The organism is Citrobacter sp. 172116965 (assembly GCF_013458095.1).
Lineage (GTDB): Bacteria > Pseudomonadota > Gammaproteobacteria > Enterobacterales > Enterobacteriaceae > Citrobacter > Citrobacter braakii.
Map to the genome: position 1 here is coordinate 2,240,635 of NZ_CP046673.1, position 115,343 is coordinate 2,355,977.

At 51.4% G+C, this 115,343-nt stretch carries 110 protein-coding genes, 2 tRNA genes, 1 other RNA gene, 1 pseudogene and 1 other annotated feature (1 of these 115 running past the window's edge); of the genes and pseudogenes, 53 read left to right on the plus strand and 61 right to left on the minus strand.

Features of this window, described 5'->3' with window-relative positions:
- From thrS to ihfA, 8 genes are all read left to right on the plus strand, one after another.
- Positions 1-988: the 3' portion of a threonine--tRNA ligase gene (gene thrS, locus GPJ68_RS10755; RefSeq protein ID WP_016152864.1), read on the plus strand. The gene continues 941 nt to the left of window position 1, outside the view; the window shows 988 of its 1,929 coding nt (coding positions 942-1,929); its start codon lies beyond the left edge, outside the window; it ends in the stop codon at positions 986-988.
- A 3-nt stretch (positions 989-991) separates the two neighbouring features.
- Positions 992-1,534 (plus strand): translation initiation factor IF-3, encoded by a 543-nt coding sequence (gene infC / locus GPJ68_RS10760; protein ID WP_048997935.1) that lies wholly within the window; start codon positions 992-994, stop codon positions 1,532-1,534.
- Positions 1,535-1,630: 96 nt separating this feature from the next.
- The gene (gene rpmI, locus GPJ68_RS10765; RefSeq protein WP_003030583.1) at positions 1,631-1,828 is read left to right on the plus strand and encodes a 50S ribosomal protein L35; all 198 of its coding nucleotides are present in this window, start codon (positions 1,631-1,633) and stop codon (positions 1,826-1,828) included.
- A gap of 55 nt (positions 1,829-1,883) precedes the next feature.
- A complete protein-coding gene (gene rplT, locus GPJ68_RS10770; RefSeq protein WP_003030578.1) occupies positions 1,884-2,240 on the plus strand; it encodes a 50S ribosomal protein L20 in 357 nt (118 codons plus the stop codon).
- A 120-nt stretch (positions 2,241-2,360) separates the two neighbouring features.
- Positions 2,361-2,485, plus strand: a sequence feature (Phe leader region).
- Positions 2,366-2,410 (plus strand): pheST operon leader peptide PheM, encoded by a 45-nt coding sequence (pheM, locus tag GPJ68_RS24975; protein WP_001386830.1) that lies wholly within the window; start codon positions 2,366-2,368, stop codon positions 2,408-2,410. (Overlaps the previous feature by 45 nt.)
- Before the next feature lie 167 nt (positions 2,486-2,652).
- A complete protein-coding gene (gene pheS, locus GPJ68_RS10780) occupies positions 2,653-3,636 on the plus strand; it encodes a phenylalanine--tRNA ligase subunit alpha (RefSeq protein ID WP_016152865.1) in 984 nt (327 codons plus the stop codon).
- 15 nt (positions 3,637-3,651) lie between these two features.
- The gene (gene pheT, locus GPJ68_RS10785) at positions 3,652-6,039 is read left to right on the plus strand and encodes a phenylalanine--tRNA ligase subunit beta (protein ID WP_104651788.1); all 2,388 of its coding nucleotides are present in this window, start codon (positions 3,652-3,654) and stop codon (positions 6,037-6,039) included.
- A 4-nt stretch (positions 6,040-6,043) separates the two neighbouring features.
- Complete coding sequence (gene ihfA, locus GPJ68_RS10790; RefSeq protein WP_003030571.1) at positions 6,044-6,343, plus strand: integration host factor subunit alpha; 300 nt, start codon at positions 6,044-6,046, stop codon at positions 6,341-6,343.
- Between the two features lie 40 nt (positions 6,344-6,383).
- Here ihfA and GPJ68_RS10795 read toward each other — a convergent pair whose 3' ends face one another.
- The 6 genes from GPJ68_RS10795 to GPJ68_RS10815 form a co-directional block, all read right to left on the minus strand.
- Positions 6,384-7,613, minus strand: a complete 1,230-nt coding sequence (locus GPJ68_RS10795) for a NupC/NupG family nucleoside CNT transporter (protein WP_104651787.1) — start codon at positions 7,611-7,613, stop codon at positions 6,384-6,386.
- A 3-nt stretch (positions 7,614-7,616) separates the two neighbouring features.
- Positions 7,617-8,579, minus strand: coding sequence for a nucleoside hydrolase (locus GPJ68_RS10800; protein WP_109017545.1), 963 nt, complete (start codon positions 8,577-8,579; stop codon positions 7,617-7,619).
- A 17-nt stretch (positions 8,580-8,596) separates the two neighbouring features.
- Positions 8,597-8,956 (minus strand): outer membrane protein OmpK, encoded by a 360-nt coding sequence (locus GPJ68_RS25135; protein ID WP_255489676.1) that lies wholly within the window; start codon positions 8,954-8,956, stop codon positions 8,597-8,599.
- Positions 8,919-9,332, minus strand: a complete 414-nt coding sequence (locus GPJ68_RS25140; RefSeq protein ID WP_255489685.1) for a hypothetical protein — start codon at positions 9,330-9,332, stop codon at positions 8,919-8,921. The genes GPJ68_RS25135 and GPJ68_RS25140 overlap by 38 nt, the downstream gene beginning before the upstream one ends.
- Before the next feature lie 31 nt (positions 9,333-9,363).
- Positions 9,364-10,578 (minus strand): PfkB family carbohydrate kinase, encoded by a 1,215-nt coding sequence (locus GPJ68_RS10810; protein WP_104651785.1) that lies wholly within the window; start codon positions 10,576-10,578, stop codon positions 9,364-9,366.
- An 84-nt stretch (positions 10,579-10,662) separates the two neighbouring features.
- A complete protein-coding gene (locus GPJ68_RS10815; protein WP_049268801.1) occupies positions 10,663-10,821 on the minus strand; it encodes a DUF1427 family protein in 159 nt (52 codons plus the stop codon).
- Positions 10,822-11,125: 304 nt separating this feature from the next.
- On the opposite strand from GPJ68_RS10815, the gene btuC reads away from it, so the two are divergent.
- From btuC to selO, 6 genes are all read left to right on the plus strand, one after another.
- Positions 11,126-12,106: a vitamin B12 ABC transporter permease BtuC gene (gene btuC, locus GPJ68_RS10820; protein WP_032931198.1), complete on the plus strand. Its 981-nt coding sequence runs from the start codon at positions 11,126-11,128 to the stop codon at positions 12,104-12,106.
- Positions 12,107-12,166: 60 nt separating this feature from the next.
- Positions 12,167-12,718, plus strand: coding sequence for a glutathione peroxidase (locus GPJ68_RS10825; protein WP_103283877.1), 552 nt, complete (start codon positions 12,167-12,169; stop codon positions 12,716-12,718).
- Positions 12,718-13,467 (plus strand): vitamin B12 ABC transporter ATP-binding protein BtuD, encoded by a 750-nt coding sequence (btuD, locus tag GPJ68_RS10830; RefSeq protein WP_016152874.1) that lies wholly within the window; start codon positions 12,718-12,720, stop codon positions 13,465-13,467. The genes GPJ68_RS10825 and btuD overlap by 1 nt, the downstream gene beginning before the upstream one ends.
- Positions 13,468-13,544: 77 nt before the next feature.
- A complete protein-coding gene (locus tag GPJ68_RS10835) occupies positions 13,545-14,009 on the plus strand; it encodes an NlpC/P60 family protein (RefSeq protein ID WP_003832591.1) in 465 nt (154 codons plus the stop codon).
- A gap of 319 nt (positions 14,010-14,328) precedes the next feature.
- Positions 14,329-15,042: an EAL domain-containing protein gene (locus GPJ68_RS10840; RefSeq protein ID WP_019076659.1), complete on the plus strand. Its 714-nt coding sequence runs from the start codon at positions 14,329-14,331 to the stop codon at positions 15,040-15,042.
- Positions 15,043-15,103: 61 nt separating this feature from the next.
- A complete protein-coding gene (gene selO / locus GPJ68_RS10845) occupies positions 15,104-16,546 on the plus strand; it encodes a protein adenylyltransferase SelO (protein WP_075847333.1) in 1,443 nt (480 codons plus the stop codon).
- On the opposite strand, the gene GPJ68_RS10850 is transcribed toward selO, so the two are convergent.
- From GPJ68_RS10850 to ppsR, 8 genes are all read right to left on the minus strand, one after another.
- A complete protein-coding gene (locus GPJ68_RS10850; RefSeq protein WP_104651784.1) occupies positions 16,543-17,322 on the minus strand; it encodes a heme ABC transporter ATP-binding protein in 780 nt (259 codons plus the stop codon). The two genes, selO and GPJ68_RS10850, sit on opposite strands and share 4 nt — an antisense overlap.
- Positions 17,315-18,307, minus strand: coding sequence for an iron ABC transporter permease (locus GPJ68_RS10855; protein ID WP_032947022.1), 993 nt, complete (start codon positions 18,305-18,307; stop codon positions 17,315-17,317). Before GPJ68_RS10855 ends, GPJ68_RS10850 begins: the two co-directional genes overlap by 8 nt.
- Positions 18,307-19,128 carry a hemin ABC transporter substrate-binding protein gene (locus GPJ68_RS10860; protein ID WP_172860428.1) on the minus strand — a complete coding sequence of 274 codons (822 nt, stop codon included), beginning with the start codon at positions 19,126-19,128 and terminating at the stop codon, positions 18,307-18,309. The genes GPJ68_RS10855 and GPJ68_RS10860 overlap by 1 nt, the downstream gene beginning before the upstream one ends.
- The gene (gene chuS / locus GPJ68_RS10865; RefSeq protein WP_180837339.1) at positions 19,125-20,156 is read right to left on the minus strand and encodes a hematinate-forming heme oxygenase ChuS; all 1,032 of its coding nucleotides are present in this window, start codon (positions 20,154-20,156) and stop codon (positions 19,125-19,127) included. The genes GPJ68_RS10860 and chuS overlap by 4 nt, the downstream gene beginning before the upstream one ends.
- Before the next feature lie 47 nt (positions 20,157-20,203).
- Entirely contained in the window at positions 20,204-22,189 is a 1,986-nt protein-coding gene (locus GPJ68_RS10870) for a TonB-dependent hemoglobin/transferrin/lactoferrin family receptor (RefSeq protein WP_180837341.1), read from the minus strand.
- A 74-nt stretch (positions 22,190-22,263) separates the two neighbouring features.
- Positions 22,264-22,494, minus strand: a complete 231-nt coding sequence (gene hemP / locus GPJ68_RS10875; protein WP_016156349.1) for a hemin uptake protein HemP — start codon at positions 22,492-22,494, stop codon at positions 22,264-22,266.
- Between the two features lie 124 nt (positions 22,495-22,618).
- Positions 22,619-23,665: a 3-deoxy-7-phosphoheptulonate synthase AroH gene (gene aroH, locus GPJ68_RS10880; protein ID WP_016152883.1), complete on the minus strand. Its 1,047-nt coding sequence runs from the start codon at positions 23,663-23,665 to the stop codon at positions 22,619-22,621.
- A 126-nt stretch (positions 23,666-23,791) separates the two neighbouring features.
- Positions 23,792-24,625, minus strand: a complete 834-nt coding sequence (gene ppsR, locus GPJ68_RS10885; RefSeq protein WP_016152884.1) for a posphoenolpyruvate synthetase regulatory kinase/phosphorylase PpsR — start codon at positions 24,623-24,625, stop codon at positions 23,792-23,794.
- A 328-nt stretch (positions 24,626-24,953) separates the two neighbouring features.
- Between ppsR and ppsA the strand changes: the two genes are divergently transcribed.
- Positions 24,954-27,332, plus strand: a complete 2,379-nt coding sequence (gene ppsA / locus GPJ68_RS10890) for a phosphoenolpyruvate synthase (RefSeq protein WP_016152885.1) — start codon at positions 24,954-24,956, stop codon at positions 27,330-27,332.
- Positions 27,333-27,427: 95 nt separating this feature from the next.
- Here ppsA and fadK read toward each other — a convergent pair whose 3' ends face one another.
- The 5 genes from fadK to GPJ68_RS10915 all read right to left on the minus strand — a co-directional run bounded on the left by fadK (position 27,428) and on the right by GPJ68_RS10915 (position 32,512).
- The gene (gene fadK / locus GPJ68_RS10895) at positions 27,428-29,074 is read right to left on the minus strand and encodes a medium-chain fatty-acid--CoA ligase (RefSeq protein ID WP_104651780.1); all 1,647 of its coding nucleotides are present in this window, start codon (positions 29,072-29,074) and stop codon (positions 27,428-27,430) included.
- A gap of 83 nt (positions 29,075-29,157) precedes the next feature.
- A complete protein-coding gene (locus GPJ68_RS10900) occupies positions 29,158-29,451 on the minus strand; it encodes a ferredoxin (RefSeq protein WP_016152887.1) in 294 nt (97 codons plus the stop codon).
- The gene (locus GPJ68_RS10905; RefSeq protein WP_049040471.1) at positions 29,448-30,737 is read right to left on the minus strand and encodes an FAD-dependent oxidoreductase; all 1,290 of its coding nucleotides are present in this window, start codon (positions 30,735-30,737) and stop codon (positions 29,448-29,450) included. Before GPJ68_RS10905 ends, GPJ68_RS10900 begins: the two co-directional genes overlap by 4 nt.
- Before the next feature lie 53 nt (positions 30,738-30,790).
- Positions 30,791-31,726 (minus strand): electron transfer flavoprotein subunit alpha, encoded by a 936-nt coding sequence (locus GPJ68_RS10910; RefSeq protein ID WP_049040472.1) that lies wholly within the window; start codon positions 31,724-31,726, stop codon positions 30,791-30,793.
- Positions 31,727-31,747: 21 nt separating this feature from the next.
- On the minus strand, positions 31,748-32,512 hold the full coding sequence (locus GPJ68_RS10915; RefSeq protein WP_016156353.1) for an electron transfer flavoprotein: 765 nt from the start codon (positions 32,510-32,512) through the stop codon (positions 31,748-31,750).
- 505 nt (positions 32,513-33,017) lie between these two features.
- Here GPJ68_RS10915 and GPJ68_RS10920 point away from each other — a divergent pair.
- Positions 33,018-33,908: an AraC family transcriptional regulator gene (locus GPJ68_RS10920; RefSeq protein WP_016152891.1), complete on the plus strand. Its 891-nt coding sequence runs from the start codon at positions 33,018-33,020 to the stop codon at positions 33,906-33,908.
- A gap of 54 nt (positions 33,909-33,962) precedes the next feature.
- On the opposite strand, the gene GPJ68_RS10925 is transcribed toward GPJ68_RS10920, so the two are convergent.
- The 9 genes from GPJ68_RS10925 to ydiK form a co-directional block, all read right to left on the minus strand.
- Positions 33,963-35,114: an acyl-CoA dehydrogenase gene (locus tag GPJ68_RS10925; protein ID WP_019076672.1), complete on the minus strand. Its 1,152-nt coding sequence runs from the start codon at positions 35,112-35,114 to the stop codon at positions 33,963-33,965.
- Between the two features lie 13 nt (positions 35,115-35,127).
- The gene (locus GPJ68_RS10930; RefSeq protein WP_180837344.1) at positions 35,128-36,723 is read right to left on the minus strand and encodes an acyl CoA:acetate/3-ketoacid CoA transferase; all 1,596 of its coding nucleotides are present in this window, start codon (positions 36,721-36,723) and stop codon (positions 35,128-35,130) included.
- Positions 36,724-36,879: 156 nt separating this feature from the next.
- Positions 36,880-37,638, minus strand: coding sequence for a type I 3-dehydroquinate dehydratase (gene aroD, locus GPJ68_RS10935; RefSeq protein WP_016156357.1), 759 nt, complete (start codon positions 37,636-37,638; stop codon positions 36,880-36,882).
- A gap of 36 nt (positions 37,639-37,674) precedes the next feature.
- Positions 37,675-38,541: a quinate/shikimate dehydrogenase gene (gene ydiB, locus GPJ68_RS10940; RefSeq protein ID WP_016156358.1), complete on the minus strand. Its 867-nt coding sequence runs from the start codon at positions 38,539-38,541 to the stop codon at positions 37,675-37,677.
- 21 nt (positions 38,542-38,562) lie between these two features.
- Positions 38,563-39,798: an MFS transporter gene (locus GPJ68_RS10945; protein ID WP_104651778.1), complete on the minus strand. Its 1,236-nt coding sequence runs from the start codon at positions 39,796-39,798 to the stop codon at positions 38,563-38,565.
- A gap of 240 nt (positions 39,799-40,038) precedes the next feature.
- Positions 40,039-41,259 (minus strand): MFS transporter, encoded by a 1,221-nt coding sequence (locus GPJ68_RS10950; protein ID WP_180837346.1) that lies wholly within the window; start codon positions 41,257-41,259, stop codon positions 40,039-40,041.
- A gap of 48 nt (positions 41,260-41,307) precedes the next feature.
- Entirely contained in the window at positions 41,308-41,664 is a 357-nt protein-coding gene (locus GPJ68_RS10955) for a YdiL family protein (RefSeq protein ID WP_016156361.1), read from the minus strand.
- 158 nt (positions 41,665-41,822) lie between these two features.
- Positions 41,823-41,930, minus strand: an RNA gene (gene rprA / locus GPJ68_RS10960) — antisense sRNA RprA.
- A 184-nt stretch (positions 41,931-42,114) separates the two neighbouring features.
- Positions 42,115-43,224 carry an AI-2E family transporter YdiK gene (ydiK, locus tag GPJ68_RS10965; RefSeq protein WP_016156362.1) on the minus strand — a complete coding sequence of 370 codons (1,110 nt, stop codon included), beginning with the start codon at positions 43,222-43,224 and terminating at the stop codon, positions 42,115-42,117.
- A 213-nt stretch (positions 43,225-43,437) separates the two neighbouring features.
- Between ydiK and GPJ68_RS10970 the strand changes: the two genes are divergently transcribed.
- The 3 genes from GPJ68_RS10970 to GPJ68_RS10980 all read left to right on the plus strand — a co-directional run bounded on the left by GPJ68_RS10970 (position 43,438) and on the right by GPJ68_RS10980 (position 47,167).
- Complete coding sequence (locus tag GPJ68_RS10970) at positions 43,438-46,494, plus strand: FAD-binding and (Fe-S)-binding domain-containing protein (protein WP_104651777.1); 3,057 nt, start codon at positions 43,438-43,440, stop codon at positions 46,492-46,494.
- Positions 46,491-46,901 carry a 1,4-dihydroxy-2-naphthoyl-CoA hydrolase gene (menI, locus tag GPJ68_RS10975; RefSeq protein WP_016152900.1) on the plus strand — a complete coding sequence of 137 codons (411 nt, stop codon included), beginning with the start codon at positions 46,491-46,493 and terminating at the stop codon, positions 46,899-46,901. Before GPJ68_RS10970 ends, menI begins: the two co-directional genes overlap by 4 nt.
- A gap of 77 nt (positions 46,902-46,978) precedes the next feature.
- Positions 46,979-47,167 carry a YdiH family protein gene (locus GPJ68_RS10980; RefSeq protein WP_029139522.1) on the plus strand — a complete coding sequence of 63 codons (189 nt, stop codon included), beginning with the start codon at positions 46,979-46,981 and terminating at the stop codon, positions 47,165-47,167.
- Positions 47,168-47,234: 67 nt separating this feature from the next.
- Here GPJ68_RS10980 and GPJ68_RS10985 read toward each other — a convergent pair whose 3' ends face one another.
- Entirely contained in the window at positions 47,235-48,086 is an 852-nt protein-coding gene (locus tag GPJ68_RS10985; protein WP_016156364.1) for a Vmh family MBL fold metallo-hydrolase, read from the minus strand.
- A gap of 122 nt (positions 48,087-48,208) precedes the next feature.
- Between GPJ68_RS10985 and GPJ68_RS10990 the strand changes: the two genes are divergently transcribed.
- The gene (locus tag GPJ68_RS10990; RefSeq protein ID WP_016156365.1) at positions 48,209-49,096 is read left to right on the plus strand and encodes a LysR family transcriptional regulator; all 888 of its coding nucleotides are present in this window, start codon (positions 48,209-48,211) and stop codon (positions 49,094-49,096) included.
- Positions 49,097-49,797: 701 nt separating this feature from the next.
- On the opposite strand, the gene GPJ68_RS10995 is transcribed toward GPJ68_RS10990, so the two are convergent.
- Both GPJ68_RS10995 and GPJ68_RS11000 read right to left on the minus strand, forming a co-directional pair.
- Positions 49,798-50,277, minus strand: coding sequence for a DUF2778 domain-containing protein (locus GPJ68_RS10995; protein ID WP_016156367.1), 480 nt, complete (start codon positions 50,275-50,277; stop codon positions 49,798-49,800).
- Positions 50,274-50,756 (minus strand): Hcp family type VI secretion system effector, encoded by a 483-nt coding sequence (locus GPJ68_RS11000; RefSeq protein ID WP_016156368.1) that lies wholly within the window; start codon positions 50,754-50,756, stop codon positions 50,274-50,276. Before GPJ68_RS11000 ends, GPJ68_RS10995 begins: the two co-directional genes overlap by 4 nt.
- Positions 50,757-51,480: 724 nt before the next feature.
- Here GPJ68_RS11000 and sufA point away from each other — a divergent pair.
- The 7 genes from sufA (at position 51,481) to GPJ68_RS11035 (ending at position 58,123) form a co-directional block, all read left to right on the plus strand.
- The gene (sufA, locus tag GPJ68_RS11005) at positions 51,481-51,849 is read left to right on the plus strand and encodes a Fe-S cluster assembly scaffold SufA (RefSeq protein ID WP_016152905.1); all 369 of its coding nucleotides are present in this window, start codon (positions 51,481-51,483) and stop codon (positions 51,847-51,849) included.
- Between the two features lie 8 nt (positions 51,850-51,857).
- Positions 51,858-53,345 carry a Fe-S cluster assembly protein SufB gene (sufB, locus tag GPJ68_RS11010; RefSeq protein ID WP_016152906.1) on the plus strand — a complete coding sequence of 496 codons (1,488 nt, stop codon included), beginning with the start codon at positions 51,858-51,860 and terminating at the stop codon, positions 53,343-53,345.
- A 16-nt stretch (positions 53,346-53,361) separates the two neighbouring features.
- Positions 53,362-54,108: a Fe-S cluster assembly ATPase SufC gene (sufC, locus tag GPJ68_RS11015; protein WP_019076682.1), complete on the plus strand. Its 747-nt coding sequence runs from the start codon at positions 53,362-53,364 to the stop codon at positions 54,106-54,108.
- Positions 54,083-55,354, plus strand: coding sequence for a Fe-S cluster assembly protein SufD (gene sufD, locus GPJ68_RS11020; RefSeq protein WP_016156369.1), 1,272 nt, complete (start codon positions 54,083-54,085; stop codon positions 55,352-55,354). The genes sufC and sufD overlap by 26 nt, the downstream gene beginning before the upstream one ends.
- Positions 55,351-56,571, plus strand: a complete 1,221-nt coding sequence (gene sufS, locus GPJ68_RS11025; protein WP_016156370.1) for a cysteine desulfurase SufS — start codon at positions 55,351-55,353, stop codon at positions 56,569-56,571. The genes sufD and sufS overlap by 4 nt, the downstream gene beginning before the upstream one ends.
- Before the next feature lie 12 nt (positions 56,572-56,583).
- Positions 56,584-57,000 (plus strand): cysteine desulfuration protein SufE, encoded by a 417-nt coding sequence (gene sufE / locus GPJ68_RS11030; protein WP_016152910.1) that lies wholly within the window; start codon positions 56,584-56,586, stop codon positions 56,998-57,000.
- 118 nt (positions 57,001-57,118) lie between these two features.
- Positions 57,119-58,123 (plus strand): L,D-transpeptidase family protein, encoded by a 1,005-nt coding sequence (locus GPJ68_RS11035; protein WP_016152911.1) that lies wholly within the window; start codon positions 57,119-57,121, stop codon positions 58,121-58,123.
- Between the two features lie 67 nt (positions 58,124-58,190).
- Here the strand turns inward: GPJ68_RS11035 and lpp are convergent, their stop codons facing one another.
- Together lpp and pykF are read right to left on the minus strand one after the other, a co-directional pair.
- A complete protein-coding gene (gene lpp, locus GPJ68_RS11040; protein ID WP_003029373.1) occupies positions 58,191-58,427 on the minus strand; it encodes a murein lipoprotein Lpp in 237 nt (78 codons plus the stop codon).
- 309 nt (positions 58,428-58,736) lie between these two features.
- Positions 58,737-60,149 (minus strand): pyruvate kinase PykF, encoded by a 1,413-nt coding sequence (gene pykF / locus GPJ68_RS11045; protein ID WP_016152912.1) that lies wholly within the window; start codon positions 60,147-60,149, stop codon positions 58,737-58,739.
- 576 nt (positions 60,150-60,725) lie between these two features.
- Here pykF and GPJ68_RS11050 point away from each other — a divergent pair.
- The 3 genes from GPJ68_RS11050 to GPJ68_RS11060 are packed head-to-tail and all read left to right on the plus strand — an operon-like array spanning position 60,726 to position 63,243.
- Positions 60,726-61,748 carry a methionine ABC transporter ATP-binding protein gene (locus GPJ68_RS11050; RefSeq protein WP_104651775.1) on the plus strand — a complete coding sequence of 341 codons (1,023 nt, stop codon included), beginning with the start codon at positions 60,726-60,728 and terminating at the stop codon, positions 61,746-61,748.
- The gene (locus tag GPJ68_RS11055) at positions 61,741-62,409 is read left to right on the plus strand and encodes a methionine ABC transporter permease (RefSeq protein ID WP_104651774.1); all 669 of its coding nucleotides are present in this window, start codon (positions 61,741-61,743) and stop codon (positions 62,407-62,409) included. The genes GPJ68_RS11050 and GPJ68_RS11055 overlap by 8 nt, the downstream gene beginning before the upstream one ends.
- A gap of 21 nt (positions 62,410-62,430) precedes the next feature.
- Positions 62,431-63,243: a MetQ/NlpA family ABC transporter substrate-binding protein gene (locus GPJ68_RS11060; protein ID WP_003029358.1), complete on the plus strand. Its 813-nt coding sequence runs from the start codon at positions 62,431-62,433 to the stop codon at positions 63,241-63,243.
- Between the two features lie 74 nt (positions 63,244-63,317).
- Here the strand turns inward: GPJ68_RS11060 and ttrA are convergent, their stop codons facing one another.
- Genes ttrA through ttrB form a run of 3 tightly spaced genes read right to left on the minus strand, consistent with a single transcriptional unit; the run spans position 63,318 to position 68,139 of the window.
- Positions 63,318-66,389: a tetrathionate reductase subunit TtrA gene (gene ttrA / locus GPJ68_RS11065; protein WP_104651773.1), complete on the minus strand. Its 3,072-nt coding sequence runs from the start codon at positions 66,387-66,389 to the stop codon at positions 63,318-63,320.
- Positions 66,382-67,404, minus strand: a complete 1,023-nt coding sequence (gene ttrC / locus GPJ68_RS11070; protein WP_104651772.1) for a tetrathionate reductase subunit TtrC — start codon at positions 67,402-67,404, stop codon at positions 66,382-66,384. Before ttrC ends, ttrA begins: the two co-directional genes overlap by 8 nt.
- The gene (ttrB, locus tag GPJ68_RS11075) at positions 67,405-68,139 is read right to left on the minus strand and encodes a tetrathionate reductase subunit TtrB (RefSeq protein WP_019076686.1); all 735 of its coding nucleotides are present in this window, start codon (positions 68,137-68,139) and stop codon (positions 67,405-67,407) included.
- Positions 68,140-68,366: 227 nt separating this feature from the next.
- Between ttrB and ttrS the strand changes: the two genes are divergently transcribed.
- The 9 genes from ttrS to ydhT all read left to right on the plus strand — a co-directional run bounded on the left by ttrS (position 68,367) and on the right by ydhT (position 77,298).
- Complete coding sequence (gene ttrS, locus GPJ68_RS11080; protein ID WP_217278062.1) at positions 68,367-70,100, plus strand: tetrathionate respiration histidine kinase TtrS; 1,734 nt, start codon at positions 68,367-68,369, stop codon at positions 70,098-70,100.
- On the plus strand, positions 70,075-70,659 hold the full coding sequence (gene ttrR, locus GPJ68_RS11085; protein WP_049268696.1) for a tetrathionate respiration response regulator TtrR: 585 nt from the start codon (positions 70,075-70,077) through the stop codon (positions 70,657-70,659). The genes ttrS and ttrR overlap by 26 nt, the downstream gene beginning before the upstream one ends.
- 92 nt (positions 70,660-70,751) lie before the next feature.
- On the plus strand, positions 70,752-70,961 hold the full coding sequence (fumD, locus tag GPJ68_RS11090; protein WP_003029345.1) for a fumarate hydratase FumD: 210 nt from the start codon (positions 70,752-70,754) through the stop codon (positions 70,959-70,961).
- 482 nt (positions 70,962-71,443) lie between these two features.
- Positions 71,444-72,070, plus strand: a complete 627-nt coding sequence (locus GPJ68_RS11095) for a ferredoxin-like protein (RefSeq protein ID WP_016152920.1) — start codon at positions 71,444-71,446, stop codon at positions 72,068-72,070.
- 118 nt (positions 72,071-72,188) lie between these two features.
- Positions 72,189-74,291 carry an aldehyde ferredoxin oxidoreductase gene (locus GPJ68_RS11100; RefSeq protein ID WP_104651770.1) on the plus strand — a complete coding sequence of 701 codons (2,103 nt, stop codon included), beginning with the start codon at positions 72,189-72,191 and terminating at the stop codon, positions 74,289-74,291.
- 10 nt (positions 74,292-74,301) lie between these two features.
- Positions 74,302-74,967: a YdhW family putative oxidoreductase system protein gene (locus GPJ68_RS11105; RefSeq protein WP_046274687.1), complete on the plus strand. Its 666-nt coding sequence runs from the start codon at positions 74,302-74,304 to the stop codon at positions 74,965-74,967.
- 64 nt (positions 74,968-75,031) lie between these two features.
- The gene (locus GPJ68_RS11110; RefSeq protein WP_016152923.1) at positions 75,032-75,700 is read left to right on the plus strand and encodes a 4Fe-4S dicluster domain-containing protein; all 669 of its coding nucleotides are present in this window, start codon (positions 75,032-75,034) and stop codon (positions 75,698-75,700) included.
- Positions 75,697-76,482, plus strand: a complete 786-nt coding sequence (gene phsC, locus GPJ68_RS11115; protein ID WP_019076690.1) for a thiosulfate reductase cytochrome B subunit — start codon at positions 75,697-75,699, stop codon at positions 76,480-76,482. The genes GPJ68_RS11110 and phsC overlap by 4 nt, the downstream gene beginning before the upstream one ends.
- A 3-nt stretch (positions 76,483-76,485) precedes the next feature.
- Complete coding sequence (gene ydhT, locus GPJ68_RS11120; RefSeq protein ID WP_019076691.1) at positions 76,486-77,298, plus strand: protein YdhT; 813 nt, start codon at positions 76,486-76,488, stop codon at positions 77,296-77,298.
- A 9-nt stretch (positions 77,299-77,307) separates the two neighbouring features.
- On the opposite strand, the gene GPJ68_RS11125 is transcribed toward ydhT, so the two are convergent.
- The 5 genes from GPJ68_RS11125 to GPJ68_RS11145 all read right to left on the minus strand — a co-directional run bounded on the left by GPJ68_RS11125 (position 77,308) and on the right by GPJ68_RS11145 (position 80,758).
- Complete coding sequence (locus tag GPJ68_RS11125) at positions 77,308-77,985, minus strand: amino acid ABC transporter permease (protein WP_016156380.1); 678 nt, start codon at positions 77,983-77,985, stop codon at positions 77,308-77,310.
- Complete coding sequence (locus GPJ68_RS11130) at positions 77,975-78,760, minus strand: amino acid ABC transporter permease (RefSeq protein WP_047417776.1); 786 nt, start codon at positions 78,758-78,760, stop codon at positions 77,975-77,977. The genes GPJ68_RS11125 and GPJ68_RS11130 overlap by 11 nt, the downstream gene beginning before the upstream one ends.
- Positions 78,760-79,578 carry an amino acid ABC transporter ATP-binding protein gene (locus GPJ68_RS11135; protein ID WP_016156382.1) on the minus strand — a complete coding sequence of 273 codons (819 nt, stop codon included), beginning with the start codon at positions 79,576-79,578 and terminating at the stop codon, positions 78,760-78,762. The genes GPJ68_RS11130 and GPJ68_RS11135 overlap by 1 nt, the downstream gene beginning before the upstream one ends.
- A 1-nt stretch (position 79,579) precedes the next feature.
- Entirely contained in the window at positions 79,580-80,413 is an 834-nt protein-coding gene (locus GPJ68_RS11140; RefSeq protein WP_104651769.1) for an ABC transporter substrate-binding protein, read from the minus strand.
- Positions 80,414-80,617: 204 nt separating this feature from the next.
- Positions 80,618-80,758: a hypothetical protein gene (locus GPJ68_RS11145; protein ID WP_016152930.1), complete on the minus strand. Its 141-nt coding sequence runs from the start codon at positions 80,756-80,758 to the stop codon at positions 80,618-80,620.
- A 331-nt stretch (positions 80,759-81,089) separates the two neighbouring features.
- Between GPJ68_RS11145 and GPJ68_RS11150 the strand changes: the two genes are divergently transcribed.
- The gene (locus GPJ68_RS11150; protein WP_016152931.1) at positions 81,090-82,571 is read left to right on the plus strand and encodes an APC family permease; all 1,482 of its coding nucleotides are present in this window, start codon (positions 81,090-81,092) and stop codon (positions 82,569-82,571) included.
- Between the two features lie 21 nt (positions 82,572-82,592).
- Here GPJ68_RS11150 and GPJ68_RS11155 read toward each other — a convergent pair whose 3' ends face one another.
- Together GPJ68_RS11155 and GPJ68_RS11160 are read right to left on the minus strand one after the other, a co-directional pair.
- Positions 82,593-83,291, minus strand: coding sequence for a cache domain-containing protein (locus GPJ68_RS11155; protein ID WP_104651768.1), 699 nt, complete (start codon positions 83,289-83,291; stop codon positions 82,593-82,595).
- Positions 83,292-83,315: 24 nt separating this feature from the next.
- Positions 83,316-84,041, minus strand: a complete 726-nt coding sequence (locus GPJ68_RS11160) for a FadR/GntR family transcriptional regulator (protein WP_016156385.1) — start codon at positions 84,039-84,041, stop codon at positions 83,316-83,318.
- A gap of 315 nt (positions 84,042-84,356) precedes the next feature.
- On the opposite strand from GPJ68_RS11160, the gene GPJ68_RS11165 reads away from it, so the two are divergent.
- From GPJ68_RS11165 to GPJ68_RS11180, 4 genes are all read left to right on the plus strand, one after another.
- On the plus strand, positions 84,357-85,784 hold the full coding sequence (locus GPJ68_RS11165) for a gamma-aminobutyraldehyde dehydrogenase (RefSeq protein WP_016152934.1): 1,428 nt from the start codon (positions 84,357-84,359) through the stop codon (positions 85,782-85,784).
- Between the two features lie 11 nt (positions 85,785-85,795).
- Positions 85,796-86,269, plus strand: a complete 474-nt coding sequence (locus GPJ68_RS11170) for an ester cyclase (protein WP_052733163.1) — start codon at positions 85,796-85,798, stop codon at positions 86,267-86,269.
- A gap of 88 nt (positions 86,270-86,357) precedes the next feature.
- Positions 86,358-88,250: an FAD/NAD(P)-binding protein gene (locus GPJ68_RS11175; RefSeq protein ID WP_104651767.1), complete on the plus strand. Its 1,893-nt coding sequence runs from the start codon at positions 86,358-86,360 to the stop codon at positions 88,248-88,250.
- Positions 88,251-88,253: 3 nt separating this feature from the next.
- Entirely contained in the window at positions 88,254-89,462 is a 1,209-nt protein-coding gene (locus tag GPJ68_RS11180) for a cytochrome c (RefSeq protein WP_180837348.1), read from the plus strand.
- Between the two features lie 47 nt (positions 89,463-89,509).
- On the opposite strand, the gene GPJ68_RS11185 is transcribed toward GPJ68_RS11180, so the two are convergent.
- Positions 89,510-90,985 (minus strand): PLP-dependent aminotransferase family protein, encoded by a 1,476-nt coding sequence (locus GPJ68_RS11185; protein ID WP_104651765.1) that lies wholly within the window; start codon positions 90,983-90,985, stop codon positions 89,510-89,512.
- 106 nt (positions 90,986-91,091) lie between these two features.
- Here GPJ68_RS11185 and puuE point away from each other — a divergent pair, with 106 nt between their 5' ends.
- From puuE to GPJ68_RS11205, 4 genes are all read left to right on the plus strand, one after another.
- Positions 91,092-92,354 (plus strand): 4-aminobutyrate transaminase, encoded by a 1,263-nt coding sequence (gene puuE, locus GPJ68_RS11190; protein WP_016152939.1) that lies wholly within the window; start codon positions 91,092-91,094, stop codon positions 92,352-92,354.
- Positions 92,355-92,529: 175 nt separating this feature from the next.
- A complete protein-coding gene (locus GPJ68_RS11195) occupies positions 92,530-93,585 on the plus strand; it encodes an ABC transporter substrate-binding protein (RefSeq protein WP_172860432.1) in 1,056 nt (351 codons plus the stop codon).
- On the plus strand, positions 93,572-94,576 hold the full coding sequence (locus tag GPJ68_RS11200) for an iron ABC transporter permease (protein ID WP_104651762.1): 1,005 nt from the start codon (positions 93,572-93,574) through the stop codon (positions 94,574-94,576). The genes GPJ68_RS11195 and GPJ68_RS11200 overlap by 14 nt, the downstream gene beginning before the upstream one ends.
- Positions 94,573-95,325, plus strand: coding sequence for an ABC transporter ATP-binding protein (locus tag GPJ68_RS11205; protein ID WP_104651761.1), 753 nt, complete (start codon positions 94,573-94,575; stop codon positions 95,323-95,325). Before GPJ68_RS11200 ends, GPJ68_RS11205 begins: the two co-directional genes overlap by 4 nt.
- On the opposite strand, the gene GPJ68_RS11210 is transcribed toward GPJ68_RS11205, so the two are convergent.
- The 6 genes from GPJ68_RS11210 to GPJ68_RS11235 all read right to left on the minus strand — a co-directional run bounded on the left by GPJ68_RS11210 (position 95,294) and on the right by GPJ68_RS11235 (position 99,410).
- Complete coding sequence (locus GPJ68_RS11210; protein WP_101700851.1) at positions 95,294-96,034, minus strand: substrate-binding domain-containing protein; 741 nt, start codon at positions 96,032-96,034, stop codon at positions 95,294-95,296. The two genes, GPJ68_RS11205 and GPJ68_RS11210, sit on opposite strands and share 32 nt — an antisense overlap.
- 200 nt (positions 96,035-96,234) lie before the next feature.
- Positions 96,235-96,311 (minus strand) — tRNA-Val (locus GPJ68_RS11215).
- 4 nt (positions 96,312-96,315) lie between these two features.
- Positions 96,316-96,392: transfer RNA gene (locus GPJ68_RS11220), tRNA-Val, on the minus strand.
- A 199-nt stretch (positions 96,393-96,591) separates the two neighbouring features.
- A complete protein-coding gene (locus GPJ68_RS11225) occupies positions 96,592-97,074 on the minus strand; it encodes a glutathione peroxidase (protein WP_016152944.1) in 483 nt (160 codons plus the stop codon).
- Positions 97,075-97,340: 266 nt separating this feature from the next.
- Complete coding sequence (gene gap, locus GPJ68_RS11230) at positions 97,341-98,351, minus strand: type I glyceraldehyde-3-phosphate dehydrogenase (RefSeq protein WP_104651760.1); 1,011 nt, start codon at positions 98,349-98,351, stop codon at positions 97,341-97,343.
- A gap of 78 nt (positions 98,352-98,429) precedes the next feature.
- Positions 98,430-99,410, minus strand: a complete 981-nt coding sequence (locus GPJ68_RS11235; RefSeq protein ID WP_104651759.1) for a GlxA family transcriptional regulator — start codon at positions 99,408-99,410, stop codon at positions 98,430-98,432.
- A 248-nt stretch (positions 99,411-99,658) separates the two neighbouring features.
- Between GPJ68_RS11235 and GPJ68_RS11240 the strand changes: the two genes are divergently transcribed.
- Entirely contained in the window at positions 99,659-100,129 is a 471-nt protein-coding gene (locus GPJ68_RS11240) for a GNAT family N-acetyltransferase (RefSeq protein WP_019076706.1), read from the plus strand.
- A 98-nt stretch (positions 100,130-100,227) separates the two neighbouring features.
- Here GPJ68_RS11240 and GPJ68_RS11245 read toward each other — a convergent pair whose 3' ends face one another.
- Complete coding sequence (locus GPJ68_RS11245; RefSeq protein ID WP_104651758.1) at positions 100,228-101,421, minus strand: MFS transporter; 1,194 nt, start codon at positions 101,419-101,421, stop codon at positions 100,228-100,230.
- A 141-nt stretch (positions 101,422-101,562) separates the two neighbouring features.
- Positions 101,563-102,699 carry an alpha/beta hydrolase gene (locus GPJ68_RS11250; protein ID WP_104651757.1) on the minus strand — a complete coding sequence of 379 codons (1,137 nt, stop codon included), beginning with the start codon at positions 102,697-102,699 and terminating at the stop codon, positions 101,563-101,565.
- A 172-nt stretch (positions 102,700-102,871) separates the two neighbouring features.
- Here GPJ68_RS11250 and GPJ68_RS11255 point away from each other — a divergent pair, with 172 nt between their 5' ends.
- Complete coding sequence (locus tag GPJ68_RS11255) at positions 102,872-103,762, plus strand: LysR family transcriptional regulator (protein ID WP_016152950.1); 891 nt, start codon at positions 102,872-102,874, stop codon at positions 103,760-103,762.
- 51 nt (positions 103,763-103,813) lie between these two features.
- On the opposite strand, the gene GPJ68_RS11260 is transcribed toward GPJ68_RS11255, so the two are convergent.
- From GPJ68_RS11260 to GPJ68_RS11295, 8 genes are all read right to left on the minus strand, one after another.
- Positions 103,814-104,326: a GNAT family N-acetyltransferase gene (locus tag GPJ68_RS11260; protein WP_016156401.1), complete on the minus strand. Its 513-nt coding sequence runs from the start codon at positions 104,324-104,326 to the stop codon at positions 103,814-103,816.
- A gap of 258 nt (positions 104,327-104,584) precedes the next feature.
- Entirely contained in the window at positions 104,585-105,712 is a 1,128-nt protein-coding gene (gene brnQ / locus GPJ68_RS11265; RefSeq protein WP_230330205.1) for a branched-chain amino acid transport system II carrier protein, read from the minus strand.
- 106 nt (positions 105,713-105,818) lie between these two features.
- A complete protein-coding gene (locus GPJ68_RS11270; protein WP_016152957.1) occupies positions 105,819-106,874 on the minus strand; it encodes an AbrB family transcriptional regulator in 1,056 nt (351 codons plus the stop codon).
- Between the two features lie 35 nt (positions 106,875-106,909).
- Positions 106,910-108,142 carry an acetyl-CoA carboxylase biotin carboxylase subunit family protein gene (locus GPJ68_RS11275; protein WP_047417699.1) on the minus strand — a complete coding sequence of 411 codons (1,233 nt, stop codon included), beginning with the start codon at positions 108,140-108,142 and terminating at the stop codon, positions 106,910-106,912.
- Positions 108,143-108,150: 8 nt separating this feature from the next.
- Complete coding sequence (locus GPJ68_RS11280) at positions 108,151-108,780, minus strand: 2OG-Fe dioxygenase family protein (RefSeq protein WP_016156404.1); 630 nt, start codon at positions 108,778-108,780, stop codon at positions 108,151-108,153.
- A gap of 146 nt (positions 108,781-108,926) precedes the next feature.
- On the minus strand, positions 108,927-109,130 hold the full coding sequence (locus GPJ68_RS11285) for a 4-oxalocrotonate tautomerase family protein (RefSeq protein ID WP_137379862.1): 204 nt from the start codon (positions 109,128-109,130) through the stop codon (positions 108,927-108,929).
- Positions 109,131-109,144: 14 nt separating this feature from the next.
- Positions 109,145-110,485 carry a hypothetical protein gene (locus tag GPJ68_RS11290; protein ID WP_049268682.1) on the minus strand — a complete coding sequence of 447 codons (1,341 nt, stop codon included), beginning with the start codon at positions 110,483-110,485 and terminating at the stop codon, positions 109,145-109,147.
- Complete coding sequence (locus GPJ68_RS11295) at positions 110,475-111,986, minus strand: FAD/NAD(P)-binding protein (protein WP_255489707.1); 1,512 nt, start codon at positions 111,984-111,986, stop codon at positions 110,475-110,477. Before GPJ68_RS11295 ends, GPJ68_RS11290 begins: the two co-directional genes overlap by 11 nt.
- 53 nt (positions 111,987-112,039) lie before the next feature.
- Between GPJ68_RS11295 and GPJ68_RS11300 the strand changes: the two genes are divergently transcribed.
- Positions 112,040-113,019 (plus strand): IS5-like element ISKpn26 family transposase gene (locus GPJ68_RS11300; RefSeq protein ID WP_255489313.1). Its coding sequence is split into 2 segments (ribosomal slippage): positions 112,040-112,481 and positions 112,481-113,019, totalling 981 coding nucleotides; the frame shifts between segments, so codons are not numbered across the junction.
- Complete coding sequence (locus tag GPJ68_RS25350; protein ID WP_370461216.1) at positions 113,001-113,189, plus strand: hypothetical protein; 189 nt, start codon at positions 113,001-113,003, stop codon at positions 113,187-113,189. The genes GPJ68_RS11300 and GPJ68_RS25350 overlap by 19 nt, the downstream gene beginning before the upstream one ends.
- On the opposite strand, the pseudogene GPJ68_RS11305 reads toward GPJ68_RS25350, so the two are convergent.
- A pseudogene (locus tag GPJ68_RS11305) lies at positions 113,175-114,305 on the minus strand (MFS transporter); the annotation flags it as partial. The gene GPJ68_RS25350 and the pseudogene GPJ68_RS11305 sit on opposite strands and share 15 nt — an antisense overlap.
- A gap of 108 nt (positions 114,306-114,413) precedes the next feature.
- Here GPJ68_RS11305 and GPJ68_RS11310 point away from each other — a divergent pair.
- Positions 114,414-115,286: a LysR family transcriptional regulator gene (locus GPJ68_RS11310; RefSeq protein WP_172860435.1), complete on the plus strand. Its 873-nt coding sequence runs from the start codon at positions 114,414-114,416 to the stop codon at positions 115,284-115,286.
- Positions 115,287-115,343 lie beyond the last annotated feature (57 nt).

The window sequence follows — 115,343 nt, forward strand, 5'->3', positions numbered from 1 at the left end:
AGATGCGATGTTCACGACTTCCTCTGAGAACCGTGAATACTGCATTAAGCCCATGAACTGCCCGGGCCACGTGCAGATCTTCAATCAGGGTCTGAAATCCTATCGTGATCTGCCGTTGCGTATGGCCGAGTTTGGTAGCTGCCACCGTAATGAGCCGTCAGGCGCGCTGCATGGCCTGATGCGTGTTCGTGGCTTCACTCAGGATGATGCACATATCTTCTGTACAGAAGAGCAGATCCGTGATGAAGTTAACGCTTGCATTCGTATGGTCTACGATATGTATAGCACCTTTGGCTTCGAGAAAATCGTCGTCAAACTGTCCACTCGCCCCGAAAAACGTATCGGTAGCGATGAAATGTGGGACCGTGCTGAAGCTGACCTGGCCGTTGCGCTGGAAGAAAACAACATCCCGTTTGAGTACCAACTGGGTGAGGGCGCATTCTACGGTCCGAAAATTGAATTTACCCTGTATGACTGCCTCGATCGTGCATGGCAGTGCGGTACTGTACAGCTGGACTTCTCTCTGCCGTCCCGTTTAAGCGCCTCTTATGTTGGCGAAAACAACGAGCGTCAGGTGCCGGTTATGATTCACCGTGCAATTCTTGGGTCGATGGAACGTTTCATCGGTATCCTGACCGAAGAGTTCGCTGGCTTCTTCCCGACCTGGCTTGCGCCAGTTCAGGTTGTCGTCATGAACATCACCGATTCACAGTCTGAATACGTCAACGAATTAACGCAGAAACTACAAAATGCGGGTATTCGTGTAAAAGCAGACTTGAGAAATGAGAAGATTGGCTTTAAAATCCGCGAGCACACTTTACGTCGTGTCCCTTACATGTTGGTCTGTGGCGACAAAGAGGTAGAAGCAGGCAAAGTTGCCGTGCGCACCCGTCGTGGCAAAGACTTGGGCAGCCTGGACGTAAATGAAGTGATTGAGAAGCTGCAACAAGAGATTCGCAGCCGCAGTCTTCAACAACTGGAGGAATAAGGTATTAAAGGCGGAAAACGAGTTCAAACGGCACGTCCGAATCGTATCAATGGCGAGATTCGCGCCCTGGAAGTTCGCTTAACAGGTCTGGAAGGCGAAGCTTTGGGTATTGTGAGTCTGAGAGAAGCGATCGAAAAAGCTGAAGAAGCTGGAGTAGATTTAGTTGAAATCAGCCCTAACGCCGAACCGCCAGTTTGTCGTATTATGGACTACGGCAAGTTCCTTTATGAAAAGAGTAAGTCTTCTAAGGAACAGAAGAAAAAGCAAAAAGTTATCCAGGTTAAGGAAATTAAATTCCGTCCTGGCACCGACGATGGCGATTACCAGGTAAAACTCCGCAGCCTGGTACGCTTTCTGGAAGATGGCGATAAGGCTAAGATCACGCTGCGTTTTCGCGGTCGTGAGATGGCCCACCAACAGATCGGTATGGAAGTGCTCAACCGCGTCCGTGACGATCTGAGTGAACTGGCAGTAGTCGAATCCTTCCCTACGAAGATCGAAGGCCGCCAGATGATCATGGTGCTCGCTCCTAAGAAGAAACAGTAAGGCCTTCAAGTAGCAATGTCTGTGGAGCCTGCGGGTTCCACAGCCGTTGTTCGCCTACGTTTCGTTTATTAACAATGCGAAGTGGAAGTTATTAAAATGCCAAAAATTAAGACCGTACGCGGTGCTGCTAAGCGCTTCAAAAAAACCGGTGGTGGTGGATTTAAGCGTAAGCACGCAAACCTGCGTCATATTCTGACCAAAAAATCTACTAAGCGTAAACGTCACCTGCGTCCAAAAGGCCTGGTTTCTAAAGGCGATCTGGGTCTGGTTATCGCGTGCCTGCCGTACGCATAAGCCGTTAACGTTTAATTAATTTTTTTACTAAGAATATAGATACAGGAGAGCACATATGGCTCGCGTAAAACGTGGTGTAGTTGCCCGTGCACGTCACAAGAAAATTTTGAAACAAGCTAAAGGCTACTACGGTGCGCGTTCTCGCGTATACCGCGTTGCCTTCCAGGCTGTTATCAAAGCTGGTCAGTACGCTTATCGTGACCGTCGTCAGAAAAAGCGTCAGTTCCGTCAACTGTGGATTGCGCGTATCAACGCAGCAGCACGTCAGAACGGTATTTCTTACAGCAAATTCATCAACGGCCTGAAAAAAGCCTCTGTTGAAATCGACCGTAAGATCCTGGCTGACATCGCAGTATTCGACAAAGTAGCGTTCACCGCTCTGGTCGAAAAAGCGAAAGCAGCTCTGGCATAAGCCGGTGAAAAGAGGGAGCCTGGCTCCCTCTCTTTTATTTGTAGTGCAATCAATTGGTTGACAATTTATCCGTAAGCCTTTTCAATAAAGGTTGTCCGGTTTTTACCACACAAGGTAACGCAAGCATGAATGCTGCTATTTTCCGCTTCTTCTTTTACTTTAGCACCTGAACTCAGGAGGCTTGCGCGTGAAAGAAGAAACGGAAAACAGCGCCTAAAAGCCTCCCTGGTGGAGGCTTTTTTTATACACGTTATCCTTCAGGCTGCCTCTGCATTGGCTGCAGTCGCTTCCCCCAGTCTCGTACTTGTGTACGCTCCTGAGGATTAGCGCTCTACTGCTGCCTTGACTCAGCCAGAATGATTTTGTGTATATACGAGCGACTAGTGAATATCGCAACATAACGAGGAAAACCATGTCACATCTCGCAGAGCTGGTTGCCAGTGCAACGGCCGCCATTAACCAGGCTTCAGATGTTGCCGCGTTAGACAATGTCCGCGTCGAATATTTGGGCAAGAAAGGGCACCTGACCCTTCAGATGACTACCCTGCGTGAACTGCCGGCAGAAGAGCGCCCGGCAGCAGGTGCGGTGATAAACGAAGCCAAAGAGCAGGTTCAGCAAGCGCTGAACGCGCGTAAAGCCGAATTAGAAAATGCCGCGCTGAATGCTCGTCTGGCTGAAGAAACGATCGATATCTCCTTGCCTGGGCGTCGTATCGAAAACGGCGGTTTGCATCCGGTAACGCGGACTATCGATCGCATTGAAAGTTTCTTTGGTGAGCTGGGCTTTACCGTGGCGACCGGTCCGGAAATCGAAGATGACTATCATAACTTCGATGCGCTGAACATTCCTGGCCATCACCCGGCGCGCGCTGACCATGACACTTTCTGGTTTGATGCGACGCGTCTGCTGCGCACGCAGACTTCCGGCGTGCAGATCCGCACTATGAAAGAAAAACAGCCGCCGATCCGTATTATCGCTCCGGGTCGCGTATATCGTAACGACTACGATCAGACGCACACCCCAATGTTCCATCAGATGGAAGGGCTGATTGTTGATACCAACATCAACTTCACCAACCTGAAAGGCACGCTGCACGATTTCCTGCGCAACTTCTTTGAAGAAGACCTGCAGGTTCGTTTCCGTCCTTCCTACTTCCCGTTCACCGAACCTTCTGCGGAAGTTGATGTGATGGGTAAAAATGGCAAATGGCTGGAAGTATTGGGTTGCGGAATGGTTCATCCGAATGTGCTGCGTAACGTCGGTATCGATCCGGAAATCTACTCTGGCTTTGCATTCGGTATGGGTATGGAGCGTCTGACCATGCTGCGTTACGGCGTAACCGATCTGCGTTCTTTCTTCGAAAACGATCTGCGTTTCCTCAAACAGTTTAAATAAAGGCAGGATAAAACAATGAAATTCAGTGAACTGTGGTTACGCGAATGGGTAAACCCGGCGATTGATAGCGATGCGTTGTCAAACCAAATCACGATGGCGGGTCTGGAAGTTGACGGTGTGGATCCTGTTTCTGGCGCGTTCAACGGCGTTGTGGTGGGCGAAGTGGTTGAGTGCGCTCAGCATCCGAACGCTGACAAACTGCGCGTCACCAAGGTGAATGTCGGCGGCGACCGCCTGCTGGATATCGTCTGCGGTGCGCCAAACTGCCGTCAAGGGCTGAAAGTGGCTGTAGCAACCGTTGGTGCCGTTCTGCCGGGCGATTTCAAAATCAAAGCCGCAAAACTGCGCGGTGAGCCGTCTGAAGGCATGCTGTGCTCGTTCTCCGAGCTGGGCATTTCCGACGATCACAACGGTATTATCGAACTGCCTGTCGATGCACCAATTGGTACCGATATCCGTGAATACCTGAAGCTTGACGATAATACTATCGAAATCAGCGTCACTCCGAACCGCGCCGACTGCTTAGGCATTATCGGTGTGGCACGTGACGTTGCTGTACTGAACAAAGCCCCTCTGGTTGAGCCGGAAATAGCGCCAGTAGCCGCAACCATTAGCGACGTCCTGCCGATTCAGGTCGACGCGGTGGAAGCCTGCCCACGCTATCTGGGCCGCGTGGTGAAAGGCATTAACGTTAAAGCGCCAACCCCGCTGTGGATGAAAGAAAAACTGCGTCGTTGCGGCATCCGCTCGATCGATGCCGTGGTTGACGTGACTAACTATGTGCTGCTCGAATTGGGCCAGCCGATGCACGCATTCGACAAAGACCGCATTGAAGGCGGGATTGTTGTCCGCATGGCAAAAGAAGGTGAAACCCTGGTATTGCTGGACGGCAGCGAAGCGAAGCTTAATGCGGATACGCTGGTGATTGCGGACCATAACAAAGCGCTGGCAATGGGCGGCATCTTTGGTGGCGAACACTCCGGTGTGAATGATGAAACGCAAAACGTCCTGCTGGAATGCGCGTTCTTCAGCCCGCTGTCTATTACCGGTCGCGCACGTCGTCACGGTCTGCACACCGATGCCTCTCACCGCTATGAGCGTGGTGTCGATCCGGCGCTGCAACATAAAGCCATGGAACGTGCTACGCGCCTGCTGATCGATATCTGCGGCGGCGAAGCGGGTCCAATCATTGACGTGACGAACGAAGCCTCGCTGCCAAAACGCGCAACCATTACGCTGCGCCGTAGCAAACTGGATCGTCTGATCGGACACCATATTGCGGATGAGCAGGTGAGCGATATTCTGCGCCGTCTGGGTTGTAATGTCACGGAAGGGCAAGATGAGTGGAAAGCGGTAGCGCCGAGCTGGCGTTTCGATATGGAGATCGAAGAAGACCTGGTCGAAGAAGTCGCCCGCGTATACGGTTATGACAATATCCCGAATACGCCAATTCAGGCGGGTCTTATCATGGGTACGCATCGTGAAGCGGATTTGTCGCTGAAACGCGTAAAAACCATGCTGAATGACAAAGGCTACCAGGAAGTTATTACCTACAGCTTTGTCGACCCGAAAGTCCAGGCGCTGCTGCACCCGGGTGAAGAAGCGCTGCTGCTGCCAAGCCCAATCTCGATTGATATGTCGGCAATGCGTTTATCTCTGTGGACCGGCTTGCTGTCTACGGTAGTGTACAACCAGAATCGTCAGCAAAACCGCGTGCGTATTTTCGAAACGGGTTTACGTTTCGTACCGGACACGCAGGCCAATCTCGGGATCCGTCAGGATCTGATGCTGGCTGGCGCGATCTGCGGTAACCGTCATGATGAACACTGGAATCTGGCAAAAGAGACCGTTGATTTCTATGATCTGAAAGGCGATCTGGAAGCGGTTCTCGACCTGACCGGCAAGCTGGCGGATATTCAGTTCAAAGCTGAAGCGAATCCAGCACTGCATCCGGGGCAGTCTGCGGCGATTTATCTGAAAGGTGAACGCATTGGTTTCATTGGGGTTGTTCATCCTGAACTGGAACGTAAACTGGATCTGAACGGTCGCACTCTGGTGTTTGAACTGGAGTGGAACAAGCTCGCAGACCGCGTGGTGCCTCAGGCGCGTGAAGTTTCTCGCTTCCCGGCGAACCGTCGCGACATCGCAGTCGTTGTGGCAGAAAACGTTCCCGCTGCGGATATTTTATCCGAATGTAAGAAAGTTGGCGTAAATCAGGTAGTTGGCGTAAACTTGTTTGACGTGTACCGCGGTAAGGGTGTTGCGGAGGGTTATAAGAGCCTCGCTATCAGCCTGATCCTTCAGGATACCAGCCGTACACTTGAAGAAGAGGAGATTGCCGCTACCGTCGCCAAATGTGTAGAGGCATTAAAAGAGCGATTCCAGGCATCATTGAGGGATTGAACCTATGGCGCTTACAAAAGCTGAAATGTCAGAATATCTGTTTGATAAGCTTGGGCTTAGCAAGCGGGATGCCAAAGAACTGGTCGAGCTGTTTTTCGAAGAGATCCGTCGTGCTCTGGAAAATGGTGAGCAGGTAAAACTCTCTGGTTTTGGTAACTTCGATCTGCGTGATAAGAATCAACGTCCGGGCCGTAATCCGAAAACGGGCGAAGATATTCCCATTACAGCACGGCGCGTGGTGACCTTCAGACCCGGACAGAAGTTAAAAAGCCGGGTTGAAAACGCAACGCCGAAAGAAGAGTAATCTGAACTAACTAAAAAGGCCGCGAATGCGGCCTTTTTTCTTAGTGAGCCAGAAGGAAAAACAGCCCGGTCAGTGCTGCACTCAGCAGGTTAGACAACGTGCCCGCCAGGATCACTTTAAGCCCCATTTTAGCAATGAAACTTTTTTTCCCCGGCACAATCCCCCCCAGTACGCCAATCAATGCGGCAGGAGAGGACAAATTGGCAAACCCTGCCAGCGCCATGATCGTTATTACCTGCGAATATTCCGACAGTTGGTCTTTCATTGGAATAAAGCTGGTATACGCGACGAACTCATTCAACACCAATTTTTGACCTAACAGGCTGCCAATTTGCAAGACTTCATTAGTGGGAATGCCCAACAGCCAGGCAACCGGAGCAAAGAGGTAACTGAAGATAAATTGTAGCGTGACGTTACCATAGCCGAAAAAGCCACAAAACCAGCCCAACAAGCCGTTCACCATAGCAATTAATGCAATCAGTGCCAGAAGCATTGCCCCCACGTTAGCGGCTAGCTTCAGCCCGATAGTCGCGCCATTTGTCGCCGCTTCAACGATGTTGATAGGCTTTTCCTCTTGACCAAGCATATCGCCTGACACGTCGGCAGTATTTTCGGGTTCCGTTTCTGGAAACAGCATTTTCGCCATTAACAGACCGCCTGGTGCTGACATAAAAGAGGCGGCTACCAGATAGCGAATTTCGATCCCCATACTGGCATAGCCAACCAGCACTGAGCCTGCGATAGAGGCCACACCACCTGTCATGAGGGCAAACAGTTCTGAGCGCGTCATGCGTGGTGCATAAGGCTTCATCAGGACGAAGACGTCAGTATTGCCCGCAAAAATATTGGCCGTTGCAGCCATGGATTCTGCCGGGCTGGTGCGCAGCAGTTTATGGATACCCGTACCGATGAGACGGATAATCCACTGCATGATGCCCAGGTAGTACAGCACGGAGAACAATGCTGACATAAAAATGATAATCGGCAGAACATGCACGGCAAATACAAACCCCATTTTGAACTGTCCGAGATTACCGAAGAGAAAGTTAATCCCTTCCGACGAATAGTTCAGCATGCCGGACAGACTGTTTGATATGGCGAGTAAGATTTTTTCCCCTAAGGGGACATACAGGATAAATGCAGCAAAAAGAGCCTGGATTGCAAAGGCGCCGCCAACAGTGCGAAACCGGATAGCTTTGCGATTTTCTGAACATAGCCAGGCAACGAGTAACAGGACAACAATGCCAAGTATGACGATGAGTATCTGCATGGTTTATCCCTCATCGGCATCAATGATGCTTCGGAAAAGATCTTTAAAGAGCGCATCCCGCTCAATAAATTTTGCGACCTGAATGACGTGACGGCGGTTATCAAAACTCCAGCTCAGATTGTCATTGATCAAAGGGGATGTAAGGTATTCACAGGTGAACCAGTCAGGATTCAGGACATAGCCAACCGTAGTGATATCCCAAATGACTTTGCGGGATGCAAAACCAATCCAGGGGCATCGCGGGGCAATTTCAGCAAAGTAGCTACCAATGCGGCTGGTCTCTGCAAAATAGTGCTGCATCTCTGGGACCGATGAGGCCATAGTGTTAGCCACGCCAAAGCAGGGGATTTGGGTGAGCGCTACGCCGCTATCAAAAAGTACCCGACTCGCCGCAATGTCCTGCATCAGGTTGAATTCATGATTATCTTTCCAGGCATAACTGTTACCCCCAAGCCAGATGACATGAATCTTTGTGACGATGTCCGGCGCGAGGAGCAGTGCGTTAGCGATATTGGTCGGCGCGGCGATTGCGAGTACATGTAATGTTTGCTCAGCCGTTCTTGCCCGGTTAATCAAATCCTGTACTGCTGCTGACATCTCCGGCTGGTTGCTATCTTTCAGATAGCGTGTTGAACCCTGGAATATTTGCGGTATGTTTTCGCGGCGGGGGAGTTTGTTAAATACGCGATAGATCTCATCGACGCTCAGTTGCATGCCTACTGCGGGATCGTCAACATATGTGTGCGAGCCCTCTTTACCAAAATAGTGGTTGGTAAACGGAGCGGCGTAAACAGCTTGCAGATCGAGGCGCTCCGGGTGCAAGAATGCCCAGGCAATGGCCATCTGATCGTCAATTTCATTGTAGGTATCGCTGTCAATAACGATAGGCACTTTGCCATACTTAGGTGGCGTAATTAAGGTAATACGCTGCGCTGAAGTTAATTCAGGCCAGTGGATACTTAACATCGTTAATGTTCCTTAAGTTAGAAGTCGTAGGCCAGTCGATAAATGAGAATATCGCCATATCCATCCGCACCAAGTTTGTTATAAAAGTACCGATACATTAATGTGGTGGATATATGAGGCATGATTTTCCAGGTAATATTCAGGCCGCCGTTTAAACCATTGCTACCATGATTGTTAGCGGTATAGTCCTCATTACGGTCAAGTTCTATTTCATTCCAATTGGACAGTAAGAAGTCCTGGTTGAGGAGATTGAAAGCATAACCAGCGTTCCATCCAATTGAGAAACCATTGAGTCCATTAATATCATAAGCTGGGCCAAAATTACTGTGTGCGGTAATGTTACTGACGAGCAATCCAGGGTTTAAACCACCATCCATCGCCTTTCAGGTCGGTATAGCCAAGCCCAATAAATTGATTCGTCTCTTTAAAATTAGGGCTTTGCGAATTATAGACTTTTGTAAATAGGCTGGTACCCGTTTTCCAGAGGTAGGTATGAATTTCACCATTCGCAGTCTGCCCCTGATTTCCTTCGTCATCTAGAATGTTTTCAAAATCATAAAAACCGTACATTTCACCCCAATCAAAACCAATACCTCCCTCAATACCAATTAAGGCTTGTTCATATTCGAGGTCTTTAACACCGGCATCCCAGGATTGATAGTCAAAATGTATATTCCCCCAACCGTATTGTTGTTCAGCTAATGAGGAAAAAGCTACGCACGATAATAAAGCCCCGAAGGCGATTTTTTTCATTTTATATCCCTATTTTGGTGGTGGGTAAATATCAGTATTTAGTACAAGCTAATCGTTTTAATACGAGTTCATGGGATGGCATATTGGCTGCGCCTTCACGCTCTACGGCCAGTGCTGCAAATACACAGGCGTAATGAATTGCGCTAGCAATATTTTCTCCACAGGCAAGTCGTGCAGCGAGTGCACCATTAAATGCATCACCGGCGCCGGAGGTATCAATATTAACGGCGGGATATGCCGGGAACTGTTGGTGTGTAGATCCATCAAATAACCAGCACCCATCTTTGCCTAACGTAATTAGAATATATTGTGGTCCCATTTGGTGCATGGTTTCGGCGGCCTGACGAATATCGTCTGGCGTACGAATAGCCTTGCCAATTATCGCCTCTGCTTCTGTGAGGTTTGGGGTCAGGATGTGTGTCCAGCGGAGAAGGTCTGTCACCTCCTTGCGCCATGGTGCTGGATTCAGGATTGTCATCACCCCGGCGGCTTGTGCGAACTTAATAGCTTGAGCTGTAGCGTCAGGATTGTTTTCCATCTGCGTCAAAAAAACATTGGCGGTGCCAATCTCGTCATAACAGGATATAATTTCTTCACTCGTTATTTCCTGATTAGCCCCTGGATTAATAACGATTACATTATCGCCAGCCTCTTCGGATATCATCACTACGGCACTGCCGGTTGGTGCATCATTTTTGGTAAAGATGGTTAGTTTTTCTAATCCTACGCCATTTAAAAAATGCTGGGCTTTGGTTGAAAACTCATCTTCACCTAATTTGACTGTAAAATAAGTGCGAGCATTGGCTTGTGCGGATGCTATCGCCTGGTTGCTGCCTTTCCCTCCGGGTAAACAACAGGAAAAAAGCGCGCGCGTAGTTTCCCCTGAAATAGGAAAACGGTGAAGCCGATATACTAAGTCAGTATTAAATGAACCCAGAATGTAAACTTTCCCATTGTTTTCGTTCATTGATATTTCTCGTTCGATCTTTGATTGGTTAATGATGATGTTTTGGTGCAAATAAAGAGAGTTATTCTCATATAATGGGAATGCATTGTCGTGATTATATACAGCACCTCCATAGCATGAGCGGACATGTCCTGTTTTTACGAGGTCATTGATGTCGCGGCGGAGTGTTCTTTCCGTAACATCAAGTACCTTAACAAGAGATGATATTTTTACACTTCCTTGTTTTTTGAGTAGTGTTAAAATATAGCGAAGACGTTGTTTTTTGTAACGACAGGGCATCTAATCCTCACTTTTCATGAATGTGATGAGAGGTCCATGTAATAAGTTTATTTTGTCTATGCGTTAATTTTTTGGTGAATGAATTTATTTGTTGAATAAATAGTTAAAGATCTGATTACCACTAAGTACACCGATGATACCAAATACACCAGGCCAGACAGTAGGGGCTGGGATGGGGAGTTTTATTAATGTAAATATGAAGCCAATAATTGCACCAGCAATAAGCGAAAGAATTATATCCATAAGATAATTCCTGAGGGTGTTATGATGATACGAAGACTACACAATATATTTACGTATTGATGAGAAGACAATCACACAAAACTTCTGCAACCGGACATCCTGTCCGGTTGTGGTTATTTATTTAATCTCAGGAACGATATTAATAATGACAGGTACTACCTGGTATTGCTGCCAGCATTGCATTATGCAAAAGTCTAAGGTTCATGCTGTTTTGGGCCATTGCCTCATTTGCGGTAGAGCTTCCTTCCATGTTTTTTGCTTTCATCGTAAAATTAATGAGATAACCCATAAAAAAAGTATAAACATGCAACCTTTTGCACAATTACAACGTCGGCGAGACCGATACTGGTTAGGCACTTTATCGCTGTTGCTATTGGTCATGCTCGTGATTAGCTTATGCGCAGGAGAACAGTGGATCGCCCCCGGCGACTGGTTCAGCGCCCGCGGCGATCTGTTCGTCTGGCAAATCCGATTTCCCCGTACCCTCGCCGTTTTGCTGGTAGGCGCTGCGTTGGCCTTATCTGGCGCAGTGATGCAAGCTCTCTTTGAAAACCCGCTCGCAGAGCCTGGATTACTGGGCGTGTCTAATGGCGCGGGGGTCGGGCTCATCGCGGCGGTGCTGCTGGGGCAGGGGCAGCTCCCCGGCTGGGCGCTGGGTTTATGCGCCATCGCTGGGGCGCTGATTATCACGCTTATTCTGCTCCGTTTTGCCCGCCGTCATTTGTCTACCAGCCGTCTGCTGTTGGCGGGGGTGGCGCTGGGGATTATCTGTAGCGCGCTAATGACATGGGCCATCTACTTCTCCACTTCATTTGATTTGCGACAGCTAATGTACTGGATGATGGGGGGCTTTGGTGGCGTTGACTGGCATCAGGCCTGGCTCATGGTGGCGTTGATTCCGGTGCTGGTGTGGATCTGCTGTCAGTCGCAGCCGATGAATATGCTGGCGCTGGGGGAGACTTCTGCACGTCAGTTGGGATTGCCATTATGGTTCTGGCGCAACCTGCTGGTGGTCGCCACGGGCTGGATGGTTGGCGTAAGCGTGGCTCTGGCAGGAGCGATTGGCTTTATTGGGCTTGTGATCCCACATATTCTGCGGCTGTGCGGCTTAACCGATCATCGCGTGTTACTGCCGGGCTGCGCGTTGGCTGGCGCTATTGTGTTACTGTTGGCTGATGTTGTCGCGCGTCTGGTGCTGGCCTCGGCTGAGCTGCCAATTGGCGTGGTGACGGCCACCATGGGCGCACCGGTATTTATCTGGCTATTGTTAAAAGCCGCGCGCTAGAACGCGTTGATTCGGTCTATGATTAAAAACTGAAAATCCACCTGTTGTTCTGGAGATGCTATGCAAAACACTATCCTCGATACAGACGTGACGACCATCGACGGCGAGGTGACCTCACTGCAGCCGTATGCCGGAAATGTGCTGTTAATCGTCAACGTTGCTTCAAAATGTGGGCTAACGCCGCAATATGAGCAACTGGAGAATCTGCAGAAAGCCTGGCATCAGCAGGGCTTTACCGTTCTTGGGTTCCCCTGCAACCAGTTTCTGGGCCAGGAGCCGGGCGGTGAAGAGGAAATAAAAACGTACTGCAGTACTACCTGGGGCGTTACCTTCCCGATGTTCAGCAAAATTGAGGTCAATGGCGAGGGACGCCATCCGCTGTATCAGAAACTGATTGATGCCGCGCCAACCGCCGTCGCGCCTGCGGATAGTGGATTCTATGAGCGAATGGCGAGTAAAGGTCGGGCGCCGCTCTACCCGGACGATATTCTGTGGAATTTCGAGAAGTTTTTAGTGGGTCGGGATGGTCAGGTACTGCAACGATTTTCACCTGATATGACGCCTGAGGATCCTGTTCTGGTGCAATCCATCAAGATGGCGCTGGCAAACTAATGTCTCGATTGATGCAGCTACAGGATGTAGCAGAATCGACCCGGCTCGGCCCGCTTTCTGGTGAGATAAAAGCAGGGGAGATCCTGCATTTAGTGGGGCCTAACGGCGCAGGAAAGAGCACACTGTTGGCGCGAATGGCGGGGCTGACGACCGGCAAGGGCAGCATCACCTTTGGTGATGTGTCATTGGATGAATGGCCGGCAGCAAAGCTGGCGCAATATCGCGCTTATCTTGCGCAACAGCAAAACCCGCCGTTTGCGATGCCGGTCTGGCATTTTCTGACGCTGCATCAACCCGATAAAGCACGCACCGATCTGTTACAGGAAGTCGCCGATGCGCTTGGGCTTGGGGATAAGCTGGGACGCAGCGTGAATCAGCTCTCCGGCGGTGAGTGGCAGCGCGTGCGCCTGGCTGCGGTTATCCTGCAGATTTGCCCACAAGCGAATCCATTCGGCCAGCTTTTGCTGCTGGATGAGCCGATGAACAGCCTGGACGTGGCGCAACAAAATGCGCTGGACCGGATGCTGGGTCAGCTGTGTTTGCAGGGCATCGCGATTGTAATGAGCAGCCATGACCTTAATCATACCTTACGTCATGCGCACAAGGCCTGGCTCCTCAAACGCGGGAAGCTGCTTGCCAGTGGTGCTCGTGATACGGTACTAACGCCGGCCAATCTGTCTGCGGCTTATGGCGTGAACTTCCGTCGTTTGGATATTGAAGGCCACAGAATGCTCATATCAACCACTTAAGTTAAATGGGTTCTTGAAAATCATATAATTTCCACGCTAAATTGACATAAAAATATAATTCAGAGGATTCGTCCTGAATGCGCTTTTGGCTTCTTTTCATCACAGCATTGTTTTTGGCGGGCTGCAGCAGCCATCGTGCTCCTGCGCCAAATGCCCGCTTGTCGGATTCTATCGCCGTTATCGCCGGGCTTAATGACCAGCTACAAACCTGGCATGGCACACCCTATCGTTATGGCGGCATGAGCCGTAGCGGAGTGGATTGTTCTGGATTTGTATTGATGACAATGCGCGATAAATTCGATCTGCAACTCCCGCGTGATACCCGCACGCAATCAAAGATTGGTACCGAAATTGATAAAGATGATTTGCTGCCCGGCGATCTGGTGTTCTTTAAAACCGGGTCTGGGGAAAGCGGTCTGCATGTCGGAATTTACGACACCAATAATCAATTTATTCATGCCTCAACCAGCCGTGGTGTGATGCGCTCGTCACTGGACAACGTTTACTGGCGCAAAAACTTTTGGCAGGCGCGACGTATTTAATCCTCATCAGTCACGAGGCTGCCTACGGCTGAGCAGCCTCGACATTTCCATTTGTTAGTAACTTCTTATTTCTGCCGCCAGCCGGACAATACCCCTGAACATTAAGAGCGTATCTTGCTAAAAATATGATTTATTCCGAGATATTAAAAAGTGCAAAGCTGGATATTCGCTTATAATCAGGATAAGCTAAAAAAAAGGGATTCGATTTACTGGCTATAAAGGGAAAAATGAAAGGGCCTCTACTTGCATCAGCAATAACGTATTTCTCCATCCTTTGCTACAGGATGCCGGATAACACCTATGCAGAGGGGCTGGCACGATGATTGTTTCAATGGATACTCTTTACCATTCAGAGTTCTCTTTTCTCCCTGCGAGAAACGAAAAAGGCGATCTTGAATACGTAGATATCATTACCAGTTTTGCCAGTGCGCAGGGGGATGTGCGTATACCCACCGAGCTGGTCTTACCTCGGATGTCGGACGAAGAGCAATGTCGCTTATTTACCGAAAAGCTTGAATTAATCGAAACGTGCCAACATTTTTTTATTCAACGAAAGGTTTCTGCCTGGATTAATTTAACGCCGGCAATTGCTAATACTTTATTATCAGATGCTAAATTTGCTTCACAAGTTGAACGATTGTCATTTCTGGAACTGGCTATTAATGAAAACTATCCAGAGTTAAATAATGGAAAAGCGAATCCAACGCTGGCAGCACTGGCGGCGCGATTTCCATTAGTACTGACAAACTATGGTGCTGGTGGCATATCAAATCGGGCAATTTTTGATGGGCTGTTCAAACGCGTCGTGCTCGATAAAAACTTTGTTCAACAAAGGATTACACATATTTCGTTTGAGCCATTTATGCGGGCTATCCTGGCACAGCTATTTCCCAGCAGTGAGTCAATTATCATTAGCGGTATTGATACACCCGAGATGTTAGCGCGCGTACTGCCTCTGGGATTCAGCGCCATGCAGGGCGCGCTGTGGCCTGCTGTGCCCCCCGCGCAGATAATTTCGCTCGCGAAGATATAACCCTCATATTTGCTGGTGTTTAACAGGCTTTTAACAGTCTACACTAGAGACAGGAGGCCCTATGACCCTGTCTTTTACCACCCGCTGGCGTGATGAATTACCAGCAACCTATACAGCACTTTCACCCACTCCCCTGAAAAACGCGCGCCTGATCTGGCATAACGATGCGCTGGCGGAGCAATTAGCTATTCCAGAGACGCTATTTGATATTCCGACCGGAGCCGGTGTTTGGGGCGGTGAATCGTTGCTTCCCGGGATGTCGCCTTTAGCGCAAGTTTATAGCGGACATCAGTTTGGCGTCTGGGCGGGCCAGCTTGGCGATGGACGCGGGATCCTGTTGGGCGAACAACAGCTCGCTGACGGCTCAACGTGTGACTGGCACCTGAAAGGCGCCGGACTTACGCCTTATTCCCGTATGGGGGATGGTCGCGCCGTACTGCGCTCGACAATTCGCGAAAGCCTGGCCAGCGAAGCGATGCATTACCTGGGAATACCGACCACGCGGGCATTGTCGATTGTTACCAGCGACACGCCGGTGTATCGCGAAACGGTAGAATCAGGGGCGATGCTCATTCGCGTGGCGCAAAGCCATATGCGCTTTGGCCATTTTGAGCATTTTTACTATCGCCGCGAGCCGGAAAAAGTGCGCCAGTTGGCTGACTTTGCGATTCGCTATTATTGGCCGCAATGGCAGGAAGAAGCCGATAAGTATCAGCTGTGGTTTAACGATGTTGTAACGCGTACTGCGACGTTAATCGCAGACTGGCAGGCGGTGGGATTTGCGCATGGTGTCATGAACACCGACAACATGTCGATTCTGGGACTGACGATGGATTACGGCCCATTCGGTTTCCTTGATGACTACGTGCCCGATTTTATCTGCAACCACTCAGACAACCAGGGGCGATACAGTTTCGATAATCAACCGGCCGCGGCGCTTTGGAACCTGCAACGTCTGGCGCAAACTCTGTCGCCATTTATCCCGGTCGAGGCGCTTAATGATGCGCTGGACAGTTATCAACTGGCGCTGTTAACACGCTACGGTCAGCGGATGCGACAAAAGCTTGGCTTCTTTAGCGAGCAAAAAAACGATAACGAACTGCTTAGTGAACTGTTTAACCTGATGGCGCGGGAAAGAAGCGACTATACCCGAACGTTTCGCATGCTCAGTCAGACGGAACAACACAGCGCGCAATCCCCGCTGCGCGATGAGTTTATCGACCGCGCAGCGTTTGACGACTGGTTCACGCGGTATCGCTCACGCCTGCAGCAAGACAACATTGCCGACGCAGACAGACAAACGCAGATGAAGGCGGCTAATCCGGCGATGGTATTGCGTAACTGGTTGGCGCAACGGGCGATTAATCAGACAGAGCAGGGGGATTACGCCGAGCTGCATCGGTTACACGAAGCGTTGCGTACCCCATTTGTCGATCGTGATGATGACTATGTCAGCCGTCCACCTGACTGGGGTAAACGGCTGGAAGTGAGCTGTTCAAGCTAAGGGGCCAGAAACACCTGCGGGGATCCGTTGGTCGGATGCTGGCCAACGTGTACCTGCGCGCCATACCAGCGCTTCAGGTCATCGGCCTGTAACACGGCCTCAGGCGTTCCCTGCGACACCAGTCTGCCGTTGTGCAGCAACACTATTCTGTCTGCCCACAGTGCGGCGAGATTCAGATCGTGAAGCACAATGCACACATGCAGCTCTTGTGAAGCGGTAAGCGTCTTCAGCAAGCGCAACAGATGCTGCTGGTGGTAAAGATCCAGCGCAGAGGTCGGTTCATCAAGGAATAACCAGCCGCGAGGCGCGCCGTCGCACCAAAGTTGCGCCAGTGCACGGGCTAACTGTACTCGCTGTTGTTCGCCGCCGGAAAGCGCGGCGTATTGCCGGCCCGCCAGCGGTGTACATCCGATCATTTCCATCACCTGAGCGATAAGTCGAGGTTCCGACCGCTGGGTCCAGGGCGCACGCCCCATCGCGATGACGGCCTCTACCGGCCAGTCAAATCCCAGTTGTGTTTGCTGGCGCATCACCGCCCGATGCCGCGACAGTGTTTGGCTATGCCATTCATCCAGCGGTTTACCCGCCAGCACGCAGCGCCCTGTAGCCGGTTTCAGAAAACCGGTCAGCAGGCGCAGCAGGGTGGATTTTCCCGCACCATTTGGGCCGATGAGCGCTACCAGTTCACCTTTTTCGAGAGCAAGAGTGACGTCGTCAATCACCGCTCTGCCCGCGACGCGATAGTGAAGCCCTTCAGCGATGAAATGTTCAGCCATGAGGTCCTCGCTGACGAAAAATAAGCCATAAAAACCACGGTGCGCCCAGAAGACTGGTTAGCAAACCGACCGGCATTTCCGCAGGCGCAACCGCCGTACGGGCCAGCGTGTCGGCTATCAGCAATAAAAATGCGCCCGCCAGCACGGAACCTGGGATAACGGCCCGATGGTCTGAGCCGAGCCACATGCGCATCAGATGCGGGATAACCAGCCCGATGAAGCCTATTACGCCGCTTACCGCCACGGCTGCGGCAACCAGCAATGCGCTACAAAGTAGCAAAACACGCTGAACGGTACGCACATCTACGCCGAGGTAATGCGCCTCTTCCTCACCTAACTGCAGCAGGTTCAGCGCCGGTGCCAGACGCCAGATGATCAGCACCGTCGGGACAGTCAATGAAGTGACAGCCAGCAGCGTGGACCATTGCGCGGCCCCCAGACTGCCCATCCCCCATAGCGACAACTGGCGCAGTTGCGCGTCATTACTGACCCACGACAGAACGCCAACCGCCGCCCCGCACAGCGCGTTGATGGCAATACCGACCAACAGCAGACGTGAGAGTGAAGCGTCGCGCTGTTGGCTAAGGATAAAAATAACCACCGTTGCCGCCAGCGCACCGAGAAAAGCGGCCAGCATGGGGGCGTACAGCATCAACAGCGCGGGCAAAGAGACCGGCAGCACTACCCACAGGGCGACGGCGCAGGCGGCTCCGCTGCTTATCCCCAGTAATCCCGGATCGGCAAGCGGGTTGCGAAACAGGCCCTGCATCACGCAGCCCGCGAGCGCCAGAGAACCGCCAATCACCAGCGCCAGCAGGACGCGGGGCAGGCGAATGGTGAGCCAGATTTGACGCAGTGCCTCATCGCCATCACGCCACAGCAGACTTACCGGCAGGCGCAACGCGCCAAAACCGGTAGCCATAATTGTCATCACGACCAACATGAGTGCGAGTGTCCATAAAGAACAACGGATACGTCGCGACATCAGGGCAATTGCTCAGCTTTAGCGCGAAGCTGCAAAATGGCCTGCGGGGTGCGTACGCTAAAGCCGAGCAGCGCCATATCGTCAACCTGCAATACCTGTTTATTTCGTCCGGCAGGCGTCTGCGCCAGGCCCGGCAGCGCCCACAGGTTATCTTCGCCCCCCATCGCCTCAACGCCGTCCTGTGAAATCACCACCAGATCGGGCTGGCTGGCAATGACACCTTCCTGCGACAGCGGCTGATAGCGGTTAACACCCTGCATTGCGTTGCGCAAACCGGCGGCACGAATAGCCGCATCGGCTGCGGTTTGCTGGCCCGCCGCCATCGCGGTCATCCCGCCATGATTGAGAATAAACAGCACGCGTTTGTTGAGTTCAGATGACGGCAGCGCCGCCAGTTCCTGACGTAAGCGGGTGCGCAGCGTTTCGCCATCGGCCTCCCTATGGGTGGCTTCGGCGATGACGCGAATTTTTTCATCAATCACATTAAGCGCGTTGCTTGCCGGGATCGTCACAACCCTGACGTTGCTCTGTTCGAGCTGTTTTAGCGCCAGAGAGGGCTGCGCCTGCGCGCTGGCAAGGACCAGCGTAGGGCGGGTGGCAAGGATCCCTTCGGCGTTGAGTTGGCGCAAATAACCGACATCAGGTAGGGCGTTTGCTGCTTCAGGCCACTGGCTGGTGCTGTCTCGCGCCACAAGGGAAGACTGTGCTCCCAGTGCGTATACAATCTCGGTGACATCGCCACCGAGAGCAACAACCCGTTCCCTGGACGCAGCCAGCGCTACGATGGGCAGTAGCGCAATCAGGACCAGCAGTTTTTTCATGCGGCCAGCCCCTTCGGCGTCAGTGCGTCAATTTGCGCGCGCCATTGCGTCTGCTCCGGTTCGCCTTCCGTTCGTTGACCATACAACTGGGCGATTTGCGTGCCGTCGGCAGCAAACAGTTCCAGGCTGGTGACGTGGCCATCGGCGGTCGGTTTGCGCGTTACCCATGTTTCTGCCACGCTCTCTTCCAGCAGGTGTAAGGTAAATGTCGGGTTGAATATGTTCAGCCAGCCTTTCATCGGCACCAGTTTTTCTATCACACCAGTGAAAATCTGTACGCAGCCACGATTACCCACAAAGACCATTATTTCATTGCCATCCTGGCGCGCGGTGTCGAGTAACTGCGCCAGAGCGCTATTTGCGACTTTACAGGCCAGATCGTCGCCCACCAGGTTAAACGCCTGTTGGCGGGTGAGATCGTGGCGTTTCAGCAGACCGAAGAACTGGTGTACATCGGTCATGGCTCGCCACTCTTGATCAACGGTCTGCGCATCGACCGTGACGGTGGCTGGAGCAGAAGGGGTGGCGCGTTGCAGCGCCAGAGGCGGGTTTTCAGCGAAGATGAAACGGGTCAGCAACGCAGCCCATTCCTCAATGAGGGTATTCTGTGTGGCATAGACCTTCAGCAGCGCATCCCCCTGATGGTCAAAGAACTGAATGCTCTGACGCTCGCCGTGGGCGGTTGTTTCGCTGATATGGAACACGCTTGCCCACTGATTGAGGAACAGGCGCAGGTCGAGAGCGCGCGGATTGAGTACCAGTCCGGCATGACCGTTCAGGTGCTGATTGGTAAACGCACCAACCTGCTCATGCACAGCATATTCGTTGCGGCATATACATTTGGTTTCGCCGACTGCTTCCAGTGCGCCGAGGATTTCACGCACTTCGCCACGTAAGCGCCAGGCGTCATGACCGACGCGCGCGAAGGTCAGTTCGGCTTCGCTAATATTCATCAATCCCGCAATATCACGTGCGTATTTGCCAGGATTTTCTTTCTTCAGTTCCAGCCAGCGTGTGTAATGATTCATTGTCTCTTCCTTCCAGATTGCTGCCCCGGCGAACCGGGGAAAAGTGATTACCACTGATAACTCACGAAAATTTTTCCATTACGACCATCCTGCGGAATGCCCTGCGGCGACCAGTACTCTTTGTCGAAGGCGTTGCCCAGTACCAGCGTGGTGGTCATGCCTTTCAGCGCTTGTTGGCCCTGATAGCTCACGTAGAAATCGTTTACCGCATAACCGGGCTGTTTCGTGTAGCTGCTGCTGATATGCGTTGAACGGTCAGCAAATGTACCTATCCAGCCAACGGAGAAACCGCTGTGCGCAACCGGTACGTTCAGTTTGCTGGTGACGGTATCCGGGTTAATGCTGGAAATGTATTCGCCGGTGTCTGTATCTTTGCCGCGCGTACGGTTATAGGCCATGTCGAGGCTGAACAGATCGGCGGAATATTTCGCCATCACGTCCCAACCCCAGATTTTGGCGTTGGGTACGTTATAGGACATGGTTGTCGCGGCGGCAAAGTCGACGCTGGTGGAGATGTAATCTTTCGCTTTGGTGTCGAAATAGCTGGCTTTAAATTCGAGCGCATCGCTCGCCATCAACAGATCGCCAAAGCGCAGGCCAAATCCGTATTCCCGGGTTTCGTTGGTTTCCGGGCGTAGGTTAGGGTTCGGTACCCAGTAGTTGGTGTAAAAACGGCCAATCGAGAAGTGTTTCGCATCGTTATACATCTCGCCCATGGTCGGCGCACGGAAGGCCTGAGCGTATGAACCGAACAGCATCAGCCAGTCAGTTGGCGCAACGGTGAGCCCGGCGCGGGACGACCATTTATCGGCATCGACATCTTCATAGCCGTCGCTGCTGCCGCGATAAGAGTCATAACGGGTACCGCCCAGCAGCGTAACCGGCAGGTCGCGCAGGGTGATTTCATCTTGTAACCAACCGGAGCTGAAATCGATTTTTGCCTCCGGGAAACCGGTGGTTGCGCCGCCTGGCTGTTGTTCCTGACGATAGTATTCCCCGCCGTAGGTCAGCAGGTGAGATGCAAAAGAGTCGGTAAACAGGCGGCTGCGGTTGTCGATTTTGCCGCCTTTGGTGGTTTGTTTGCGAAACTCGCCGGTGTTATCCGTGTTTTGCGCATTAATGCGTGCTTCGGACCAGTAGATGCGGGCATCCGCGTTCAACCAGTCATTGTCTGCTGGAGCAATCGAGTAGGTCAGTTGCGCGTCGCGCTGGATGGTTGAGCGATCGGTCATCGGGTTGCTGGTGGCATCCGCTGCGCTGGTTTGCGGGTTTTTAGGTTCACGGGCGTCATTGTTGTAGTAACGCAGCGAGCCGGCCAGCGTCTGGGCGCTGTCAATTTTCCAGCTGCCTTTCGCCAGCATATTGTTAATCGCTTCGTCGTTTGGTGCCGTAGTACCGTCGCTCTGGCGCAAATCACCGCGATCGCGACTGGACCAGGCAAGCAGTCCGTCCAGCGTATCGGTGCGACCAAACGCGCTGGCGCCCATACCGAGGCTGTGATCGCCGGTTGCCGCGGTACCGAACACGCGATAACCGCTGTTTTGTCCGGCTTCCAGCAGATCTTTGGCATCCGCAGTGTCATAGGCGATCACTCCACCTAACGCGCCGCTACCGTACAGCAGTGCAGAAGGGCCACGGACGACCTCGATGCGTTTGATCAGCGCCGGATCGAGGAAGGTACTGTTCAGGTGTCCGGTGTCGGTTCCCTGACGAACGCCATCAACCAGCACCAGAACGCCACGTCGATCGTAGCCGCGCAGATTCACGTCCTGGCCGTTAGTGCGACCGGTGCCGTCAAGGGTCAGGCCCGGAACCGTACGCAACAGGTCGGCTGCTGAGCTGGCGGTCTGGTTTTCCGGCGCGGTGGCATCAATCACGCTGACCATCATCGGCGCTTCAAAAGCACTACGGGCATTGCCGGTAGCGGTGACGGTCATATCTTCTACCGCCGCATACGCGACGGTGGGCAGGTTACTGATAATCGCCAGCGCCAAGAGCGAAGGGCGCAAGGATGCAGTGTGCAGGTGTGGCATAGCAACTCTCCATTAGGAAATCGAAAAGCGCTGGCTGCCTGGGTATTACCTGGGTGGCTGGCGAAAAGTGGTGTTTATTTGGTCAGAATGAGTTTTCCGGCTTGTGTCTGGCGCAGCAAATAGAGCTGGCCATCGTGTTCTATGATCACGCGCCCCTCTTTGCCCAGCAGACTTTTACTGTCAATTCGGCGCTCGTTTGGCGCGACGGCAGGCGGTGTTTTTTCTTTTGCGGGCGTTGTTGTGTTATCCATACGTGAATAGTTTTTAAAAATAACAATCAATTTAACAATGATAATCATTATCATCAAACTGCAAAATTGCGGCAAGCCTTTTTGTGAAATAATTGTGACGAGAATAAATTTTGTACAATAAGGAGGGGGAAAACAAAGGATTAGCACCGGGCAACGTGATGTTACCCGGCGAACAGCATTAAAAACGGCTATCAACCGCAGAGGCGAGTTTTTCAACCAGCAGTTCAGTATCTTCCCAGTTCAGGCACGGGTCGGTAATGGACTGGCCGTAAACCAGCGGCTGGCCGCTAACGATTTTTTGCGTACCTTCACGCAGGAAACTCTCCGCCATAATCCCGGCAATCGCCGTCGAACCATTGCGAATTTGCTGGCACACATCATCACAAACATCCAACTGACGACGATGCTGCTTCTGGCAATTGCCATGGCTAAAATCGACCACCAGATGTTCAGGCAGGGAAAATTCGTGCAGGGTATCGCAGGCGGCGGCAATATCTTCAGCATAATAATTCGGCTTTTTACCGCCGCGCATGATGATATGCCCGTAAGGATTACCGCTGGTCTGATAAATGGTCATCTGGCCGGTTTTATCCGGAGAGAGGAACATATGGCTGGCACGGGAGGCGCGAATCGCATCGACGGCAATACGCGTATTGCCATCCGTACCGTTTTTAAAGCCGACCGGGCAGGAGAGCGCAGAGGCCATTTCACGGTGGATCTGGCTTTCGGTGGTGCGTGCGCCAATGGCTCCCCAACTGATTAAATCGGCAATAAACTGACCGGTCACCATGTCGAGGAATTCTGTTGCCGTGGGTACGCCCAGTTCATTGACCTGCAACAGCAGTTTACGCGCCAGTTCAATGCCGTGGTTCACGCGGTAGCTGCCGTTTAAATCCGGGTCGGAAATTAAGCCTTTCCAGCCCACTACGGTGCGTGGTTTTTCAAAATAAGTGCGCATCACGATTTCCAGACGCGCCTGATGTTTTTCGCGCAGCGCCTGTAAACGCGTCGCGTATTCCATGGCGGCATCAAGATCGTGAATCGAGCAGGGACCTACGATCACCAGTAAACGAGCGTCTTCACCATTTAATATTTTTTCTATCCGGCGTCGGGAGTCCGTAACATGACGGGCGACGGAGGACGAAACAGGATGCCGTTGCGCAAGCTCTGCTGGAGTGACCAGGTTGTCAATACGCGCAGTACGGAGTTCATCGGTTCTGTTCATTACTTGTCTCAGAAATTTGTTGCTTCAACGGCAGGACTACCGGGAAGTGATGTATATCACAATATCATACTCATCCTGCCTGGTGGCGAGCATAATAACAAAAAATCGAACCAATGCACTAGCATTCTAGTACATGCGGCGATTCAGCCCCATGATGTCGAGGATCTTGGTAGCAATCTCTTCTACCGAATAATTGGTACTGTTCAGCCATGGGATCTGGTTTTTCCGGTATAGCGCTTCCACCTCAGCAACCTCCATCCGGCACTGGCGCATCGAGGCGTAACGGCTGTTTTCCCGGCGCTCTTCGCGGATGGCCGCCAGGCGCTCAGGGTCAATGGTCAGGCCGAACAATTTATGCTGTAACGGCTTCAGGGATGCTGGCAGCACCAGATTATCCATATCATCGGCAATAAAGGGGTAGTTGGCCGCGCGAATGCCAAACTGCATGGCCAGATACAAACTGGTCGGGGTTTTACCGCAACGGGAAACGCCAAGCAGGATCACCTGCGCCTGATCGAGGTTGCGCAACGAAATGCCGTCGTCATGGGCGAGGGTATAATCAATGGCGGCAATGCGCGCGTCGTACTTGTTAAGGTTGCCGGGGTTCAGGCCGTGGGTACGATGGGCGATCGGCGTAGGGTCGAGCTTCATCTCTTGCTGCAGTGGGGCCACCAACGCCTGCACGATATCCTGACAAAATCCTTCGCTTTGCAAAATGATCGAGCGAATTTCCGGCAAAACGATTGAGTAAAACACCAGAGGGCGCACGCCAGTTTGTTGATAGATCGCGTCAATCTGGTCTTTAACCGCTCGCGCACGACTCTCATTTTCCACAAACGGCAGCGTAATGCTGCTGATCGTAACCGGAAATTGCGACATTACCGCGTGGCCCAATACCTCGGCGGTGATGGCCGTACCATCAGAAATATAAAATACGTGACGATCAACAGCATTATCCATTTTGCTCATCCTGGGGCTGACATAATTCTCTGAAAGCATAAATTAAAATTCGCCAGAAGCGAATATTGCTGCATCTATTTTGTAAAATGAAACGGTATTTTTATATTTACTGAAAAGTACATTTCATTTTTCGGAACAAATGTTTATACCGGTAGTTTTTGTGGTGATCCCCTGTGGCTCGCGGGTTTGCGCAAATGCGGAAACAATCTGAAAAAATAAAAAATAAAGTTGCTTGAACGATTCACCGTTTTTTTCGCTGAAGTAAATATGCAAAGATAATTACGCAAAATTGAGTTTCCTAACCTCGTTCATATATAAGGATTGTTCGATGTCCAACAATGGCTCGTCACCGCTGGTGCTTTGGTATAACCAACTCGGCATGAATGATGTAGACAGAGTTGGGGGCAAAAATGCCTCCCTGGGTGAAATGATTACTAACCTTTCCGGTATGGGTGTTTCCGTACCGAATGGTTTTGCAACGACCGCCGATGCGTTTAACCAGTTTCTGGACCAGAGCGGTGTAAACCAGCGCATTTATGAGCTGCTGGATAAAACGGATATTGACGATGTCACCGAGCTTGCGAAAGCCGGCGCACAGATCCGCCAGTGGATTATCGACACTCCTTTCCAGCCGGAGCTGGAAAATGCCGTCCGCGATGCCTACGCGCAGCTGTCAGCAGACGATGCCCATGCCTCTTTTGCCGTGCGCTCTTCCGCCACCGCAGAAGATATGCCAGATGCGTCATTTGCCGGTCAGCAGGAAACCTTCCTCAACGTCCAGGGATTTGATGCCGTACTGGTTGCTATCAAACACGTCTTTGCCTCGCTGTTTAACGACCGTGCAATCTCTTATCGTGTTCACCAGGGTTATGACCATCGTGGCGTGGCGCTCTCTGCTGGCGTTCAGCGGATGGTGCGCTCAGACCTCGCGTCTTCCGGCGTAATGTTCTCCATCGATACCGAATCCGGTTTCGATCAGGTGGTGTTCATCACTTCCGCATGGGGCCTGGGCGAGATGGTTGTGCAGGGTGCCGTTAACCCGGATGAATTCTACGTGCACAAACCGACTCTGGCGGCAAACCGTCCAGCGATCGTCCGTCGCACAATGGGTTCGAAAAAAATCCGCATGGTCTACGCGCCAACCCAGGAACACGGCAAGCAGGTGACGATTGAAGATGTACCGCAGGAGCAGCGCGACATTTTCTCCCTGACCAACGCAGAAGTGCAGGAGCTGGCGAAGCAGGCGGTACAGATCGAGAAGCACTACGGTCGTCCGATGGACATCGAATGGGCGAAAGACGGTCATACCGGCAAGCTGTTCATTGTGCAGGCGCGTCCGGAAACCGTGCGCTCGCGCGGCCAGGTGATGGAGCGTTATACGCTGCATGCTCAGGGTAAAATTATTGCTGAAGGTCGTGCTATCGGTCACCGCATTGGCGCGGGTCCGGTCAAAGTCATTCAGGACATCAGCGAAATGAACCGTATCGAACCTGGCGATGTCCTGGTTACCGACATGACCGACCCGGACTGGGAACCGATCATGAAGAAAGCGGCGGCGATTGTCACCAACCGTGGCGGTCGTACCTGTCACGCGGCGATCATTGCCCGTGAACTGGGGATCCCGGCCGTGGTTGGCTGTGGTGATGCCACCGAGCGTATGAAGGACGGTGAGAAAGTCACTGTCTCCTGTGCCGAGGGTGATACCGGTTATGTTTACGCTGAGATGCTCGACTTCAGCGTGAAGAGTTCCAGCGTGGAGACCATGCCGGATCTGCCGTTGAAGGTGATGATGAACGTGGGTAACCCGGACCGGGCTTTCGACTTCGCCTGTCTGCCAAACGAAGGTGTCGGCCTGGCGCGTCTGGAATTTATCATCAACCGCATGATTGGTGTACACCCGCGTGCGTTGCTGGAGTTCGATGACCAGACGCCTGAGCTGCAAAACGAAATCCGCGGCATGATGAAAGGTTTTGATTCCCCGCGTGAATTCTACGTTGGTCGTCTGACGGAAGGGATCGCTACGCTGGGTGCAGCGTTCTATCCAAAACGCGTTATCGTGCGTATGTCAGACTTTAAGTCCAACGAATATGCCAACCTCGTCGGCGGTGAGCGTTATGAGCCGCATGAAGAGAACCCGATGCTGGGCTTCCGCGGGGCGGGCCGTTACATTGCTGATAGCTTCCGCGACTGTTTCGCGCTGGAATGTGACGCAGTGAAACGTGTCCGTAACGATATGGGCCTGACTAACGTAGAAGTGATGGTACCGTTTGTACGTACCGTTGCCCAGGCGAAAGCGGTAGTGGAAGAGCTGGCGCGTCAGGGGCTGAAACGCGGTGAGAACGGACTGAAGATCATCATGATGTGTGAGATCCCGTCCAACGCTTTGCTGGCCGAGCAGTTCCTTGAGTACTTTGACGGCTTCTCCATCGGTTCAAACGACATGACGCAGCTGGCGCTGGGACTGGACCGTGACTCTGGTGTGGTATCTGAACTGTTTGATGAGCGTAACGACGCGGTGAAAGCGCTGCTGTCGATGGCGATTCGTGCAGCCAAGAAGCAGGGCAAATACGTGGGTATTTGCGGTCAGGGTCCATCCGATCACGAAGACTTCGCCGCCTGGCTGATGGAAGAGGGGATCGACAGTCTGTCGCTGAACCCGGACACCGTCGTGCAGACCTGGCTGAGCCTGGCTGAACTGAAGAAGTAACATCATGCCGGATGGTGGCGTAAATGCCTTATCCGGCCTACGGTTAGTATGCAACGTAGGCCGGATTAGAGGTGTTAGCATCGCCATCCGGTACTTTACCCTTCAACGCTTTCCACACTCTCCACGCTTAAACGCTGAATGATATCCTGACGCAGCTGGTATTTTTGTACCTTGCCTGACGCCGTGCGCGGTAACGTTTCGACAATGACGATGTGTTCCGGATATTTATACTTTGCCACCCGTTTGCGGCTAAAAAAGGCCACCACTGATTCCAGCGACAGCGAATGATGCGGCGGTTTCAGTACCACATAAGCGCACGACCTTTCACCTAGCCGATCGTCTGGCATCGCGACAACGCAGGCATCATGAATGCGCGGATGCTGTAATAAAATATCCTCCACTTCGCGGCTGCTGATGTTTTCCCCACCGCGCACAATAATATCTTTTTTACGCCCGGTAATTTTGATGTATCCCGCTTCGTCCATGCGGCATAAGTCGCCACTGTAATACCAGCCATCTTTATCCAGCGCGCGGGCGGTCAGTTCAGGCTCATCGAGGTAGCCCATAAAAACATTGGGACCACGCGAGGCCTCTTCACCTTCGACCCCTGCAGGCAACGTATTGCGCGCTTCATCGACGACTTTAATTTCCACGCCTGCGGCGGCATATCCATCGGTGTTCATCATGCGTGAAAGTGAATCGTCGAGATTGACCAGCGCATGCGGCGAGCTCTCCGTCGAACCATAGATGCTTAACAATTTAATGCCGCGCTGTTGGCAGTCACGGGCAATCTTTTGCGGAATAGTGGTGCCACCGCATAAGAAAAAACGTAGTGATGTGAGATCACAGGGCCGTTTTTCCAGACTACACAACATGTCGTAGACGAAGGGGGTTGCACCGAGCACGCAGGTACAGCGTTGTTGCTCGAGCAGTTCAAGACAGGCGCTTGGGGTGAATATATCCAACAATACGCTGCGTGCGCCGATTAAAAACGGCGCGGTAACGCCATGCAAAAAACCGGTAGCGTGTCCCAGTGGGGCGGGCATCAAAAACACATCCTGCCAGGTGAGATTGAGTCGGGCACAGTAGGCGCGTTCGCTGGCAAGGATATTGTTGTGGGTTAACATTACGCCTTTCGGCATTCCCTCTGTCCCGGAGGTAAACAGCACGGCAGCCAGTTCATCGGCGTGAACGTTAATAACCTGGGTTAATGGCGGAGCCTGAAGCAGTTGGCTGAACGCCCGCGAGGCGGTGGCCGGTGCCAGTTTATCTACGGCGACAATCTGTTGCAGATGCGGCAACTGGTTTTGCAAGGGGAGGATCAGATCGACCGGTCGGGTCTGTTTAAACAACGTCGGTGCGAAAAAAATCTTCGCTTTGCATTTGTTCAGTACCCACACCAGTTCCGCTTCGCGCCAGGCAGGCAGCAGTGGTACGGAAACGGCCCCGGTTTTCAGGCAGGCCAGGTAGATAATGGTGAACTCGCACCAGCCAGGCAACTGAAAGGCAATGCGATCGCCGGGTTGGATCCCGCAGGCTACAAACCAGGTTGCCAGACTGCTGGCAGCATCGTCGAGTGCAGCGTAGGTATATGAAGCGCCATGATTATCAACCACGGCGATTTTATCCGGCATGGCTCTGGCGGTTTGGTGCCAGTAATCGCCAAGCGAAGCATCTCCCCATAAACCCAGTTGTCGCCAGGCCTGGCGACGTTCGGCGTTAAACGTAAGTGTGATACTCATGAAGTTATTCCCAGGATTATTTCGGCATACATCTGACCGGATGGCCAGGCGGGGCCAATCCGGCGTACAACATGCAAAATCCGTTAGCCGTAGCGGAAATCAACGCCAAATGTTCCGAGCGGGTATTCCCATTGTGTGAGGATCGTGTCACCGCACAGCACCCGGCAGGTGCCGCACTCCAGGCAGCCTGCGGAATCAAAATGAATATTTCCACTCTCATCCTGTTTATACAGTCCGGCGGGGCAGGCTTTCAGCAACTTGCGAAATTCATTAAGGTCGGGATGTTCAGCCAGAATGATGTGCGGGTGGCCTTCATCAACATTAAATTTATTGACGCCCAGTTTGACGTCGACGTTAACGTTAGTGTCCTGATTCATAGTGCGGTGGCCCCCTTGATGCCGTCTTTCAGTAAGTTCATCAGCCCAATCTGCCTGGCATGGGACATGATCATCTTGCGAACGGGCTGATTTGGGCTTCCGTCGACGGTAAACATATCGTTCATGATATCGGCCACCATGCGGGGATACTGGGTGAACAGGCGCGGGTTTTCCATCAGCGCCGGGATCTTGCGAAAATGCTGTAAATCACGCATCACACAGCCCTGTTCGAGGGCGCGTTTGTAATCCATCAGGCTACTGGCCGAGTAATCCTGGCGCTCTTTTGCAGCAATGGCTGTTTGGGCGGCGGCTTCTGCGGAAGCTATCGCCAAATCCATGCCGCGCACGGTATAACCCAGATTCAGACAGAAACCAGCGGCATCGCCGACGATCATTACCCCGTCATCAACCAGTTTCGGAACCATTGCCAGACCGCCTTCCGGTACCATATGTGCGGAATACTCCAGCAGTTCACCGCCGGCAATCAGCGGACGAATAGTCGGGTGTCGCTTAAAGTCTTCCAGCATTTGCGGAATGCTTTTCGTGGCATGGGCAATATCCCCCAGACCACACACCAGGCCCAGAGAGATGGAATCCTGGTTGGTATACAGAAATCCGCCTCCCATCAGTCCATCAGACGGTGAGCCTGCGAACAGCCAGGCTGCACCTTCGTTGCCTGACAGATTGAACCGATCCGCAATCACCGCCGACGGTAAGCCGATCAGCTCTTTTACGCCAACGGCATAGTGCTGTGCAGAAGAGGGGGGAACCATCCCCAGCGACCGTCCCAGCATAGAATTAACGCCATCGGCAAGGATGACAATATTGGCTTCGAGGATATCGTCCCCGGCTTGCACTCCGGTGACCTTATTGCCTTCGCGAATTAGCGCGTCGACGCGCACGCCGGGGATGAACTGCACGCCAGCCTGTTCCGCTTTTTCCATGAGCCATGGGTCAAGCCGGTTGCGCAAAACGGTATAAGAGTCCTGCGCTGGCGCGTTGTCTTTTTCACGATGGAAGTCGAGGGTAACGGCGCTCTCTTCGGTCAGGAAGGAGATTTTTTCGCGGGTGACTTTACGTTCGAGAGGCGCTTCCTGCGCGAATCCGGGCATGATGCGCTCAAGGCTGTGCGCGTAGAGTCTCCCGCCGGTCATATTTTTACTGCCCGCACTGTTGCCGCGCTCGATGACCAGTACGTCCAGTCCGGCCCGGGCCATAACGTAACCTGCCATTGTACCCGCTACACCAGCCCCGACCACAATGGCATCAAATTTTTCATCTGACATGCTTTATGCTCCTTTCCCGCCGCGAGGGCAGCGGGAGATGTGCGTTAACGGGATTAGCGGCTGAGATGGTCGATAAGGGCCGGAACCACTTTGTAGATGTCGCCCACCAGACCGTAATCGGCGTAATTGAAAATAGGGGCTTTTTTATCTTTGTTGATGGCGACAATGACTTTCGCGCCGTTACCGCCGACCATATGCTGAATTTGTCCTGAGATGCCCAGCGTGAGATACAGGTCTGATTTCAATAACACGCCAGAAACGCCAATGTAGCGTTCGCGTTCCATCCAGTTTTCGCCTTCGGCAATCGGTCGTGAACAACCCACTTCAGCACCCAGCACAGATGCCAGTTGGCGCACCATTTCCAGATCGTTTTGCGCCACCAGACCGCGACCCACACCCACCACGCGCCTGGCTTTGCTGAGATCCACGCTGCTCACGGATTTGGCACGACGCTCCAGGCAGATCACTTCATGGTGCGGCGCGATGTACGTTGCTGAGACAACCGGGCAGTTGTGCGAGGCATTTTCCGCGACCGGTTCAAGCTGGCCTGGAGCAAGCGTGATAATCGCCAGCGTACTTTTGATTTTTTCTTTGCCAAATGCCAGACCACCATACATCCGGTGTTCGGCGAACAAAATGCCTGCATCCAGCGTTACCGATGTGGCGTCGTTCACCATCGCTGCGTTGAGCTGAATGCTTAAGCGTGCGCCAAGGGATTTGGCTCGTTTAGTCGCGGACATCAGCAGCAGCCCGGCGTGTTCCTGCATCAGGGCGGCGATGGTCTCAGCGTAATTTTCAACACGCTGTAAACCGGAGGTTGCGTCGAGCACGACTATCTTATCGGCACCCAGGGCTTGCAACTGATTGGCCTGGTCGCTGCCTTGTACGATAAGGTGTACCTGCTCACCCCACAGGCGAGCGCCGGCCATTAATTCTGCATAGCGTTCTACGTTATCGCTGAACACCCAGACGTTGGCTAATTTACTCATGATGATTTCTCTCCGTTGGGCTTAGTTCAGGGCTTTTTTCAGGTGTTCAGCCAGTTCGGCAATGGCTTCTGCTGAGTCATTTTCCAGAATGATGTGCTGACGTTCGGTTTGCGGCGGCACGGTAAGGCTCACCAGTTCCGCTAACGGTGATGCAGGTATCCAACCAATATCGCTGGCTTGCCACGGGGTGACCGGTTTTTTACCCGCGCCCAGAATCGCCTTCATCGAGGGAATACGCGGTGTGTTGATATCCGACGTCACGCACAGTACGGCGGGGAGCGGCAGATCAATTACTTCGACTTCATCTTCAAGTGTGCGCTCAACCACAAGGCGATCGCCGTTACGTTGGATGCTGCTGACGGCATTAATCACCGGGAGCTGTAATAGTTCGCCAACCAGTAAGCCGACCTGCTGCGCGTAGATATCCCCCGATCCTTCACCGAACAGCATCAGGTCGAAATCCATATTGTTGGCCGCACAGGCCAGCGCCTGAGCGGTATCCCGGGGTAATGAATGCTCCAGTTGTGCATCCTGCACCATATACAAACTGTCCGGCCCGCGGGACAGCACGTCTTTACGCACTTTGGAGTTTTGTAGTAGCGACCCGCCCACCGTTAAGGCGATGATTTCATCACCCTCCGCGCTAAGCTGCGCTGCGGCCTCTATCGCATTTAAGTCAAACTGGCTGATTTTGGCATCGGCCCGGTCAAAGTTAAGCGAGCGCTGTGGGGTAACAACAATGTCCTGTTCTTCAGGCACCAACTTAAAGCAGGTTATTATTTTCATGGCATCTCCAGTGATTCTCGTGTGGATGATGACGTGGTGCGTCATTATCGACAGTAGGGAAAATTGACTGAAAATAGTGTGCGACAGAGGGAGGGCTGTTTTCGACGGGGAAATCTGTTTTCATTGCCAACAATCTTGCAAAAAAAACGTCCCGGGAATGCCTGGTTTATCAGCAATAATCAGACGGTGCGTACCAGAGGAAAAAACGGGAACACAAAGACAGTGAAAATAATTGCGAAATGCGTCATGTTTTTAATCGCCTCTGCGCTGAATTTGTTTCTTATATGTAAATTATTAATGCAGACTTAATAACATTTATTCTTTTTGATTATTATAAAACGCAAATAATCAATGGCAGCAATGTACCAAAGCAAAAGGTGTCATCTTGCAGACGGGGCAAATAATTTTGTTTCGCCGGGAAGGAATAACGTTGTATAACGTCATTATCATTTTTATTTTCTGATATTAATAATCCCAAAATTGCTGCCTTTAGGTGGAGGTTGTCATGTATCAACGCTGCTTTGATAATGCCGTGGAGACCCTTTTTGAACAGGGGAAAACCCCGAGATTCTCGCGATTCGTCATCAGTGATGACCCTAACTGGGAGTCGGGTCATCACGTTCACGATAATGAAACAGAGCTTATTTATGTCAAAAAAGGGGTCGCAAGATTAATTATCGATTCGTCGCTGTATGTCGCGCATGCCGGGGATATCGTGGTGATAGAGCAAGGGCGACTCCATGCGGTTGCTTCGGATAGTAGCGCGCCTGCAACGACTTACACCTGCGCGCTCTACGGTTTTCGTTTCAACGGCTGGCAGGATAATCAGCTATTGCAGATGCACTCGTGTCCGGTGATTAGCGTTACTCAGGGGAAGGAGGTTATTAAGAGTATCTTTAATGAGCTGGGGGTTATGCTCCCCCAGAGCAAAAATAACCTGACATCTTCAGCCTACGACGCTTTTGCTTATGCTTTAACCGTTTTATTTTACGAAAACTTTAAAAATGCCTATCGTTCTGAGCAAGGTTATATTAAAAAAGATGTCTTAATTAAAGATGTGCTGGTTTATTTAAATAATAACTTCCGAGAAAAAATTACTCTCGATCAGTTATCCAAAAAATTCCGGGCCAGCGTGAGTTATATCTGCCATGAATTTACTAAGGAGTATCGAATTTCGCCGATCAATTATGTGATTCAGCGACGAATGACCGAGGCGAAATTTGCCCTGACGAATACGGAAGCTTCGTTAGCGGAAATCTCCTGGCGGGTAGGGTATGAAAATGTCGATCACTTTGCCAAACTCTTTCAGCGGCATGTGGGTTGTACCCCCAGTGATTATCGCAAGCAGTTTAAAAATAATCTGGTTGAGCAGGAATGCTTGATGCCAGAGGTCTGATTATCCTGGCTCGTGCCGGAAAACGCTTGTGCGCTATCCGGCACGAATTACCGCTTACTTATTCTGGTAATCTTTCAGGATTTGGCGTCCGGCGACGTAAATCATAATTTCGTCGGTGCCGCCGCCAATGCGCTCGCAGCGAACATCGCGCCAGAATCGGGAAACGCGCGCTTCATCGGTGTAACCCAGCCCGCCCATGATCTGAATGGCTTCATCAATCACTTCCATTGCCGTGCGGGCGCAGTACAGTTTTGCCAACGCCGCGCTGGTCCGCAGCGACTGTTCCTGATCGGCCTGCCAGGCGACTTTCAACACCATATTGCGCATGTTTTCAATTTTAATCGCCATCAGCGCCAGTTTTTCCTGGATCATCTGGTTATGGCCAATCGGTTTACCAAATGCGATGCGCTGATTAGCGTAACGGGCGGCATCTTCGAAGGCGCACTCGGCGAAACCGGTACTACGCGCGGCGTTGATCAACCGTTCCATCTCAAAGTTGTACATGACGTTGAGGAAGCCCATGCCTTCTTCGCCGACCATATCGCTTTCGTCTACTTCAACATCATCAAGATAGACTTCGCAGGTGCTGAGCATGTGCCAGCCGATTTTATGCAGCGGATTAACCTTAATGCCGGGTTTCTTCGAATCCACCCACCACAGTGTAAAGGCTTTCTTCGGATCTTTCGGCTCCGGATCGCGAGCCAGTACCAGCATATAAGGATACTCTTTAGCGCCGGTGATAAAGGTTTTTTGTCCGTTGAGATATACCTTGCCGTTTTTGCGGGTGTAGCTGGTGGTGGCGCTGTTATTGTCTGAACCTGCTCCCGGTTCGGTTAATGCCAGCGCATAAGCCGGATCGCCCGTTTCCATGGTGCTTTCTGCCGTTTTACGTAACTGTTCGGCGGAGCCAAAACGACGCATACTGTGAATGCACTGACCGTTCGTGATTAAAAAAGCGGGTGCGCCGCATTTGGAAACTTCCATCAGTGCCAGCATCTGCGTGACGTAATCTGCCGGGATACCGCCGAACTCTTCCGGAACGCCCAGCATTGAAATACCGTTGTCCGCAAGGGCGCGCATAAACTCTTTCGGATAGGTCGCCGTCTGATCGCAGGTACGGAAATATTCCTCCGGGAAATTGCTGGTAATCAGTTCGCGAATGCTGGCAAGCAGCAGCTCTTGTTCTTCAGTTAATGAAAAATCCATCAGGGTACTCCTTTTAATTGGCGGCATCGGGCAACATAAAACCCATCGAAGCATCGATAAATAATCTTTCGTCCATCAGTTTCAGTTCCGGAGAAATAACCGGAGGGAAATCCATTTTGTCCAGAATGTCTTCCTGCAAAGAGACTCCTGGCGCAATTTCGACTAAATGAAGGCCATCTTCTTTTAACGTAAATACAGCGCGCTCGGTGATGTAACGGACATCCAGTCCGCGCTCGAGTGCAATTTTTCCGCTGAAAGTGACTTCAGGTAATTCGTTTACGAATTTTTTCACCCGGCCTTCCTGCACGATATTTAATTTGCCATTGGCAACTTCCGTTTTCAGGCTTCCGGCAGTTAAGGTGCCGCAAAATATTATTTTCTTCGAGGTGGCGCTAATATCGATAAAACCGCCGGTCCCCATAATTTTGCCATTGAATTTATGTACGCCGACGTTGCCGTGGCGATCCACTTCGGCGAAGCTTAAATAGCATACATCCAGCCCACCGCCGTGGTAGAAGTCAAACTGGGAGGTCATATCCAGAATCGCGCGGGTGTTGACGTTGGCGCCAAAAGCGATGCCCTGGGAGGTAATTCCGCCAATCGGGCCGGTCTCGACCGTCAGAATAAAGTCGTCAGCGCAGCCTTCTTCGCGAGCAACGAGACCAATACCATCGGCGATACCCACGCCAACGTTGCCGACCGCGCCTTTACGCATTTCGAACAGGGCGCGTCGGGCCACCAGTTTACGCTGATTGAGCGGCAGGGCAGTCTGCTGGCTGTCATCAAGGACAAAATCGCCCGAGATAAAGCGGTTAACCGGCGCACCGCCGTACAATTGAGTTTGATCGGGATCGATGACCACAATATCGACCAGATAGCCCGGAATACGCACGGCTTTTGGGTGCAGTGTGGCTTTCTTCACCATTTTTTGCACCTGCATCATGACGATGCCGCCGTTGTTGTGAACGGCCTGAGCAATCACCAGCGCGTCGAGATACATAACTTCATCTTCAAACGTGGCGTAACCTTCGCTGTCGCAGGTGGTGGCGCGAATAAAGGCGATGTTTGGCGCAATGGCTTTGTAGTAGAGGTACTCTTTGTTATCAATTTCCACCAGCTTGATCAGATCTTCGGTGGTCACTTCATTCAGCTTTCCGCCCTGTTGGCGGGGATCGACAAATGTTCCGATACCGATCTCACTCAGAATACCCGGCTGGTGGGCTGCCGAGGCACGCAGGGTCTGGGTTAATACGCCCTGAGGATAGTTATAGGCGGCAATTTTATTCTGCTCAGCGAGGTCGGAAATTCGTGGTGATTGTCCCCAGTGGCCGCATAATGCCCATTTGACTAAACCTTCTTGTGCTAACGGGCTAATTCCACGGTCAGCACGGTCACCTAATCCCGTTGGGCTAATCAATGATAAGTTTCGGGGGGAGTGTGTGTTTTTATATTTTTCAGCCAGCGCGTTAATTAATGTTGTTGCTTCGAGAATACCGCCGCCTGCGCCTAATACACAGAGCGTTGCCTCATCAGGAATATAATTAATGGCATCCGCTGCGGATAATACGGGGACCCGACCATCAATGCGTTTTGGTCTTGATAATTTCATGTGAACTCCAGATTATATGCGTGCGACTACCTGTCGCTATATTCGACAATAATAATGTGAGTTATTTAATAATGTCCGGCCATCTGCCCGATATTCGTGATTAAGCGAATATCTGGGGCAGGGCATTACTGATATTAATATGGATAAACGGTACTATTACGCCTGATGCAATATGGTCAAAACGGTACGTAGGTCGGTGACCGAAATTTGCCCAGGGGCAGAGGCTTTTTTCACCGCGCCAAAGGTTGCCGCTGAACCGAAAACCTCACCGGACAGACGTGAAATCACCCCTGTTTTAGCCATCGACATAGTAATGATCGGGCGATCGGCATAGCGTTCCTGCATTTCCAGAGTTGCGCCAAGCAGGGTCAATACATCCGTCTTGTTTTGCGGCATCAGGGCGATTTTCGGGATATCAGCGCCAAGCTCCTGCATTTTACGCAGGCGCAGGACAATCTCTTGTGCCGCTGGCGTCTTATGGAAATCATGATTCGACATAATGACGGCGACATTTTTTGCATGTGCATATTCGACGGTGGCTTTAATCAGTTCGTCACCGGTGAAAAGCTCCAGGTCAATCATATCGACCAGACCGCTATCTACCGCCGCACGGTTTAGCGCAATATAGTTTTCGACAGCCAGCGTCTGTTCACCACCTTCTTTGGCACTACGGAAAGTGAACAGCAGCGGTTTGTCAGCCATCACCTCGCGGATGGCGCGTGCAGCTTCCAGTACGGCATCAACGGAGGACACCTCGGTGAAATGGTCAACGCGCCATTCCAGAATGTCGAAATCCGCCTCGCGATAGGCCAGCGCTTCGCTTTTTACCGTTGCGATGTCTTTACCCATCAGTGAGACAATGATCTTCGGCGCACCCTCGCCAATGACGAGGTTTTTTACGGTTACGGTTTTCATCGATTACCCTTTAAATATTTTACAAATGCTTGCCCATCAGGCTGCAAAACCCATAACCTGTTTCACATACTCAAGAGGGAAATCTTTCCCGGTCCAGAGTTTAAACTGTTCAGCCCCTTGCCATAACAACATGCCGTAACCATCAATCGTTTTGCAACCGGCAAGTTGTGCCTGTTGCAATAATTTGGTCATATGCGGGTTGTAGACGCATTCAGTCACCAGCAGATCCGGGCGTAGCAGGGAAACGTCGGTCACCAGAGATTCGTTCTCCAGCGGCTTCATTCCCACTTTCGTACCGTTAGTCAGAATATCCGCGCTGGCCAGTGCGTCCGCAAAAGCCTGTCGATCGTCGAGATCGATAACGGTGACCACGCAATCGGTATTTTCATTAACACGTTTGGCGAATTCCTGCGCTTTGGCAAAGAACTCATCTTGACGGTTAAAGAGTTTGATTTCTTTGATGCCTTCAATCGCCGCCTGGGCGCCAATGGCCGTTGACGCGCCGCCTGCGCCCAACAGTACCATGGTTTTACCCCTGATATCGAAACCGCTTTCCTTGATGGCACGAATATGACCCGTACCATCAGTATTGTAGCCGCGCAGGTAACCATCATCATTGACGATAGTATTAATCGCGCCGACCAGTTTGGCTGCAGGCGTTAATTCATCAACATATTCACATGCCAGTTGCTTGTTGGGCATTGAGACTCCGGTACCGCGCATTTTTAAGGCCTTCAGCCCGGCAATCGCATTAGCAAACGTGGAGTTATCGACTTCAAATGCCATGTAGGTAAAAGGTAATCCCGCTTTTTCTAATGCCTTATTTTGCATTTCAGGCGACAGGCTGTGTCTGATCGGGTAGGCCATCAGACCAATCAGTTCATATTTTGCAGTTACGTCCATTTGATACTCCTTCTAAGCAATTTATTGAAAATAACGTTCGCCCAACCGCACATCATTTTTGGGAATATCAAATACGCGGTAGTAACGAATAAAGACGATGATGGCGGTGATGAAGGCCAGCAAAGCAAATGCGAGGTCCAGCAAAATGATGTACTGCAGGCCAATGTTAGAAAGGTATCCGGTGATTAATGGGATAATAAAGTTAGCTACGCCCCCCATCATCATATAAATACTGGTGACCTTGGCTTTGCTCCTGGGGAAAAACTCTGACATCACCGAAACGCCGAGCTGTAAAATACCGCCTGCGGCAGAAAACCCGATAAGAAATGAACCGGCGTTACACACCAATGGGGATGGATATAAATAGATAACCGCTGCGGTGAGGGTTGCCAGCCCGGCGTTAAACACATTCGCCCAAATGGGTCGAACCATTTTCTTGAGCAGTGCAGCAAAAATAAACACGCAGACCAGCGAACCCATACTGTAGTAAGAGATGGTTTTCAGCGCGTCGGCTTCTGCCATGCCGGCAAATGCCATCGCGTATTTCGGCATCCAGACTACGATGACGTAAAAGGTCGAGAATGCGGCCACCCCAAACATAACGGAGGCTACGCCTTCCAGCCAGACCAGCGGTTTACTGTTCATCTGTGGTAGCTCTTTTGCAATGCCCGCATCCACCATCTGGCTGGGGAAACGGCTTTTGAGCAGCATCAACGTTATGATGACGAACAGTATCCCCGGGATAATGACCGCATAGCCGTACCAGATATGGTTGAGCAGCATGGTGCTGACGACGATGGGGTAGATCATCTGCCCGAATGAGACCATCGCTTTAACCAGGATAACCGCTGACCCAGATGCCTTAGGGAAGCATTCCATCAATGCCGGATAGCCACCTGTATCCAGGGCCGAGTTAGCGACGCCGACACAAACAGCGAGAATAAAGGCAATCATCAGATTCGGGCTGGCGGGAATGCCGAAGAAAAACAGCATGTACAGAATTGCCCCTAACAGAATGATAGCCCGTCTACCAAATTTATCTGAGAGCACACCAAAGAATAAAATACTCACCAGGCGGCCAAGACCAATTCCGGAAATTAAATAGGCTATCCCAGCATTGTCAGTGGAGAATTTTTCTGCGAGAGAGCTCATGTTTTGCGCCAGTGTAATGACGCTAATGCCGTGTAAAAAATAACTTAAATAAATACAGATTATCGCCAAAAGAAATGGCGTATTAAAGGTCTTATTTTGAGACATGTTCACAACTCCTTGCGGATTTTAAAATTGTTCTGTGCTCGTCGATTTTGTTTAAATTGCGGCGACCTTGTGATTAATATACTGGGGTGCTGATATTGTGCCTACATAGCATGGCGTTTAAGTTACCAGGTATGTTGCATGCTCAACTGTGAAACTTAATTCTTTCAACCAACAATTTGCTGAAGTTTTAAAACCGCGACCAATTATTTTGCAGCGAGAGAGAACAATATTGCATCCGCGTTATTTTACGACCGTCGCCATGTTTAGTTGCTGCTTTGTCGCGATACGGCTGCGATAGCCAATAAACAATGCTAACAGGAAGCCTACCGCGGCTATGCCGGTATCAAACCACATGATGTGAGCAATGCTGGTCTGCGAGAGTCTTGCCGTTATCAGTGGGATGGTGAAGGTCGCAATGCTGCCCGCGCTGTAGTAAATCCCGGTAGCTTTGCCCTTCGCATCGGGAAAGCGTGCGGCCATCAGCGTTAAACCGATTTGTACAACGCCTCCGGCTGAAGAGAAACCGATGACAAATGCGAAGACGATCACCATGTAGCTCGACGGATGCAGGCAAACCATCAGCAAGGCGATAAATGAGATAAAGGTGTACAGCATTAACAGAGAGGTTGCGCGCCCCGTCTTTCGTGCCAGTGGCGCGGTGATCAACACACACAGTAGAGAACCGCAGGTGTAAATGCTTAACAGCTTGATCGATAAGGTGTAGGACATCCCGGCGACAAACTGTCCGTACTGTGCCAACCACTGGCTTATCAGATAAAATGTCGCCATGGCGATGTAGCCGTACAGAGTGTAACTGGCGAGATCGAGAAGAGAACAACGATGTTCAGATTGTATGCTTTTCTGTTCAACGGGTAATGCCTTGAGGGGGGCTTGATGCCCAGGATGGGCCGGGAATCGACAGCGAAACAAAAATACGCCATTGATTAGCATTACCGCGGCCGCCACAAGGAAGGACCAGCCAAACCAAAGTTCTGCCCACACCAGCAGACTGATAATCATCGGCAGCAGAAACTGACCGATGGAAACAAACGCTTTAATTAAGATATTAGCCGTGCCGGGAGAGCGGGGAAACGCCTCCATCAGGCTGGGGTAAGTTCCGGCGTCAAGAAAACTGTTTGCCATTCCAGCTAAAAATCCAAAAGCATAGGCAATATAAATGCTGTGAGTATTGATGATGCCTACAAAGAACAGCAGGTAGCAGACCATACCGAAAATAATAAACGGTCTGCGGCCATAGCGATCGGAAAGCATGCCCGCCACCAATAACACGCTTAAACGGCCAATGCCGAGTGAGGAAATAACAATTGAGACCCCTGCGGCATCGGTGTGCCACTGTTGTTCCAGTGAAGACATATTGAGGCTCATCAGAATGACCCCCATGCCGTGTACCAGGTAATTAAAGTACAGCCCTATCGCAGTGGAGAAATAGGTGTTTTTCATAATATGTTACTCAGCGAAGAGGCTAAATGAGTGTGGCGCTGCGGTCTCTTAACACAAACGCTCAAGGTCGTGGGCATACAGTTCAACAGCGGCCGATTGATAGATTTTCCAGTCGAGAAAATCATCGTGCTGATAAACTGCCTGAAAAGAGATCAGATCGGGAAAGAAACGCATGGTGTTATTACCGATACGGTTATTTATTTTTTCGATAATGGCGTTAATTCTTAACTTTCGTCTGGCTTTCATTTCTGCACAAATGCGCGTGATGTCTTCCGGGATTTCCCTTTCGCCATTCTCCCATTGTTGCCAGGCGGCAACATTGTGATCCCGCGAGATATACATAGCGCTTTCTTCTACCGTCATAGCAAAAATATGGCGGATAGCCTGGAGTTCCAATGCGTTCATTATTTGATCACCTCATAAAAGACGGTGGAATAGTAATAACATTGCTGTGGATATTTCGGCTTGAAGAGAGTCACAGTATCTTGTGCAATATTATTTGTTTATCAACGGGGAAGAGGGGAGCTGTGGTGCGGTAAGGCTGGTGGCGAGGCGCGCGAAGGACAAAAAAAAGCCCATCGTGGGAGATGGGCAAAGACTACACACAGCAATTCGTTGTTTCACTCAGGGGATTTCCATGCTTATAAATCAATGTGTTGATCTAAAGCCATGGGCTAATAGTAGGCATACTGATTTTTTACGTCGATCAGATTCATCTCAATAGTTTAAAAACTGTAAATAATTTGCGAAGCAAATGAGTATTTAAAGAAGAATAACGTTGGGTCTTATTCAGTAAGTGGGCGGAATTGATTAGCAATGTTAAACAATCAGGCGGCGGTGCCGCCTGACGTGGGATTACTTATTGCGTTCGATTTCAGCAATTTCTTCGAGGATTTCGTCGGGATCGCTACCTGGCGCAGGGGCTTCGTTTACCCAGGCGGAGAACAGACGCCAGGACACGGCCAGTACCACCGGGCCGATAAACAGACCAATCATGCCGAAGGCAATCAGTCCGCCGATGACCCCTGAGAGAATCAGGATCAGCGGCAAATCGGCCCCCATGCGAATCAGCATCGGGCGAATAACGTTATCCAGCGTTCCGACCACGCCGCTCCACACCAGCAGCACCGTGCCCCAGGTTGAATCGCCCGTCCAGTACAGCCAGATAATGGCCGGGACCAGCACCGGCAATGGCCCCAGTTGCACCAGACAAGACAGGATCATCAATACCGCCAGCAGCGTGGCGTACGGCACGCCGGTTACCGCCAGACCAATGCCACCAAGCACTGCCTGCACCAGCGCGGTGACCACAACGCCTAATGCGACGGCGCGAATGGCTTGTGCTGCCAGCAGAATGGCGGCATCGCCACGTTTGGATGCCAGGCGACAAGCGAAGTGGCGAATACCTAACGCCACCTGTTCACCGCGCCAGTACAGCAGGGCGCTGAACAGCAGCATCAGACCACAGTGCATCATAAAGCGGCCAAGATGTGCAGCCTGGCCAACAAACCAGGTCGTCGTCGTGCCGATATAAGGACGAACCTTGGCCATGATGGCCGCGCCGCCCATATCCAGCAGACTGTGCCAAGCGGCATACAATTTGGCGCCGACCAACGGAATACTGTTCAGCCACGCCAGATCCGGCAGGGTCATATCGCCTGCGGTTACGGCATGGATCAATGGCCCGCTGCCATCAACAATGCTATTGACCAGTAGCGCGATAGGAATGATGAACAACAGCACCAGCAGCAGGGTCATCACCAGCACGGCCAGCGAGCGACGGCCCCAGAGCAATTTTTGTAAGCGTAGCAGGATCGGCCAGGTCGCAATGACCACCGTCCCCGCCCATGCAAAACCGAGGATAAAGGGCTGAACAATCCAAAGACAGGCCACAATCATGACGGCTAAAAACAGCGCCGATAGCAGCACTTGTGCAATATCCTTGGGCTGGCGGAAATTTACCATAAATACTTTTCACCTTTGTCTTTGCGCCAGAACGTTGACGCGACGTGAACACTTAAATGACACCCTGTAATGATGAGCAATTTCAGCGGTTTTTAACAGGCGGATTCTGCCTGTAAATCTGCTGAGCGTATTAGAAAAAAATGTGATACAACAAACAAAGCAACACGCAAACGATTAAATTCACAACACAGACCGCAGGAAAGGGTCACTATAATGATTCCACAAATTTCTCAGGCGCCAGGTGTCGTTCAACTGGTGCTCAATTTTTTGCAGGCACTGGAGCAGCAAGGATTTACGGGCGATACGGCAACGAGCTATGCCGATCGTCTGACAATGTCGACGGATAACAGTATTTATCAGCTGCTTCCTGATGCTGTCGTATTCCCTCGTTCAACCGCAGATGTGGCGCTCATCGCTCGTCTGGCGGCGGAACCTCTTTTCTCTTCGTTGATTTTTACCCCACGCGGCGGCGGCACCGGGACCAACGGTCAGGCGCTGAATCAGGGCATTATTGTTGATATGTCCCGCTATATGAGCCGCATCATTGAAATCAATGTGCAGGAAGGTTGGGTGCGGGTTGAAGCCGGGGTGATAAAAGACCAGCTCAACCAGTTTCTGAAGCCTTACGGCTATTTCTTTGCCCCCGAGTTATCCACCAGTAACCGGGCAACGCTGGGTGGGATGATCAATACCGACGCATCCGGACAAGGCTCGTTGGTTTACGGTAAAACCTCCGATCACGTGCTGGGTATCCGCGCGGTGCTGATGGGCGGCGATATTCTTGATACCCAGCCAATGCCGGTCGCACTTGCCCAAACGCTGGGTAATAGCAACACCACTATTGGCCGCATTTACAAGACGGTTTATGAGCGTTGCCGCGACAACCGACAGCTGATCATTGATAAATTCCCGAAACTTAATCGCTTCCTGACCGGTTACGATCTGCGGCACGTCTTTAACGATGAGATGACCGAATTTGATTTAACCCGCATTCTTACTGGCTCTGAAGGTACGCTGGCGTTTATCACCGAAGCCCGTCTCGATATCACGCCGCTACCCAAAGTCAGACAACTGGTTAACGTTAAGTACGACTCTTTCGACTCGGCCTTGCGTAATGCCCCGGTGATGGTGGAAGCGCGCGCGCTGTCGGTAGAAACCGTCGACTCCAAAGTGCTTAACCTGGCACGGGAAGATATTGTCTGGCACTCGGTAAGTGAATTGATTACCGATGTGGCGGATAAAGAGATGCTGGGTCTGAATATTGTGGAGTTTGCCGGTGACGATGAAGCATTGATTGATTCGCAAGTCAGCGCACTGTGCGAACGGCTGGATGGCTTAATCGCGCGTCAGGAAGCGGGCGTTATAGGCTGGCAGCTATGTACCGAGCTGGCAGGCGTCGAGCGCATTTACGCGATGCGTAAAAAAGCTGTCGGTCTGCTGGGAAATGCGAAAGGGGCCGCGAAGCCGATTCCGTTTGCTGAAGATACCTGCGTTCCGCCGGAACATCTGGCTGACTATATTGCCGAGTTCCGCGCACTGCTCGATAGCCACGGCCTGAGTTACGGCATGTTTGGTCACGTGGATGCAGGTGTGCTGCACGTCAGACCTGCGCTGGATATGTGCGACCCGCAGCAGGAAGTGCTGATGAAACGCATTTCTGACGATGTTGTCGCGCTGACGGCAAAATATGGCGGTCTGCTGTGGGGCGAGCACGGGAAAGGTTTTCGTGCAGAATATAGCCCGGCGTTCTTCGGTGAGGAACTGTATCGTGAACTGCGTAAAGTGAAATCGGTGTTTGATCCGCAAAACCGGCTCAATCCGGGCAAAATCTGTCCACCGGAAGATGTTGATGCGCCGATGATGAAAGTGGACGCGGTGAAGCGCGGAACGTATGACCGTCAGATCCCGCTGGCCGTACGCCAGGAGTGGCGTGGGGCGATGGAGTGTAACGGCAACGGGTTATGCTTTAACTTTGATGCGAAAAGCCCGATGTGTCCGTCGATGAAAATCAGCCTCAACCGCATCCATTCACCGAAAGGGCGAGCTACGCTGGTGCGTGAATGGCTGCGTCTGTTGGCAGATCGCGGGATTGACCCGCTACAGCTGGAAAAAGAGCTACCGGAAAAACGTGCCAGTTTACGTACGCTGATTGCCCGTACCCGCAACAGCTGGCATGCGCGCAAAGGTGAATACGATTTCTCGCACGAAGTGAAAGAGGCAATGTCGGGTTGTCTGGCGTGTAAAGCCTGCTCCACACAGTGCCCGATTAAAATCGATGTGCCGGAGTTCCGCTCACGCTTCCTGCAGTTGTATCACACGCGTTATCTGCGGCCGTTGCGCGATCACATGGTGGCGACCGTTGAGAGTTATGCGCCGTTAATGGCGCGGGCGCCCAACGCGTTTAACTTCTTCATCAACCAGCCGCTGGTGCGTAATCTGGCTAAAAAGCACATCGGCATGGTCGACTTACCGCTGCTGTCTGCGCCGTCGCTTCAACGTCAGTTGGTTGGCCATCGTTCCGCCAATATGACGCTGGAACAGCTCGAATTACTCAGCCTTGAGCAAAAAGCCCGTACGGTGCTGGTAGTGCAGGATCCGTTCACCAGCTATTACGATGCACAGGTGGTGGCTGATTTTATACGTCTGGTTGAAAAGCTGGGTTTGCAGCCGGTACTGCTGCCGTTCTCGCCAAACGGCAAGGCCCAGCATATTAAGGGCTTTTTAAACCGTTTTGCTAAAACCGCAAAGAAAACATCTGAGTTTCTCAATCGGGTGGCGAAGCTGAATATTCCGATGGTGGGTGTCGATCCGGCGCTGGTGCTTTGCTATCGCGATGAATACAAACTGGCGCTCGGGGAACATCGGGGCGATTTCCATGTGTTACTCGCCAACGAATGGTTATCGACAGTTGTGGAGTCACAGCCGCCAGTCGCTGTGGGCGGTGAACCGTGGTACTTCTTTGGACACTGTACCGAAGTGACGGCCCTGCCGGGCGCGCCTGCTCAGTGGGCGGCTATTTTTGCCCGCTTTGGCGCGAAGCTGGAGAACATCAGCGTAGGGTGCTGTGGTATGGCGGGCACCTATGGCCACGAAGTGAAGAATCATCAGAACTCACTGGGGATCTATGAGCTATCATGGCACCAGGCAATGCAACGATTGCCGCGTAACCGTTGTCTGGCTACCGGATACTCCTGTCGCAGTCAGGTTAAACGCGTTGAAGGCACGGGCGTTCGCCATCCATTACAGGCACTGCTGGAGATTATAGGATGATCTGGAAACGTGAAGTCACACTCGAAGCGCTCAACGCCATGGGTGAAGGAAATATGGTTGGGCTGCTTGATATTCGTTTTGTGCACATTGGCGATGACACGCTGGAAGCCACAATGCCGGTAGACCACCGTACTAAACAACCATTTGGTTTGCTGCACGGCGGCGCGTCCGTGGTGCTGGCTGAGAGCATTGGTTCGGTGGCTGGCTACCTGTGTACTCAGGGTGAGCAGAAAGTGGTGGGCCTGGAGGTCAACGCCAACCATATTCGCTCGGCGCGGGAAGGGCGCGTCAGAGGGGTATGTCGCGCGGTGCATACCGGCTCCCGTCATCAGGTATGGCAAATCGAAATCTTCGATGAGCAGGGACGATTGTGCTGCACGTCGCGTCTGACAACAGCAATTTTGTGATGCATATTGCTTTTGGTCATTATCTGCACAGGGAATGGTGTTATACTGTGCAGGTTTTGAACACAAGCGAGGATGATATGTCTACCCAATTAGACCCGGCCCAACTGGCAATAGAGTTTTTACGTCGTGATAAAACCGATCTTTCACCAGCTCAGTACCTGAAAAGACTGAAACAGTTAGAGCTGGAGTTCGCGGATTTATTGACGCTTTCTTCGACTGAACTTAAAGAAGAGATCTATTTTGCCTGGCGCATGGGCGTTCATTGATTCCGGTATGCTTATCGTAATGAAACCCCGACACGCGTTCGGGGTTATTTTTTGCGTTAAATCTCAATCACCACTTCATCTCACCAGTATTAACCTTCGCACTTAGCTCCAGAGAACTTGCGTCTGCAAGACCTGGCCATGCCGCGGTGATGGTTTTAATCACATAATCCGAACCTTTCTTCGCCCCTAACGCCTGCTCAAACGATTGCAGATAGTCCTGTGTGAAGCGAATCGCTTTATCGCCCGCAGGGCGTTCGCCGATGTAATGCCCCGGGACCACCTGGGTGGGTTGTAACTTCTGCATTTCGCTCAGTACGCTACGCCACGCGCTACGCTGTTCTGCAGATTGCGTATCCGCCGTCCAGACGTGTATACCAGACGCCACGCCGGTACCGCCAATAATGGCACGGTTTGCCGGGATCCAGACATAGGCTGCATAATCATTAGGGTGGCGCAGTTCCAGCGTTTCACCATCAACCGTGAAATGCGTTTGCGTTGTCGCTTGCGGAACAGTGAGCGATGTTGGCGCGCCATCCTTCATTTGCGGACCCCAGAATTGCAGTTTGGCCTCTTTGGTGGCACGGATATGCTCTACTACGTGCGGTGTTGCCAGGACTTTTACCTGTGGGAAGGCTTTGACGATAGGCTGCAGTCCGAAATAGAAATCCGGATCGCCGGAGGTGATCACGATGGCCTTCAGCGTTTTACCGCTGGCGCGAATCATCTGCACCAGCTGTTCACCATCTTTAGTACTGAACTGTGCGTCAAACAATATTGCTTCTTTCGGTCCTGAAACCAGCGTTGAAGAGACCGGGAAAATAGCCTTGTCCTGTGGATTGTAGACGTCCAGCTGTAGCGTCGCGGCAAAGGCTGAAGAGGCGAACAGAGGTAACAGCAGGGCCAGCGTTTTAACTTTCATGCCAGGTATCCTTGTGCAGGGAATTGTCTTTTGATAGTTCCTGTATTTTAAGGAAATTCGGATCTGTTAGAATTCCCTTATTAGGACATGCTGAGTTTCATAAAACGATCGGATGGGATGCAATGGACAGAGTGATGGCGGCAACGGTATTCAACCATATCTGTGATTTGGGCAGTCTGAGCGCCGCCGCGCGTGCGCTGGGGCTTTCCCGTCCGATGGTCAGTCGTTACCTCGACGAGATGGAAAAATGGGCGGGTGCAAGGCTTATCCATCGCTCGTCGCGCCGTCTGACGATCACGCCAGCGGGTGAAGAGGCATTAGTGAAAACGCGTTCTCTGGCGCAGCTTTCGCTGGATATTGGTGCCGCCAGCGCCGCGCAAACTCCCTCTGGCACGCTACGTGTGGCCTGTGCGCATTTTACAGCTATGCATATTTTAGCGCCGGTACTGCCCGCGTTTCTGACGAAGTATCCACAACTGCGTATCGAGGTGGAGATCAATAATCAACCGGTAAGCCTCGTTGGAGAACGCATTGATGTGGCGATCCGTATAACGGAAAACCCTGAACCTGGAACTATCGCCCGTCGCCTTGGCGACTGTAAATCGGTACTGTGCGCGTCTGTAGAGTACCTGCATCAACATGGCACTCCTGAGACTATCGACGACCTTACGCAGCATAATTGTCTCTACTACAGCGGGTTTGCCGGAAAATCCTGGCACTTTCTGGATGCCCAGGGGCGGGCTGCCGCTGTTGCGATTAAAGGCAATTTGAGCGCCGGGATCTCTTCGTTGCTCTGTGAGTCGGCGTTGGCGGGAACGGGCATTGCGCTGGTGCCGGAACTGGAGGCGCGGGAAGGGCTGGCACAGGGAAAGCTGGTTAGACTCTTGCCCGAGCTTCAACCAAAAAGCCTGCCAATTTATGGTTTATATCTTTCGCGGGAGCATCAGCCTGCAGGGCTGCGCCTGTTGCTGGACGCGCTCAGTGAAAAACAGCGCCTAATAATTGATTGAATACGCTTATAAAATAGTCAAATCGCAATTTGTGTTAAACAAAACATATCCGGAAGTGAGATTATTCTTATCGCCCCTTCAAGAGCTAAGCCATCGTGAGTGCCGGAGATAAGCGCCGGATGGGGCCGGAACCCTTAAGCCTGCCAGCAAGCAGCCTTAAGGGTTTTTTGTTGTTTGTTCATAATTTGAATTTTTTCCCTCCCGTCATTCCTACGTCTCTCTAAATAGATATTAATTCTGTAAAATGAGTATATATCTAAATCTAAAGAATTTTTTTTACCAGCCTTGCGATTGAGGACAGTGCTGTAGGCAACTGGCTATCAACGACGCATACTGACTAGATGACCTTGTTGCCAGCCAATTGGGTTGTGGAATGTGAACTCGCCTAAATTGGCAGTGGGGTAGGTTCGATACTGAAAACAGTGGGACTGAAGTCCCACTGTTCAGCATTTTCATTTAATTTTTGCATCTTTCCATTATCATCGACATGAACAATATAAAAATTCCGTTCAATAATAATGCGCCCATAAAGATAATGGTCATGTGTGTATTGTCCCAGACGCTGGGGTCCATCTCTTTCACATCGGGATAGATTAAATCAAATAATTTATTTTCAGGTAAATATTTGAAAATAAATAGAAAAAAACAAACCCAAGATATTGCAAATAAATACCATGTGATGACTTTTTTAATATGTTTCATTAATACACCTGAATAGTGCCGTATGCACGAAGACTGGGGGTAACCAGCATTTGTGGAGTGCTTAAAAGTGCTTCCCGGAGTATGTTGTAATGAGCTCTGCTGGGAAGAGTTATGCAGCCATTACTGACGCCAGTATACCCCGCAGGGTGCAATCTGAAATACCCACGGCTGACCTTGTTATAGAACGTAACGTCATCTAATTTTTCATCCTCTCTGAATAATCCGAACCAGATATCGCGGTCTGAACCGCTAATCTCTGACGCAGTATAATCTTTAATTGCGCTGAAAATCCCGCCTTTCGGACGCGAAACAATATAGTATTTACCGGGAGGAAGCGGCCCGATATCCTTAATTGCTATCGATTCAGGGTTGTTTCTATGCTCCCCACTGTTACCTGAATATGCAGGGAAGAAGCCAACTCCGGGGCAGCTAAGACTTGATAGCTGCCCACCGTTTAAATGAAATGTGCAACGAATCACCGTTCACTCCAGGAATCAGAAAATATTATATTCCCGTCGCAGTGTTTCCAGGTTATTCGTTCATATCTAAGAGCAATACTTTCAAGGTGATTGTGTTTTTCAGTGGCTGCGTTTTTCACGTCATGCATTAGAGGACAAATTGAAACCACCTTCACTGTTTCGAGTAGCATATTGAAGTATTCAACTTCCTGTCCTGCATCATTGATTTTGTACCATTTAAATTCGGCTTCTTTAAGGGTTTGTCCAGTGGCTACTGCTTTGTAAAAATATGGACTGGAGCTATCAAACTCCTTTTCAAATATAAGAGCGGTGTGTACTCGTGTTCCTGTTATTTTCCCTGTGTTGTTGTCGGTAGGGAGGTGCAGGCCATGACTAAACCCTAAGATCTCAATGCTCCCCACACGGTCGCGAACATCTACAGAACCCTTGATGTCTGCTCCTCCATCATCTTTTAACCACAAATACGCAGGTATAGCCATTTAAAACTCCATTTCACATACGCAAGGTAACTGTAATAAACGACATGACGCATGAATACGCAAGGCAATAAATGTCATACATTTTTATTATGTTTTATTTATATTTATGAGAGAAATAAAAAGCTTAGAATTAAAAATGAATAGTAATGGTGCACATATAAGAATAGTGAGATTTTGAAGCGAAATATATTGCTTAATTCTGATATTGAGAAAGTCTTTGTAATGCTATCAAGCAGGATCTTAAAAGTAGACGCGCAAACCGTACCGTCGATTTTGTTCGGAAGGCGTTGTGGTGTTTTGGATAAATCACGCGCAGAGGGCGCATGAAAAAGGGTGAAGTTTGGGGGGCAAAAACGCACTGGGGCGCAATTTAGAGGATTAACTAGTCCGTTTTTGGCTATAACAAGAAGAGATTAAGTTAATAATTATACAATAGTCGTATGATTTCATTAAATTTTTAAAACTTATCACTTAAATAGACATTATCTATACATCTTTTAGTTTTTGACCTGTCTGTACGATTCAATTGTTAAAACCCATTATTAATCAATACATTGAACAAAAAAATCCATCCCTGTTAACCCACGCAGCAGGGTCTATGCTTAGTAAAAGGGGGCAAAAAGGGCGATTAACCCGAATGCCCCTGCTGTTGAGGGGTTGAAGTGATAATCATTATCACTAACATGTTGTTATAGCTTGAAAGCTAGTGACTCGAGGTAACCCTATGGAATTGCATTCAGGAACATTTAACCCGGACGATTTTGCCTGGCGTGGTCTGACGTTAACGCCAGCGGCTGCGGCGCACATCCGCGAGCTGGTGGCAAAGCAACCCGACATGTTAGGCGTGCGTTTAGGCGTGAAGCAAACGGGATGCGCGGGATTTGGCTACGTGCTGGACACCGTTCGCCAGGCGGAAAAAGACGATCTGCTGTTTGAAACGGAGGGGGCCAGACTTTATGTACCGTTACAGGCGATGCCGTTTATCGACGGCACAGAAGTTGATTTCGTGCGCGAAGGATTAAATCAGCTATTTAAATTTCATAACCCGAAAGCCCAGAACGAATGCGGCTGTGGCGAAAGTTTTGGGGTATAGGCGGTACTATGTCTCGTAATACTGAAGCAACTGACGATGTCAACACCTGGGCTGGCGGGCACCTTAATTACAAAGAGGGCTTCTTCACCCATCTACAAACCGATGAGCTGGCGAAAGGGATCAACGAAGATGTCGTGCGCGCGATTTCGGCAAAACGTAATGAACCCGACTGGATGCTGGAATTTCGCCTGAATGCCTTTAAAGCGTGGCTAACCATGGAAGAGCCGCACTGGCTAAAAGCGCATTACGATAAGCTGAACTACCAGGAGTACAGTTATTACTCCGCGCCGTCCTGCGGTAATTGCGATGAAACCTGCGCGTCTGAGCCGGGCGCGGTGCAGCAAACGGGGGCAAATGCGTTTTTAAGTAAAGAAGTTGAGGACGCATTCGAGCAGCTTGGCGTGCCGGTCCGCGAAGGCAAAGAGGTGGCGGTTGATGCCATTTTTGACTCGGTGTCGGTGGCGACAACTTATCGCGATAAACTGGCGGAACAGGGCATTATTTTCTGTTCGTTTGGTGAGGCGATTCACGATCACCCTGAGCTGGTAAAACAATATCTGGGTACGGTTGTCCCGGGTAATGACAATTTCTTTGCGGCGCTAAATGCGGCGGTGGCCTCCGACGGCACGTTTATTTATGTCCCGAAAGGTGTGCGTTGCCCAATGGAACTGTCGACCTATTTCCGTATAAATGCGGAAAAAACCGGTCAGTTTGAACGCACCATTCTGGTTGCGGATGAGGGCAGTTACGTCAGCTATATCGAAGGCTGTTCAGCCCCGGTACGCGATAGCTACCAACTGCATGCCGCGGTGGTAGAAGTCATCATCCACAAAGATGCCGAAGTGAAATACTCGACGGTACAAAACTGGTTCCCTGGTGATGGTAACACCGGCGGCATTTTGAACTTCGTCACCAAGCGCGCTCTGTGCGAAGGCGAAAACAGCAAAATGTCGTGGACGCAGTCGGAAACCGGCTCGGCCATTACCTGGAAATACCCAAGCTGTATTCTGCGCGGCGACAACTCTATCGGCGAATTCTACTCCGTCGCGCTGACCAGTGGTTATCAGCAGGCCGATACCGGCACCAAGATGATCCACATCGGCAAGAACACCAAATCGACCATTATCTCGAAAGGGATCTCTGCGGGACACAGTCAAAACAGCTATCGCGGCTTAGTGAAGATCATGCCGACCGCAACCAACGCCCGCAACTATACCCAATGCGACTCGATGCTGATTGGCGCGGATTGTGGAGCGCACACCTTCCCGTATGTGGAGTGTCGTAACAATAGCGCCCAGCTTGAGCATGAAGCCACGACCTCGCGCATTGGTGAAGACCAGCTGTTTTACTGTTTGCAGCGCGGCATCAGCGAAGAGGATGCCATTTCGATGATCGTCAATGGTTTCTGTAAAGACGTGTTCTCTGAACTGCCGCTGGAATTTGCCGTTGAAGCGCAAAAACTTCTCGCCATAAGTCTTGAACACAGCGTCGGTTAAAATTTAAGGAAAGCACATGTTAAGCATTAAAGATTTACAGGTCAGTGTGGAAGATAAGGCGATCCTGCGTGGGCTGAGCCTGGATATTGGCCCCGGAGAGGTACACGCCATTATGGGGCCGAACGGTTCCGGGAAAAGTACGCTTTCCGCAACGCTCGCCGGGCGCGATGACTACGAAGTCACCGGCGGGACGGTAGAATTTAACGGTAAGGATTTACTGGAACTGTCACCCGAAGACCGGGCCGGTGAAGGGATCTTTATGGCATTTCAGTATCCGGTAGAAATCCCCGGCGTCAGTAATCAGTTTTTCCTGCAAACGGCACTGAATGCGGTGCGCAGCTACCGTGGCGAAGAGTCTCTGGACAGGTTTGACTTCCAGGATCTGATGGAAGAGAAAATCGCGTTATTGAAGATGCCGGAAGATTTGCTAACGCGTTCGGTCAACGTTGGTTTCTCAGGTGGCGAGAAAAAGCGTAATGACATTTTGCAAATGGCGGTGCTGGAACCTCAGCTGTGCATTCTTGATGAGTCGGACTCCGGGCTGGATATCGACGCGCTGAAAGTCGTTGCGGATGGCGTGAACTCGCTGCGCGACGGGCAACGTTCATTCATTATCGTCACCCACTATCAGCGCATCCTGGATTACATCAAACCCGATTATGTGCACGTTCTCTACCAGGGGCGAATTGTGAAATCCGGTGATTTCACGCTGGTCAAACAACTGGAGGAGCAAGGTTATGGCTGGCTTAGCGAACAGCAGTAACGTGCTGCAACAGTGGCATCATCTGTTTGAAACGCAAGGGGAGACGCGCTCGCACCATGCCCATCAGCACCTGCAGCAGATGCTGCGTCTGGGACTGCCAACGCGTAAGCATGAGGACTGGAAATACACACCGCTGGAAGGATTAACCAACAGCCAGTTTGTCAGTCATGTCACTGAGATAACGTCCGCCCAGTGTGAAGCGTTAGCGCCGGCTATTGATGCTGTCCGCCTGGTGTTTGTTGACGGGCAATTCTGCCCAACGCTCAGCGACAGCGTGGAAGGTAGCGGGTTTAACATTACCGTTGATGATGTGCGCCAGTCGCTACCGGCGGCTATCCAACCGGAAGTCTTTCTGCACCTGACCGAAAGCCTCTCCCGCAGCGTAACGCACATTCAGGTGAAGCGTAACCAGCGACCGGCAAAACCGTTGCTGCTGCTGCACATTACCCAGGGGCTGGCGGGTGATGAGGTGAACACGGCGCACTATCGCCACCATCTGGATCTGGCAGAAGGCGCAGAAGCCACCGTCATTGAACACTATGTCAGCCTCAGCGAATATCGCCATTTTACCGGTGCACGATTAACGATGAACGTCGCGGCAAACGCACACTTGCGTCACATCAAACTGGCGTTTGAGAATCCGCTCAGCCACCACTTCGCGCATAATGATATTCAGTTGGGCGCTGATGCCACGGCCGCCAGCCACAGCTTTTTACTCGGTGATGCGGTGTTGCGCCATAACACCAGCACCCAGCTTAACGGCGAAAACACCACGCTTCGGCTTAACAGCCTGGCGATGCCGGTGAAAAATGAAGTCTGCGATACCCGCACCTGGCTTGCGCACAACAAGGGATATTGCAACAGTCGACAACTGCATAAAACGATTGTCAGCGATAAGGGGCGGGCGGTATTCAATGGCCTGATCAACGTCGCTCAGCACGCCATTAAAACCGACGGTCAGATGACCAACAATAATTTGCTGCTCGGAAAACTGGCGGAAGTAGATACCAAACCGCAGCTTGAAATTTATGCCGACGACGTGAAATGCAGCCACGGGGCGACGGTAGGGCGGATCGACGACGAGCAGATGTTCTATCTGCGTTCGCGCGGGATCGGCCAGCAGGATGCCCAACAAATGATTCTCTATGCGTTTGCCGCTGAGCTGACGGAAGCCCTGGGCGAGGAAACGCTGAAACAACAGGTCCTGGCACGGATCGCCCAACGCTTGCCGGGAGGCGTAGCATGACATTTCCCATTGAAAAAGTGCGGGCTGATTTTCCGGTCCTGACGCGTGAAGTGAACGGTTTACCGTTGGCGTATCTGGATAGCGCCGCCAGTGCGCAAAAGCCTAACCAGGTGATTGATGCCGAAGCCGAGTTTTACCGTCACGGCTATGCCGCGGTCCACCGCGGGATCCATACGCTGAGCGCGCAGGCCACGGAAAAAATGGAGAATGTGCGCAAGCTCGCCTCGCTGTTTATCAATGCCCGTTCAGCTGAAGAACTGGTGTTTGTTCGCGGCACAACGGAAGGTATCAACCTGGTAGCTAACAGCTGGGGCGGCAGCAATGTGCGGGCGGGCGATAACATTATCATCAGCGAAATGGAGCACCACGCCAATATTGTGCCCTGGCAGATGTTGTGCGCCCGCGTAGGTGCAGAACTGCGCGTTATTCCGCTCAATACAGAGGGTACGTTGCAACTGGAAACGCTGCCGACGCTGTTTGACGATCGCACGAAACTGCTGGCGATTACCCATGTGTCTAACGTGTTGGGCACGGAAAACCCATTGGTTGAGATGATTGAGCTGGCGCATCAATACGGCGCGAAAGTGCTGGTGGATGGCGCACAGGCAGTTATGCATCATCAGGTGGATGTGCAGGCGCTGGATTGCGACTTCTATGTTTTCTCTGGGCACAAGCTCTACGGGCCAACCGGTATTGGCGTTCTGTATGCCAGAGAGTCATTGCTGCAGGAGATGCCGCCGTGGGAAGGCGGTGGGTCGATGATTGCGACGGTGAGCCTGAGCCAGGGGACGACGTGGGCCAAAGCCCCCTGGCGGTTTGAAGCCGGAACGCCAAACACCGGGGGAATTATTGGACTCGGCGCGGCTATTGAATATGTTTCCGCGCTGGGGCTTACTGAAATCAGCGAATATGAACAATTCCTGATGCGCTATGCGCTGGAACAGCTGGCGGATGTGCCGGATTTAACGCTCTACGGGCCGGATAATCGTCTGGGGGTGATTGCGTTTAACCTCGGCAAACATCATGCCTATGATGTCGGAAGTTTTCTTGATAACTATGGCATCGCCGTGCGGACAGGGCATCACTGCGCTATGCCGCTGATGGCCTACTATAACGTTCCTGCGATGTGCCGGGCGTCGATTGCCATGTACAACACCCACGAAGAAGTGGATCGCCTGGTAACGGGCCTCAAGCGTATTCATCACTTACTGGGATAACAGGGAGGCGTTATGGCTGCGCTGCCGGATAAAGAAAAGTTGTTGCGTAATTTTCTGCGTTGCGCTAATTGGGAAGAGAAATACCTGTACATTATTGAACTGGGTCAGCGTTTGCCGGAATTAAACGACGACGATCGTAATACGGAAAATAGCATCCAGGGCTGTCAAAGTCAGGTATGGATTGTCATGCGTCAGAATGCTGAAGGAATTATTGAATTACAGGGCGACAGCGATGCGGCAATTGTGAAAGGGCTTATCGCTGTCGTATTCATTTTATATGACCGCATGACCGCCCAGGATATTGTGAATTTTGATGTGCGTCCGTGGTTTGAAAAAATGGCGCTCGCACAGCATCTCACACCGTCTCGTTCACAAGGGCTGGAGGCGATGATTCGGGCTATTCGCACCAAAGCCGCAACTCTTAGCTAAACTGATAAAACACGTCAATTTTCAGCTCGACGTGAAAGAGTGAGGTAGTGCAACGCAGTGACTCGTAGGTCGGATCGGGCGCTCGACGCCGTCCGGCAGGAACGCCAGGGGGGTGAGTATGAAACGCGCGTCTGTTATTACGTTAATGCTAATCGGCGCTTACAGCGCTATTCAGGCCGCATGGGCGGTCGATTATCCTTTGCCTCAGGCGAACAGCCGTCTTGTTGGGCAAAATCAAACTTACACCGTGCAGGAAGGCGATAAAAACCTACAGGCGATTGCCCGTAAGTTTGATACCGCCGCAATGCTGATCCTTGAAGCCAATAATACGATTGCCCCCGTACCTAAACCCGGAACGCTAATTACTATTCCCTCGCAACTACTGCTACCGGATGCACCCCGAGAAGGCATTATTGTGAATCTGGCGGAACTGCGTCTGTATTACTTCCCGCCGGGAGAGAATATTGTTCAGGTTTTCCCAATTGGTATCGGTTTGCAGGGGCTGGAAACGCCGGTAATGGAAACCCGGGTTGGGCAGAAAATCCCGAATCCGACCTGGACCCCTACAGCAGGCATCCGTAAACGCTCTTTGGAGCGCGGCATAACATTACCGCCGGTAGTGCCTGCCGGGCCAAATAACCCGTTAGGACGCTTTGCACTGCGTCTGGCGCATGGAAACGGTGAATATCTGATCCATGGCACCAGTGCGCCGGACAGCGTGGGGCTGCGCGTAAGTTCTGGGTGTATTCGCATGAATGCGCCGGATATCAAAGCACTGTTTGCTCAGGTCCGGACAGGAACGCCGGTTCGGGTGATTAATGAGCCGATAAAATATTCGATAGAGCCGAACGGAATGCGCTATGTCGAGGTGCATCGACCGCTGTCGCCGGAAGAGGAGCAAAACGTCCAGACCATGCCGTATGTGCTGCCAGCCGGTTTTACCCAGTTTAAAGACAATAAAGCCGTGGATAACAGTTTGGTGGAAAGAGCCTTGTATCGTCGTGCGGGCTATCCGGTCACCGTAACGGCCGGGCAAGCGTCGGTCGTAAGCAATGGCGCGGAAGTGAAGTCTGCACAGAATGGCGTGCCGGGAGAGGATGCAGAGGTGCGTGCTACGCAATAACAGGGAAGGGAAATTCAGAGCAAAAAAATGGCGCACAATGTGCGCCATTTTTATTACACAGATACTATTACTTGCGGTATTTAGTAGCTGCGTTGTCCAGACGCTGGTTAGCGCGAGCTGCGTCATCTTTAGCAGCCTGAACGTCGGAACGCATTGCGTTCACGTCGTTGCTCAGCTGGTCAACTTTAGCGTTCAGAGTCTGAACGTCAGAAGACAGCTGATCGATTTTAGCGTTGCTGGAGCAACCTGCCAGCAGAGTAGAACCCAGGATTACCGCGCCCAGTACCAGTTTAGTACGATTCATTATTAATACCCTCTAGATTGAGTTAATCTCCATGTAGCGTTACAAGTATTACACAAAGTTTTTTATGTTGAGAATATTTTTTTGATGGGAATGCACTTATTTTTGATCGTTCGCTCAAAGAAGCATCGAATTGTGCAAAAACGGCTAAAAACCCGAGTGAAAACAGAAAGCTTCCATCGGATTCATCTTAGATAATCACGGATTAGATAGTGAAATCCGATTTGATTTTTTATTAATTGTAGCTATCGATAAAATAAAAAAAGCGCCACCAGGGCGCTTTTTTAAGCAAATTAATTCGCGTTGGAATTATTACAGCACGTGAACGGATGCCGTGTTGGTCGTGCCGCTCGGAACCAGTGCACCGGAAACCATCACCACAACGTCACCTTTCTGAGCCAGACCGCTTTCCAGAGCGACTTCTTTACCCAGACGATAGAAATCATCGGTAGAGCTGATTTCTTTAACTACCTGTGCAACAACGCCTTTGCTCAGCACCAGCTGACGCGCGGTAGTTTCGTTGGTGGTCAGTGCCAGGATGGTGGCATCCGGGAAGTATTTACGTACTGCGCGAGCAGATTTACCGCCCTGGGTTGCTACAACGATCAGCGGAGCATCCAGTTTTTCTGCAGTTTCAACCGCGCCACGGCAAACGGCTTCGGTGATGCGCAGTTTACGGCTGTCGTTGTTGAAGTCCAGACGGCTGGTCATCACGCGGTCGGTACGCTCACAGATGGTTGCCATGATGGTGACGGCTTCCAGCGGGTATTTACCTTTTGCAGACTCGCCAGACAGCATGACTGCATCGGTACCGTCGAGGATGGCGTTCGCTACGTCACCGGCTTCAGCACGGGTCGGACGCGGGTTTTTGATCATGGAGTCCAGCATCTGGGTCGCAGTGATAACGACTTTACGTGCACGGATACATTTTTCGATGATCATCTTCTGCGCGAAGATAACTTCTTCAACCGGGATCTCAACGCCCATGTCGCCACGAGCAACCATGATGCCGTCAGATGCTTCGAGGATTTCGTCGAAGTTGTTCAGGCCTTCCTGGTTTTCGATTTTGGAAATGATCTGGATGTTTTCGCCGCCGTGCGCTTTCAGGTGCTCACGGATTTCAACGACGTCAGAACGTTTACGGATAAAGGATGCTGCAACGAAGTCAACGCCTTGCTCGCAACCGAAGATCAGGTCCTGTTTGTCTTTTTCAGCCAGTGCTGGCAGCGCGATGGAAACGCCCGGCAGGTTAACGCCTTTGTTTTCGCCCAGGTCGCCGTTGTTCAGCACTTTACAGATAACTTTGTTACCTTCGATAGCGGTAACTTCCATGCCGATCAGACCATCGTCAACCAGAACGGTATTGCCGACGGACAGATCTTTAGTGAAGCCTTCATAAGTAACAGCAACGATTTCGTTGTTGCCGACGACAGATTTGTCGGTGGTGAAGGTGAAGGTCTGGCCCGCTTTCAGGGAAACGTCGTTACCGCCTTCCAGTTTGATGGTACGGATTTCCGGACCTTTGGTGTCGAGCAGGATTGCGGCTTTCTTGCCGGTTTTGCTCATGACGTTGCGCAAATTCTTGATGCGCTGACCGTGTTCTTCATAGTCCCCGTGGGAGAAGTTCAGACGCATGACGTTCATGCCCGCGTCCAGCATTTTGGTTAACATCTCTTCGGATTCGGTTTTCGGACCGATGGTGCAAACAATTTTCGTCTTTTTCATGACAGTCTTAGTCTTTAAGTTGAGAAGGATATGGAAATCTGGCTCCCGCCGCGCACGGACGGGAAGCTAAACCTGAGTTACGAAAGTTGTGATGCCTCGCACTAAGGATAGGTGACATCGAAAGAGCGTGCAGAGGAATGTGTGCTTGTGTTTCAGCCCAACGGGATGGTGAGTTTTGTAGTCGTTGAGTTTTACAGGTCAATGTGCTGAAACCATTCAAGAGACAATTGGCGCGCATTATACGCTGAAAATTATCAAAAAGGAAAATGGAAACAGCGTTTCAAAACACTTCTGTGCAGTTTTACAGAAAATATTCATTAATTTGTTTCCAGGTATGGATAAAGAGGTTATTCGCAGCAGCATTTGTTGCGCAACAAGGTGTAATTGTCATCCCAATCCCTGACTTTTTGTGTATAACGCCGACCAAATCGACATATTTCTAAAAGTTATATCAAATGCGTTTTAATTCATTTTAAAAGCCAATCTCACTGATTACACTCGTTTGGACATCCATACTGCTAAACAGCCAAAAGCGCTAGCAGCAGAACAATAAGCAGCAGCGGATACCTAAACGACATGATTGTCCTGAAAAATATTTCGAAAGTGTTTACGCCAGGCAGGCTTGCCATTACCGCTGTCGATAACGTCAACCTGACGGTTGAACAGGGACAGATTTACGGAATTATTGGTTACAGCGGGGCGGGGAAAAGCACCTTAATACGCTTACTTAATGGTCTGGAAAAACCGACTTCAGGCAGCGTAACGATTAACGGCCACGATATCTCTGCCGCCCGTGGGGAATCTTTACGTCAGGCGCGACTGAAAATCAGCATGGTGTTTCAACACTTCAATTTGCTGTGGTCACGAACGGTTAGTGAAAATATTGCGTTCTCTATGCAAATTGCTGGAGCGCCAAAAGCATCAATTAAAGCGCGAGTTGCTGAACTGATTTCGCTGGTGGGGCTGAGCGGTCGTGAAAATGCGTATCCGTCTCAGCTGAGCGGTGGGCAAAAACAGCGGGTAGGAATTGCCCGTGCGTTGGCGAACAATCCTGACGTTCTGCTGTGTGATGAAGCCACTTCGGCGCTGGATCCGCAAACTACCGATCAGATCCTCGATTTGCTGCTCGATATTAATCGCCGCTTCAAATTAACCATTGTGCTGATCACGCATGAAATGCACGTGGTACGAAAAATCTGCGATCGCGTCGCGGTAATGGAAAACGGCAGGGTCGTTGAGGAAGGCGACGTGCTCAACGTCTTTACCCATCCGCAGCAGCCGATCACCCGACAGTTCGTTCGTCAGGTGAGTCAGTACACCGAGGAAGACGAGTTTAACCCACAGTTGGCCAGCGAGCTGGGCGGTGTGGTGATCAAGCTAACGTTTACCGGGCAACGTACGCATCGGCCTGTGGTTGGCGAATTGACCCTGCGCTATGGCCTGCCGTTTAACATTTTACACGGCAAGATGACGCAAACCGCGCACGGTGTGTTTGGTCAGCTTTGGGTGCATGTTGTGGCCTCTGAGGAACAATTGAACAATATTTTGGCCGATCTGCGCCAGAGCGACATTGAAGGCGAGGTGATCAACCATGTCTGAAGAACTGTTTCCTCATCTGAAGTGGGAGCAACTGCTGGCAGCAACCCAGGAAACGCTCTACATGACGGTCCTTTCTGGCGCAGCGACCTTTGTCCTGGGCGTTGCACTTGGTCTGGCTCTGTTCCTGACCGCACGCGGCGGACTGTTTCACAATCGCGCGGTGTATAGCGTTATTTCGCTGGTGGTGAATATCTTTCGTTCCATCCCGTTCATCATTCTGATCGTGCTGCTGATCCCGTTTACCAAAGCGATGGTTGGCACCATTCTCGGCGCTAATGCCGCGTTGCCTGCGCTGATCGTAGGGGCCGCACCGTTTTATGCGCGTCTGGTCGAAATTGCCCTGCGTGAAGTCGACAAAGGGGTTATTGAGGCGACGCGTTCGATGGGCGCACGGCTAAGCACGCTTATTTTTCGGGTTTTACTGCCGGAATCCTCTCCTGCTCTGGTGTCCGGGATCACCGTGACGCTGATTGCGCTGGTCAGCTACAGCGCGATGGCAGGGGTAATTGGCGCCGGTGGTTTAGGGAATCTTGCCTATCTGGAAGGTTTTCAGCGCAACCACAGCGACGTCACGCTGGTGGCGACGGTGACGATTTTGCTCATTGTCTTCATCATCCAGCTTTGCGGCGATGTGATCACCTCTCTGTTAGATAAACGCTAATAAAATACGGAAACCATTATCATGAAAAAATCACTGACGTTACTCGCCGCAGCAACCTTAAGCGCCCTGAGCTTTGCCTCCTGGGCCGATACTCTGACCGTTGGCGCCTCAAACGTGCCGCACGCGGAGATCCTTGAGCAGGCTAAGCCTATTCTGGCGAAGCAGGGGATCGATTTAGAGATTAAACCGTTCCAGGATTACATTCTGCCCAACACCGCGCTGGCTGGCCGTGAGATTGACGCTAACTACTTCCAGCATATTCCATACCTGAACAGCGTGATTAAAGATCATGCGGGCGATAAAACGTATGATTTCGTCAGCGCCGGAGCGATTCACATCGAGCCAATTGGGATCTATTCGAAAAAAGTGAAATCGCTTAAAGATCTGCCGGAAGGCGGCAAGGTCATCATGCGCGATGCGGTATCTGAGGAAGGCCGTATTCTGTCGATTTTCGAAAAAGAGGGCGTAATCAAGCTGAAGCCGGGCGTGGATAAAGTCACCGCGCGCATTAGCGATATCGTCGAGAACCCGAAAAAACTGAAGTTCCTGCCTAACGTGGAAGCCGCGCTGTTACCGCAGATGTATAACAACGACGAAGGCGATGCGGTGGTGATTAACGCCAACTACGCCATCGACGCCGGGCTGGATCCGGTGAAAGATCCTATCGCCGTCGAAAGTGGTGAAAACAACCCGTATGCCAACATCATTACCGTGCATCGTGGCGACGAGAAGAAAAAAGATATCGTGGCGCTGGTTGATGTCCTGCACTCAAAAGAGATCCAGGACTGGATCCGCACCAAATATAAAGGTGCGGTGATCCCGGTAAATAACTGATCCGCGGGCGTTGCCTTATCCGGCCTACGACGTTCTGTAGGCCGGATAAAACGCGTTGGCGTGGCCATCCGGCGCTAGAGTTTCACTCGCTCAATCCTCGCTGGCAACCCCTGGCGCACCGCTGCACCTGACACCCAGTCAAGCCAGGTATTGGCTACCTGCCGGGTAGGATCCGCAAAGCCCAAATCGTTGAGATTAATCCCCGACCTTATTTGTGCGTCAAACGCCATCGGCTTGCCGTCGAGCGTATGCTGCGCCGCGCCCATTTCTTTATGCCCATAACCGTGTTCAATGGCGATCACGCCCGGCATCACGCCATTAAGCAGGCTTATCTGCGCCTGCGCCTGACCGCCAGGCGTGGTGATACGCACCATATCGCCGTGCGCTAAACCATATCGTTGACCATCCTGCGGATTAAGCGCCACCAGATTAACCGGCTTCAGATGATGCAGACGTGGGATCACCGCCGTGGCGCTGGACATGGTATTGGATTTAAAAGAAATCAGTTTCAGCGGCCACTCTTGTTCCGGGAACAACTCCTCGACCGCACGCCCATCTGACAGGCGTGAAGGATACCAGGCCGGGCAGCCGCTGTAGCGCTCGCCGGTAATTGCATGGCGGTGCGCGGCGACGTCCGCATTCCAGATTTGTAGCGGTTTTTCCCACGCATTGCCTATCCGATTCTCAACCCGCCCGCTGTTGTCCGGCGCAAAACGCCCACCGCGGGAGTAGATAAACGCCACCCGGCTGATTTCATCGGCTTTCAGCGTTTGGGTCATCACTGGCACGATCCGCTGTACCCCAGTCAGCGCTATGTCTTCCGGTTGCGCTTCAGCGACCGGCGCTTTGCCCATAAACGCAATATTGGCGGCGAGTCGCAGGTAGTAATCTTCCGCACGATTCAACGGATAGTGATTGCCCTGCGGATCGGTAATCGCATTGTCACCAAATCCGGGGAGCCCGATACGTTTTGCCACTGCGATACAGAAAGATTCCATCGAGGCGGGTTGACCATCAGCGGTTCTGCTGGTTGCCGCTGTCACTACCGGCCAACGCGCGGTGGTGGCTTTACTGGCAACGCCGGCCCACGGGGCGCTGAATCCCCAACTTTCGAAGTTGTGGGTATCCGGCACGATGTAATCGGCCAGCGCCGTGGTTTCGTTCATAAAGGCGTCAATAGCGATAAACAGCGGCAGACGCGCAGGATCCTTGAGCTTTTCTTCCGCCACGCCGCGCAACCCTGCGATGCCGTAGAACGGGTTGGTCATGTTTGAGATCCAGGCTTTCAGCGGATAAGGGTAGCCTTCCAGCGCCGAGACGAGGAGTTCGGTAAGCTGGCCTGCGACAAACGGATACCACGGGGCTTTGGCCGGGAAGGGCGATTGTCCGGCCGCCACCTTATTGCGATACTCTTCGGAAGACTCATAAGCAGTTTTACTGCGCGCGATGCTTAATCCTTTTGGTTTTACCTTCCCGGCGAAGCTGTCCATGTTGTAGCGCGGACCGTCGGTGGCGCCATTGAACTTGCCGCCGCCGACAAATACGCCGCCTTCAAGACTGAGATTGCCAATCAGCGCATTGAGCATCATCACCGACCAGGCGTTATAAAATCCATTGCCTGCCATCATTCCACCGTGCGTAATCACCGCTGCCTGGCGGCCATGGCGGGTAAACGCGTCGGCCAGGGCGCCAATGTCAGCTTCAGACACGCCGCATTGCTGGCTGTACTGCGTCAGCGTTAGTTTCCCGGCGGACTCTTTCATACACTGGAAGCTGCTTTTTACCGTCACCGTCTGACCGTCTGCCAGCGTGACCTGGCGGGTGACGAACAGCTGCGCGCGTGGGCAACTGCTGGCGGCGACAATTTCGCCGGCCTCGTTAATGACCACCGGCTCCTGGGCGGCGTTTGCATTCAGGTGCGCGAGGGTTAAATGCTGTCCGGCAAGGGTTGGAAGCTCATCGGTAATCACCAGATGCGTGGCGTTAGTCCAGCTTTTTTCTCCGGCCTGCTGCATGGCCTGTACGCCGGGAATGGTGAGATAATCGGCGTTATAACGCTGTTTTTCGATAATCCAACGGATCATCCCCATCGCCAGCGCGGAGTCACTTCCCGGACGTACAGGCTGCCAGTGGCCGCGATTGTCAGCCTGCACTGTGGTCAATGGCAGGGCCGGTGCCACCACCACGTAACGGAAGTCGTCGCGTAAACGGGCGCTGGCCAGTTGGCGAGCCTGGCGCTTAAACGGGTTACCGGATTGCGCCGGAGACGTTCCCATAAATAGCGCGAATTTGACATTGTCCCAGTCGGGCTTCACGTGGGTATTTTTATCCAGATCGCCCATTAACGCACCGGAACCGGCCCGGTATGCCAGACCACAGTAAGCGCCATGAGCGCCGAAGTTTTTACTGCCAAAACTATTTAATGCAAAGCGGCGCAAAAATGAATCACGTCCTTCATCGCTGGTATTGGTGACCAGCAGTTGATTGGATTTAGGGCCATAGCCGGGATGCCTGGCATCAAGCGGCGTGTTGGTGTCATGGATTGCCCGCAAGCCGTCAACGTGGCCTTCACCAAACAAGTCGCCGCCTTCCACCACCTCTTTGATCAGCTGTTCGAAGCTGATGCGCTGCCATTTTCCCTCACCGCGTTTGCCGACACGTTTCATGGGCTGGAGAATGCGTAACGGGCTGTATAAACCTTCAAGTAAGGTTGCGCCACGGGCGCAGGCCGTGGAACGCGCGTCAAGACCCGTTTCGCCCGCCAGTTGTTCCATTGCGGTGGCAAAGGGGACGGAGGCGTCAATATGGTGCTCGTGAGACAATGGGTGATAGGGGTTGCCCGCAATGCGCAACACCTTGCCTTTTTCGCTGTCAACGCGCACCCGCACGCCACACTGCGTCCAGCAGCCGAAGCACTGCGTCATGGAGATAACCTGCTGCGGGTTCTGCTGCCAGCGCGGCTGGGCATTGGCTTCGGGGATGAGGGCGTTACCAAAGATGCGGTCTCGGGTAATTTTGCCCGAGGAGCCGTCCAGCAAACCGTCTATCGCGCGCTTTGCCACATCCCGATAACTCAGGCCAAAAGTCACCATGCCACCTACGGCAAGGCCTACTTTAAGCCACTGACGACGGGTTAAATTAGCCATGTTGCATTCTCCTTGCGATCGCGTTCAGGGCTTCACGAACAATAATGATCAGTGCTATCCACAGGCCGAAGGTGCCCACAATGGCCAGCCAGCCATCGGTACCACCGGGCAGGGTGTAAGGATTAAACAGCGCGTTAAATTTCGGTATGGTCTGCACCTGGATAAGTAACGTCCAGCGCATCAGCCAGCACAGCGCCATCGCGCTAAATGCAAGTAATATGCGCAGCGGCAGCGATAAGGGGTTACGGAGCACCAGCCCGCACAGGACAAGCGAAACAAGCCATAGCGCAACCCAACCGATGGCGTAGTGTCGTGCTAACGGGGCAACGTTCAGCCATTGGCGAATAGCCGAACCGGAAAGCGTATTGCCGCTCACCCATATCACTACGACTAAAGCCAGTACCATCAGGGTGACTGTCTGCCCCCACGCCAGTTTGCGGGTCAATGTTCCCTCGCGTTTTGTCGCGGCGATGAGCAGGGCGAGAAACGTTTGCAGCGCGCTGAGGAACATCGCAACCGGAAAGGCGTAGCTGAACCAGACGGGACGCGCCTGCACTACCGACACTTCGCGGCCGGTGTATACCAGCAACCCGATGGCTGACAAGGCGCTACCTATCGCCAGCCACTTAGTGACACTGTAACTTTTAAGCGTTAACCGTTTAACATGCTGCGCCAGAAACCACAGACCTAAGAAGCCGGTAAAGAGTGGTAAAAACAGCGCGCCCCAGGGCATCCAGGACCACGGCGTCGGCCAGGCGTAGAAATGCCAGACGCGGGCGGTTTGGTGTAAGTCAGCGGTCAGCGCCAGCGGCGCGGTAATCGCGCAGGTCAGGGCGATTAACAGCGTCAGATTTTCCAGCTCCGGCATCTCTTGTTTACGCCAGTGAAGTACGCAGGCGAACAGCGCGGCGCAGGCGGCAATGCCGATGAAAAAGAAATATTGTACGGCCCAGGGTAACCAGCTTACGTCCTGGGGATGGGCCAGAACCTCTTCAATAACCAGTGAATGGTTCATTTAAACCTCCTGCCAGAGAGCGGGTTGAGCACGTCCCATCAACGGGGTTACAAACGCTTCGTCCAGACCCAGATAGAACACGTGCGGTGATGTCCCGTTTTCCGGTTTCAGGACTTTGATGGCGTCATGGTGTTCACGCAGCATTTGAGAAATTCGGCTGTGCGGATCTTTGATATCGCCTATGATGCGCGCGCCGCCGACGCAGGATTCCACGCAGGCCGGGAGCAGGCCTGCTTCGAGGCGGTGAACGCAAAAGGTACATTTATCGGCGGTTTGTGTTTCATGGTTGATGAACCGCGCATCATAAGGGCAGGCCTGCACGCAGTAGGCGCAGCCCACGCAGCGCGTGTTGTCGACCACCACAATGCCGTCTTCGCGTTGGAAAGTAGCCTGTACCGGGCAAACGGGCACGCAGGGAGGATTATCACAATGGTTGCACAGCCGCGGCAGCAGGACGTTGGTGACGCTCTGCTGACCTTCAATCTGCACCTGGTACTGGTTAACGAGGGTGCGAAATTCACCCTGCGGCGTCTGGTTTTCAATGGCGCAACTGACAGTACAGGCCTGGCAGCCGATACAGCGTCGCAGGTCAACCAGCATGGCGTAGCGATGCTGAAGTGAGCCTTCATGGCGTTCAGGCGAGAAGGGAAATTGCGCCTGAGCCAAGGGTACCAGTGATGCGCCAGCGGTCAGGACGCCCAGTTGCTGGAGAAACTGCCGTTTACTGCTGTCCATATTTTCTCCCGTCACGATGCAACAACGAAACATTGGTCACGCCGTTGGTTTGCGTGTGATGAATAAAGAATCTTGATGATTTACAGTGTAAAAATCGTGACGGGGGGTACTCTATTGTGGTTAACCACATACCCGGCTTGTTGTTGATCTAAAACAACATAATTGACAGGGATAATTGAGTGGGACGCAACGTAGCAAAATGTCTGACGGTGCTGGTGTCGCTATGGATGCTAAGCGGTGTGGTCAGGGCTCAGACATGGAACATTGGCGTTTTGGCGATGCGTGGGGAGGTCTCCACGCGTAATCACTGGCAGCCGCTGGAAACCCTGTTGAATCAGCAAATTCCCGGCGAACAGTTTCATATTCAACCGCTGGACCTGCGGCAGATGCAGGAGGCGGTGAATCGTGGAACGGTACAATTTGTGGTCACTAATCCGGCGCAATTTGTTCAACTAAACAGCCGCGCTGCGCTACGCTGGCTGGCGTCACTCCGTTCTACTCGCGGGGGGAAAGCCACCAGTAATGTGATTGGCAGCGCGATCCTCGTCAGGCGCGATAGCGGGATAACCTCCGCACACGATCTGATCGGCAAAACGGTGGGTGCCATTGACGCTCAGGCATTTGGCGGCTATTTGCTGGGATATAAAGCGCTCAGCGATGCCGGCCTGCGCCCGGAGCGCGATTTGCGCCTGACGTTTACCGGATTTCCCGCCGATGCCTTACTCTATTTATTACGTGAAAAAGCCGTACAGGCGGTGATTGTGCCGGTGTGCCTGTTGGAAAAAATGGACGAAGAAGGGCTTATTCGTAAAACAGATTTTACGGCCGTGCTTAACCATCCAACGCCGATACCCTGTTTAACCAGTACGCCGCTCTATCCTGACTGGTCATTTGCGGCACTGCCTGCAGTAAGCGACGAGCTGGCCGATCGCGTCACGCGGGCCCTGTTCAATGCGCCGCAGAACGCGACGTTTCGCTGGGGGGCGCCCGCCTCGACCCGCGAGGTGGAAGCGCTGCTGCGCGATGTCCGCCAGCATCCGCAGCAGCGCCAGCTGTGGCTGGATGTCAAAAGCTGGTTTATTCAACATCGGCTGGCGATGGGGGCCGCGGCTCTCGTACTGTTGTTGCTGACGCTCAATTACATCTGGGTGATGTTGCTGGTCCGCCGACGCGGCAGGCAGTTGGAGCGAAACAACGTATTGTTGCGCAAACAGGAACAGGAGCTGGAAACCGCTCGCCAAATGAGCGTGCTTGGCGAGATGACGTCGGGTTTTGCCCACGAGCTCAATCAGCCGCTATCGGCTATCCGTCATTATGCGCAGGGCTGTCTGATCCGCCTGCGTAGTCAGGATCAACAGCATCCACTGCTGCCCGCGCTGGAGCACATTGATACCCAGGCGCAGCGGGGGGCTGATACGCTGCACAATCTTCGCCAGTGGGTCAGCCAGGCACAGGGCAATCCGGTGATGACCGATGACTGGCAGGTCGTCAACGTTCATGATGCTATCCATCACGTCTGGCAATTATTACGCATGCCCCAGCAATTCCCGGCGGTAGCGCTGCAAACGCAGATCGGTAAGGCGTTAACATTAACGTTGCCAAGTGTTCTCCTCGAACAGGTACTGGCCAATGTGGTTCTCAACGCCGCCCAGGCGGGGGCAACCACCGTGTGGTTTAGCGCTCAGCGTGAGGATGGTGATATGAGTATTCAGGTGCAGGATAACGCCGGAGGTATTGATGAGGTGCAGCTGTACCAAGCTTTTCAGCCGTTTATGACCACCCGTAAAGAGGGCATGGGGCTGGGGCTAGCCATTTGCCAGCGGCTGGTGCGCTACGCAAACGGAGACATTGAGATCAAAAATCATCAGGCTCCAGATGAAAAAGCGGGCGTGGTAGTGACATTACATTTTAAGCAAAATCCGGAGGGAGGTCGTCGTGGCAATCATTCATCTGCTGGATGACGATATTGCCGTCACCCAGGCTTGCGCGTTTTTACTGGAAAGTCTGGGATATGAGGTGTGTTGCTGGGAGCAAGGCGAAACATTCCTCTCCGAGGCAAATCTGCATCAGGTGGGCGTACTTTTGCTGGATATGCGTATGCCTGTACTGGATGGGCATGCTGTGCATGAAGCCATGCGCCAGCGTGAGAGTACGCTGGCGGTGGTATTTCTCACCGGGCATGGCGATGTGCCGATGGCGGTTGAGCAAATGAAACGCGGTGCGGTCGATTTTTTGCAAAAGCCGGTTTCCGCCGCGCCTCTGCAAGCGGCGTTAGAGCATGCAGTGCAGATTTCTCACGCCGCCTTTTCGCGACAAGAGATCGTGGTTTGCTATCAGCAGCTTACGCCAAAGGAGCGAGAACTGGCGCAACTGGTAGCAAAAGGGTTAATGAATCGGGAAATTGCTGATGCCATGAATATTGCCGTGCGCACGGTTGAGGTTCATCGGGCGCGGGTGATGGAAAAAATGCAGGCGGGGAGTCTTGCTGAACTGGTTAATCGACTGCAGAGGATTCAGTAAATTTATGACATTTATTTGATTTTCATTGAATTTTGTCTAATCCGTCAGACTGATATATGCTGTTGGTTTGAGTTAATGACGAGCGGGAAAAAATGGGAAATCAGACCAAAGACGATGAGTTGTACCGTGAAATGTGCAGAGTAGTCGGTAAAGTAGTGCTGGAAATGCGCGATCTGGGACAAGAGCCTAAGCATATCGTCATTGCGGGAGTACTGAGAACCACCCTCGCCAACCAGCGCGTGAAGCGCAGCGAGTTAGAAAAACAGGCTATTGAGACCGTAATTAAAGCATTAGCCGGTTAATCCACAAAAAGAGGATGGTGGTCTCGTTCGCCGTCCTTTTATTCTCGTCACGTTAATCTATCAATATATATAATTTAGTGCTGCAATTAGAGGAGTAATCTCCGCTGTATATTAAGTTATATCCCGGATGATTTATAAAAATATATATGCGAGTAGAGTCACAAATATTTGCAAAGCATGTGAAATATTATTTCAACTTATCTTAATGATAATAAATCTCACTCCACATTAATTATTTCCCTTCCGTTTTTTAATTGATGACGATCAAAACTATGAGCGCTGAATAACCACATTATCTTTACGCCTAACCCTAAAGGATTAGATTCATTCAGTTTAACCACCGTCATTTTACGCGATCAGGTTAGGGCAAAAATTTACGTGTTGTTGGCAACATTAACCGCCCGAAATGGCTTGAGTTGCACGGGTTTAATTTAGCCTGGAGGTGTTGCTAACACAGCGTTTGCGAAGAGGATGCGAAATAAATGAATCAGGTTGATCGTCCATTTTTAGATTGTGGTCTAACGCGGCTTGAATTTCTGCGGATATCAGGAAAAGGTTTGGCGGGATTAACCATCGCCCCTGCACTGTTATCACTTTTTGGCTGTAAGCAGGAAGATATCGACAGCGGTACCGTGGGGCTTATCAATACGCCGAAAGGGGTGCTGGTGACCCAGCGAGCGCGCTGTACTGGCTGCCACCGCTGTGAAATTTCCTGTACCAATTATAACGATGGTGCCGTGGGGACTTTCTTTTCCCGTATAAAAATCCATCGCAACTTCTTCTTTGGCGATGATGGCGTCGGGTCCGGTGGCGGACTTTATGGCGATTTAAACTATACCGCTGATACCTGCCGTCAGTGCAAAGATCCGCAATGCATGAAGGTCTGCCCCATTGGCGCTATTACCTGGAAACAGGAAGACGGCTGTATTGCGGTGGATCATAAACGTTGTATTGGCTGCAGCGCTTGTACCACCGCCTGCCCGTGGATGATGGCGACCGTGAATACCGAAACAAAAAAATCCTCAAAATGTGTGTTATGTGGGGAGTGCGCCAATGCTTGTCCGACTGGGGCATTAAAAATTATCGAGTGGAAAGATATTACTGTTTGATAGATAGCAGGTATGCCTGATACGCGTCATTAATTGCCAAAAATATCGCAGTTTTGCAAAAAAACTGCCTGAAGGATGGCGGGTATATCTATTAAACCTTCTTGCAAAGGAAAACATGATGGCTAATGGTTGGACAGGTAATATTTTACGGGTCAATCTCACCACGGGGAATATCACCCTTGAAGATTCCAGTAAATTTAAAAAATTTGTCGGCGGGATGGGCTTTGGTTATAAAATTATGTACGACGAAGTCCCGCCAGGCACCATGCCTTTCGATGAAGGGAATAAACTGGTTTTCGCCACCGGGCCATTAACGGGCTCTGGTGCCCCTTGTAGCTCCCGCGTCAATATCACCTCCTTATCGACTTTTACCAAAGGCAATTTAGTGGTGGATGCTCATATGGGCGGCTTCTTCGCTGCGCAAATGAAATTCGCTGGTTACGACGCCATTATTATCGAAGGCAAGTCCGCGACGCCTGTCTGGATCAACATCAAAGATGAAAAGGTCAGCATCGAAAAAGCCGATTTCCTGTGGGGTAAGGGAACGCGCGCCACAACCGAAGAGATTTGCCGTATTACCAGCCCGGAAACCTGCGTCGCCGCTATTGGTCAGGCGGGTGAAAATCTGGTGCCGCTCTCCTGCATGATCAACAGTCGCAACCACAGCGGAGGCGCCGGTACTGGCGCGGTAATGGGGTCGAAAAACCTGAAGGCCATTGCGGTAGAAGGGACCAAAGGGGTCAATATTGCCGATCGCAAAGAGATGAAGCGGCTCAATGATTACATGATGACCGAGCTCATCGGTGCCAACAACAACCACGTTGTGCCAAGCACCCCGCAGGCCTGGGCAGAATACTCTTCGCCAAACTCGCGCTGGACGGCCCGTAAGGGACTGTTCTGGGGCGCGGCAGAAGGGGGACCAATCGAAACCGGGGAAATCCCGCCGGGTAACCAGAATACCGTGGGTTTCCGTACCTATAAATCCGTGTTCGATCTGGGGCCAGCCGCTGAGAAATACACGGTCAAAATGAGCGGCTGCCATTCATGCCCCATTCGCTGTATGTCGCAGCTCAATGTCCCGCGGGTGAAAGATTTTGGCGTGCCAAGTACCGGCGGTAACACCTGCGTGGCGAACTTTGTCCACACCACCATTTTCCCCAATGGCCCGAAAGATTTCGACGATAAAGACGATGGGCGCGTGGTGGGAAATCTGATTGGCCTGAACCTGTTTGACGATTATGGCATCTGGTGTAACTACGGGCAGTTGCACCGTGATTTTACTTACTGCTATTCGAAAGGCGTCTTTAAGCGCGTACTGCCAGCTGAAGAGTATGCGGAGATCCGCTGGGATCAGCTGGAAGCGGGCGATCCTCATTTTATTAAGGATTTTTACTACCGGTTGGCGCATCGCGTGGGGGAACTCAGCCATCTTGCGGACGGATCGTATGCCATTGCTGAACGCTGGGATTTGGGCGAAGAGTACTGGGGTTATGCCAAAAATAAACTGTGGTCGCCGTTTGGTTTCCCTGTCCACCATGCAAACGAGGCCTCTGCACAGGTGGGGGCTATCACCAACTGTATGTTTAACCGTGACTGTATGGCGCACACCCATATCAACTTCATCGGTTCCGGTTTACCGCTGAAATTACAGCGCGAAGTGGCGGGCGAGCTATTTGGTTCGGAGGATGCATACGACGAAACCAAAAACTACACCCCGATCAATGCCGCCAAGATCAAATACGCCAAATGGACGCTGCTGAAAGTCTGCCTGCATAACGCGGTTACGCTGTGCAACTGGGTGTGGCCGATGACGGTTTCACCACTCAAGAGCCGTAACTATCGCGGCGATTTGGATCTGGAAGCAAAATTCTTCCAGGCGGTCACCGGCGATGAAACCACGCAGGAGAGTCTGGACCTGGCCGCTGAACGCATCTTTACTCTGCACCGTGCCTATACGGTCAAATTGATGCAAACCAAAGATATGCGCAATGAGCACGATCTCATCTGCTCCTGGGTGTTTGATAAAGATCCGAAGATCCCGGTCTTCACTGAAGGGACCGACAAGATGGACCGGGAGGATATGCGTCAGTCGCTGACGATGTTCTATCAGGAAATGGGCTGGGATCCAGAGCTGGGTTGCCCAACGCGTGAAACCCTGAACCGACTCGGACTTGAAGATGTAGCCGCTGATTTGGCTGCACAAGATCTGTTGCCGGCGTAAGGAATGCGAGATGACTAACGTGAGCGACGTTCTGACCCCCGTTGAGGCGTTTCCTGACGAAGTGGATAGCCGAAAGAGACAGTGGCTGCAGGCGTTTCACCCGCCTGTAGAACAGATGAATGCGCCCCAGGTTCAGGAACCAGCCAGCCCGGAGTCGATTGTGGCAGATTTTATCCGTCAGCATTCAGCATCGGGGCAACTGGTGGCGCGCAGTGTCTTTTTGCTGCCGCCTTATTCGGTTCCTGAAACCGATCTTTCCGCGCTGCTGGATGTGCTGGGCCAGGACGCGAATGGTGCGGATATCACCTGTGTGCAGGGTGCGGAAGAAGCATATTTCTATTCGACGCAAACCATGACGGCAAATTACGCCGACATGTGTGTGCAGGTGGTGGAAAACGACATCTGCCGTGCGATTGCCGAGGCGGTACGCTTCGACTGTCGAACGTATCCTCGCCCTTATAAGGTCGCCATGTTGACGCAACCGCCGTATCGCTTTGAGTCTCAACAGATTGCCGCTGCGCTCACGGCCATGGAAACGCATCCTGATTATGCAGATATACGGACTGTGGAATCGTCAAATGCGGAGCCTTATTTGTTCAGCGAACGTTTTATGAGTTATGGCAAAGCGTACGGCCTGTGCGAATGGCTTGAGGTTGAGCAGTATCAGAACCCCTGAATTATTCAGGTTGATGTCATGGAACGTGTGGACGACCACTGTCACAGTATTAGAGGATAACCCGATGTCCTTCACCCGACGAAAATTTGTCATTGGCATGGGGACGGTGATTTTTTTCACTGGCCCAGGTCAAAATCTGTTAGCGAGTACCAGGAGTTCTAAAGACGTACATTACGTCATGATTCACGATGAATCACTGTGTAACGGATGTAATATCTGCGCCCGCGCATGCAGGAAAACCAACCATGTTCCTGCGCAGGGTAGCCGTTTGTCGATAGCTCATATTCCGGTTTCGGACAACGACAACGAAACGCTGTATCACTACTTCCGTCAGTCCTGCCAGCACTGTGATGATGCCCCCTGTATTGAGGTGTGTCCGACCGGCGCCTCATGGCGAGATGACAACGGCATTGTGCGGGTAGATACGTCTTCCTGTATCGGCTGCAGTTACTGTATTGGCGCGTGTCCTTATCAGGTGCGCTATCTCAACCCGCAGACCAAAGTGGCGGATAAATGCGACTTCTGCGCTGAATCTCGTCTGGCGAAAGGTTTCCCGCCGATCTGTGTTAACGCCTGCCCGGAACATGCGCTGATTTTTGGTCGCGAAGATAGCCCGGAAATTCAGACCTGGTTGAGAGAAAATAAGTATTACGAGCATCAACTTGCAGGCGCCGGGAAACCCCATCTGTATCGTCGGTTCGGTCAACATTTGATTAAAAAGGAAAATGTATGAACGCGTCGCAGAATGCCGAACAGTTTCACGCCCAGCTTGCGCAGTATGTTCCCCTGTTTTCACCGGACTACTGGCCTGTGTGGTTGGTCATCGCCGGATTAATGCTGGTGGGGATGTGGCTGGTGCTGGCGCTACACGCCATGCTGCGCTTTCGGGCCGCACATAAAGCGTCGGCAGGGCACGGTGAGAAAGTCTATTTATACTCGAAGGCCGTTCGTTTGTGGCACTGGTCGAATGCGCTGCTATTTCTGCTACTTCTGGTCAGTGGCCTGGTCAATCACTTTTCCGTCGTCAGTGCGTCGGTGATGAAAAGCCTGCTTACCGTGCATGAGGTCTGCGGCTTTTTGCTGCTCGCTTGCTGGATTGGCTTTGTCCTGATCAATCTGATTGGCGGCAACGGGCATCACTATATTATTCAACGTCAGGGCTGGATCGGACGAGCGCAAAGACAAACGCGTTTTTACCTGTTTGGCATTATGCAGGGCGAGTCACACCCATTCCCGGCATCAAAGCGTTGTAAATTCAACCCGCTACAGCAGGCGGCCTATGTTGGCGTGATGTATGGCTTACTGCCACTGCTGCTGATCTCAGGGTTGTTATCGCTCTATCCGACGGTTGTCGGTGACCTGTTCCCCGGCGTGCGTTACTGGTTGCTCCAGGCGCACTTCGCGCTGGCAATAATCAGTCTGTTTTTCATTTTTGGGCATCTTTATCTCTGCACGACAGGTCGTACGCCGGGCGAAACCTTCAAGTGTATGGTGGATGGCTATCACCGGCATTAAGCGATGATGATTACGCGAAGTGACTTACGGGCCTGGCGCGTTGGGCCCGTAATGTATCGCTGGTTTCTACGCGCGTTTCCAACTGGCGGAAGCTACGCTGATGTCCATCGTGCGCTCCAGCGGGATGGGTATACAGACTGGGCAAATAGCCTGGTGGAATACGGCTGGTCAAAATGGCGGGAAGAGGCGAGTTTTGCCCAGCAGGATATTCGCGCGATGGGGAATATTTCCCGTGTGCAAACGGCGGGGGAAATCAGCCGTCCGCTGGCGAGTGCGGAAGATAACGCCCGATTCAGTTGTGCAGGCGATAACGTTAAAATCACCAGCGCCGGGTATGCCGCACAGATCGCCAGCGCAGGTTACAGCGCACGTATTGGTAGCGTAGGCTATAACGCGCATATCGGCAGTTCAGGCGATCGCGGGCGAATTGCGGTTGCGGGAAATTCGGCACGTATCAGTAGTGTGGGTGACGGGACGCGTATCGCCAGTACCGGCATGCGCGTACGCATCAGTTCGCTCGGCGACAGAAATCGGATTGCCTGCGGTGGTGATTTAACCCAGTTGGCCTGTTTTGGCGCAGAGTCTAAAATCGCCAACTGCGCCGACAACATCCACATTATTGCCAGCGGAGAGAACGCCGTTGTTGCCAGTACCGGTGTTGTCGATTCGATAATACTCGGTCCCGGCGGCTGCGCGGCGCTGGCCTATCACGATGGCGAGAGAATGCGTTTTGCGCTTGCCGTTGAGGGGGAAAATAACATCCGGGCGGGCGTGAAATATCGGCTCAACGAAGACCACCAGTTTGTGGAATGTTGAGCCGTGATCTCATTTTAACGCGAAGCGGCGTTGGGTGATTTTCTCCAGGCTCAGGCACAGCAGGTAATAGACCAGTCCCGTAAAAATAAAAATGGCTGCCGGATAGATTTGTACCCGGCTGTTAACCTGACCCGCAACCGTTGTGAGTTCCGGCACGTTAACGATAAACGCCAGCGACGTGTCCTTCAGTAATCCAATAAAAATCCCCGTCAGCGATGGCAGTACGTTACGCAGCACCTGCGGCAATAAGATAAGCCACAGGGCCTGATACGGGCGAAAACCCTGAACCACGGCAGCATCATATTGCCCGCCAGGCAGCGCGCTAATTCCTGCATACACTGAGTGCATGACCGAGGCAGCGGTGAACCATGCCAGCGCCAGCGTCACGGTAACGGCTCCGGGGAGATCGCTTCCGGTCAGCATGGGTAGCAAATACCACATCCAGAAAATCACAAAGATTAGCGGAATGCCGCGAATAAACTCCGCCCAGATAAACAACCCGTTGCGAACCGTGCCCGGAAAACGCCAGGCGCAGCAGGCAAGAACTATCCCACCAGGCAAGGCCAGCAGCGCTGCGCCGAGAGCCATCAACAACGTGAGCAGAACGCCGCCGGGTTGTCCCTGGGCCACCCGTCCCCACAGGAGATAATCAAGATTGTCGGTAATGACCGAAATATTAGCGATCATGCAGTATGCTCCTGACGCTGAAGATACGCGTTTTAACCTTGGACGATTTACCCGATGCAGGCCGTGGGCCAAGACGCGTAAGCAGCATACCCAGAACGATGCCTGTGAACAGATAGAGCGCAGTGCCAACAGCAAAGGCTTCCAGCGCGTGCGCGTTGTAGCTCTCAATTTGCCGCACCTGGTAGGTGAGCTCAGCAAATCCAATACCGCTGGCAAGCGAGGAAAGTTTCATCAGGTTAAGGTATTGCCCAACAATGGGTTGCCAGGCGTTCGCCAGTCCCTGAGGGAGCAGAATGTGACGAAACGTCGCCCAGGATGAAAAACCCTGCGCCACGGCAGCCTCACGTTGTCCGGCAGAAACCGCCTGTAAACCAGAGGCGATCTCCTCGACCAAAAATGCCGAGGTAAATACGCCCAGCCCCCATGCTGAACAGATAAACTCTGGTGTTAACCACCAGACATCGCCTGGCAGAATAGACCAGGGATGCTCTGCATTGATGAAGGTAATGACGTTGCGGGGCAGCCAGTTCCATGCGGCAAAATACCAGAACATCAGTTGCACCAGTAAAGGCGTGTTGCGAAACACCGAAACCCATACACTGACCACCGCTTTGTTGAAGCGATTGCCCGTCAGACGCAGGCCGAGTAGGAAGATGGCAATGAGCGTGGCGAGTACGATACCTGCCAGTGTCACCCAGAGCGTGGTGAGAAAACCGGAAATTATCCATTGCAGAGGTTGCCCGCTCAGCACTCCCTGCCAGTCCATTGCAAGCATTATAGCGATGACTCCTGGTGTAACGGGTCGAGCACTTTTTTCAGGAAACGCTGGGTTCTCGGGTGCTGTGGTCGGGTGAAAAAATCCTCCGGCGCGGCCACTTCAAGAATTTCTCCACCATCGATGAATACCACGCGATCGGCAATCTCACGGGCAAAATGCATTTCATGGGTCACGACGATCATGGTGATACCGCTGTGGGCCAGGTTTTTCATCACCTGTAATACTTCGCCGATCATTTCCGGATCCAGCGCGGAGGTGGGCTCATCAAACAGAAGGATTTGTGGCGATGAGGCCAGCGCGCGGGCGATGGCCACGCGCTGTTGCTGCCCACCGGACAACTGTGCGGCATAAGCGCTCGCTTTTTCTGCCAGTCCCACCTGATCCAGCAATTCGAGTGCCCGACGCGCGGCTGCCGCCTTGTTCCAGCCGTGAACATATTCCAGCGCCAGCGAGATGTTCTGATGCGCCGTCAGATGCGAATAGAGATTGAATTGCTGAAAAACGAAACCGATACGGCTGCGTAACTGGCGTAATGCTGCCCCGCGCAACTGACTAATTGGTTTGTCATCAATGAAAATCTCGCCACCGCTGAGCGACTCAAGCTGGTTGATAAGGCGTATAAGTGTGGATTTTCCCGAGCCAGAAGGGCCCAGAATAGTCACCACTTCACCGGGTTCAACTGACAGGCTGACGCCGTTAAGTACGGTGTGAGTGTCAAACTGTTTGATGACATTGCGCAGTTCGACGCTTGCCTGGCGCAAATGGTTAAAATCCGCCGCGGAAACTGCACAACGATGAAACAGGGCTGAGAGCATATTACTTAGCTTCTATTTTAAAGGCGCGGGGTTGCGGGTTTTTGGTTTCAGGGCCAAACCAGACATCATAAATTTTTGCCGCCTGCCCGGTAGATTCCAGCCTCAAAAGTTCATCATTGACGGCTTTTAACAGCGCTGGCTCACCTTTTTTTACTCCCACGCCAATCTCTTCTTTGCTCAACAGGTCAGGCAGAATTTTGAAATCTGCTTTATCCGGCGCACCGCTTAATAGACCGGCCAGAATCGTACTGTCCTGGGTGATGGCCTGAACATTGCCATTGCGTAGCGCGGTTAACGCCAGTGGAATATCGTCGTAGGCCAGCACACGTGACTGCGGGAAGCGCTGATGTAGCGCCTGCTCACCGGTAGTGCCTTTCACCGCACCGATTCGCGCTTTGCTGTATGCATCGAGCTGGTCCGGGGATTTGGCCGGTACCAGGAACTGCTGCCCGGTAACAAAATAGGGGACGGAGAAGTCAATGACCTGCGCCCGCTCAGGCGTAATCGTGATATCCGCCACGATTAAATCGGCTTTACCGGATTGTAATAACGGAATGCGGTTTGCCGGATTAGTCGCTACCAGCTCCAGTTTTACGCCGAGGGATTTTGCCAGCGCTTCAGCAAAATCAACGTCATAGCCGACAATCTTATGCGTTTTGGCATCGATGGAGCCAAATGGCGGATTCGCGTCGAATGTCGCAACTTTTACTACGCCTGCGGCTTTGATATCGGCTAGTTGGTCAGCCTCAGCCTGCGAGGCGGCAATGCCGGTGGCCAGCAGCACGCCGAGTGCCAGCAATGTTTTTTTAGCGCGGTAAGTTTTCGTTGCCATCATGATGTAAATCCCTGTCGTTTTTAGTTTGTGCTTTTTACGCTCCCATAACTTACGTTCAGGACAAAATAAGAAAAAATTCTTATCTATTTACAAAATGTTATTAGTGAAAACGGTGTTAACAATGGGTAAACGCGATGGGATATGTAGATAAGAGGAGGGGCATAGCCTGGCGGTAAAAAAACCGGCATTGCGCCGGTTTGGAAATCAGATTTTACAGGCGTCGCCGCAGTCATTATCAGCAATAATGTCCTGCGCTTTCTTGTCTGCATCTTCCAGACGTTCAGCATTACGCTCTTGCGCTTCTTCCAGTCCATCAAAGACCAGATTATCGAGATCAATTTCCATCATTCACCTGCTCAGGTTCAGCGTTTAACATCACATTATTATATTGCAAAAATGTTGCTTAACAGCAGCGATTCTTGCTACTTAGCGTCGAACTCAATTCGGGGTGCCTGTTTACCCGTCAATTGACCAACAGTTCGCCATTGCTAAAGAACCGTGAAGCGTAAATACCGAAAAATGCTTGTGCCCTCGACTGTTCTACTCCCACCTTTTCATTAACGTGATGCGCGATCATTTTTAACAAATTAGCGACAAAATCACTATACATATAACTTAATATCTTTTATACATTAATTGTTCAACCCTGCGACTATTCCACAAAAGAGAAAGCTATATGGAACAGACACCTGATAAGAAAAACGATAATTTTCAAAAAGATGGCAAAGAACAGTTCAATCGCTCGATCGGTCTTATTTCAAACTTTGCGTTGGGTTTTACCTACCTTTCGCCGCTTACCGCCGTCTATTCGCTGTTTGCACTGGCCGTAACGCTGGCGGGGCCGCCCGCAGTCTGGTGGATTTTAATCGTCGCATGTGGACAACTTTTAGTGGCGTTGGTGTTTGGTGAGGTCGCTTCCCAGTATCCGATAACCGGCGGGCTTTATCCGTGGGCCAGAAGGTTATGGGGCAAGAAATATGCGTGGATCGCTGCCTGGATTTACCTGTGGGCACTGGTGGTCACCATTACGTCAATCGCGGAATATACTTCAACATTTGTTGAGTCGCTCTTCCACTATGGTCAGACGCCAGCCACTATGTTGGCGACTTCCGTCCTGCTGCTGCTTTTGATGATGGCTGTTAATATGTCCGGGACTAAAAATCTGGCTCGGGTCGCAAAAATTGGCTTCTGGTGTGAAATCGTTAGCGTGATTGCGCTGGGAATTTATCTGCTGATATTCCACCGTTCGCAGCCATTCTCCGTAATTTTTGATTCGATGGGCGTGCTGGCGCATGACGGCAGCTATTCCACCGCATTTATGTCTGCCGCGCTGATGGGGCTGTTTATGTTCTTTGGCTTTGAGGCCTGCGGTAACGTTGCGGAAGAGGTACAGAATCCAAGTAAAAAGATCCCGGTTGCGATGATTTTGAGTATCGTATTTGGTGCGATTTCGGCGATTATTTCCGTCATGGGATACCTCCTGGCTTCACCAAATCTGGTCAGTATCGTGAATGGCAAAACATCTGACCCGATTCCGGCCATCCTTAATGAAGCTCTTGGTGAAACTGGTGCAACTATCTTTATCATCGTCGCGATTGTGGCGATGCTGTCGTGCATTTTGTCTCTGCAGGCTGCGTTAAGCCGTCTTATCTTTTCTTTCTCCCGCGACAGAATGCTGCCGGGAAGTGAGTGGATGTCAAAGATCTCTAAAAATGGCGTTCCGGATAATGCCATGGTTGTTAGCTGTCTGCTGCCAGTCATCATTTGCGTTTGGGTCTATTTCCAGCCAGACAACCTGTCGCGTATTACCGCGTTTGCCGTCATCGGTATTTATATCTCGTTCCAGATGGTTGTGCTTGCCGCACTGCGCCAGCGCCTGAAAGGCTGGAAACCGGCCGGGGAGTGGACCATTGGCGGTTGGGGCGTGATTGTGAACGTGCTGGCGCTAGCCTATGGATTGTGTGGGATCTGGTTGTTGGCGCAACCGGCAGACAGCAGCGATTTTATCGACCGTTGGACGGTACTGTTCGGCCTGGCGATTGTCGTTGGCTCCGGGCTTATCTATATGTTCCTGACCCGACCGTTTGGTCGCTCTGCGGCACCGGAAAACGACGCCATTGCCTACGCTAACAAGCTGAATATGGGGCAGGATAACTAAACACTAAGGGCCTTCGGGCCCTTAGTTTTGATAGTGATAAAGGATAAAGTAGTCGCTCTGATAAACAACGGTACTGTTTGCGGGAGAGAGTAATTCACCCACGCGAAAACGTGGCCAACTGGAAAAGATAATTCTGTTTTCCAGATTGGTCAGAATGACATAGTCAGGATGAGCGCAGGAGAGCAGTTCGGCCTCTATCTGACTGACCAGCAGATCGACGGCGGCAACGCCAAGAAACTGATCGTTGTAGTAGATCGGCACTGCCGAGGTCAGGGTGTAGGAAATATTGCAGATATAGTCGACGTAGGGACCGTGGATATAGGCTTTTCCTGCCGGAGGTGAGTGCTTAAACCACTCGAAGGTTCTGAAATCCAGACGTTGCTGGGTGGCCTGATCTAAATCGAGGTGCGCCTGACTCAAACCATTATCTTTCTTATACCACCATTCCAGCAGCCAATACTCTTTTGTGGTGGCAGTGCTCTCAATATGGCTGGCGAACCCGGCCCCTGAACAGTAATGATTGTTACTGAGGGTGCGCTTGATGTGTTGCTGAACGGTAGATCTCACCGATGGATCGAGGACAACTTCTGCTGAGGCCTTTTGCACCCCGGAAATCGCCTCATGGATGCTCCTCGTCAGCGCAACGGTAGAATCTACGGTAGAGGCGGTAATATCATCAATCTTACGAATTAATGCGCTTAAGGATGTCGAAGAGCTCATTGTCTGTCCTGCCTTCACTGATTGTCAGTTCGAGTTATATTTCAGCTTTTTTTCAATAAGGTAATAGGTAAACGTGTCGATGATCCGTGTGGCAAGCTGCACGGATTCTGCCTCGTTGTGAGCAGCCAGCGCATCGGCCAGTGCCGAGTAAAGCGCAATAATTTCGGCATGAATGTTGTCTGCGCGATAAAGTATCGCCACCAGCGATGCCCATTCAGCCTGGACCTGCAGCTCCTGATTGGCCAGTCGCGCCGAATGTGAACTGGCAGCTATCGCCAGTAGACAGCGCATATCGGCCTGGGTCATCAGCTCTGGTGAGTTTGCCTTGCTGAGCACCTCAACAAACTCGCGAAATTTGGCGATATCCGCGCCGGTCATCCGTCTGGAAGCCAGCCTTGCGCTATGGCTGATAATGGCGCAATGCATTTCGCCCAGGTCAGAAAGATAATCCGTACTGATCGCTTTGAACGGATGCAGGGCGCTGTTTTTGCCATCAATATTTTCGCAAACGAAGCTCCCGCCATTACGACCACGAACCGTATGGATAAGATTATTAGCCCGAAGCGTGTTTAGCGCTTCTCTGATAGTGATATGTGAGACACCCATCATCTTTGCTAAATCAGTTTCGTTGGGGAGCTGTTCTTTTGGCTCCAGCAACCCCGTGATAATGGCGTTTGACAGGCGCTGCACTATCTGGTCTGAACGACTGACCTGCCCGATAGGCGCAAATATGACCGCGTGAGTAATCATAATCTTTTCTGCACTCAATTCCCTGAAACAACGACCATTTTTAACACATGCCCGTCAGGCAAGGAAGGTAAGAATGGCCGAGTTATTTTACATGCCTATGCGCAACGTCACTGCACAAGCGGATGTGTGTCCCGATAACCTCATGATGAGCTGAGCATAAAGCCTCGGCTCACGATGAAAAGCCTTATCCCGAAAATGTAAAAATTAAGTTAAAAATGCGAGGCTTATCATAGTGTCAATGTTGCGCATTTGAAAATCTTTTACAATATATATATTACATAAGATTCTTTATGTATTAACGGGCGGGAGACAGACATGAAAACCCTGAAGCATTTTATTAATGGGCAATATGTAGCAGGTCGTAGCGAAGATACCTTCGAACTGGTGAGTCCGGTCGACGGCGAAACGTATGCATTATCACCCAACGCCAATGCGGAAGAGGTGGAGCAGGCCTACTCGGCGGCGGAGGCGGCGTTTAGCATCTGGCGAAAATCGACGCCGGCACAGCGGCAAAAGGCGTTATTGCAGCTGGCAGATGAGATTGAACGAAACGTTGAGCGGCTGGTGAACGCGCAGAGTCAGGAGACCGGTCAGCTTCGCCATTTTATTGAGAAGGAAGAGATCGCGGCATCCTGCGATGCCATCCGCTTTTTTGCCGGTGCGGCGCGCTGTCTTGAAGGGAAAGCGGCAGGGGAATATTCCGCTGGGTTTACCTCGACTATCCGCCGTGAACCGCTGGGTATCGTTGGACAAGTCACGCCATGGAACTACCCGTTCATGATGGCGGTATGGAAGATTGCGCCAGCGCTGGCAGCAGGCAATACGGTCGTATTAAAACCCAGCGACACCACGCCGGTCAGCACGCTGCTGTTGGCTGAACTGGCCGCGCCGTTGTTCCCAAGAGGGGCGTTTAACGTCGTATTAGGTAAAGCCAGCACCGGTTCGCTGGTGGTTTCAAACCCGAAGGCCTCACTGGTTTCGATTACCGGTTCGGTCCGAGCGGGCCTACAGGTTGCGGCTTCGGCAGCGGCGAACCTGACCAAGGCGCATCTGGAATTGGGCGGGAAAGCGCCTGCGGTGGTGTTTGCTGATGCAGATATGGACAAGGCGATCGCGACGATCACCACGGCAGGCTTCTTCAATGCCGGCCAGGATTGCACGGCGGCTACGCGTATTCTGGTCGAACAATCCATCTACGCTGAATTCCTAGAAAAGCTGGTTCAGAAAACGAAGAGTATTAAATTTGGACCGCCAGCGGATCAGGCTGCGCTATATGGCGCATTGAACAGTAAAAACCAACTGGAGCAGGTGAAAGGCTTTATTGCGCGTTTACCGGCACATGCAAAAATTGAAACGGGTGGGCGTGCCGGGCCGGGTCCGGGATTCTATTTTGAGCCGACGATCGTCTCCGGATTGCATCAACATGACGAAGCTATTCAGCATGAAGTATTTGGACCGGTAATGACTATTCAGCCGTTTTCGACTGATGAAGAGGGTCTACACAAAGCGAATGATGTGGAATATGGTCTGGCCGCCAGCGTCTGGACCAGTAACCATGGTCGCGCACAGCGCTTCAGCATTGACCTCGATTTTGGCACCGTGTGGATTAACAATCACATTCCTCTGTGCGCCGAAATGCCGCACGGCGGGTTCAAAAAATCGGGTTATGGCAAAGATCTCTCATCCTATTCGCTCGAAGAATATACTCGGGTGAAACATATCATGTGTGACATTTCTGAATAGAGAGGATGTCGATGAAAACATTAAACATAGCGGTGCTTTCATTCGTGATGTTCTCGGGCTATAGCCTGGCAGAAAGCACATCGCTGAATACCGTTAAAGAGTACATGGCGGCCTGGAATGCACACGATGCTTCGCGAGCCGCGCAATATCTTGCTGATGACGCAGTCTATTATGATGCCGCCGCTGGCGAACCGATAAATGGCAGAGAAAAAGCTGAAAAAGACGTTATCGGTGCCTTTATTAAGGCGGTGCCAGACCTGAGCTGGAAAATGGTCGGCAAACCCGTTTACGACGAAGATACCGTGGCGTTTCGTTGGGAATTTTCTGGCAAAAATAGTGGTGAATGGGCAGGGAGTCCGCCGACAAATAATCCGATAAAATTTGAAGGTGTCAGCTATATTCATGTTAAAGCAGGTAAAATCACCTGGCAGGGTGATTATTATGATTCTAAAAAACTGGATGAAGAGTTAAAGCCAGGGAAATAGTCGGCTGTACCCCTTTATTACTATGAAGGGGGACATCTCTTATTTGTGTCGTATTTAGGGCAGTGTGTAGCAATAAGGAAAAAAGTTAATGGCAATTACCAGACGTGATTTTCTCAACGGCGTCGCGGTGGCTATTGCGGCGGGGCTTACCCCGCTGGAATGGGTCAGGGCGGCAGGAAAGGGAAACGCATTTATAGATGGAAATTATTATCCGCCAGGGCTGACGGGGCTGCGGGGTAATCATCCTGGATCGTTTGAAATGGCGCATGCAGTAGGCCGCGAGCATAAACATTTTGATTTAAACGCTCTGCCCGTTGAGGAAGAGTACGATCTGGTGATTGTGGGCGGCGGTATTAGCGGGCTGGCTGCCGGTTGTTTCTGGCGCCAGCTTGCCGGGCAAAATAGCCGGATCCTGATCCTCGATAACCATGACGATTTTGGCGGGCACGCCAAACGTAACGAATTTACGAGCTCAGGTAAGAAATTACTCGGCTATGGCGGTAGCGAAGCATTCCAGTCGCCCGCGCACAATTTCAGCCCTGAGGTGCAAAAACTGATGGAAACCGTGGGCGTCAGCGTCACGCGGTTAAAAGAGAGCTTTGACGTAAACTTCTATCCCGACTGGCAGCTCAGTCGTGGCGTGTTCTTCGACAAAAAGAATTTTGGCGAAACAAAAATCGTCAGCGGCGATCCGGGGCGCGCGGTATCTGATGATATCCCGCCGAACAGGCTCAATGGCCGTAAAATTGAAGACTTTATCAATGATTTTCCGCTAAGTGAGCATGACCGAAAGGCGTTGATCGACCTGCACGTCCATCCTGGCGATTATCTTCCGGGCATGACGGTCGATGAGAAAATGGAATGGCTGGATACCCACAGCTACAGTGAATTTTTGGCCACAAAAGTTGGTTTGAGCAAAATGGCGCTGCTCTATTTTCAGCAGCGTTCTAATGACTTCTTCGCCATCGGCATTGAAGGCATTTCCTGTAGCGATGCCAGGGCGTGCGCATTACCCGGCATGGAGGCGCTGGGAATACCGCCGTTGGACGGCGAGTCGCTGGCCGACCTCGAAGAGCCGTATGTTTACCATTTCCCTGACGGTAACGCCGGGCTGGCCCGACTGTTAGTCAGGTATATGCTGCCGGATGCGCTACCGGGTAACACGATGGAAGACTCTGTCCTGGCCAGACTGCATTACGAAAAGCTGGATCTGCCGGAAAACACCACGCGCTTGCGTCTGAATAGCACGGTGATTAATGCGGCCAACACAAAGGATGGCGTGGTGGTGACCTATCTGCGTGACGGCAAAATGCATCGCGTGCGCGGTAAAAACACCATCATGGCGGGCTATAACATGATGATCCCGTATCTGGTGCCTGAGATGCCGGAACAGCAGCAGGAGGATCTCAAACTGAACGTGAAGGCACCGCTGGTGTACACCAACGTGGTGGTCAAAAACTGGCAGGCGTTCAAACAGCTTGGCGTGCATGAATTTTACTCACCGGCGGCACCATACAGCCGGATTAAGCTCGACTATCCGGTCAGCATCGGCGGGTATCAACACCCGGCCTCACCGGACGATCCGATGGTCATTCACATGGTCTATGTGCCTACTTATCCAGGCAGTAATCTGTCGGCCAGAGAGCAATTTCGTCTGGGGCGAGCGTATTTACTGGGGACCACATTTGCGACGCATGAGGAGATGATTCGCTCCCAGTTACAGGAAATGTTTGGCTCAACGGGCTTTGATAATCAACGCGATATCTCCGCCATTACGGTTAACCGCTGGGCGCATGGCTATGCGTATTACGCCAACGCGTTGTTCGATGATATGGATAAAATGCCAGAAATTATCGAGCGGGCGCGTCAGCCAGTTGGTCGCATTGCCATCGCTAATTCCGATTCTGACTGGGGGGCTTATGCCCATACGGCCATCGACCAGGCATGGCGTGCGGTTAATGAACTCAAGGATATGGGGTGATCTATGCGTAATGTAACCGTTCTTGCCGCCTGTTTGTTTACCGCCTCTGTGAGTGCAGCGGAATCTAATGGCGAATATATCGCCCGTATCTCTGACTGTGTGGCCTGTCATACCACCGAAGGGGGCGCGGCGATGGCGGGTGGCAAAAAGTTTCCTACTCCGGTAGGGGATATTTATTCGACCAACATTACCCCAGACAAGACCCAGGGTATTGGTAATTACTCATACGAGGATTTTGACAAGGCCGTACGTCAGGGAATTGCTAAAGATGGTCATCCGCTCTATCCGGCCATGCCTTATCCCTCTTACGCGAAACTTTCTGATGACGATGTACAGGTGTTGTATCGCTATTTTATGCATGATGTCACCCCCTCTGCGCAGCCCAATAAAAAGAATGCCATTCCGTGGCTACTCTCCGCCCGCTGGCCGCTGCATATCTGGAACTGGCTGTTTACCGACGCGCCAGCGACGGCTGTAGAACGTGCGAAAACGGATGACAACGCTGCGTTGGTAAAACGGGGCGCTTATCTGGTGGAAGGTCCTGGACACTGCGGTTCTTGCCATACCCCGAGAGGCATGGCGATGAACGAAAAAGCGTATACCAATGCTGATGCCGAGTACCTGAGCGGCGCGATGATCGACGGCTGGTATGCGCCTTCGCTGCGCGGTACGGGAATGTCTGAGCAGGAATTAAAATCGCTGTTGCTGACCGGTAAAAGCAAGCATGCCGCGGTTTCAGGTTCGATGGCTGAAGTCGTTACGCAGAGTACACAGTACCTGACCGATGACGATGCCACGGCGATCGCGCAATATCTGCTGAGCCTGAAAAGCGAGAAGCCTGAAACGGTGCGCGCAGCGGCAACTACGGTGTCCTGGTCGAATTCATCCGAGGCGGGCAAAGTGACCTATAACCGTTACTGCTCCACCTGTCACGGTCTGGAGGGGAAAGGTACGGATGATAACGTCCCTTCTTTGATCAACAATCCGTTGGTGATGGTTGATGACCCGACGCCGCTATTCAGAGTGATTGCCCACGGCGCAGAAACACCGACAACGCGTGGCAGCGTCTCCTTTAAGATGCCGGCTTACGGTGGCATGTTAAGCGACAACGAAATGCGCGACGTGATTAATTACGTGCGTAAAAGTTGGGGAGAAGGGAATGGCGAAGTGAGCCAGGAGGACCTGGCAGGGATTAAAAAAGCGTCACATTAAACAGCATGTCGGATGGACAAGGTGCTTGCAGCGCCATCCGGCAGTGCTTAAACGGTGTTTACTCTGATAATACCCACCAGTCGGGTAAACGCCGCCGCCATTTCATGCTCTGCAATACTGGCAAATCCCAGCAGCAGGCCGCTGCGTTTCTCTTCATTCACGTAGTAGCGAGACAGCGGGCGCACCAGCAGCCCTTGCGCATTTGCCTGTTGGGCAATGACAACGTCATCGCTCCCGACGGGCAACTGTAGAATCATGTGCAGCCCGGCGTTGCTGCTGAAGGAGCCAAGATACTGCTCGCCCAACTGGCGACTGATAAGCTCCACCAACGTCTGGCGGCGACGACTGTACAACTGGCGCATTTTACGAATGTGCGCCGCGTAGTAACCCTCGCGGATAAACTCCGCCAGCGCTGCCTGAATCAGCAAATGTCCACCACGATAGAGGTCGTTATGAACCTTCTTCAGCGGCGCGGCGAGCGGTTTGGGCAGTACCACATAACCGAGCCGCAGTGCGGGATAGAGTGTTTTACTGAATGTCCCGATATAGATGACCGGCGTCTCTTCTTCCAGACCCTGCAATGATGGAATTGGCTGGCCGGAAAAGCGAAACTCGCTGTCGTAGTCATCTTCCACTATCCAGCTTCGCGTTTCACGTGCGCGAAAGAGAAGTGCCCGACGGCGGTTGAGGCTCATTACCGAACCGAGCGGATATTGATGTGACGGTGTCACAAAAATCAGCTTTGGCGCAGATTCGCCAGCCTCCAGCGGCACCATACCTTGTTCATCAACCGGGATCGCCGAAAAGTTAACCGCATTGATGCGCAGAATATTTTTGATTCCCCAGTAGCCCGGCTCCTCAATCCAGGCGTTATCCCCCGGGTTGCATAGCGTCCGGGTCACCAGATCCAGCGCCTGGTGAATACCTTCAGTAATCAGAATTTGCTCCGGTGAACACCGCACCCCGCGTGCGGTGCGCAGATAGTCTGCCAGCGCTTCTTTCAGCTCAGTCACGCCGCCTGCGGCATCGTAAGTGAGAAACTCCGGGCGCAACCGTCTCGCCAGCCGATCCTGAATTTTTTTGAGCACCCGGTGAGGGAAATGCTCCACATCAGGCACGCCTGGAATAAATGCGCCCCATTGACGAGGGCTGGCGCTGGCATGGCCCAGCAGCTCAAGGCAGCGGGCAGATAAGCGGGTGTGATCCTCCAGTGTGGCGGCAACGGGCTCTTTGTGGGGACGCAGGTCAAGATTGTCCAGCACGCTGTCGGTGACAAACGTGCCGCTGCTGGTGCGCGCGGAAATATAACCTTCGGCCTGCAATTGCTCGTAAACCCGCAGGACGGTATTGCGCGATAGCGTCAGTTCGCCTGCCAGGTCACGCGACGGAGGCATTCGGGTAGCCGGTTTCAGGCTACCTTCGAGGATGCAACTGCAGATGGCGGCATACAGGCGACGATGCAGCTTTTCATCGGTCTGCTGGCTAAATGCCTGCTTGATCACATCTCCGGCAAGTGAACGCATTTGGATCCTTAAAATAAAACGATTTGGCTCTCGATTAAAGTACCAGATGGCGTCTAAATTTAAAGGGTAATTCAACCTAAATGTATTAATGGACAAGGTGTAGAGAATGAACAATAAAAACCTGCAACAACGTCGTCTGGATGCCACCCCGCGTGGCGTGGGTGTAATGTGTGATTTTTATGCCCAGTCAGCAGAAAACAGCACAATTACCGATATCGAAGGCAATCAGTACATTGATTTTGCCGCCGGGATTGCCGTGCTGAACACCGGACACCGTCATCCTCGCCTGGTGCAGGCAGTCGAAGCGCAACTGCAGGCTTTTACCCATACGGCTTATCAGATTGTCCCGTACGAAAGCTATGTGTCTTTGGCGGAGAAAATCAACGCCGTTGCGCCAATCGACGGCAAGCGCAAAACCACATTCTTCACCACCGGGGCTGAAGCGGTCGAAAATGCGGTGAAAATTGCGCGCGCACATACCGGCCGTCCTGGCGTTATTGCTTTTGGCGGCGGTTTTCATGGGCGTACCTACATGACGATGGCGTTAACCGGCAAGGTGGCACCGTATAAAAAAGGGTTCGGCCCGTTCCCTGGCTCCGTTTACCACGCACCGTATCCTTGCGAGTTGCAGGGGATTTCTACGGCGGATTCCATCAAAGCGATTGAACGTCTGTTTAAAGCCGATATCGATCCCACCCAGGTCGCGGCGATCATTTTCGAACCCGTCCAGGGCGAAGGGGGCTTCGTGGTGGCGCCGCCGGAGTTTGTGGCTGCCATCCGCCGTATTTGCGACGAGCATGGCATCGTGATGATCGCCGATGAGGTGCAAAGCGGGTTTGCCCGTACGGGCCAGTTGTTTGCGATGGACCATTACGCTGACAAAGCTGACCTGATGACTATGGCAAAAAGCCTTGCAGGCGGCATGCCGCTGTCTGGCGTCGTGGGCAAAGCTGAAATTATGGATGCGCCTGCGCCGGGTGGTCTGGGCGGAACCTACGCCGGAAACCCGCTGTCAATTGCGGCAGCTCATGCGGTGCTGGATATCATTCGTGATGAACAGCTGTGCCAGCGTGCGGCAGCTCTTGGCGAACAACTGCGCGCCACTCTGACTGACGCGCAAACCGGGTGTCCTGAACTGGCCGAAGTGCGCGGCTTAGGCTCTATGATCGCCGCTGAATTCTGTGATGCAGCGACGGGAGAACCCAACGCAGCCGCCGCACAACGCGTGCAGAAGAAAGCCCTTGAGCAAGGATTACTGCTGCTGACCTGCGGTCAGTATGGCAACGTTATTCGCTTCCTTTATCCGCTGACGATCCCGCAGGATCAGTTCGCCAAAGCGCTCGATATCATTAAAGCGGCAACCAAATAATCCGTTAGTCCTAGTGTTACCCACAGCCGACGGTGGTCATCACCGTCGGCTTTTTTGTCGGCATAAATTGATCTTCCTCGTGTGTCGTGCGGTATTTATCGCGAATGGGTTGCCTGTCATATCGTTATATAATTTAATACACATCGTTTTTACTCCGCTATCCAGATGGTATCCCATGTTAACTTTCCGCTCTTTTGTGCTGGTATGCGCCAGCATGTTGTTTGCGTTTTCTGCCCAGGCCGACCGTACGATCACCGACCAGCTTGGTCGTCAGGTCACGATTCCGGACCACGTCGACAAAGTGGTCGTGCTGCAACACCAGACGCTGAATATTCTGGTCCAGCTTAATGCTCAGCAGGACATTATTGGCGTGATGTCGAGCTGGAAAAAACAGCTCGGGCCTGAGTTTGCGCGCTTTATGCCGGCAATTGCCACATTGCCGACGCCGGGCGATCTCACCAGCGTGAATATTGAAAGCCTACTGGCGATTCATCCACAGGTGGTTTTTGTCGCCAACTATGCGCCTGCGGAGATGATCCAGCAGATTCAGAACGTCGGTATTCCGGTCGTGGCAATCTCATTGCGCAAGGATGCAGCCGGGCAACAGAATAAAATGAACCCGACCATGGCCGATGAAGAGCAGGTCTACAACGAAGGGTTAAAGCAGGGGATTCGCCTGATTGCGGACGTCGTGGGGCGCAAACCGCAAGCTGAGACGTTGATCGACTACGTTTTTGCGGCGCGGGCAAAATTCAATGCGCCGGTCGCAAAAATCCCGGATGCGCAAAAAGTCCGTATTTATATGGCTAACCCCGACCTGATGACTTACGGCTCCGGGAAGTACACGGGACTCATGATGCAGCACGCGGGTGGGCTAAACGTGGCGACTGCCAGTGTAAAAGGCGCCCGTCAGGTTGCGCTGGAACAGGTATTGGCGTGGAACCCGCAGGTAATTTTTGTTCAGGATCGCTACCCGCAGGTGGTAACGGAGATCCAAAACGATCCTAACTGGCAGGGGATTGATGCGGTGAAAAATCATCGCGTCTGGTTGATGCCTGAGTACGCCAAAGCCTGGGGCTATCCGATGCCAGAAGCGTTGGCGATTGGTGAGCTGTGGATGGCCAAAAAATTGTACCCGGACGCCTATAAAGACGTGGATGTTGATGCGCAGGCGCAAGACTACTATCAGCGTTTTTATCGTGTGAACTGGCAGCCTGATGCAGTTAAGTAACCACATTTTACCCCAGCAACCACTCTTAATTGCGACGGTCCTGTTGCTGGGCCTTGGCTCGTTGTGCCTCGGACAATATCCGCTGTCGTTAAGCGAAGTCTTTTATCACCTGATGCACTATAGCGACGCTGAAGGGATTGCCGGTCAGGTTATCTGGACGGTCAGGCTACCGCGAATTCTGATGGCGCTGCTGGCGGGTGGTGCGTTGGGGTTATGTGGCGCGACGCTGCAAGGGGTATTTCATAATCCGCTGGTCGACCCGCATATTATTGGCGTGACGTCCGGGGCCGCTTTTGGCGGAACGCTGGCTATTCTGCTCGGCCTGTCGCCGTGGTTGATGATGGGTTCAACGTTTTTCTTCGGTCTGACGGCGCTGGTCCTGGTGTATGCCATTGCTGCGCTGCAGGGGCTGGAGAATACGCTGGTGCTGATCCTGTCGGGTATCATTTTGAGTGGTTTTTTTGCCGCGCTGGTGAGTCTGATTCAGTATCAGGCTGATACCGAAGAAACGTTACCCAATATCGTGTTCTGGCTGCTCGGCAGCTTTGCGACGGCTAACTGGCATAAAGTTCTGCTGTTGGCGATTCCAGTCGGTATCGCTGCGACAGTTTTGTACCAGCTACGCTGGCGGATAAACCTGTTATCACTCAATGATAAAGATGCCCGTTCGCTAGGCGTCGCGGTAGTTCCTCTGCGACGCAGCGTTTTGCTGTGCTGCGCTTTTTTAGTCGCCGCTCAGGTAGCGGTCAGCGGCAGTATCGCCTGGGTTGGGTTGGTTATTCCGCATCTGGCGCGTTTGCTGGTGGGGGTTGATCATCGTCGTCTACTGCCGTGCGCCTTCTGGATGGGAGGCGGTTTTATGATTGTGGTGGATGATATTGCGCGTACCCTGATGCACGCGGAGATACCGCTTGGGATCATCACCGCAATATTCGGCGCGCCGCTGTTTGCTTTTTTACTCATCCGCTCCAGCCGCCGGGGGACATCATGAAACCTGCCGCATTGCGTGTAAATACGCTTACTTATGGGTATCGCGTGCCGCTATTTGAGCCGCTTACATTCAGTTGTCAGAAAGGTGAGATCTGGGCTGTGCTGGGACGTAACGGCCTGGGGAAAAGTACGCTGCTCGATACGCTAACCGGCACGCTGCCAGCTTTGGACGGCAGCATTGAAAATGACGGCGGGATAGGAATTGTGGCGCAGCATTGCCACCTGCCATTTCCTTATACGGTGAGCGACGTGGTGCTGATGGGGCGGGCACAGCACGTGAAGCTTTTTGCGCAACCCAGCCAGCAGGATCAACTAAGAGCGACCCAGGCGCTGGAGCAGTTAAATATTGCCCAGCTTGCTTCCCACTCGTTTAGCTCACTTTCCGGGGGTCAACAGCAACTGGTGATGATAGCCCGGGCGCTGGTGACGGAGTGTCAAACGCTGCTGCTTGATGAGCCGTGCTCCGCGCTGGATCTCGCCAATCAGCAGGTGGTGCTTCAGCTCATCAGCGATCTGGCCCATCTACAGGGATGCAGCATTCTTTTTTCGACCCACGATCCGCTGCATGCGTTACAAATAGCCACCCATACTTTGCTGCTGCTCCCCGAAGGAAAATGGCGGGCAGGGCCAACGGACAGCATTGTGACGGAAGAGAATCTGTTCCAGGCCTATGGCTTACCGCTGCGAAAACTCAGTCTGGAGAACTACCCGACGCCGTTTATCGCACCGCTGTTTTCTGTTCGTCGTTAAGAGGTAAAAAACCGGCGGCGGTAAGAAACGCCTGACCGCCGTTGGAGAGCATGAATTTAACCAGCGCCATCACCTCGTTGGATGCGTCGAGCACCGCCAGTTGGTATTCGCAGCGAATATTGTGCTCATCAGGGATAGCTACATAATGCACGTCGGGTTGGGCGCGCAGCGTATTCGCGTAATGCGCGTAGCCGATAAACAGATCGGCCAGTCCCTGGCGAAGGATCCAGGCGCTCGCCAGTTCACCAGACGGGATTTTCACCGTATCACGCCCACCAACCAGCGGGATGGCGCGCGCCCGAAGCTGTTGTCCGAGTCCTGGCTCCAGTACATCCATATTGTCGAAAAATGCCCAGGTATAGTCTCCGGAAGGGTCGCAGCCGGGCGTGGATGTACCTATTCTTAGCGTTGGGTCGCGGAGCAAATCCAGCCAGGCGCCGTTTCGGTTGCTGACCAGACTCAGTTGATTCCAGCTAAAGGTTTGCGTGAGGACAGCTTTTTGCAAAGCCAGCAGGCGTTGCGGGTGCTCCCGATTGGCTGAGGCAAAGAGCGCACACGGTTCACCGGCTTCAATACGCTCGCGTAATAAACCAGCCGGACCATATTCCACCTTCACGTCTATTCCGCTATGGCGCGAGAACTGGCTTATCAAAGGGGCAAATGCCAGGCGTAAACTGCCCGCGGCAAACAGAATAATGGAAGAGGGCATGGTATCCGATCTCTGGCGAAAAAGGTTTGCGAAGAGGATAAATGATACGCGCTGAGCATAGAGTTTAGAAGGCTTTGGCGCATCGCTTTGTGCCAGCATCATACGGAGTAATGATTAAGCTTAAGGTTACGAACAGGAGGCAATAAAAAGAAATTATGAGGTGTAACGAAGGGAAATAGCACCAAATCATAGAAATAATTTGGTGCGTCCGAGTGGACTCGAACCACCGACCCCCACCATGTCAAGGTGGTGCTCTAACCAACTGAGCTACGGACGCAAGATGGTGCGTTCAATTGGACTCGAACCAACGACCCCCACCATGTCAAGGTGGTGCTCTAACCAACTGAGCTATGAACGCAACGTTGTAGGTGACAACGGGGACGAATATTAGCGGCACAGACCGAATGAGGCAAGAGGGAAATAGCATTTTTCTTCCTGAACTCACGCGATTGCAGAGTAATTAAGCAAGTTGATTATATTTTGTTGATTTTGCAGCGTGTTTTTTATTCAGACAGTGAGCTGGGGCATAATGGGGACGGTTTGAATGACAGGTGCGCTCAGACTTTAAGCGCAGCAAGGATCGCGGTTTCTATTTTCTCAGGGGTAGTGAACGGCGCAAAACGCTTGAGAGGTTTGCCGTCACGCCCGATCAGGAACTTAGTGAAATTCCACTTGATACGCCCACCCAGCACCCCGGGTAATTCGTTTTTCAGGTAACGAAACACCGGATGTGTAGCCGCACCGTTGACTTCCACTTTCTCAAATATCGGGAAGCTCACACCGTAGTTGATGTGACAGGTTTGCGAGATTTCGTCGGCCCCGCCGGGCTCCTGATTACCGAACTGGTTGCAGGGGAAACCAAGCACCACCAGACCCTGCGCGGCGTACTTCTTGTAAAGCGCTTCGAGGCCTGCATATTGCGGCGTGAAGCCACAATGGCTGGCAGTATTGACCACCAGAACCAGTTTGCCAGCGTAGTCGGCCATAGAGACGGGCTCACCATGCAGACGGGTGGCTGTAAGTTGATAAAAGGTGATCATGCCGGAATCCTCAAATAAGATCGCATTACTCATTTTATTATGGTCGCAACTGTCTGATTAATAAACTGACCGTTAAAGTGATGGCGATTTATTATTTTGTCGGGTTATCGCTAACGCTTTTAAACGCGTCACCCCAGCAGCATCGTTAGGTGACGACTAAAAATGGGGGACGTGACGTTGTGCGCGATTGTTACTGCGACAAACACGTAACAGATATAAAAAATCCACGCCTGGCGTGGATTTAGAGAGAGTGTGAGAGCAGGGGATTAACGTTCGTGCCTTGCCATTAGCAGTGCCAGGTCGACGAGGCGATTAGAGAATCCCCATTCGTTGTCGTACCACGCCAGAATTTTGACCATATTGCCGCCAATCACCAGCGTTGACAGGCCGTCGATGATGGATGAGCGCGGATCACCCTGATAGTCGCTTGAGACAAGCGGTTCATCGCTATAGCCGAGGATCCCTTTCAGTGGCCCTGTCGCGGCGGCGTCACGAAACGCATTATTGACCTCCTCTGCTGTAACATCCCGCTCAAGCGTTACGGTCAGGTCGACAATGGACACCACCGGAACCGGTACGCGCAGCGAGTAACCGGTTAAGCGACCATCCAGCTCGGGGATGACTTTGCCAAGCGCCTTCGCGGCACCGCTGGAGTAGGGCACAATCGACAATGCAGCGGCGCGGGCACCACGAAGATCTTTTTCCGGCTGGTCGTGCAGCGCCTGGCTGTTGGTATAGGCGTGGGTGGTATTCATCAAACCATGCTTAATGCCGAAATGTTGGTGCAAAACCTGTGCGGCAGGTGCCAGACCGTTAGTGGTGCAGCTACCGTTGCTGACGACAAAGTGTTTATCCGCGGAGTAGAGGTGATCGTTAACGCCTATCACGATGGTTAAATCATCGTTCTTACCGGGGGCGGAGATAATCACTCGTTTTGCGCCACCGCTGTGGATATGCACCGCCGCCTTGTCACGTTCAGTGAAGAAGCCGGTTGCTTCAATGACGATATCGACTTCACGCTGACGCCATGGGATGTTGGCTGGGTCGCGTTCGCTGAACACGGTAATGGATTTACCGTTAACCACCAACTGCCCCTCACCGGCGGTGACGTCGGCGTCGAGTTTACCGAGCAGCGAGTCGTATTTCAGCAGATGCGCCAGCGTTTTACTGTCTGTCAGATCGTTGATTGCCACGATCTGAATCTCCGGGTTACCCAGTGCAGCACGCAGTACGTTACGTCCGATACGGCCAAAACCGTTAATACCGACCTTTACCATGATGAACTCCTTATCTGTTGTCTCTGGAGTAAATTTAGGCCGGTCACGTGTTGGCGTAAATGACAAAAAAGGATCACTTTACGCCATTTTACGACAGTGAAAGCGCTGGCGATATTCACCAGGCGTCAGGTGAAGCTGTTTTTCAAACAGCCTTCGCAGGTTAATGCTGCTACCAAATCCTGTTTGTTCGGCGATACGCTCCAGCGTCTCGTTGGTCTGCTCCAGACGCTGTCGGGCAGCGGCCAGACGGGCTTCGGCCACGTAGCGTGCCGGTGATGCGCCCGTTTCTCGGGTAAACACGCGGGTGAAATTACGCGGACTCATGGCGACTTTTTCCGCCAGTTTATCCACACTGAGATCGGCGGTGAGGTTCTCAAGCAGCCAGGCGAGCAGATCGTTAATCGGGCCCAGGGTGCTGGTCTGCTGAAGGTTGTAGCGGCTAAACTGGAGTTGTCCCCCGGGACGGCGCAGGTACATGACGAAATCCTGAGCGACGTCGCGCGCCAGACTGAAGCCGTAATCCTCTTCAACTAACGCTAACGTCAGGTCAAAGCCGGAACTGACGCCACCTGATGTCCAGATGTGTTCGTCCTGGATATAGAGCGGACCGCTTTCGACGCGCACCTTTGGGAATTCTGCCTGCATGGTTTCCAGTAGCTTCCAGTGGGTGGTGGCTCGTCGGCCGTCCAGCAGCCCGGTTTCTGCCAGCAGCATCGCGCCGCCGCAAATGGATGCAATGCGGCGGGCGTGGGGAGCGGCAAGGCGTAGCCAGTCAACCACCGCAATCCCTTCCTGCGGGCTTTGACCTCTGCCAGTGATGATGATGGTATCGAGAGGTTCGCGAGGATCTATCTCATGCAGGCGGTGATCTGCCAGTAGATTTAGGCCGGACTGACCATGGATCACCTGATGCGGTTGCGTTGTCGCTAACTGAACCTGGTAACACGTCTCCGTAGCGCCTTTGGGATGCAGGCGATTGGCCTGCATCAGAATGTCGGCAATACCGGCGGACTCAAACAGCATACCGCCATCGGGAACAATAATGAGTATCTTCTTCATGTCCTGAAAAGTAATCTTTTTACACAATAAGTCAATGTTACATACTCAAATGGAAAAAGTCTTACCCGTGGCACAGCGACATTACCGCCACTGGTCGATGGTTTGATGTTGACTCAACGGCGTTGCCTGGGCATCTCCCTTGATTAAGAATAGCGTTGCATTGACCCATTAAACTCACCGCGAGGAGCTGACGCTCCGCTGCACCAAAAATGGACTTGTTCTACAAGTCACTCTCCTGACGAGGTCTTATGAAAATCAGAAGGTTTAGTAATGGAGATGAAATTTCGTTATTCAGCGTCTTTTTATCTTCTGTACATACCCTCGCATCACATTACTACACACAGGAACAAATAGATGCGTGGGCCCCAACGGATATCGACCCGGAACAATGGGCCAATCATATGAAAGAATTACGCCCCTTTGTTGTTGAAGTGGATGGTGAAATAGCTGGATATGCAGATGTTCAGCCAAATGGGTACATTGACCATTTCTTTGTCTCGGGAACCTACCCGAGACAGGGAGTAGGGACACTATTGATGAATCGCATTCATGAAGAAGCCAGACAACGTGGAATTGGCGAACTGACTTCAAATGTCAGTAAGGCTGCGGAGGCGTTCTTTCTACGACACGGTTTTCATGTTGTGGAACGTGGGTTTCCTGCCTGTCGCGGAGTGACATTACAAAATGCACTGATGCGAAAATATTTGGTGAAAAAATAGAAGATAACTGGGCTAAAGGTCCGCGATCAGCGAGGGCGGACACTCGGCTCTCTGCCCTATGCCATGACAGAGAGCACGCCAGAAATGAATGGATAGTTCTAGTTTGCTTTGCTGTTTTGACGGGATGTGACAATCGTCATTGCTGCCGCCGCCAGAAGTAAGAAACCACTCAAGCCAAAAGTACTGCGCCATCCCAGAGTGTCGAATACCAACCCACCTGCCGTTGAACCCAGTGCAATTGATAGCTGGATCACCGCAACCATTAAGCCACCACCCGCCTCTGCATCTTCGGGTAGTGCCCGCGCTATCCATGTCCACCATCCCGTTGGCGCAGCCGTTGCTAGTAGTCCCCACAGGCTGAGCAATACGGCAACAGCCCAGATGCTGTGTCCAACCAGCAGTAACGCACCGGCAGTCGCTGACATAAGCAGGGGGATCATGATTAAAGTTTTATAAAAACATGTGTTCAGGAATATTGATACGGCCAGTGTGCCGACAAAACCCGCCACGCCTATTGCGAGCAAAATCAGAGAGAGACCAGAAGGGCCTACGCGGGTTACGGTTTCAAGAAAGGGGCGCACGTAGGTAAATAAGGCAAACTGCCCCATGAAGAAGAGCCCGCAGGCCAGGAGTCCCGCAGGGACAATGGTGATGCGGAACAGATGATGCATAGATTTCTGGGATTTTTGTTTTTTATCGTTTTCCATCGATGGCAGGCTGACCCACTGCCAGATGAACGCGGCTATAGCCAGGGGAACGAGGCATAAAAAAGCCCCTCGCCAGCCCACGGTCGTCCCCAGATAGCTGCCAAGCGGTGCCGCTACAACGGTAGCCAGCGCGTTCCCACCGTTAAAAATCGCCAGCGCGCGGGGAACCTGATGCTGCGGAACGAGCCGAATGGCGGTTGCAGCAGACATGGACCAGAATCCACCAATGACCACCCCAAGCAGGGCCCTCCCCAGGATATAAACCGGGTAGCTGGGTGCCAGGGCGACGACTATCCCCGATATGGCCATTAAAACCGTCAGCCCCTGCAGGAGATGTTTTCGGTTCAGATCTCCGGCAATATGGGAGATAGTCAGGCTGGTAATGACCGCCAGCGCGCCAGAGATTGCAATTCCCTGGCCAGCCAGCCCTTCGGTAATGTGTAAATCACTGGCAATAAGCGTAAGCAGGCTGACCGGCATAAACTCGGAAGCGATCAGCACAAACACGCACAGCGTCATGGCAAACACGCCCCCCCAATGCGCATGCTTTTTTTCGTAATGCGGTTTTAGTCTTACTGTGGACATTATCAGATCTCTTAATATCGAATCGGCCAGGTTCAGGCGCAGTCCGGACAGACGTCATTCAGGAAATCACGTCAAAACATGGATGAAAATGATCTGCAGGCGATTTACAGCCGCCTGCAAATATCAGGCGGCTTGGGGCGGTTATCTTAGGTTGGTATTGAAAAACTGCTCAAATTTAGCAAACGGAATCTTACCCGCAACGTTGTCGTACAGATCAACATGATTTGCCCCCGGCACAATCACCAGCTCTTTCTCATTGCTGCCGATCGCCCTAAAGGCATCTTCAGCAAAATAGCGTGAATGGGCTTTTTCGCCGGTCACGATAAGCGTGGGGATAGTGACTTCATTGGCGTAGCTCAGCAGTGGCATATTCATAAATGACAGCGGCATCGTCGCATTCCAGGCCCCGGTTGAGTTGACCGAACGCGCATGGAAACCACGCGGCATGCGATAATAATCAAAGAATTCTTTCAGAACCGGATTAGAATTTGCGGGTAACGTTTCTGGCAGAATACGTTTCGACGTACTGACGTCCCCCTTTTCATCAACATAAATGTCATGCCCGCCGGGCGCGAAAGCTCCGTTCTTCGCATCTTCCCAGCGCTGTGCGTTCAGATACTGTAATACGGCGCGACGATCCGCAGTGGTATAACGGTCTTTACCATCACCTACGCCATGCCCCATCGCACGGCTCATGTCATACATCACGCTGGTCGCCACTGCTTTCACGCGGGTATCCATCGTGGCGTCGTTTAAGGCCATCCCGCCCCATCCGCAGATACCCAGTAATCCGATACGATTTCGATCAACCTCATTTTGCAGGCCAAGGAAATCAACAGCCGCGCTGAAATCCTCGGTGTTGATATCCGGAGAGGCAACGTTACGCGGATAGCCACCGCTTTCCCCCGTATATGAAGGGTCAAAAGCCAGGGTAACAAATCCCTGCTCAGCCAACGTCTGCGCATACAGACCGCTGGACTGCTCTTTCACCGCGCCGAAAGGCCCGCTGATGGCAATGGCCGCCAGTTTGCGCTCGCCGCGATCCTTTGGAATGTAGAGATCACCGACCAGGGTGATCCCGAAGCGGTTCTGAAAGGTTACTTTACGGTGATTAATTTTCGTACTTTTAGCGAAGGTTTTATCCCATGTCTCGACCAGTGAAACTGGCGCGTTCGGATTGGTTGTATTGGCATAACTCATCGTTGTAACTCCACTTAATGATGCGCAGAGCAGCATGGCTGGTATCGCGGCTGTCAGTTTTTTGGTGAAGGCAGTCATCAAAATCCCCTCATAAAACGTGATAGATACAGGTTTCATACGGACAACACTGCTGTGCTTTGTTGCAATGCGAGCATTATAGTGAGCAGTAATAGTGCTTATTAGAGGGGTAAAATTGCTAGAATTAATACCATATTGTTCTAAATAGTGATGCGATAGCGAGGGAAACGTGATGGCGAAACGGGAAAACTATAATGATTTATACCTGTTCATGCAGGTGGTGCGGGAAGGGAGTTTTACCGCTGCGGCGCAACGACTCGGCCTGGCACAATCAGGTATAAGCCGTTCTGTACGCGAACTTGAAGAAAGACTGGGCGTTCAGCTTCTGGCTCGCACTACGCGTAGGCTATCGCTCACACATGCCGGCGAACAACTCTACCGGACCATTGAGTCAGGATTCGACGCTTTAGATATGGGGCTTGCCACGCTGGCCCATTATCGCCAGTCCCCGTCAGGTACGGTACGGATTAATGCCAGTCAGCACGCTATTGATAAACTGCTCCTGCCAAAGCTTGCGGTGTTTAAGCAACGCTACCCTGACATCCGGCTGGAACTCATCAGCGAAAGTCGGTTTGTCGATATTATTGCGGAAAGATTCGATGCCGGTGTACGTCTCGGACCGGAAGTTGGCGGTGGCATGATAGCGGTCCGTATTTCCCCCGATATGGAGATGGCCATTGTTGGTACGCCAGAACACTTTCGCCGTTATGGCTTTCCACAAGTCCCGGCAGATTTGGCGGTTCATCCCTGCATCGCTTATCAATTTGGCGATGGAAGCCTCTATACATGGGAGCTTCAACAGGATGGTAAAAAAATAACTCATCAGCCGCAGGGACAATGGGCTTTTGCTGACAGTTATATGGAAGCCAAAGCCGCCAGACTGGGGCTGGGGCTGGCTTATGTTCCGGAAGAACTGGTGTCCGATGATTTAGAAGAGGGTTCACTCATCAGAGTTTTACAACGTTACAGTCAACGCCTGGAAGGCTCATTTCTCTATTATCCGCACCGCAATGTGTCACCCGCTCTGCGAGCAGTTATCGATACACTGAGAATTTATGAATGAAGGCCAGGCTGCACACGTGTCAGGGTAACGGGTCTTAGCGAGGAGCGGGCCTTATATACACATCCCCATTAACTTGAGTATGCTCCTCTGTGAATTTGTTTCGAAAATGATGTCGCTGATGTGTTTCATTCCCTGCTTTTTATAGAATTTTTGAGCACGTTCATTTTGTTCAAGAACCTCCAGCCATAAATATTTTTTCCCCTGACTTCGGGCAAGATCTATGACTTTATTAAACATTAGTTGACCGTAATGCTGATTCGTTTTGGTTGGGGCAAGGTAGAGTTTATTAAGTAAAACACCGCTGATGTCTGTATTCGGGATAGTTGCTTGCCATGTTAGCTTCACAAAACCAATCGGCTGCTCGATTTCAACTATATACCAGCTAATGTTTTTATCATTAATACTCTGCTCAATAACAGGAAGTGAATATTCACCCTCCAAATAATTATCAAATTCTGATTCTGACTTCCACATATGCTTAAAGTGCGCAGTATAGAAGCGGTAGCCAAGCTCATTTAGTAATCCCGAATCGGCTAATGTTGCTTGTCGTATGATTAAAGACATGGGATAGGCCCTTACTTTATGAGAGAAAAGTGATATTAAATTTGTAATATATACGGCCTGTTAAGTCTACATGTCCGTTGTGACTGTCTTACCCTCAAACTTTGAATACGCAATCTAAGGTATGAAGTTGGTGGAGCTCGACCATTAAGTTATTTTTTATCGATGTTAGCTTCTGGCTCGAAGCAGACAGGCCAACTGATTGCCTGGTCTGCTTTGAGCGAAAATGAAAAGACATCTTCCGAACTTGCGGCTGTTCATTCAGGATTTTACAAACAAGCTCATTATTCCCACTGCCAGGGCGCTATAGAAAAGCAACTGATACAGATTCGTCGGCACTTCTGTCCATTTTCTAACGATGCCCAGCGCGACCACGACCAGCGCAGCCGGGTAAATGGCGCACAGCACGGGAACCGCCATTGCGGTGAGGGAATTCAGTCCCAGCACGGCAAGTGCTGCTGACACCATCAGGGAGAGCGTCACCAGCAGCCCATAAGACGCACCGGTCGTCTGGTTGAAATAGCGCGCCGTTCCGGTTGTCAGACCAATGGCCGTGACCAGACAGGCGAGGGTAATGATCGCCGCCAACAACACCCGGCCATAAACGCCAAAAACAGTCTCGACATAGGCGCTCATCACCTGCATACCGTTCGTTGCGCCCCGCACCGGGCTGTGGGACCCCATCGACAGATAGCAGATATAAATCACGGCCAGACCTGCCGCGGCGATAAAGGCTGCGGCGATGGAATGGGTGAAGATGCACCGCGGATGGTGGATCCCGCGCTGCTTAAGCGTGTGGGTGATAATGGCGCCAAAGCACAGCGCACTGATCACATCCAGGGTCTGATAACCGTTGACGAACCCTGTATCGAACGCGCGAGTTTGATATGCGGTTGTGGCGGTCGTGAGGTCACCAATCGGATGTAACCAGGCACATATGCCGATAAAAATCAGGGCACTAATTTTAATGGGCGAAAGGAAGAAACCGACGATTTCCAGCATTTTCCCCGGCTTAGCCAGCGTCGCGCCAGCAAGGCCAAAGAACGCGGCGGAAAATATAATCTTCTGCATCAGGGAACTAGCTGCGCCATCGGTGATGACTTCGTAGCTAATCGTCGCGGTGCGTGGCGTACCAAATAAAACCCCCAGCGTTAAAAAGCAAATGCCAATAAAAATCAGGCTCGGCCATTTGCCTAAGGGTTTCGTTAATTCCGCGATATCACCGCCATTAATGGCAAGGGAAATAATCGCCAGCGCCGGGAACAGAACCGCTGTGATGATAAAGCCAAAGCCTGCATTAAAGGCGTTTGCGCCCGCCTGCATGCCGACCAGCGGCGGGAATATAATATTGCCTGCACCCAAAAAAGCGTTCGCCAAAAGCAATGGCACTTGCGTTTTCCAGCGGAATGATCTCCCTGTCCACCTACGGGCTGTTCATGATGAGCTGTATAAAATTCGCAACGAACGTTATGCTCATAACGGAGGTCATAACCCCCTACAGCGGCCTCGTCGGCTTACTGGTTTTAGCGCTATTACCTTCTATAACCTCTCTTTTGCGGTAGATAACTATTGCAGGGATCGTTTGGATGAGCAACATGCGTATAATATGGCTTGCCATCACAAAACTCGCATTCGCGTTAAGCGCCAGTGCCGCAAAGGACATTGATTCCACGCTCCCGGGAACCCAGGAGAGCATCAATACATAAAATGGATAATCCAGAAGATGCGCCGCTGTAAATGCCATCATGACCGTCACACCCAGTCCAATAGCAATGAGCTGTATTGAAGACCAAAGATGACGCAAAAATGCAGTCAACGTAAACGCAATAAAATGATGCCCCAGTAATATGCCCATCAGGATCATACTGAACTGATTGAAAATATCGGGAAAAAACACAGTCTGAGATGACAAAGGGTGCAGGAGTGCTGCACAAAGCAACGACGTGATCATAAAGGGCGCAGGAAAGTGGAAGCGTTCAAGGCATTTGCCCAACACATAGCCCGCAAAGACAATACCCAATAGCCAGAGCACATTAGTCGTTGCAAACAATACAGGCGGCATGGCCATATGGGTTTGCGCACCGCCGGTAATATATCCGGCAAATAAGGTCAATGTGATGAGCCGAAGCGAGTGCGAAATGATAATTTTTTGCGGCGGCGTTTTAACATGGGACGCTAGCGCTAATACCGCTGCCATTGCCCCCGGAACGGCGCCCAATAACGCCTCTTCCTTACTCCAGCGTAATCGGTGAATACACCACAAGTAGCATGCGGTGAATTGCAGGGATAAGCATACTAATAACAACACCAGTAAAAATGCGATATTTCCTTGCGCCCCAAAAGAAAAATCGCGAAATAAAAGACCAATTGACGTACCAAGAGAGAGTTGAATCACCGTCAGGCTGCCCGGCAGTACTGGCACAGAAAGACCGGTACGTTTTAACACCAGCACGGTAATAAGGGGGCCAAACATCATACCTAACGGAACGTTGCAATAGGTAAAACCCAACCCAGCCAGGATACAAAGAGCAAAACCTAACAATAATTTCATACACCTTTCTCCTGGCTACCGGGAGTGTTAAATACTCAGTGAACGGTTTCGTTAACCCAAAGGGTATTTTCAGCAACCCATTGGGTCAATGCATCAAGACGTTCGTGTATTTCCCGGCTGGACTCCGCTTGAACAATAGCACTCACGATCTCGCCATTTGTTAATTTCATCGCGTCATATTGGCGGCCGACGACACCTGTTGCCCGATATTTAACCACAAAAGGCAATGGACATTTTTCCGCAATAGAGAGGAGCGTGCCCTGTGCAGGCGGCACATTTAATTGGCCAACCCGTAAAACGGGTTGTCTTTGCGATAAATCCTGCGGATAGATTTCGCATAAACTGGCTTTAAGCCAGGTCATTCGAGGATCAAGACCAAAAGCGGCCCCTAATTCTTCATTGACAAAGCAGCCACCTAATCGGCAAGCAAGCTCGCCAAAAATAATGTTGTTATCTTTATCAACAAAAACTTCAAGGTGAAGCAATGCGTTTTCTTCCGTTGGAAAAACCTCTTCAGCAAGATATTTGGTGTAGGCAATCAGTTTACGATGCAGCGGCGTGTCATCTTCCATAACCAGACCTAATGTTTTCCCGGATAGAAAATCCAGGCAGGAGACGGTTGCACGAGATGCAGAAACAAATATCGCCTTTCCTTTTAAATACAAAGCATTAATTTGATAAGCTTCGCCTTCGATAAATTTTTCAATGAGCAGATTGTGATACTCTGGCGGCTTAACCTGCGCCAGATATTTATAAAGCTGGCCTTCATTTTTAAGAACCACCACGCCCTGTGATCCACGCCCATCATTAGGTTTGATGACGCAGGGATATCCCTGTTCGGCAATGAATCGCGCCATCGCAGTCGCACTGTCGACGCGTGCCATAGCAGGAACCGGTAACTGATGAGACTGAACAAGCGATTTCATCATAAATTTATCACGGAAGAACATGGCCTTTTTTTCACGGTCGTGTGTCAAACCCAGACGATCGCTGATTCGCGCGGCCCTCAGAACATCGATTTCGGCGAGGTAAAAGATACCCGTTGCTTTATTGTCCTGGGCGTAGTGGTAAATATCCATTTCCACGAAGGGATTATCATTAAAGTTTTCATAAAAAAGGAAATAAAAACCTGCCCCCATATGATCAAGAATATTATCGATCTGGCTTGCGCACGTTGCAATCAGAACCGGGGCCACTGATTGCAATGACTGCCACTCTTCACGTGAGTGCTGAAAAATAATTTTTGGTGGACACAGCAAGATATTCATTGTTTTTCTCATTCAATATCAAATGTAATGACAAATACATCCCGATAACCTTTTCCTGGCAACAAAGGAACCACTGCCGCGGTATAATGCTGATAATTCACATCATTGAATATTACTGCATCGCCCGCATGCAGTTTGAACGTAGAGGCATCATTGCCCCCATCATGATTAGGAATAAGCGTGGTTTCTCCACCAGTCACATTCTCAATTTCGCTGCAATAGATTGCAATGTACTTAAAACCATCTTTATGAATACCCTCTGGAGCGGGATATCCAGGCCTTCGGTCATCTGTCGTTATTCTTATTTGATGAATGCCAATATTGTAAGTCGTGTCTGGAAGCAATGGCAAAAGCTTACGAAACACCAGATTCATCACTTCTTCAGCAACGTCTTGTTTTATTTCTGGGTATTTTCTTGCAATACCGCCAGCGTAATTGTTCAGTTTTTCCGCTTGAAAAAACTCACCCACTGCGCACAGATCAAAATACTTTTCACGTCCGGCCCTGGCCTGCATGTAACTTCTGAACCGAAAAATACCATCTTCAGCCTTAAGCCATGGATCGGGTAGTAATTCATCAAAACTATTTTTGACTTTCGCTGAAGTCTTCCCCAGTCGAATATGATGATAGGCGTGCATAGATAACGTCCTTAATACGGTAGTTTGAGCAGTCTACTTATAAGATATGAAATGCATATCCAACAATAAATAATATTGCAGACTCTTTTATACTGATAATCTATGGGCAAAAGTAAGGAGGCAGGCTCCTTACTTTTTAAATAACTCTACTTGCTTTTTTTACGTAACTCCGTCACTGGCACGCCACCAATTCCCCAGTTATCAGTCTCCACTTCATCAATGACCACGATGGTTGTGCTGGGGTTTTTATTCAGGACATCAACCAATAGTTGTGTCACTCCCTCCATTAATTTTTTCTTTTGCTGAACGGTAGCACCTTCATTAGTAATTTTAATATTTACGTAGGGCATATGAACTCCTTTTATTAGATAGTTTTTGACATTGCACCAAGATAAACAAGTGCAAAGAGATTAAACGATAGAACATAACCGTAGTGCATTTTAAAACTGGTGTTACTGGGTGATACATTCAGACTGTTTGCGGCGAAAATAGCATTGATCGATACGGGAGAAATAAGCTGAGTTGCAATAAATAAGCAAATCCATATCTGATAATCAACCATCCCCCCCGTAAGATAATCAGAAAATATCGACCATGCGATACTAAAGATAATCAGTGGATGGATACCTAATAAACCAAAAAGCGGTACGATGAACAAAATAATCGCGTAGATCTGCAACGTTGTCAGCCCGCCAACATAAGCAGTGATACCCTCAGGTACATGGGAAAAAAGCAGCCAACAAACTGAGGTCAACACACTACAGCTTAAAAGCAACAATACCTCACCGGATATATTCTGTGCTGATTCAGTTAATTGCTCAGCCCAGGGTTTATCCTTTTTAACCAGATGATCGACAACAAAGAGCACAACTGCTGTAAAGGCAATACTTTGCAGTGAATTAAGATTCAGTACCGTTAATGAAAAAATGAATACTCCCCAGAACAGACCTACACATAGCAGGATATACCGCATCCCATCACGGCTGGGTGTCACCGTCTCGTTTTCAGCGATTACCGTCACTTTTGCGCTTTGGTTGAACAAGATACTGAATAAAAAGAGAGGGATACCCACCAGCATCGCCTTAAGATGCGGTACGTCAGGCATTGCCGCCCAAACGGCAGCAGCGCCGATGGTGGTTGGCATCAGTACCATCGTAATGCATACGGTGCGCGTAATAATCTTTGCCAGGTTGAATCTTGGCCCAATAACTGACTTGAGGCCATCGAGCAGCAATGATATTGCCCCCAGACTCATTGGCCATGTTAAGAACGCCGTCAATAACGTAACCCCAAAAGTCATGTTCGATGTTTTTCTACGCGAAAAATATCCTCCCAGAACAGCTGTAAAATTAAGAGAGGCCATGACTTGTCGTAATAAGGCAATACCAACAAGCAGTAAAATCACATCAAAATATCGCGAAAAAATTGCAGGGGGCGCAATGCCTTTCAGGTTGTTTGTAGCAAGAAGAAACATCATCGAGCAGAGAAAAATAATCACACCACTTCTGGCGGATGATTTTTTTGACCAGAAAGCAAATGTCGATGCGAAGTAGAGCACGGCGGTAACTCCCGCAATAGCCGACATCGCCGCATGTTTATCCGTCAACGCACAAGCGAACAGAAATACCAGCAATGATGTTATCGCTAACGCAGGTTGCAATGATTGCCACGCCTTGCCACGGGCCTGGATTTGCTCAGTCTGCATTTATCGCTACCTCTGGCTGAGCCTGCCGCACCATCATTTGATGATACATATCTGCGACACAACGGCCTGCATCAACCAGGAATCTTGAATTAACCAGCGGACGTGGCAGGACGTAGGTGTAAAAATTCGCGCCTTCCGCAGGATTGCCCAGCACCCAAAAAGCCGTCTGCGCTTCCCCCATGCGATTAATAGGATGCTGGCATTGATCGATATCCAGCCCACCCGGGTGATACCCCTCATTCATAAATGGACGAACAATACCATTGGCTGTCATATTTCTGATTAACGGTGAAGCGTCATGTAGTGGCGAAAAACTGGCAATTTTCGCCTTGATTAAAACATCAGCCTGAATCTCAGTACTCTCTTCTTTAAAAGGTGAGTGAACTTCGAATTTTCCTTCGCAGTCGTTCAATACTAACCTTGAATCTTTACCACCGGCCAGACTCACCACATTCGCTTCCATTAATGCTAATAGTTGTTCATTTCTTAACTTCGGCGGGCCAACGGCAATGCGGTTAAAAATAGGATTAAAATGCTCAAGGAAATACTGATGTGACCGCGATTCAAGCCCTGAATTATCAATCGCTTCTCGTAAAATATCCCTGACATCACGAATAATGTCTGTCGCCGCTTTGATCGGGCCATGGACATTGCCCTCCTCAGACTCCTGGAGATCTTTACGCAGGAAATACATAAACCATTGAGTATAATCCTTTAAACTCAGATGTTCCTGCGATTGATGTGGATAAAGCACACTGTCAATTACCGCGATGTCTTCAGCGCTCGGTTCATAAGAGCCAGCATCTAACCACTGCCCATTTAGGGTTGAACGATAGGCATAACACATTTCTTTATGCAGTAAGGGGAAAACTTGTTCAAGAAAATCGATTTTTGAAGATCCTTTCTCAAACACATTTTTCACCCGCAATTCTCTGATAGCCATTGCCGTTAAGAAGCGTGGGGAGTACTGCCCAGAAACGCCTTTTTGATTCGCGCCGCGACTGCTAAAAGGTAGAGCCTTACGTGAATAGATAAAAATACCCGGTTCTTTTCCGGAAGGATGATAGCGAAGCTCACCCTCTTTCCGGCTAAATTTTCCATCCCTGCCGATAGTGAGTTGCGAAATGACATCATAGGCAGTCAGACCAATACCCTGAACAATCACATTTGATTCCGCTGTTATTTTATTCAAATTATTTATTGGATAAGGAGTCGGATAGTAGTCCAGGCGTTCATTTTTCTTATAATTATTGGCAATAAATCGTTCAACAAGATGATCGTCAAACGTTTTGGCGTTGTCGCTGTGACCAGTGGTTAAATAGACGTAATCGGCCACCACACGCTGACTGTCTTCCAAGACAATAATAGACTTCGCATCGTCCTGAATCAGAATGTTGTTGGCCTGCTGATTTATCTGTGTAACCGAGATATTGTCAGGCAAACTTTTGATAATTTCGTGATAAAACCAATTTAAGTATTCACCTAAGGAAGGTGCGAACAAGTTCCTGATATGAGATCATCATATTCATCCGGAGCGCATCCCAGAGGGACATCATGAGCCATCAACTCACCTTCGCCGATAGTGAATTCAGCACTAAGCGCCGTCAGACCCGAAAAGAGATTTTCCTCTCCCGCATGGAGCAGATTCTGCCATGGCAGAATATGACCGCTGTCATCGAGCCGTTTTATCCCAAGGCGGGCAATGGCCGACGGCCCTATCCGCTGGAGACCATGCTGCGTATTCACTGCATGCAGCATTGGTACAACCTGAGCGACGGTGCCATGGAAGATGCCCTGTACGAAATCGCCTCCATGCGCCTGTTTGCCCGATTATCCCTGGATAGCGCCCTGCCGGATCGCACCACCATCATGAATTTCCGCCACCTGCTGGAGCAGCATCAACTGGCACGTCAATTGTTCAAGACCATCAATCGCTGGCTGGCCGAAGCAGGCGTCATGATGACCCAAGGCACTTTGGTGGATGCCACCATCATTGAGGCCCCAGCTCTACCAAGAACAAAGAGCAGCAACGCGATCCGGAGATGCATCAGACCAAGAAAGGCAATCAGTGGCACTTTGGCATGAAGGCCCACATTGGTGTCGATGCCAAGAGTGGCCTGACCCACAGCCTAGTCACCACCGCGGCCAACGAGCATGACCTCAATCAGCTGGGTAATCTGCTTCATGGAGAGGAGCAATTTGTCTCAGCCGATGCCGGCTACCAAGGAGCGCCACAGCGCGAGGAGCTGGCCGAGGTGGATGTGGACTGGCTGATCGCCGAGCGTCCCGGCAAGGTAAAAACCTTGAAGCAGCATCCGCGCAAGAACAAAACGGCCATCAACATCGAATACATGAAAGCCAGCATCCGTGCCAGGGTGGAGCACCCGTTTCGCATCATCAAGCGGCAGTTCGGCTTCGTGAAAGCCAGATACAAAGGGCTGCTGAAAAACGATAACCAACTGGCGATGTTATTCACCCTGGCCAACCTGTTTCGGGTGGACCAAATGATACGTCAGTGGGAGAGATCTCAGTAAAAACCGGAAATAACGCCAGAAATGGTGGAAAAAATAGCCTAAATAGGCTGATTCGATGTGTTTGCGGGAAAAAAATCGGCCCAGATCCGCGAAATTTTAATCAGCGAGTCAGCTTGGGAAGAAATGACCTGCTTATTCGCACCTTCCCTAATCCCTGCTGCGATAAATAACGCACAAGCGCCAGATAATATTGAAATAGTCATCCCGTTTTTATTGTTCTGAAACGCACTCACGATTAATGGCCCGGCAATTTGCCCAATGCCATATGTTAACGTCACCAGACCCAGAAGATTAATTTTCTGTGGTGCAGAAATCTTTTTCGCGAGTGGCATAACGAGAGAACTGGTTCCCATGAAAGTTGCACCAAAGCCAATACAACTCAAGGTCAATAAAAGCGGGGAATGGATAAACGAGGCCATCACAACGCAGCTCGCCTGCACAATTAAGTTAACACTCAGGCAGGACAATATGCTCCACTTGCGTGCAGCCCATAACCAACCATAGCATCCTGGGATAACGGCAAGGCCAACAATAGACCAGATATGGTTGGCCAGAAATTCATTACCCACTCCCCGGGCTATTAAAGGGAGATAAGTAGCTACAATGATATAACCGAAGCCTGCCAGTCCATATAACAATGCTAAATTCCACCACTGGATGTTCGGCTCGGATGACGAAGCTTTTTTCTGAGGAGGTAGAACGTGTTTATTTGCAGGCAGCAAGATAATCAGCGCGATGAAGAGTACAGCTGAAATGATTGACGCGCCGATCCATAGTAGCTTTGAATTTAATGCATATGCGATACCGGCTATAACATATTCATTGCCTATAAAAATACCCACCCCGACGCCGGCAAACAAAGAAGCAATGACAAACGGATTATGGGTATGCTGTAGCATAAGCATCGACCCGAATATCATCATGCCTGCGCTGGCAACACCGGCGATAAATCGAATAACAATTACTATATCAGGGTGCGTGACTACTGCCATCGCAAAAATAAGCAGGCCGGTGACTAATGCAGCACAAATTAACATCGTTTTGATATTCTTCAGGCCACCAAAAATACCAAACGAGAACAGGAGGCTGCCAACCAGGTATCCGGCGTAATTCGCGCTTGCGATTAACGATAATTGCGAAAAATTAAAAATGCCTTCATGCAACATGACCGGCAGCATCGGAGTATATAAAAACCGACCAATTCCCATCCCCAGCGTTAAAACAATCATACCGAAGACAGCCGTGCTCAACTGGCGATGGCCAATAACATTGTGATCAAGATCCATTTTTCAGGCTCAATATGTCAATCAGATTTGATTGTTATGTTACATAAAGAAATGCTAATAAAAAGTTAATAAAAATGACGAAAACCTTCACTTTGAGTGACAGACACGATGAACAGTACCTCATTAAATTTGTTTAAAACCGTCGCGGAAACCGGCTCTATCACCGCAGCAGCCCGTAATCTGCACTGCGTTTCTTCAAACGTCACGACGCGGCTCAAGCAACTGGAGTCCAGCCTGGATGTTTCGTTGTTTGTTCGCGAGAAGAATCGTCTTCACATCACCCCTGAAGGTGAACTGCTTCTGCGTTACGCTAACAAAATCCTCGCGCTTTTAGACGAAGCCGAGTTGTCTATGCAGGGAACGAAAGCGGCTGGCCCTCTGCGCATTGGCGCAATGGAAACCACTGCCGCCGTCCGACTTCCTGCTTTGCTGGCAAACTTCCACCGTGAAATGCCCTCCGTAGAATTAAACTTAAAAACGTCACCGACAGATGTGTTAGTTCGTCAGATCCAGAATAGTGAACTTGAAATTGCCTTCGTCGCTGACCACAAGGTGTTGCACGTAGACAATTCAAGGCTACAAACGCAGGTGCTGTGTCAGGAAACCCTGGTTCTGGTTACGGCCGCAGAGCATGGTGATGTCGTGACGGGAGCCGATCTGGAGGTGACAAGGCCGCTCGTCTTTGTGAAAGGATGTAATTATCGTTCCCGGCTTGGGCAATGGTTACGGCTACAAAATGTCGATTATGACGACCCGCTGGAGTTTGGTTCTTTTCAGGCAATACTTGGTTGCGTAAGTGCCGGAATGGGCATTGCATTATTGCCTGAGAGCGTCGTCAAACAGTATGAAACGAGCTTCCCCATACGGTGCCACTCTATTACTCCTCACATTGGTAATGTCAATACTATGATGATATGGCTTAAAAATCGTGAGGTTAGCCGGGTATTGAATTGCTTTGTTTCCTTTGTTTCATCCCACTGAGGTATTCCACAACCATATTGTGCCGTTAGGGCTTTTGGGCTGGTAAATACTCTATAT

Coding starts and splice junctions, on each gene's coding strand:
- GPJ68_RS11155 (WP_104651768.1), bottom strand. CDS start 83,291: ATGAGCTCTTCGACATCCTTAAGCGCATTAATTCGTAAGATTGATGAT.
- GPJ68_RS10970 (WP_104651777.1), top strand. CDS start 43,438: ATGATTCCACAAATTTCTCAGGCGCCAGGTGTCGTTCAACTGGTGCTC.
- rplT (WP_003030578.1), top strand. CDS start 1,884: ATGGCTCGCGTAAAACGTGGTGTAGTTGCCCGTGCACGTCACAAGAAA.
- sufC (WP_019076682.1), top strand. CDS start 53,362: ATGTTAAGCATTAAAGATTTACAGGTCAGTGTGGAAGATAAGGCGATC.
- GPJ68_RS11035 (WP_016152911.1), top strand. CDS start 57,119: ATGAAACGCGCGTCTGTTATTACGTTAATGCTAATCGGCGCTTACAGC.
- GPJ68_RS10920 (WP_016152891.1), top strand. CDS start 33,018: ATGTATCAACGCTGCTTTGATAATGCCGTGGAGACCCTTTTTGAACAG.
- GPJ68_RS11110 (WP_016152923.1), top strand. CDS start 75,032: ATGTCCTTCACCCGACGAAAATTTGTCATTGGCATGGGGACGGTGATT.
- GPJ68_RS10980 (WP_029139522.1), top strand. CDS start 46,979: ATGTCTACCCAATTAGACCCGGCCCAACTGGCAATAGAGTTTTTACGT.
- GPJ68_RS10835 (WP_003832591.1), top strand. CDS start 13,545: ATGCGCTTTTGGCTTCTTTTCATCACAGCATTGTTTTTGGCGGGCTGC.
- pheT (WP_104651788.1), top strand. CDS start 3,652: ATGAAATTCAGTGAACTGTGGTTACGCGAATGGGTAAACCCGGCGATT.
- GPJ68_RS11105 (WP_046274687.1), top strand. CDS start 74,302: ATGACTAACGTGAGCGACGTTCTGACCCCCGTTGAGGCGTTTCCTGAC.
- gap (WP_104651760.1), bottom strand. CDS start 98,351: ATGGTAAAGGTCGGTATTAACGGTTTTGGCCGTATCGGACGTAACGTA.
- GPJ68_RS10795 (WP_104651787.1), bottom strand. CDS start 7,613: ATGCAGATACTCATCGTCATACTTGGCATTGTTGTCCTGTTACTCGTT.
- ppsR (WP_016152884.1), bottom strand. CDS start 24,625: ATGGATAATGCTGTTGATCGTCACGTATTTTATATTTCTGATGGTACG.
- GPJ68_RS10860 (WP_172860428.1), bottom strand. CDS start 19,128: ATGAAAAAACTGCTGGTCCTGATTGCGCTACTGCCCATCGTAGCGCTG.
- ttrS (WP_217278062.1), top strand. CDS start 68,367: ATGCTAAGCGGTGTGGTCAGGGCTCAGACATGGAACATTGGCGTTTTG.
- ppsA (WP_016152885.1), top strand. CDS start 24,954: ATGTCCAACAATGGCTCGTCACCGCTGGTGCTTTGGTATAACCAACTC.
- ihfA (WP_003030571.1), top strand. CDS start 6,044: ATGGCGCTTACAAAAGCTGAAATGTCAGAATATCTGTTTGATAAGCTT.
- GPJ68_RS11255 (WP_016152950.1), top strand. CDS start 102,872: ATGGCGAAACGGGAAAACTATAATGATTTATACCTGTTCATGCAGGTG.
- GPJ68_RS11180 (WP_180837348.1), top strand. CDS start 88,254: ATGCGTAATGTAACCGTTCTTGCCGCCTGTTTGTTTACCGCCTCTGTG.
- rpmI (WP_003030583.1), top strand. CDS start 1,631: ATGCCAAAAATTAAGACCGTACGCGGTGCTGCTAAGCGCTTCAAAAAA.
- GPJ68_RS11285 (WP_137379862.1), bottom strand. CDS start 109,130: ATGCCCTACGTAAATATTAAAATTACTAATGAAGGTGCTACCGTTCAG.
- GPJ68_RS11060 (WP_003029358.1), top strand. CDS start 62,431: ATGAAAAAATCACTGACGTTACTCGCCGCAGCAACCTTAAGCGCCCTG.
- GPJ68_RS10905 (WP_049040471.1), bottom strand. CDS start 30,737: ATGTCAGATGAAAAATTTGATGCCATTGTGGTCGGGGCTGGTGTAGCG.
- GPJ68_RS11290 (WP_049268682.1), bottom strand. CDS start 110,485: ATGCAGACTGAGCAAATCCAGGCCCGTGGCAAGGCGTGGCAATCATTG.
- GPJ68_RS10825 (WP_103283877.1), top strand. CDS start 12,167: ATGCAAAACACTATCCTCGATACAGACGTGACGACCATCGACGGCGAG.
- GPJ68_RS11100 (WP_104651770.1), top strand. CDS start 72,189: ATGGCTAATGGTTGGACAGGTAATATTTTACGGGTCAATCTCACCACG.
- GPJ68_RS11140 (WP_104651769.1), bottom strand. CDS start 80,413: ATGATGGCAACGAAAACTTACCGCGCTAAAAAAACATTGCTGGCACTC.
- GPJ68_RS10910 (WP_049040472.1), bottom strand. CDS start 31,726: ATGAGTAAATTAGCCAACGTCTGGGTGTTCAGCGATAACGTAGAACGC.
- GPJ68_RS10900 (WP_016152887.1), bottom strand. CDS start 29,451: ATGAATCAGGACACTAACGTTAACGTCGACGTCAAACTGGGCGTCAAT.
- lpp (WP_003029373.1), bottom strand. CDS start 58,427: ATGAATCGTACTAAACTGGTACTGGGCGCGGTAATCCTGGGTTCTACT.
- GPJ68_RS11225 (WP_016152944.1), bottom strand. CDS start 97,074: ATGATCACCTTTTATCAACTTACAGCCACCCGTCTGCATGGTGAGCCC.
- GPJ68_RS11235 (WP_104651759.1), bottom strand. CDS start 99,410: ATGAAGAAGATACTCATTATTGTTCCCGATGGCGGTATGCTGTTTGAG.
- GPJ68_RS11245 (WP_104651758.1), bottom strand. CDS start 101,421: ATGTCCACAGTAAGACTAAAACCGCATTACGAAAAAAAGCATGCGCAT.
- GPJ68_RS11280 (WP_016156404.1), bottom strand. CDS start 108,780: ATGCACGCCTATCATCATATTCGACTGGGGAAGACTTCAGCGAAAGTC.
- GPJ68_RS11185 (WP_104651765.1), bottom strand. CDS start 90,985: ATGCGTTCACTTGCCGGAGATGTGATCAAGCAGGCATTTAGCCAGCAG.
- GPJ68_RS10840 (WP_019076659.1), top strand. CDS start 14,329: ATGATTGTTTCAATGGATACTCTTTACCATTCAGAGTTCTCTTTTCTC.
- selO (WP_075847333.1), top strand. CDS start 15,104: ATGACCCTGTCTTTTACCACCCGCTGGCGTGATGAATTACCAGCAACC.
- GPJ68_RS25140 (WP_255489685.1), bottom strand. CDS start 9,332: ATGAAAAAAATCGCCTTCGGGGCTTTATTATCGTGCGTAGCTTTTTCC.
- GPJ68_RS11310 (WP_172860435.1), top strand. CDS start 114,414: ATGAACAGTACCTCATTAAATTTGTTTAAAACCGTCGCGGAAACCGGC.
- GPJ68_RS10990 (WP_016156365.1), top strand. CDS start 48,209: ATGGACAGAGTGATGGCGGCAACGGTATTCAACCATATCTGTGATTTG.
- GPJ68_RS11160 (WP_016156385.1), bottom strand. CDS start 84,041: ATGATTACTCACGCGGTCATATTTGCGCCTATCGGGCAGGTCAGTCGT.
- fumD (WP_003029345.1), top strand. CDS start 70,752: ATGGGAAATCAGACCAAAGACGATGAGTTGTACCGTGAAATGTGCAGA.
- menI (WP_016152900.1), top strand. CDS start 46,491: ATGATCTGGAAACGTGAAGTCACACTCGAAGCGCTCAACGCCATGGGT.
- GPJ68_RS11195 (WP_172860432.1), top strand. CDS start 92,530: ATGTTAACTTTCCGCTCTTTTGTGCTGGTATGCGCCAGCATGTTGTTT.
- GPJ68_RS11270 (WP_016152957.1), bottom strand. CDS start 106,874: ATGAAATTATTGTTAGGTTTTGCTCTTTGTATCCTGGCTGGGTTGGGT.
- GPJ68_RS11205 (WP_104651761.1), top strand. CDS start 94,573: ATGAAACCTGCCGCATTGCGTGTAAATACGCTTACTTATGGGTATCGC.
- GPJ68_RS11170 (WP_052733163.1), top strand. CDS start 85,796: ATGAAAACATTAAACATAGCGGTGCTTTCATTCGTGATGTTCTCGGGC.
- ttrB (WP_019076686.1), bottom strand. CDS start 68,139: ATGGACAGCAGTAAACGGCAGTTTCTCCAGCAACTGGGCGTCCTGACC.
- ttrC (WP_104651772.1), bottom strand. CDS start 67,404: ATGAACCATTCACTGGTTATTGAAGAGGTTCTGGCCCATCCCCAGGAC.
- GPJ68_RS10870 (WP_180837341.1), bottom strand. CDS start 22,189: ATGCCACACCTGCACACTGCATCCTTGCGCCCTTCGCTCTTGGCGCTG.
- ttrA (WP_104651773.1), bottom strand. CDS start 66,389: ATGGCTAATTTAACCCGTCGTCAGTGGCTTAAAGTAGGCCTTGCCGTA.
- GPJ68_RS11055 (WP_104651774.1), top strand. CDS start 61,741: ATGTCTGAAGAACTGTTTCCTCATCTGAAGTGGGAGCAACTGCTGGCA.
- ydiK (WP_016156362.1), bottom strand. CDS start 43,224: ATGGTAAATTTCCGCCAGCCCAAGGATATTGCACAAGTGCTGCTATCG.
- GPJ68_RS11050 (WP_104651775.1), top strand. CDS start 60,726: ATGATTGTCCTGAAAAATATTTCGAAAGTGTTTACGCCAGGCAGGCTT.
- GPJ68_RS11210 (WP_101700851.1), bottom strand. CDS start 96,034: ATGCCCTCTTCCATTATTCTGTTTGCCGCGGGCAGTTTACGCCTGGCA.
- GPJ68_RS11130 (WP_047417776.1), bottom strand. CDS start 78,760: ATGCTTGCAATGGACTGGCAGGGAGTGCTGAGCGGGCAACCTCTGCAA.
- GPJ68_RS11250 (WP_104651757.1), bottom strand. CDS start 102,699: ATGACTGCCTTCACCAAAAAACTGACAGCCGCGATACCAGCCATGCTG.
- pykF (WP_016152912.1), bottom strand. CDS start 60,149: ATGAAAAAGACGAAAATTGTTTGCACCATCGGTCCGAAAACCGAATCC.
- GPJ68_RS11165 (WP_016152934.1), top strand. CDS start 84,357: ATGAAAACCCTGAAGCATTTTATTAATGGGCAATATGTAGCAGGTCGT.
- sufS (WP_016156370.1), top strand. CDS start 55,351: ATGACATTTCCCATTGAAAAAGTGCGGGCTGATTTTCCGGTCCTGACG.
- GPJ68_RS25135 (WP_255489676.1), bottom strand. CDS start 8,956: ATGGATGGTGGTTTAAACCCTGGATTGCTCGTCAGTAACATTACCGCA.
- btuD (WP_016152874.1), top strand. CDS start 12,718: ATGTCTCGATTGATGCAGCTACAGGATGTAGCAGAATCGACCCGGCTC.
- GPJ68_RS10855 (WP_032947022.1), bottom strand. CDS start 18,307: ATGTCGCGACGTATCCGTTGTTCTTTATGGACACTCGCACTCATGTTG.
- GPJ68_RS10930 (WP_180837344.1), bottom strand. CDS start 36,723: ATGAAATTATCAAGACCAAAACGCATTGATGGTCGGGTCCCCGTATTA.
- GPJ68_RS11175 (WP_104651767.1), top strand. CDS start 86,358: ATGGCAATTACCAGACGTGATTTTCTCAACGGCGTCGCGGTGGCTATT.
- pheS (WP_016152865.1), top strand. CDS start 2,653: ATGTCACATCTCGCAGAGCTGGTTGCCAGTGCAACGGCCGCCATTAAC.
- GPJ68_RS10915 (WP_016156353.1), bottom strand. CDS start 32,512: ATGAAAATAATAACCTGCTTTAAGTTGGTGCCTGAAGAACAGGACATT.
- hemP (WP_016156349.1), bottom strand. CDS start 22,494: ATGATAATGATTATCATTGTTAAATTGATTGTTATTTTTAAAAACTAT.
- phsC (WP_019076690.1), top strand. CDS start 75,697: ATGAACGCGTCGCAGAATGCCGAACAGTTTCACGCCCAGCTTGCGCAG.
- GPJ68_RS10815 (WP_049268801.1), bottom strand. CDS start 10,821: ATGGATATAATTCTTTCGCTTATTGCTGGTGCAATTATTGGCTTCATA.
- GPJ68_RS11095 (WP_016152920.1), top strand. CDS start 71,444: ATGAATCAGGTTGATCGTCCATTTTTAGATTGTGGTCTAACGCGGCTT.
- fadK (WP_104651780.1), bottom strand. CDS start 29,074: ATGAGTATCACACTTACGTTTAACGCCGAACGTCGCCAGGCCTGGCGA.
- btuC (WP_032931198.1), top strand. CDS start 11,126: ATGCAACCTTTTGCACAATTACAACGTCGGCGAGACCGATACTGGTTA.
- GPJ68_RS10810 (WP_104651785.1), bottom strand. CDS start 10,578: ATGCCCTGTCGTTACAAAAAACAACGTCTTCGCTATATTTTAACACTA.
- GPJ68_RS11260 (WP_016156401.1), bottom strand. CDS start 104,326: ATGTCTTTAATCATACGACAAGCAACATTAGCCGATTCGGGATTACTA.
- chuS (WP_180837339.1), bottom strand. CDS start 20,156: ATGAATCATTACACACGCTGGCTGGAACTGAAGAAAGAAAATCCTGGC.
- aroD (WP_016156357.1), bottom strand. CDS start 37,638: ATGAAAACCGTAACCGTAAAAAACCTCGTCATTGGCGAGGGTGCGCCG.
- GPJ68_RS11200 (WP_104651762.1), top strand. CDS start 93,572: ATGCAGTTAAGTAACCACATTTTACCCCAGCAACCACTCTTAATTGCG.
- GPJ68_RS10950 (WP_180837346.1), bottom strand. CDS start 41,259: ATGAAAAACACCTATTTCTCCACTGCGATAGGGCTGTACTTTAATTAC.
- puuE (WP_016152939.1), top strand. CDS start 91,092: ATGAACAATAAAAACCTGCAACAACGTCGTCTGGATGCCACCCCGCGT.
- ydhT (WP_019076691.1), top strand. CDS start 76,486: ATGATGATTACGCGAAGTGACTTACGGGCCTGGCGCGTTGGGCCCGTA.
- sufB (WP_016152906.1), top strand. CDS start 51,858: ATGTCTCGTAATACTGAAGCAACTGACGATGTCAACACCTGGGCTGGC.
- sufE (WP_016152910.1), top strand. CDS start 56,584: ATGGCTGCGCTGCCGGATAAAGAAAAGTTGTTGCGTAATTTTCTGCGT.
- aroH (WP_016152883.1), bottom strand. CDS start 23,665: ATGAACAGAACCGATGAACTCCGTACTGCGCGTATTGACAACCTGGTC.
- GPJ68_RS10955 (WP_016156361.1), bottom strand. CDS start 41,664: ATGAACGCATTGGAACTCCAGGCTATCCGCCATATTTTTGCTATGACG.
- GPJ68_RS11125 (WP_016156380.1), bottom strand. CDS start 77,985: ATGATCGCTAATATTTCGGTCATTACCGACAATCTTGATTATCTCCTG.
- sufD (WP_016156369.1), top strand. CDS start 54,083: ATGGCTGGCTTAGCGAACAGCAGTAACGTGCTGCAACAGTGGCATCAT.
- GPJ68_RS10985 (WP_016156364.1), bottom strand. CDS start 48,086: ATGAAAGTTAAAACGCTGGCCCTGCTGTTACCTCTGTTCGCCTCTTCA.
- GPJ68_RS10800 (WP_109017545.1), bottom strand. CDS start 8,579: ATGTTAAGTATCCACTGGCCTGAATTAACTTCAGCGCAGCGTATTACC.
- GPJ68_RS11145 (WP_016152930.1), bottom strand. CDS start 80,758: ATGGAAATTGATCTCGATAATCTGGTCTTTGATGGACTGGAAGAAGCG.
- GPJ68_RS10850 (WP_104651784.1), bottom strand. CDS start 17,322: ATGGCTGAACATTTCATCGCTGAAGGGCTTCACTATCGCGTCGCGGGC.
- GPJ68_RS11240 (WP_019076706.1), top strand. CDS start 99,659: ATGAAAATCAGAAGGTTTAGTAATGGAGATGAAATTTCGTTATTCAGC.
- GPJ68_RS10945 (WP_104651778.1), bottom strand. CDS start 39,798: ATGTCTCAAAATAAGACCTTTAATACGCCATTTCTTTTGGCGATAATC.
- GPJ68_RS11275 (WP_047417699.1), bottom strand. CDS start 108,142: ATGAATATCTTGCTGTGTCCACCAAAAATTATTTTTCAGCACTCACGT.
- GPJ68_RS11000 (WP_016156368.1), bottom strand. CDS start 50,756: ATGGCTATACCTGCGTATTTGTGGTTAAAAGATGATGGAGGAGCAGAC.
- GPJ68_RS10925 (WP_019076672.1), bottom strand. CDS start 35,114: ATGGATTTTTCATTAACTGAAGAACAAGAGCTGCTGCTTGCCAGCATT.
- sufA (WP_016152905.1), top strand. CDS start 51,481: ATGGAATTGCATTCAGGAACATTTAACCCGGACGATTTTGCCTGGCGT.
- GPJ68_RS11150 (WP_016152931.1), top strand. CDS start 81,090: ATGGAACAGACACCTGATAAGAAAAACGATAATTTTCAAAAAGATGGC.
- GPJ68_RS11135 (WP_016156382.1), bottom strand. CDS start 79,578: ATGCTCTCAGCCCTGTTTCATCGTTGTGCAGTTTCCGCGGCGGATTTT.
- ydiB (WP_016156358.1), bottom strand. CDS start 38,541: ATGGACGTAACTGCAAAATATGAACTGATTGGTCTGATGGCCTACCCG.